Here is a 115,343-nt window from a genome sequence, read left to right as displayed (position 1 = left end):
GACCACCCCTATAAGAATAATACTCCGAAGGACATGTACGGTAGAAGTAATTGCGATCACCATAACGCGAATAAACGCGGTAATAGTAATTGTTGTTACTCCAATAAACTGGACGATAGAAGTAGTCTTCCCTTGTAAAGTAATTATACTGGTTAGTATTCAACACAAAATATAAATCTCTGTTTCGTTGATCCCAGTAACTACCATATAAAGAGTTGCCTCCCTGTAAGTTCAGTAAATAGTCTAAGTTAATCTCATAGACAGCTGCATATTGAGCGTCGTTCAAACGTAACTCATAAGCCATCTTATCAGATAAGAATAATGCTTGTCGACGAGCTTCTTCATAGCCGAGACGATAATAACTATCGCCGTAATCATCATAACGACCATAAGAGTCATCATACACACTTCCAACTGCTCCCACAGGACCACCTACACCCATTCCTACTGAGAATAGAGAGCCACAAGAAGTTAGACTTAAACTTGTAAACGCCAATGCTATTGTATATAAAAATCTTCTATCCATTGCTATCATATTAAGTTAATAACTACCTTTATTTTACAATGACAAAGATAGCTGATAACGTTTAAATACACAATAGGTAAATTCCTAATTACGAAGGGAATGTTCCTATACTATAGTCGCATTACTCTACTTCCTCAACGATTGTATTAGGAATTTCTTTAGATCTTAATAATTCATCTAAACTCTTAAAGGTGTAGGCAGCCTTATCTTGAACGACAGTCTTAGAGAAGCGGTCACGTAAGCTCATTAGTTTCTGAACAGCCTCTTGATAGTTATCGGCAGTTATACGATCAGCCATCTGTTGGGCGTTCGCTGGAGTAAAATTAAAATACTGCACAAGGTACTGCTGGAACTGACGACGTTGTGCTTGTATCATGTTCTCTAACTGCGCATTCATCTTGTCCTTAGTACGATGGATGATAAAGATTAAACGGTCGGGTTCGCCACCACGTTGCCCATGATCATACTTCTTGTCATACTCAAAGAAGCAATCACAAGAACCTTTCTCGGATAATTCCTTTAACTCTTGCATGGCAGGATCGAGTACTCGACGGCAGAAGTCTGAGAACTTTTTATAATTATTCTCAAGACGTAACATCTTGCGGAAATCTAATGTTGCAATGACGGCACGCCCCTTATCTGCCCATGACTCGATAAACATATAGATGCGCTGTGTGTATCTATTCTTACAAGCAAAGACAATCTGCTTACCAAACTTATGATAACCTAAATCTAAAGAAACCAGACGTTCAGCTACTGTATGATCCAACTTTAAAATTGCATACTTATTATAGGAACGGTCTTCGGGAATATATACATCACAAAGGTTAGTTGCCTTCGTGTACTTACGCCCTTCACTCGTCTTATAAGGTATCTCAACAGGGATGGAAGCTAACATCTTCAATGAATTGCGAAGTTGAGGATAATGGTTAGGGTCAACACCTAATTCTTTGAAAGGCAACTTAATCGGCATTCTTCCATCTTCATCAAGCTCATCTGTCTGAAACAAATCTAACTGAAAGCCTCGTTTACTCTTCAAGATTCCATGCAAAATATCTTGTAAACTCTCAACAATAGAAACGAGGATGCGGACTTGAATTAGCGAGTAATCATGACGCATCATTGTCACAGCAATTGGCTGTAATAACCATGTCTCTTCTTCAATAGGGATGAGGTCGTTCGATATGGTACGACTCTTTAGTGGTGCCTTTTGGGCTTTTGCTCCACGCTTACGAGTTATCTTCTTGCTGGATATCTTATCAGTCATATCTGTTTAATTTGCCTTAGCTCTATATCTTTTATTGACTTGAAGTTACAAAGATACTGTTTTTTTTTGAACAATCAACTAATAACAGCGAAAATGATAACTTATCATTAGTCGATTGATTAAGGCTAAACGCAAATAGCTTTAAAGGTTAAACGATTGCTTTGATGCTACTTATTTCCACGCATAAGTTAACACATAATCATGTGTAACTTCGCTTACAAACTTTATGTCGATATTACTTCTAAGGTTAGTAACATGGTCTAAGGCAACGTTTACCTTCATCTCTTGAAGGGCTAAGTGCTCTTCTGAAAACAGTTTATAGGTGGTTTCCTTTGCACACCAAGCTATAAGCTGGGAACGTAAATCGGTGAAGGGCTCGTCAGAGCGAAGGTAACGAGAGGTGATACGACTCACACGATTGGACACATACTCAATGTCAATCCCTACTTCAAAGTCCGTGGAAAGGATAATAGCAACATAACCAATGGTGTGAGATATACTAATGTGATAACCCTCGATAGTTGGTTTACCATCCTCATTATGATTGATAACAGGAACATAACCCAACATAGCAAAAAGAAGACGTTGCTCGCCTTCTTTCTCTGCCTTTCGTCCTTTGTCTATCGGCAAAAGACCGATAGTGATTTTATCAAAAACGTCACGCGTTATCCTCACAACCTATGATCACCTTGACTTTACTAATACGACGTTCATCTATCTCTAACACTTCAAAGGTATATCGCTTATACTTCAAAATCTCATGCACAGCAGGGAAATCGCCTTTGATCTCCAACAATAAACCAGCGAGTGAATCAGCGTCACCTTCTACGTCATCAAACTCATCATCTGGAAGATTGAGTATTTTGGTAAAGTCATTCAATAAGGTTTTACCTTCAAAGATATAACTATTAGCGTCTAATTTTGTGTAATTATGCTCTTCCTCATCGTACTCATCATTAATCTCCCCGACTATCTCTTCTAAGATGTCTTCGAGCGTAACTATACCACTGGTTCCACCAAACTCATCCACAACGATTGCAATATGAACTTTGTTCTCTTGGAACTCACGTAGAAGGTCGTCAATTTTCTTCGTTTCAGGAACAAAGTAAGAGGGGCGTATCAAGCTTTGCCATCTAAAGTTAGCTGGCTTTGATAGATGAGGGAGCAAGTCTTTGATGTAAAGAACACCTCGGATATTGTCTTTATTATCTTGATAAACAGGGATACGAGAGTAGTTGTTATCAACAATACACTTCAACACATCCTCATAAGAACAGCGTATATCAAGGTCTATTATGTCTTGGCGAGAAGTCATCACCTCCTTTGCGGTCTCATCACCAAAACGTATAATGCCCTGCAACATACTTTGCTCATCTTTGATGTCACTCTTATCGGTAAGCTCCAGTGCTTGTTCCAAATCATCGATTGATAATTGCCTATTCTCTTTCTGTAAGACTTTCTCTGCGAAAGCACCACTCTTTAAAAGAATTGTCTCTATCGGCCAAAATAACTTACGAAAGAACATAACCCCTTTCACTGCCTTACGACAGAAGGCAAGTGGATTCGTACTACCATATACTTTAGGAATAATCTCACCAAAAAGTAACAACAAGAAGGTTAATAGAATCGTAACACAGAGAAATTGTAACCATTCTGCACTAAATGTTAGCAAATTGATGAGAATGTAATTACACAGCATGATGATGGTCACATTGACAAGGTTATTCGTTATAAGAATAGTTGCCAGTGTGCGCTCACTATCATCACGAAGTTTCTGAACCAACATATCCAATGGGCTTTTATCTGGGTCCATAGCCTCTAAATCTGCTGGAGACAAACTAAAAAAGGCTATCTCTGACGCACTAGCAAAGCCAGATAAAAGGATAAGAAAGAATGCCAAGAGGATAGAAACAAGTATACTTGGACTTATTGGATTAACGGTGATATAAGAAGATATATCTAATAGAAAACTATCCATTAAAAAGGTAATTTGTTATTATCAGAGATGGAATTATCAGCATCTTTATTCTTCTCTTCTGACGCATTTTCCATCTTTCGAGATGCACTTAACCATTCAAGATTATCCACATAGATTTCTGTAACCTGTCGACGCACCCCTTTTTTATCATCATAAGAACGATTCCTTATACGTCCTTCAACATATAGCTTGTCGCCCTTATGAATGTATTGTTCGGCATACTTTGCCAAGCTCTTAAATAGTACTATATTATGCCAATCAGTACGATCAGGAACTTTCGTTCCACCAGGAAGCTCATATCCACGCTCTGTTGTAGCTAACGTAAAGGTAGCAACACATTGATCCGCATCATAATAGCGCACTTCTGGTTCACGACCAACATTACCAATTAACATCACTTTGTTCATATAGCACAAATCTAAAAGAAAGAGAAAGACTTTACTTCCACATTCCCAAATACTTAAATCTAAAGTTCTTACCTTTAGCTGAAGGGAACTGACTTCTATTGTCAACTCTCTCCTTCAAGTATTCAACCATACGTGTATAACAATCCCAGCCAGAAACAGCCTTGCATTGTACAACAAAATGCGTGTCCCTGTATTCATGCTTACCTGTAGATGGTATTAAAACAACACGCTTGAAATCAAGTTCACCTTCATACCAGCCCTCACGTTCTTCATTAAGATGCATAATTGCAGGATTCTCCTTACGCTGTATATTATCAACGCTAGGACGCAATGCTTTCTTCTGTTTAAAATCCATCATACTAGGAGCCTCTGTCTTTATGACGATAAAATAAACACGAGGACGAACCTTATAACGTTTAGGATAGAATACATCACTCGCTGCATAATTCCTAATATCATCTTCCAATTCTGGAGTGAGTTGAATATCAGGAATAGAACTCAAAAAATCTAACGCCTCTTCAACATTATGTACTAATACTTCACTATCGAAATACCGTAAATATAAATTCATAAAGATAATGTTATGTATGTTTCTCTTTCTAACAAATAAGAGCGGCAAACGAGACTCGAACTCGCGACCCCGACCTTGGCAAGGTCGTGCTCTACCAACTGAGCTATTGCCGCATACAATGTAAGTAATTACTTACCAAAATCTGCATGTGAAGAGGAGGAGACTCGAACTCCCACGAAGCAATTTTCACTACCCCCTCAAAGTAGCGCGTCTACCAATTCCGCCACCTCTCCAATATGCCTATAATATTCAAAGAACTTCCGTGCCCAGAACAGGACTCGAACCTGCACGTCGTGAAACACACGCACCTGAAACGTGCGCGTCTACCAATTCCGCCACCTGGGCATTAGTTTTGAGATAACTAAAAAGCCTTTCAGAATATCAAAGAGCGGCAAACGAGACTCGAACTCGCGACCCCGACCTTGGCAAGGTCGTGCTCTACCAACTGAGCTATTGCCGCAATAAAACATCTACTTACTCTAAAGATTGATGATTGTCGGGGCGACAGGATTCGAACCTGCGGCCGCCTGGTCCCAAACCAGGAGCGCTACCGGGCTGCGCTACGCCCCGTTGCATATCCAGGAATTATTAGCAGTATTTCTGAATTGCGAGTGCAAAGGTAGTACTTTTTTTTGAAACTACCAAATGTTTCTGCGATTTTTCTATCAAAAAGTTCATTTATTTTTTAAACAAAGAACTTTTGACATCCCAAGAATATATGTAAAAACCTGATAAACAATACTATACATTAATCTACACCTACATAGGACAAAATAATACAGAAAATTACATTCCATCGTCGTCTGCATTATTTCAATTCAAATTTACTTTTAAAGGGTATTTTGCGACAAAGAGTTTAGCAAATAAGAAATATCAAAATGAAAACAAATGAAAATCATGTCAATCACAAAATCACAATCACAAAATCACAAAATCAATTATGGTAGTATTATGCTTTTTCTTTATGTAAATAATGTATCATTATATATTATTATTTATTAATAAGGTATTATATTATATAAGAATCCCTTTTTACACATTGAAAATCCTTTTTGTGATTTTGTGATTGTGATTGTGTGATTGGGAATAAAAAAGCCTCCCCCGACCCCTCCGAAAGGAGGGGAGCGCAAGTTCGCAAGTATTTTGCAGAAAACTATCAGATAAAGAGCCCAGCCCTTACCCCTCGTGTGCGCATAGGCACTCCCCTCCTTTCGGGGAGGTCGGGTGGGGCTTCTGTATATCTCTCTGTAAAACAGACAGTTACAAAGGTATTTGCGGAACTTGTTACTCCAGTACCCCAAAAAACGATTGCTTTCTGAATAAAGTTGCTTACCTTTGCAAACAGAAAAGAAAAAGCCTCACCAACAGCCCCACCCGACCTCCCCGAACCAACGGTCACTGACCGAAGGGAAGTAAAGGGGAGGAGTGCAGATCGCGAGATTGCCCCAAAAAGTTTCAGAAGTTAGTGCTCGTATGCTTAGAGATAAGCGTTCTTAGCGTCAAAGATTAGCGTTAGAAAACTCAAAGATTAACCTTAGCAAGGTCAGAAATTAGCGTTAGCAAGATCAGAAATTAGCGTTAGCAAGGTCAGAGTCAAAAGCAAATGCACTACAAAAGATTCTGATTAATGTGATTAGGAGAACTTGGTTTTCAAAAAAATGAACATAGAAAAAAAATAAAAAAAGAAGATTGCGTAATAACACACAACCTTCTCCTCTATTTCAGTGACGAAAATATCAATTAGAAGAAACTTCTACTTAATGATACCTTCTTCTTTAAAAATCTTCTTCAACGCCTGTACGCCACGCTCAACCTGCTCCTCTGTATGAGTAGCCATCAAAGCAAAACGAACAAGTGTATCTTGAGGTGCACAAGCAGGAGGAATAACAGGGTTGATAAACACACCTGCCTCATATGCCAACTTCGTTACAATAAAAGTCTTCTGTATATCACGAACATAAAGTGGAATGATCGGACTCTCTGTCTCACCAATCTCGAAACCCTCCTCCTTGAAACGCTTCAAAGCATAGTTTGTAACTTTCCATAAATGTTCTATACGCTCTGGTTCATTTTCTAAGATATGAAGAGCCTCTAAAGCCGCAGCTGTAGCTGAAGGTGTATTACTTGCAGAGAAGATGTACGTACGACATGTATGACGAAGATAATTGATTGTATCCTTGTCTCCTGCAATAAAACCACCTATTGATGCAAGACTCTTTGAGAACGTTCCCATGATCAAATCGACTTCATCTGTTACATGGAAATGATCACAAACGCCCCTACCCTGACGACCAAACACACCTAAACCATGTGCCTCATCAACCATAATAGAGCAGTTGTATTTATGCTTCAGTTTCACAATCTCTGGTAGATTAGCTAAATCACCTTCCATTGAGAAGACACCATCTACAACGATAAGTTTCACAGCCTCATGCGGAAGTTTCTGGAGAACACGCTCCAAATCCACCATATCATTATGCTTATAGTGAAGTTGAGTTGCGAAACTCAAACGACGACCATCAACAATACTAGCATGATCACGATCGTCACAAATAATATAATCACCACGCCCAACAACCATTGCTAGAACGCCAGCATTGACTGAGAAACCAGTAGAGAAAACAAGAGCTTCATCCTTTCCTTCAAAAGCTGCAAGTTCTTTCTCTAATTGAACATGAAGATCCAACGTTCCATTCAAGAAACGACTACCTGCACACCCTGTACCATACTTGTCTAAAGCACGATGTGCTGCGTCTATAACACGCTGATCATTTGGCAGACCCGTATAGGCATTAGAGCCAAACATGAGAATCTCGTTTCCATCGATATCTGTAACTTCTGTTCCTTGCTTACTCGTAATCTCGCGGAAATAAGGATAAACTCCTGCTTCTATAAACTTCTGCGGATCACGGTAACTTTTGTACTTATCTTGTAACTGTCCCATTATATTTAATATGGTGTAGCCAACGACTACATAATAATTATTTTAGGTTGCAAAGATACTAACTTTGTACGACAAAAAGAACAATTTGATTAGAAAAGTGCTTTTTAAAGTTTTTTTCATACCCCTTTCTCAATAAGATATAAGATTAATGTGTAACTTTGCCGAAGGAACTATACTCTGACCATACAGCACTATGAATAAGAAAAGAATCGTTTTCATTCTTAACCCTATATCAGGAACTATCAGCAAGGCTGGTATTCCCGATCTTATTGAAGAACGACTTAACAAAAGTGAATTTGATTACAACATATTAGAAACACAATATGCAGGACATGCCACAGAGTTAGCAAAACAAGCAGTAAAAGAGGGCGTCAATATTGTCGTTGCTGTTGGAGGCGATGGGACTGTAAACGAAATCGGTAAATCATTAATCAACACATCGACAGCTATGGCGATCTTACCCTGTGGGTCAGGTAATGGACTTGCACGCCATTTAAATCTACCGATGAACCTCAAGAAATGTATAGATATCATAAATGAATGCGAAATTAGAGCCTTAGATTATGGTATCATTAATGAGCACCCTTTCTTCTGTACCTGTGGTATGGGCTTCGACGCATTTATATCAATGCAATTTGCTCAAGCTGGTAAACGAGGACCTATCACCTATATGCAAAAAGTTTTGGAAGAAGGACTCAAATACCAACCAGAAACTTATGAGATAGAAGATGAAGATGGAGTCAAACGCTACAAAGCCTTCCTGGTATCAGCCGCCAACGCTTCTCAATATGGTAACAACGCTTACATAGCTCCTCAAGCTTCTATGAGTGATGGACTATTAGACATCATTATCATGGAACCTTTCGATATTATTGAGGCACCACAAGTAGCTATTGAACTCTTTAACAAAACTCTTGACAAGAACCTCAAAATCAAAACTTTCAAAGCAAAGAAAATACATATCCATCGAAAGAAAGAAGGAGTAATCCACTACGATGGAGACCCTGTACTTTCTGGTGCTGACGTTGATATATCTATTGTGTCAAAGGGAATCAACATCGTGATTAATCACAATGCTGATAAGACACGCAGGCAGCCCAATATACTACAAACAGCTTTCTCAGAGATTTTCTATAACATTGACTTAATGAGGCAGGATATCACCAAACAAAGTAGAAAGGTGCAAGCTATCAACAAGACAATATTACGTAAGTTGAATATATAACTGTACCAATAAGACGAATGGGCTTTACACTAAAAAACTTTCATATCACCCAAGAACATTCTGCTATGAAAGTTGGCACTGATGGTATACTCCTTGGAGCATGGGCGCAAGGTGGCGCAAGGATATTAGATATTGGAACAGGAACTGGACTTCTAGCATTAATGATGGCTCAGCGTTTCCCTAATGCCTACATTGATGCTATAGAAATCGACGCAAAAGCATTAGAAGATGCAACGACCAACACACTATTATCGCCATTTAATAATAGAATTAGTCTCATCCACACTTCACTACAAGAGTATCATCCAGATACATTCCAAACTGACTTTGACCATATTTATGATGCGATTGTAAGTAATCCCCCCTACTTTATAAAATCACTAAAAAGCCCTTTACAAGAAAGGACTATTGCAAGACACACAGACTCTTTAACACCCCATGATTTACTACATCACGCATCACGCCTATTGAAAGAAGGAGGGCTTCTCTCTATCATTATTCCATCAGACAATAAAATTATTATAGAGTCAGAGGCTGTATTTTGTGGATTATCAACCACTAAAGTTGTTAATATAAAAACAAAAGATTCCAAGTCACCTAAACGGTGTTTACTCGAATTAAAAAAAACATTAACCGCACCGAAAAAAGAGACAAACGTAACATTAATGCAAGACAATGGAGAGCGTTCAGAGTGGTATCATCATCTTACTAAAGATTTTTACATTAAGTAAGAAAACGACTCATCACCATAGAATTGCATCAAGGTTACAAAACATTAAAGCACACTAATTCTTCTGTCTTTCGCTTTTATTTTGTAACTTTGCAAGCTAATATAGGTATAACAAAACTTTATGAAACAAAATAGCTCAATACAGATGTTTACAGATTACGAAGGCGACTTACCTGACTTAAATATTAAAGTTAATGGTGAAATCCCCATATTCGTAACCCGCAACCTCGTAATGTTCCCTGGAATCCTTTCCCCAATCCTTGTTGGAAGAAAGGCAACATTAGCATTGGTAAAATATTTGGAGAAAAATCCAGAAACCATCATTGCCATTGTAAGTCAGAAGGATAGCAATGTCAATGAGCCACAAGAGGACGACATCTATAAAACAGGTATCTATGCACGCTATGTACGTTCATTTGATATGCCGGGCAATTATGAGGGAGATAACAAAACCATTATTTTACAAGGATTTGGCAAATGTCGTATCAAAGAGATAACGACCAAATCACCCTACATGAAGGGTTTTACCGAAGCGCTGCAAGAAGAAATGGATTCAAAGAAAGATAAGGAATTCATTACCGCTGTAGAAGACATGAAATTAGTAGCTAAGGAGTATATTCATGGGAGCGAGGATGTTCCTGACGACACTCAGCTTGCACTTGACAACATGGGTAACCCTATCATTGCTGTCAACTACACCTGCTCTACTATGCCTTTCCCCATAGCTGATAAGATTCAAATGTTGGAAGAGAACTCCATAAAAGATCGTCTCTTCAGACTAATGAAGGTCTTAAACAGGGAGATTCAATTTCAACATTTACGTCAAGATATTCGCTCAAAAACACGTGAGGATCTTGATGAACAACAGCGTGAATACTTCCTCCATCAACAAATTAAGAATATAAAGGAGGAACTTGGTGATGGCGATTCTGCACCAGATAAGAAGGAATTACTGGAAAAGGCAAAGAATAAGAAATGGTCACAAGATGTTGCTAAAATCTTCCAAAAAGAAATTGATAAGCTCGACACGCTAAATCCTCAGAGTCCAGATTATAGCATACAAGTAAACTACCTTCAGACGATGGTAGCTTTACCATGGAATGAATATACAACTGATAATCTCGACTTAAAGCGTGCAAAGCGTATATTAGACAAAGATCATTATGGAATGGAGAAGGTCAAGGAGCGCATCCTTGAATATATAGCTGTATTACAATTACGTGGCAGTCTAAAGTCTCCTATCCTCTGCCTTTATGGTCCTCCAGGTGTAGGAAAGACTAGCTTAGGAGTAAGTATTGCAGAAGCAATGAAACGTAAGTATGTACGTGTATCGTTAGGTGGTTTACATGACGAGTCTGAAATTAGAGGTCATCGCAAGACTTACATAGGTGCTATGCCTGGTCGTATCATCAAGAACATACAAAAGGCAGGCTCTTCCAACCCTGTCTTCATCCTTGATGAGATTGATAAGATAACGCAAAACACCATTAATGGAGATCCCTCTTCTGCATTATTGGAAGTGCTTGACCCTGAACAGAATAGTGCTTTCCATGACAACTACCTTGACATAGATTATGACCTCTCAAAGGTACTTTTCATAGCAACAGCCAATGATCTCAATACGATTCCGAGGCCCTTGTTAGATCGCATGGAATTAATCAATGTCTCAGGCTATATCACAGAAGAAAAGATAGAAATAGCAAAACGACACTTGATTCCAAAAGAGCTCGAAAATACGGGCTTAGATCAGTTAGAAGTTAAACCAAAGTTTACAAAGAGCGCATTAGAAAAGATTATTGAAAGTTACACACGCGAGAGTGGTGTACGTCAATTAGAGAAACAAATCAATAAGGTAATGCGTAAATTGGCATTTGAACAAGCGATGAATGCTAACTTACCTTACACGAAGATTACTCCAGATGCATTGGAAGATCTCATTGGTAAGCCTCCTTTCACACGTGATATTTATCAAGGAAATAAATACGCTGGTGTAGTAACAGGACTTGCTTGGACAAGTGTGGGGGGTGAGATATTGTTTATTGAGACTTCTCTATCAAAGGGTAAGGCTGGAAAGTTAACACTAACTGGTAATCTTGGAGATGTGATGAAGGAATCAGCGGTTATTGCACTCGAATATGTCAAAGCACACATTGATACTTTAGGTATTGATTATCGCATCTTTGAACAATGGAACATACACATCCATGTACCAGAAGGAGCAACACCAAAGGATGGTCCTTCCGCTGGTATAACTATTGCTACAAGTATAGCCTCAGCCCTTACACAACGCAAAGTGCGCAAAAACACTGCTATGACTGGCGAGATAACGCTTCGTGGTAAAGTTCTTCCAGTTGGTGGTATTAAAGAGAAAATCCTTGCCGCTAAACGTGCAGGTATTACAGATATCGTAATGTGTTCGGAGAACAAGAAAGATATTGAAGAAATACCTGAGATTTACAGAAAGGGTATTGAGTTCCACTTCGTTGAGAATATCAAACAAGTATGGGATTTCGCTCTTACCGATGAGCTGGTAGAACATCCAGTAGACTTCACTATATCTGAAGACAATAAAGCTACAAAGAAATGACATTTGAACTGCAACACACAGATAACGCAAGCGATGCACGTACAGGATTAATCACGACAGCCCATGGACAGATAAAGACTCCTATCTTCATGCCAGTGGGTACTGTTGGTTCTGTGAAAGGTGTACACTTTGAAGAACTACGAAGACAGGTAAAGGCGCAGATTATCTTAGGTAATACTTATCACCTTTATCTACGTCCAGGTTTAGATGTATTAAAAGCTGCAGGTGGCTTGCATGGCTTTAATGGTTGGGAGCGCCCTATCCTTACTGATTCAGGTGGTTTCCAAGTGTTCTCATTAACTGGTATTCGTAAGTTATCAGAGGAAGGATGTGAGTTTAGGAGCCATATTGATGGTTCTAAGCATTTCTTCACACCAGAGAATGTTATGGATACAGAACGTATCATAGGTGCAGACATCATGATGGCGCTAGATGAATGTCCTCCAGGTCAAAGTGATTATGAATATGCAAAGAAGAGTCTAGGCATGACCCAACGTTGGTTAACTCGTTGTATCAAACGATTCAATGAGACCGAACCTCTCTATGGTTACGAGCAAAGCCTCTTCCCTATTGTTCAAGGATGCACCTACAAAGACTTACGTCGAGAGGCTGCTAAGTTTGTGACGGATCAAGGTGCTGATGGTAATGCTATTGGCGGATTAGCTGTCGGTGAGCCTACTGATGTTATGTATGAAATGATCGAGGTAGTTAATGAGATTCTACCTAAAGATAAGCCACGTTACTTGATGGGTGTAGGTACCCCACAAAACATCCTTGAGGCTATCGAGCGTGGTGTTGATATGTTCGATTGCGTTATGCCTACACGTAATGGTCGTAATGCAATGCTCTTTACTTACAATGGAACGATGAATATGCGTAACAAGAAATGGGAGAAAGACTTCTCCCCTGTTGATCCTGACGGATGTGACATCGATCAAATTACAAGTAAAGCCTATCTACACCATCTATTCAAGGCAGGCGAACTATTAGCAATGCAGATTGCTAGTATACACAACTTAGCTTTCTATCTTCGTTTGGTAACAGACGCACGAACACACATTGAGCAAGGCGACTTCGTTCAGTGGAAAGCATCTGTAATTGAGCAATTAGGAAGAAGAATTTAAGGATACGCACAATGCATAAGGTCAAAGAGATTGTAAGCATAATTAAAGGATTACTAGGTAAGCTTAGTCAAAAGACTAAGCCTTGCCTACCTTATATATATAAGGTGGGAAACTTACTCAAGAAAATCTCCCCAACTAGATATCTTGGCATTCTTGATTGGTACATCATTAAGAAGTTCATTGGAACTTATATCTATGCCATCCTTTTGATTATCTCCATCGCTATTGTATTCGACTTTAATGAGAATCTCTCAAAGTTCACGCAATACCACGCACCATGGCGAGCCATCATCTTTGATTACTATGCCAACTTCATACCTTATTATTCCAACCTCTTCTCACCGCTATTTGTATTCATTGCTGTTATATTCTTCACTTCTAAGTTAGCTGGAAACTCAGAGATTATAGCAATGTTAGCAGCAGGCGTCTCTATAAAGAGGTTAATGCGTCCTTACATGCTCTCGTGCGTAGTCATTGCAGGCTTAACATTCTATCTCAATAGTTTTGTCATCCCCCATGGCACTGTTATCAGACAGAACTTTGAAACGTTATATCGTAATTCAAAGAAGAATACATCTGCGGAGGACATCCAACTATTTGTAGCTAAGAACACCACTGCTTATATCCAGAATTACGACGACCAATACAAACGTGGTTATGGCTTTTCGCTTGTTAAAATCAAAAACAAGAAGATTGTAAGTCACTTAACCGCAATGGAGATTCAATATGATACGATTGCTGACTCAAAGTATCATTGGAAGTTAAGTAACTGGAAAATCAGAACACTCAAAGGACTGAAGGAACACATTCAGAGTGGAGCAACTAAGGACACAGTTCTACTCATGGAGCCAACTGACCTTGTGTATTCAAAAGGACAACAAGAAACATTCACCTCTCCGGAGCTTCGTGATTATATTTCTAAGCAGACAAGCCGTGGCTCAGGGAATGTGGTACAATATGAGGTTGAGTTCCATAAACGTATAGCCATGTCGTTCTCCTCTTTCATATTGACAATTATTGGCTTGGCTCTTTCTTCCCGCAAGCGAAAAGGTGGAATGGGGCTCTCGTTAGGTATAGGTCTTGCATTGAGCTTCAGCTATATTATGTTGCAAACGGTTTCTGCTACCTTCGCCATCCAAGACAACACACCACCAATGCTCGCAGCATGGATACCGAACATTATCTTTGCTATTATAGCATACTTCTGTTATAGACATGCACCAAGTTAATAAGGAGAGTTAGAAAAAGAAGTAAGAACTACCCTCTGTTACAAAGAGGATAAATTGTAAATTATGTTTTTTGAAGATTTAGATTTAAACGATAATGTACTCGACGCACTCTATGACATGCGTTTTGATAAATGTACGCCCGTACAAGAGAAGTGCATTCCAGAGATATTAAAAGGTCACGACGTATTAGGCGTTGCACAAACAGGAACTGGTAAGACTGCGGCTTATCTTTTACCAGTATTATCTAAATTAGCCGATGGAGGCTACCCTGAGTCTGCCATAAATTGTGTGATCATGTCACCAACACGCGAACTTGCACAGCAGATTGACCAAGCAATGCAAGGTTTTGCTTATTATCTGAATGGCGTTTCCTGCGTTGCCGTCTATGGTGGCAATGATGGCAATCGCTATGACCAGGAACTTAAGAGCTTATCGCTCGGAGCCGATGTTGTCATAGCTACTCCCGGTCGTTTCATCTCTCACCTTTCATTAGGCAATGTTGATTTGTCAAAGGTTAGTTTCTTCATTCTTGACGAGGCTGATCGTATGCTTGATATGGGTTTCTCTGAGGACATTATGACCATTGCCAAGAAGCTCCCTAGTACTTGCCAAACGATTATGTTCTCGGCTACAATGCCTAAGAAGATTGAGGAACTCGCAAAGACTCTGCTAAAGAATCCAATAGAAATCAAGTTAGCTGTCAGCAAACCTGCAGAAAAGATACATCAGATGGCATACGTGTGTTACGAAACACAGAAGATGGGGATACTCAAGGATGTATTCAAAGGTGGAAACATGAAGCGTGTCATTATTTTCTCGGGATCGAAACAAAAGGTTAAGCAGATTGCAGGTGCGCTTAGCCGTAAGCATATCAACTGCGGTGAGATGCACTCCGACCTTGATCAAGAGCAGCGTAACGACATAATGTTCAAGTTCAAGAGCGGACAAGTTGACGTCCTAGTGGCAACTGATATTGTCTCACGTGGTATTGATATTGATGACATCACAATGGTTATTAATTATGATGTGCCACACGATGTAGAAGACTATGTACACCGCATTGGTCGTACAGCACGTGCTGACCATGATGGAACTGCTATCACACTTGTGAATGAAGATGACATCTACTTCTTTCAGCAGATTGAATCATTCTTAGGTAAGGAGATCGAGAAGGTTCAACTACCAGATGGATTGGGCGAAGCACCAGAGTATAAGAGCAACGGAAAGCCTAAGAGGGGAGCTAGCGCAAAGAGCATTCGCAGGAAGAATAGGGACTATCAAAGTCACAAGGATAAGAAACAGGGCAATAACAAGCAACGTTCAAGACGCCCCGAACAGCAAAGTCAAGACTCTTCTGACAATAAGGTGCAGCACTCACAGGAGCGTAAGCCTAACTACAGGCAGAAGAACAAAGGTCAAGAACAGCAGAACAATAATAACAATGCTGTTGAGGCAAAGAGCACAAGCAAGCGGAATAATCGTCAAGACAAGAATAGGCAAACCGACAAGCAGACGAAGCCTAACAATAACAGACGAAACGACAAGGAGGCTGCAAACAATAAGGATGCTAGTCAGAAGACAAACGCTCAACAAAATAGAAAGCCTAACAACAAAAAGAAGAAGAATAACAATCGCCAGCGTAACACGAACGAGAAGGGTGCTAGAAGAAGTACAAAGTACGATATTCGTGAAGAGCTACCAACAAGTTCTAAGAGTGACTCTGGATTGAAAGCACTGATAAAGAAGCCGCTCAAATGGCTCCGTAATCTTGGAAAGAAATAACATCCGATGATGATAAAGCCTGTAGCTACATGTAAGTAAGCTACAGGCTTTCTTTTTACCATAACCTTTCTCTGCATAATACTTCAACTTAAAGTACAATGAGACTTTAAGTTAAAGTACGACTAACCTTTAAGTTAAAGTACAAATGGAGTTTAAGTTAAAGTACAAGCACACTTTAACTTAATGTATCATGCAAGCTCTATTTAACCTTGTTAAGGAGCATAACCTTCCTTCTCCTGTTTCTCCAAAAATCGTTGTATTGCAACCTTGCTTTTCAACGTTTTTGTATGTGCAGAATAAAGATCACCATAATACACCTCACGATAGAAGGGACCCCAATGTTCCTCTATTCTCACATTATCAGAATTAGTTGTAAAGAAGCCATATAGTTCTGTGACTCGATACTTATCGTCTTCATAAGTTACATGAGTAGTTTCGCTATCTGACATCAGAAGCCATGAGTAGAAGATTTGTATAACGAATAGTACGGGCACCATTACCCATAACAAACTATACAAACAACCTATAAGTACCTCATAATTCTGCTCCCACCGACACCTAACAAAACGAATAAGAAAGAAAAGAACTAACCAGGGAAGTGTGAACTGAGCAAACTTTGTAATAAAAGGATAGAATGACCATGGAGATAACCCAACAACAATCAACCATAGAAGTTCGATACACAATAGGTAGCGCAACCATTTAATTATCTTCTTTCTATACATACGCCTATACTAATAATAAACTAAAATAATACACTAATACAAACGTACTTCTCCTTATTATATTATTCTTAAAGCCGTAAAACATCACATTTAGCAGAAGTATATAATAGTAAAATCAAGATAGACCAACGTTGTTTATTCCCGTTTAATTTATTACTTTTGCAAGTGATTTGAAAATAAAAGTATGAAACTATCAACAATTGCACTCACAATCATGCTAGGGATCAGTTCTTCCTCCATGGCACAACAGAAAGATATTACCATCAAGATCGTTGAAACATCTGACGTACATGGCTCGTTCTTTCCTTACGACTTCATTACACGTAAGCCAAAGAGCGGTTCCATGGCAAGAGTAAATACTTTCGTTGAAGACTTACGTAAGAAGGAGGGTAAAGAGAATGTTTACCTATTGGATAACGGAGATATCTTGCAAGGGCAACCTATCTCTTATTATTACAACTACGTAGCTCCTGAGAAAACGAATATTGCAGCGAGTGTGCTCAACTATATGGGATATGATGCCGCCACTGTAGGTAACCATGATATTGAGACAGGGCATAGTGTCTATGACAAGTGGTTTAAAGAACTGCGCTTCCCTATTCTTGGTGCAAATATCATCAATACTAGAACTAACAAACCTTACATTCTTCCTTATACGGTCATCAAAAAGAAGAACGGACTGAAAGTATGTGTTATCGGTATGCTGACACCTGCAATACCCAACTGGTTGAAGGAAACAATATGGAGTGGACTTCGTTTCGATGAGATGGTTTCATGCGCTAAACGTACCATGGAGGAGGTGAAAAAGAAGGAGAATCCTGATGTTATAGTTGGTTTGTTCCATTCTGGTTGGAATGGAGGTATCAAGACGCCCCAATATGATGAGGATGCATCTCAAAAGGTGGCGCAGGAGGTTCCTGGCTTTGATGTTGTCTTCTTCGGACACGATCACACGCCGCATAATTCAACCGAACGAAACATCATAGGCAAGGAGGTCATCTGCCTTGACCCTGCTAACAATGCGCAACGCGTAGCAATGGCGACACTAACATTGACTCCTAAGAACATCAAAGGTAAGAAACAATACACATTGACGAAGGCGAAAGGAGAACTCGTGGATGTGAGGGACTTAAAAGCTGATGATGCTTTCATTAAGCATTTCCAACCAGAGATAGATGCTGTAAAGCAATGGAGTGAACAGGTGATTGGTAATTTTGAAAATACAATCTACACGAAGGACTGCTTCTTCGGTAATTCTGCATTCAACGATCTAATCCTCGACCTGGAACTAAAGATTACAAAGGCTGATATTGCCTTTAACGCTCCTCTACAATTTAACTCTGTTATCAAGGCTGGTCCAGTAACAGTAGGCGATATGTTCAATCTTTATAAATACGAAAACCAGCTCTGTGTGATAAAGATGACTGGCGAAGAGATTCGTAAACACCTTGAGATGAGTTACGACTTATGGGTAAACACGATGAAGAGTCCTGATGATCATCTGTTGTTACTCTCTAACACGCAGAATGATGCACAACGTTTAGGGTTCAAGAACTTCTCATTTAACTTCGATTCAGCCGCTGGTATCGATTATACGGTTGATGTTACTAAGCCTAATGGCGAGAAAGTACATATCTTACGTATGAGTAATGGGCAACCCTTCGATGAGCATAAATGGTACACCGTGGCTGTTAATAGTTATCGTGCAAATGGCGGTGGGGAACTACTCACAAAGGGAGCTGGAATACCACATGATTCACTTCAAAGTAGGATTATCTGGGAGAGTCCAAAAGATCAACGCCATTACCTCATGGAGGAGATTAAGAAGGCTGGTACCATGAATCCGCAAGCACATCAAAATTGGAAGTTCATACCAGAAGAGTGGACCGTCCCAGCAGCTGCACGTGATCGTAAGCTCTTGTTTGGAGAATAAGTTAGAAGGAGGCATAAACTTCATAAACATCTGATTATAACTATCATAAAGATGAAATATTACTGGTTTATCTTTTGTAAGACCGACCTTCTGTTAGAGAAGGTTGGTAATAACTATACGATTCCACTTTCAGAAGAACCACCCATCGCTTTACGTCCTTGGACCCATGTGATGAATATTGGTCCAACGGAGGATGGTACAGAAGTAAAAGCATTCATGATTGATAGTCCTGTAACTGATAATCCCAATTACGAGATGTGCGGACTTAGACCTTCCTTTTATCTCCTTTCAACTGAATTGTACTTGAAGGCTGGAAAATGTCATGAATTGCTTTACTGGGATCAGAACACAAAATTCTGCGGTGTGTGTGGAGCACCCATGAAAATGCACACTGATATATCGAAACGTTGCACGAATTGTGCGAAAGAAGTATGGCCACAATTAGCGACAGCTATTATCGTCCTTGTTCATAAAGGTGATGAAGTGTTGTTAGTTCATGCACGCAATTTCAAATCCGACTTCTTTGGATTAGTAGCAGGTTTCGTTGAAACAGGAGAAACACTAGAGGAAGCAGTGCATCGTGAAGTAGCTGAAGAAACAGGTATCAAGATAAAGAACCTACGATACTTCGGTTCCCAACCCTGGCCTTATCCTTGTGGGCTAATGGTGGGCTTCAATGCAAATTATGATGGAGGCGATTTACAGTTACAGCAAAGCGAAATATCAAAAGGAGCATGGTTCACAAAAGAGAATCTGCCCAATATTCCTGAACGTTTGTCAATCGCACGTATGATTCTTGATGATTGGATAAATCAAACTTCAATATAAACGAAAGAGTATTTAAACCTTAAAACAATGATGACTTTCTTAGAAAAAGCCCTTGGCTTTAACCCCAAGTCAATGAAGCTCCGTACTGAACTTATTGCTGGAGCTACAACCTTCTTAACGATGAGCTATATCTTAGCCGTCAATCCTGCTATCCTTACCTCCACAGGTATGGATAAAGGCGCATTGTTCACTGGTACAGCCTTAGCAGCTGCTATCGCTACCTTGTTATTGGCTTTCATGGCTAAGCTACCATTTGCACAAGCTCCTTCCATGGGTCTTAATGCTTTCTTTGCTTACACGCTTTGCCAAACTATGGGTTATTCCTGGCAACACTCTCTAGCCATTATGCTTATTGAGGGAATTGTCTTCATCCTCATTACTTTCTTTAATGTGCGTGAGATGATTCTCGATTCTATACCGAACAATTTACGATACGCCATATCAGCGGGTATCGGTATGTTCATTGCCTTTATAGGACTCAAGAATGCAGAGATTATCGTTGCGAAAGATGCTACCTTTGTTGGTCTTGGTGCTTTCACTCCTAGTTGTATTCTTGGTATAATTGCCATCTTATTGAGTGGCGTGTTAATGGCTAAGAATGTCAAAGGTTCGCTATTCTGGAGTATTATTATTACAACCGTCATCGGTATTCCTTTAGGAGTAACAGTTATTCCTAGTAGTTGGATGCCTTTCTCTGCACCACAAGATATTAGTCCGATATTCTGTAAGTTCGACTTTAGTGGTCTTTTGAACCTCAAGACGGTATTGGTTGTCTTTTCATTGTTATTGGTAAATATCTTTGATACGATTGGTACTCTTATGGGCTTAGCAGATAAGACAGGTATTGTGGAACCAAATGGTAATATCCCACGCGTAAAAGAAGCTATGATGAGTGATGCCATAGGAACTACCTGCGGTGCAATGTTAGGTAGCTCAACGCTTACAACTTACGTTGAGAGTGCAAGCGGCATTGCCGAAGGCGGTCGTTCTGGTGTAACCGCATTCTTTGTAGGTATTCTGTTCCTTGTATCACTCTTCCTCTCCCCTATCTTCATGCTTATTCCAAGTGCTGCAACAAGTGGAGCCTTGGTTATGGTAGGTGTGTTGATGATTGATTCTGTAAAGAAGATTAACTTGAATGATATTACAGAGTCATTCCCAGCCTTCATCACAATGATAACCATGGTGCTCTGCTACTCTATTGCTGATGGTATCTGTCTAGGTATTTTGTCATTTGTGTTTATGAAAGTATGTACAGCGAAATGGAAAGATCTTAACTTGACCCTCTGTATATTGGCTGTTCTCTTTGTCTTGAACTTTATCATCAGTTAAAGATATTCATAACATTGCTTCGCCCTGTAAGTATCGGTTCCTACGGACTACTTACAGGGCGAACTTTATACAAACAATTAGCCTTGAATCATCCTCACACTAGATTTATGCCCAACACAACAACTATAATCCCGTTTTTCAGAACTAATTAGTAAAAAAGGATGAAGAAAGTTTGCAGAGTTCAAATTAAATCATTACTTTTGCAACCGCTTACAATAAGTAAGGGCGTTTAGCTCAGTTGGTTTAGAGCATCTGCCTTACAAGCAGAGGGTCGGCGGTTCGAATCCGTCAACGCCCACTACCAAAGGGTAGTTTCCAGAGTGGCCAAATGGGGCAGACTGTAAATCTGCTGCTTCTAGCTTCGGTGGTTCGAATCCATCACTACCCACAGAAGACTTGCAGTCCAATCGATTGCAAGTCTTTTGTTTTATATACCATGTAATGTATAACTAACTTTCATCCTAGTTATCATTTAACGTATAACTAACTTTCATTATCCTAATTAAAAGAATCCTTCTTCTTCGTTATGAATATTTTTTGTAACTTTGTAAGTACAGAACATCATAAAACATATATTTTATAATATGAAGATAAAAGAAACACCAGTTCTATTGCTTACCGGTTACCTAGGAAGCGGTAAAACAACATTGGTAAACAGAATCCTTGCCAATGAGAAGGGTATTAAATTTGCAGTTATTGTTAATGATATAGGTGAGGTGAATATCGATGCGAACCTTATCGAAGCAGGCGGCGTAGTAGATCAAAACGATGATTCTCTCGTAGCTCTTCAGAATGGTTGTATCTGCTGTACACTGAAAATGGACCTGGTAAAGCAGTTAAACGATATTGTATCACAAAATAAGTTTGACTACATTGTTATTGAAGCTAGTGGTATTTGTGAACCAGCTCCTATTGCGCAAACCATTTGCGCATATCCACAAATGTATCCCGACTTAGCAAAGAACGGAAAGGCTGTACTCGATTCTATTGTAACCGTAGTTGATGCGCGCCGTATGTGTGATGAGTTCTCTGCCGGCAATGACTTGTTAAAGAAAGACCTCAAAGAAGATGACATTGAAAACCTACTGATTCAACAGATTGAATTCTGTAGCATTATCTTACTTAATAAGGTGGATGATGTTAATGCAGAAGAGTTAGGCTTGGTAAAAAGCATTATTCGTTCGCTCCAACCAAAGGCAGAGATTATTGAATGTAACTATGGAGATGTCGACCTTAATAAGATTATTAATACAAAAGCATTCAACTTTGATGAAGTAGCAACATCAGCCGCTTGGATTGCTGAGATTGAGGGACATCATGACGAGCATGAGGAAGAAGAAGAGCATCATGGGCATCACCATCATCACCACCACCATGGACTAGAAAACGAAGAGAGTGGTGAGGCATTAGAATATAACATTCAGACTTTCGTGTACTATGCGCGTAAACCTTTTGATATTAACTTCTTCGATGATTTCGTAGCACGTAAGTGGCCTGCACAAATCATTCGTTGTAAAGGATTATGCTATTTCAATAATGAAAAAGATATATGTTACGTATTCGAACAGGCAGGAAAACAAGTTAGCTTACGTAATGCTGGACAATGGTATGCTACAATGCCTGCATTTGAATTAAGGAGTTTCCTTGAAAAGAACCCTAAAATAAATAAAGATTGGGAAGAACCTTACGGAGATCGTATGCAGAAACTTGTATTTATTGGTCAGGATTTAGACAAAGACGCAATTACAAAAACACTTGATCAATGCCTAACTGATTTCTAAAACAAGCATACAAATACTTAAAACAAGAGGATATGTCAATCGAAGCATATCCTCTTTTTGTATGCTTTCTCATATCGTAATTATTAGATAATCCTTTACAACAATAAATTTAATTCTAGCGTTAAAAATGGAAAGAAATTACGAAAAATAAGAAGTAAAAGGTGGTTTTGAATAAAACGATAGTGCTTTTTGAGTGAAACTATAGTACTTTTATGCTAAAACGATAGTACTTTTTGAATGAAAAGATAGTAGGTTTTTATCCAAAAGATGGTGATTTCTGGAGAAGAAGATAGATTTTAATCGACCATCTGCTATTATGTTTTTAGGAATTTACTGATTATCAAAGTATTACAATAAGTATGAGAACTATCCTATAACTTGCATATTTGGACAAGAACCTAAGCTCGGATGAAAATAACGCAAATACAAGTATCGAAATTAGCAATATTCTATTACAAAAGTGAGATGATAATTCTGATGATTCGATAGATAAAAACAAATGCCCTCGCCTATCCGTTAGATAATTTCTTAAGGACGGGCGAGGGTATTTCACGCTAGAAAATTCATGTATTAGTATAACTGAACTTCATCTCCGAAACGGAGTCCACGCTCAGCAATCGCTTTGTTTTTCTTAACAAGACTCTTCAAACGGATGCCATACTTCTGTGCAATATCATACATGCTCTCTGATTTTCGCACATAATAAGGGCGATTCTTAAAATTCTTTGGTGCCTTTTTACGCTTCTTCTTTAACCAAATATACTCACCAGCAATGAGTTTATCCTTCTTATTACGCTCATTATATCTAGCTAGCTTATGCGCACTAATGTCTAACTCCTTACTTAACGACTTAAAGGTATCTCCCTGTCTTACAATGATATAGTAGTTTTCATTATATTTATGTATCGGGTGTGGTCCCGCTATAGGAGTGTAAGCAGGAAGTCCATTATCGGGAGTGAGAATTGGTGGTTCTTCTCCGCTGTGCTTCACCATGAATCGATCGTAATGCTTTGCCTTATCGAACTCATATAGCTTATAAAGTTCAATAATGTTAATGAGCATTTGCGCATAAGAAGGGTTCGTCGCATAGCCGGCACGCTTCAATCCGTATGCCCAACCACGATAATCTGTACGATCTAAATCGAACAAACTACGATAACGAGGGCGCTCGCGAAGGAATTTGCAATGGTCTTCATAACTATCCAAAGCACTGGGATATGCTCGGAAACATTCCCCTTTTAAGTCATCGTCATGATAAACAGTTCGACCCGTCCAACCGTGACACTTAATTCCAAAGTGGTTATTGCCTTGAAGGACAAGATCGCTACGCCCTGCACTGCTCTCTAATAGCCCTTGCGCAAGGGTGATACTTGCTGGTACGCCATATTTCAACATCCCCTCAATCGCTATATCTTTATATTGATTAATATAAGTTTGATAGGCTTGATTCCACTTAATCGGAGCACCTATCATCGTGGATAAAAAGCAAAATAGGGTGATTAAAAGAAGGCTATATCGTTTCATAAAAAGTTCTTTTGGATTATTTGTGTGCAAAAATACACGATTTTTAATACATTCCAAAACGAATTCTCTTAAATTCTCTCAAACATTACAAAACTAATCAGTAACTTTGCTCTCATGAAGGTAATTATTACATTAGGTTCTAATTATAATCAAGAAGAGAACATTCGTAAAGCGAAAGAACGATTAAAGGAATTGTTCCCCAATATATGCTTTTCTGAACAGAAATGGACGGAGCCTATCGGTATTGTTTCTGATAGGTTCTTAAATTGTATTGCTACTTTTGAGACATCCTATCCGCAAGCTATCATAGAACGATATTTCAAACAAATTGAAACGGAACTCGGGGATTCGCACGAGAATCATAAGAATGGACTTGTACGCATTGATATTGATCTCATTAAATATGGCAATAAAACAATAAGGGATATAATATGGTTATGAATTTCTTGAACAAGATGATAATAACCTTCGCTATGCTTTGCTTGTCGTTCCAACCTTTATTGGCGCAAAAAAGTAAAGATTCTGAAGATTTAGGTAAGGCTTTAGATTATTTCACTTCACAAAAATATCATGAAGCATTGATCATTTTTCAGAGATTAGATAAGGCATATCAACTTAATCCTAGGTTTAAAGCTTATATTGGATTATGCTATTATAATGAATGGGATTATGAAATGGCTGCTAAATACCTAGATAATGCTATTCCACAACTAGATGCTTTTGCTCCGCATGAGCGTTCGGTGTATTACTATACGGCAGGTGAAAGCCATTTTAATATGAAACAATACGAAAAGGCTATTCCCTATTATGAGAAAGCTGCTACGCTTTGTTACAAAAGGGAGAAGCCTGACGCTTATTATCGTGTAGCAATGTGTCACATGTTTCTGGAACAATGGAAGCAAGCCTATGATAATTATATGAAAGCCGAAATAGATTATAACCCTTATAAAGCGGAAGAAATCGTCAAAACAAGATTAGAACAAACAAAAAGAATGGCAAAAGCTTGTTGGAAGAATTATATACAAAACTTGCCTAAGGACTCTGTGATTAGTAAAAACGACTAATCAAAATCCCATCATTTTATCTACATTTACCACAAACATACCGATGATAATGAAAAACATGATACTTGTTAAGAATCAAGCACTTACAAAGTAAAAGTAAACCATACATCCTGCAAAGTAACATCGAATAAAAAACACAAAAAGAGCTACTAGTTTTTTTGTGATTTCTTCTTCTATTAATTTTTTTTTCGTACTTTTGCTGCATACAAGATTTAAACGTATCAGTAAAGAGAAAGTACGCTATTCTAGGTAACCTACAAACTAACTTGCAAATTAAAAGGATTCTCAAAGATTACAAACTCTATTAATCCACAGGTTATTAAAGGATAAAACTTAGATAGGCGAATTAGATATCACCATAATCTAATATATGGAAAAACACAACAAGGGCTGGCACCGAAGACATTAAGATCTCCGACGTCAGCCCTTAATCCCAAATCGGGCATTAGATCCTAAACATATTTTGTTTTATTTTCGAGCAGATTGTTTGGATTTGTAACGCAGGCGTAGCGGGCTACGTCAAGTTACAAAAACGGACAAGATGCCGATAAGAAAATAAAAGATGTTAGGAAACAATACCGTAATAATAAGATATATATTGTGGTCTAATGACCGATTTGGGTTAATATGGGTTATAAAAGATAACACTTATGCCATTGCCTCTTTTATCTTCTCCACAATATATTTCACATCATCATCTGTTACTAATGGTCCACTTGGTAAACACATGCCTACTTTGAAAAGACTTTCGCTCACACCATTTACGTATGCTGGACAATCCTTATAACAAGGCTGCTTGTGCATTGGCTTCCAAAGAGGACGGCTCTCAATATTGGCTTTATCAAGGAAGACACGCATAGCCTCAACATTAGCATTTGGTTCACAATCTGTATGAGCATTATCTACTGAATGAATAACACCAGCCGCACCACCTACAGCTCCCAGTACTGTTGTCTTATATGCATTCTCCTGGCCTTTCACCTTAACAGAAGGGTCAAGAACCATTGTATTCAGCCAGAAGTTAGAATCAAACTCTGATGAAGGGTTTGCATGGAAGGTAATACCATCTATCTTACTGAAAGCCTCTTCATACAAATGAGCAATATGACGGTGATGAGCAATATGCTCATCTAAAACTGTCATCTGACCACGACCGATACCAGCACAAACATTACTCATACGATAGTTGAAACCTATCTTCTCATGCTGATAGTATGGATAACCCTCGCGAGCCTGTGTTGCATAGAACATCACATTATTACGAGCCTCTTCATTAGGACAAACAAGTGCACCACCACCTGATGTGGTAATCATCTTGTTTCCATTAAATGACAGAACACCATACTCACCAAAGGTACCACATACCTGTCCTTCGTATCTTGAACCTAAACCCTCTGCAGCATCCTCTACAACAGGGATATCATATTTATCTGCTACTGCAAGAATTTCTTTTATCTTTGCAGGCATACCATAAAGATAAACTACGATGATTGCTTTTGGTTTCTTACCGGTCTTGGCAATTCTATCTTTAATAGCTTCCTCTAAAAGTGTAGGGTCAAGATTCCATGTTTCCTTCTCTGAGTCAACAAACACAGGAGTTGCACCAAGGTAAGTTACTGGATGTGAACTGGCACAAAAGGTAAAACTCTGACAGATGACCTCATCGCCTGCTTTAACTCCCAATGCAACTAAAGCGAGGTGTACAGCAGAGGTACCAGAACAGAGTGCTACAATACGCTTATCTTCCAATTCTGGTAAAGACTCCTTCCAAAGATTATCAGGATTATCCTCATGCGCCATAATTGTCTGTGGATATTCCTCTTTTTCAAGGAAGTTTCTTCTTACACCTGAAGGACTTACAGAGACAGAGAAACGTCTCAAGTCATCTTCGAAACCATTGACATTTGGTCCCAATGGCACCACCCAATTGGTATCAAACGCCTCTTGGATGTATCTCATCTCGTTACCGCTCATGTGAGCGAGACAAAGTAAAACACGATTTCTTTCCATTTTACTAATTATATTTTTTCACCTGCATAGTCCATCTTTTTACCGAGAACTGTACAGACAATCATTTGAATATCTTTTATAAAGGAATAGTTCTTTAGATAATAGAGGTTTAACCTAACCTTATCAGGGAAAATAACCTCATCATTATATTGAGCAGGATTCTCAACAGAGGCTAAGAGTTCTTCCTCATTTCTATATTTCAAGCTGGCTGGACCTGTGATTCCAGGCCTCAACTTGAGAATATCTCTTTCTTCTCCTTGCAACTGATCTGCATAGCCAGGAACGTCTGGACGTGGACCGACAAAACTCATATCACCTTTGAGGACATTCCAGAGTTCTGGTAACTCATCTAACTTATAACGTCTAAGTTTCTCGCCAAGTGGTGTGATGCGGCACTGTTCAGTTGATGCAATAGAAGTTGCTTCTGAATCCCTACTTGCCACAGAAGCCTCTGCCTTGACAGTCATCGATCTGAACTTATATACAGTAAACAGTTTGCCATACTGCCCCACTCTCTTCTGACAAAACAATATAGGGCCAGGCATCTTCACCTTGATTAGAATTGCTACTACCAATAATACTGGACTAAGGAATAGCAAACCAAACAAAGATGCAAGTTTATCAAACAACCATTTTAAAAACATAACTTATAAATGAGTTAAAAACTACGAATAAAGCTAATGACACGAATTTCAGAATATGAAAACAGATTCATTAAAAACTACGAATGACGCTAATGACACGAATGATATAAATAGAAGACACTCTAATAGCAAAAATGAAACCAATAATATATACTACGAATAATACGGATAGAACTAATCTTTTGTATCATATATAACGTTCGTACATTAAAGAACTTTCACCAAAATTAATAAGTATACCCAATGGGCATTTTGTTATCTTCAAATAGTTAATAATCTGCGAGCGGTCAATATCCGTAATCGCTTTTTCAGCTTTAAGTTCAACAATTATATGCTTATAACAAATAAAGTCACATTTGAACTTATGCTGTAACTCTACACCCTTATAAAGAACATTGAACGTCTGCTCACGTTGAAAAGGAATCCCTCTCAATTTAAATTCTATCTCAAGAGCATCACCATAAACTACCTCGCGCATTCCACTACCCAACTCATTATGAACAGCCATTGCAGCACCAATTATTTGGTATGCCTCGTTCTTAAACACCAATTCCTTCTCAACGCGCATAATATGATAGAGCTTTCCTATATTTGTGAAATTAGAGAAATTCGCAGTATACAAAGAACATTCGAGGAATTAGAGGAATTCGTAGTCTACATAGAACATTCGGGAAATTAGAGAAATTCGTAGTCTACATAGAACATTCGGGAAATTAGAGAAATTCGTAGTACACAAAAACATTTGAGAAATTCGTGGTTCATTTTGCCTTTGGTTTATACTCTACATAGTAATCCCCATTAGGTAATGTTTCAATAATCTGAATATCATTAGCAGTTTGAGCAGATTTCATAGAAGCAATATTATCTGGCGCGATTGTTCCAAAAACCCTAAGACCTAACAATGAAGAAATCTCTGTTGCACATAGATTCATCATTTTATTGATTCCACGACGTTGCCAACGATAATCTGTCATATACCCACGAAAGGATTTCCCCCAAAAGAAACTCCGCTGGAAGAAATATCCAACACATACTTTTTGTTGCACAGTTCCTTCTGCAACAACGATATAAGCAAGAAAACTTTTATCTTTTGCTAACTTGTTCAATGATAGTTCATCGAAACCATGAGGTTTAAAGAAGTCAAAGGCTGACGCAGGCTGTTCTGCAAACATCTTTACCAACATAGGAAGATTATCCTTACCAAGGCTCTCTATCCTATAGGAAAGTGCATTACCAGCCTCATCTGTAGTTTTAGTAAAATGAGAAAGAATATTCTGAACATTCTTCATTTTACTTCCATACCTTAATCCAAAAAGGAAGGAATTGATAATCCCTATAATATCCCAAATCCAAGGAAACTTGTCACGTAGGATATGTGCTATTTTATAAAGCATCGTAAAACTCTTTTAAAGCCTTCCAAATATCCTTCTGCTCATACCTTTCACGTATCATTGGACGTGCATTGCGTCCCATACGCTTAGCCTCTTCAGGATGCTCAATAAACCATTTCATAGTATTAAGCAAAGCCTGTTGCATAACTTCAGACCCTTCTTTAAGAGGGGCAGCTATAATTTTACCATTCAGACCATCTTTAATAATTTCATTACAGCCATTGATATTCGTAACAATAGAAGGCAATCCCATAGCACCAGCTTGCATTGGCACATTAGGGAATCCTTCACGATAACTTGGGAAGACAAGTGCATCAGCTTGAGCCAAGAAAGGACGAACATCACTTTGCCAACCGACAAACTTCACCTTGTCAGAAGTTGTCAAAAACTCCTTATCTAATTCCGAAACGGCGTCCTCCTCCTCAAAAGTACCAACCAATATTAACCGACAATTCAGTTGTCGCATACACTCCGTCAGCTCATGTATACCTTTATCTTTAACCATTCTTCCAATAAAGACGAAGGTAAAAGTATCTGACATATCATTAGTATTCTCTACAGGCAAAAAAAACTCTGTGTCAATACCATTAATATTTCCATTCCAAATCACCCGCAACGGCTTCTTTGTGATACAATCCTCTTGCAAGGCATGTAATACCCCCTGCCCTTCTGGAATTACATTCGTAGCAAAAAGACATGACAATCGTTCCATTGTCTTAAGAATCATCCTCAACATGCCATGAGCACCCTGATATCGTAAGCCAGTGACGGTATAAACTCTATGCGGGACGCATGCAAACCATGCAGCTATCATTGCCAAAAGACTTCCCTTTGGAGTATTAGCATGTACACACCACGGCTTCTCCTTACGGAACAGACGATACAAGAACCACAAGCCCTTTATATCTTTTACTAAACTAATAGGACGTTCTAACGGAGCATCTACCACACGGATTCCCTCTCGCTCACTAACCTCCTTCAGAACACCAGTATCTTTTGCAACACCAACAACTTCAAAGTATTGATTCAAAAACTTCAACTGTCCTTTTAGTAAACTATTTAAGGATATATCCGCAGTTGTAACGCGAATTAATTTCTTCTTCATGATTTAGAACTCGACACGTTCAAAATTCACATTTCCAATTCTTGCAGCATACTCAGGGAATGCACTCTTCCACATTCCTTCATGCCATAAGCTATATACCTTTTGCGCACCACTGATTAAATAATAATCCGTGAACATTTTGATATTCTCAGAATCGTCTGTTTCTCCAGCAGTATCAATATGTTTTACTGTTCCAGGCACGATATACACATCAAGCTTTGCTTTTTTTATCTCTTCAATAAAGACCATAGAGTCAGAAGCGATAAGAATCCTTGTGTTAGGATGCTGTTCAGATATCTTCTTTACAGCATTAATAGCTGCCTCAACCAATGCACTCTTTTGCTTCTCAGAACCTAACTCTGGGTTAATAGCCGTTTCCGTCTTATCACCCAAAAGATTCATAAAACGTGTATGAATTGCGATATAGTTAGCTCCAATCTCTGACTGATATAGGTCCAAATAGCGTTGAAGATAAGCTGTTGGACGGAATAACTCTCTATACAACTCGCCCCACTGGTAATTCGTTCCAAAATAAGCATTCACCTTATCTAATGAGTTATATCCATAATAGAAATGTGTTTCGGATGAACGTTTCTTATATAAACGGGAAGGGTCTACTATCTCTCCATAGGCAATAACATTATTATATGAAAGAAAACCAAAATTCATTTGACTCTCATCAATTAGCCAATCGTACTCGTTTGGCTCAAGATACTTACTTAAAACAAACGGATAACTCCAGTTCAATTTAAATGGCTTTCCCAACGCTTTGGAAATAGCATAAATGGTAATCAGACCTTTCAGTCTATCAAACATTCCACCATGTGGAATTCTACCATCTACCATAAAAATATATGGATAACTATTACCCGTTGTATACAAAGAGAATCCTTTCTCCTTCATTATCCTAAACTTCATCAGAGGTTCACGATAACAGTAATCTATAAGCTTAACTAAACTATTTCTTCCTATCATAAATTAATATTCACATTACACGTCAAGTAATTATAGTAAATTCAGGAAACCAAAAAAGTATTCAAATAACTGCTATATAAATCAATAACGTTCTTAGTTCATTATTGTAAGATTTAGCCTCAATAGATAAGAACTTATACTTACTACTTCTGTCCCCCATAAAGAAGAATATTTATTATTTTAATTGGTCGTGTTAAACGAACAACATAATAGCAAACAATACATAAGGCACTACCAATCAATGGGATAAAAATAAAATCAGTAAAGGCTGGTGAAAGGATAGCTTCATTTAACTTTATATACACAGTTATTAACCGCTCTATTATAAAAGTTTGTACAACATATATTCCCAAGGTATATCTACCAATAGTACTAAAATATGATAGAAACTTCTCTACCCTCTGTCGCTTTCCCAAAAACTTATATATCAATTCACAGATACCTATTACGACTATAGAGCCAGAAAGTCCTACAAAAACTTGTAATATAAATTTAAAAGGACTATACATAAGTAAATTTATATCAACTTTTTCAGGAGGATTTGTCCAATTCAGACAAAGAGCAACAATAAAAAAGACAAGTGAAATACTGAATAGAAAGACTTTATAAGTTTGTAGATAATCGAGATGTCTATGGATTAAATAGCCAACACAAAAATAAAAATAGAGAAAATTAATCATCAAAGTTCCACCATAAGGAATAATTAAAAGTATTACCCATGAAAGCGGAAGCGTTATCTCTACTGGTATTTTAACGTATTTGACAAATCTTGCTATAAGATAGCATATAAACAGATTCTTAAGAAACCAAACACATCCAATAATTTCCACACGAATACCCCCCCCGAATAGACAAACAGTCATAATAGTACACGATATAACAGGAAGTAACAATTGCCTACTCTTCTTTTCTAAAAGGGATTTAACTGGTATTTCTAAGCTACGGCTGGAAAAATAACCACACACCAACATAAATAAAGGCATGTGAAAAGAATAGATGATTGGTCGAACTATGCTATCTAAGTTTGGTGTCATTACATAACAATGCCCCACACATACAAGAAGTATTGCTACGAACTTTACAAGATCTAAATATGCTATTCTATCTTTACCCATTAGAAATTACATCATTATAAACATTATTATACCCATTTACCGTTTTTGAAATATCAAACTCTAAGGCTCTATTGTAACAGCGTTCAGCAATCTCATTATAATAAGCTTCATCACTTGCTAAACGATTAATTTCTTCAGCCAATGCCTTTGCATCCTCATGGGGGAAAAGTAAACCATATCCTTTAGTAACCTCTTTCAACCCATTAACATCAGAGGCTATAAATGGCTTATGTGCACTCATTCCCTCTACATTACTAAGACTCAATCCTTCCCAATGAGAAGACATCGCGATAACATCTGCTGCTCTCAGGACATTTGGAATATCAGTACGTAAGCCTAAAAATCTCACTCGGTCACTTACACCTAAAGACAGAGCTAACTGTTTTACTTCCTCCATCCGTTCACCTATACCAGCAAACCAAACTTCATATTTTTCTTTATCTAATAAGGTTAAAGCCTTAATAATAGTATCTTGGTTCTTTTGCTTTCGGAATCCAGCCACCATCAAGATAGACTTACGACTTTCTTTTAAATCTAACAACTCTTTACATGGTTCAGCTTCTGATATAGTATTGACATCAATTCCATTATTTATTGTGGTAATTGATTTGTACTTATTTGATGATTTGACAAGCCATTCTCCCCCCATATATTCTCTTAGTTTGTCTTCTGCTATCTTGCTGATACATATTACATGATCATACCTGCCATACATCCAACTTTCTATCGGGCGATACCATTTCCAATTTCGTTTCCGATTAGAAGTATTATGTTCTGTAGAAACAAGATTCGTATGACTAAATAAACTGGCGATTGCTACGAATAGTTGTGGTGATGAATTATGCGTATGAACAATGTCATAATTCCGCATTATCTTTATTAGCTTTAATATATAGAGCGGATTATAAACCCCATGTCCTAACGCATATATCTTTGTCTGTGGACTCTCTTTCTTCAATCTATGGGTCAATGGTGTTTCTTTTCCATTAAAGATACATAAATCCACAGTATTCCCTAAAGCCTGCAACCTTGGTATCAAATTAACAACCAACGTTTCAGCTCCACCCATATCCAAAGATGTAATGACTTGTAATATCCTCATTATCCTATTTCTTTTATTCTATAATGCCAGATAATCTTCAAAAGTATTCCACAAATACCACAGAAAGTTTAAAACGTGTTTGCTGTCACTTTTAAAATTTCATCATAGGGAGTTGAGTTTCAACAGATTATGCTTTATTTTCAAGTGATAAGAATGACAGTAAAACCAAAAAAAATACGCAATAACAATGATATCTCTGCTCCAGAAAAGCCATATTATCATATAGCATTTTCAGTGTTAGTATGCTTGGAGCCAAATATATGACTAACATCCCAGTTTAACACATATATACAGGGATATTATGAATTATAGAATCTTCATAACTATCTTTTATTTACATGTATATCATTCAAATGCATCAACCATCCTAAAGGCGCAACAGCATTCCATAGTCCAGATAACTTCGGGTAACTCCCACTTCCATTATAACACAAACGAAATCTCCAATAGTTAACAGCAGCTTTAAACTTATCTTTAAATGGAATGTTAAGCTCTAACATTTCTGCATAACACATCATAGAGGTAATTGGACTTTTCATCCTAACTTTAACTATATTAGAAGTTATTCCTTCTGGTTGATACTCCACTTTGTATATTATCTTATTGAAATAACGTAATTTATATTTTTGAGCGATACGATTCCATACCAATGCCTCTGGACAAAACTTTTCTCCTTCTATATCTGGGAAGGGGAACTCTTTCATTACAGAAGTACGAAAGACTTCTTTCATATCTCCTGTTACATGAAACTTATATCGAATATCAACAGAATTGCAATCTATAGAGTCATAAGGAAGCCCACTACCTATTATACGTCCATCAAAATTTCCATCTATGCCTGACACACCTGCAAAAAACATTTCATGTTTAATCGGTTGAAAAGTCTTTACAACAAGTTCTAAAGCATTATTAGGAAGGATATCATCACTGTCTAAAATAAAAAAAAGTTCTCCAGTGGCTAATCCAACGCCAGTATTAATAGCCCTATGCTTTCCGCCATTCTCTTGCTGCACATAATGTATATTTAACTTCCCTTCCTTTACAAAGGAACTAACAACGTCTTTAGTATTATCCTTAGAACCATCATCTACTATAATCCATTCAAAGTTCTTATATGTCTGAAGGATTAAAGTGTCATATAAACGATGTAAAAAGCCTGCACGATTATATGTAGGAGTAAAGATTGTTATCATTCGTCAACAATATTAAAACCTTAATTTCATAAATACTCATTGCAAAGCTTTAAAAATTAGGAGTAAATCGAAAAGCCTTTCGGCAAAACTTATCCTCATCATAATTGTAGTTATACTCATAAGTTTTACGAATTATATCATTATCACGATATCCGTCCGTTAGAAAAGTTTTATAAGGAGACAACAAATTATATGCCTGCCAGTTCGTATATATTCTCAAATATAGGAATAAACAGACACCTATTATTAGAAAAGAACCTAAAGTTTGAATATTATATCTATAGTTATATATAAATGTTAACGTGGAAATAATGCCTATCATATAATACCAACTCAAACGACCACCATTTTCTGAACGCACAAAAAGCAACAATATACCGCAGAAAATAAGTGCCATGTTCAACAAAACAACATGAGCCTTATCAGTAGGAAAATACCTGTAGTTTTTGAGTATAAGGTATAAAAAGAAAAATGCTTCTAAAACATATGCAACTCTTAAGCCTCCACTTGCATTATACTCTCCATGCCGCTCAACAACAGAACTGCTTTCATATACTTCAAAAAGTGAATTAGGTAAAGACGACATTCCTAAAATAAGTAAAAATAACATAATCCACACAATTATTTTTGGTGAAAATTTCCTTCGTGGTACAAAATATAGAGGAAAGAAAATAATCGCAGAATTATGCATAGAGAAACCTATAAGAACTACCACCATAAACTTCCAAAATTTACGTTCAATAACATACTGAACTCCTAACCAAACGATAGTCGCACCAAGTACTTGTCTTAAATATGTAAACGTAAAGAAAAACCATAATCCCAAAAATAAAATTGTCGCCAAAGGATAATTTACTGTATATTTCTTTATCGAAACAAACAACAAAGTATAAATAATTAAGGTGACAATTAAGATAAAAATATAGCGATTCTCTGTAAAAAAAGAGATTATCACATTTAATAAAGTATATCCTATTTCACTACTATAGAAATTATAAAGAAGTGAATCTGAGTAATCACCTTTTATCGTTGTTATATCAGCAATATTATCAAAAATCTCTCCATAAATGTATCTGTCATAACCACCAAACATGTCAGAAAAGCCTACAAATAATGCAAGTATACACATAAAGACAGATAATCCTAAGACATTATTGTGCTGGGAACTGTTTAAAGATGCAAAATACCATATTGTAGGTATCAAAAAAACTATTAAATATAGCCACATATGTTATTAAATTATTTATTTTTTCATAAAACGAAAAAGCTGCTCAGAAATTAATTTCTGATTATGACGTTCTATAATAGATTTCCTTCCTTTTAAAGCAATATTTTCATAATAATTTCTTCGAACAATAATGTCCTTTAAAATTTTTATAAATTCTTTAGCTTCATCATACTCAATACACGATTCTAAATGCTTAACTGCTATATTTTCCAATGCATACCATGTGCCAATAACCAACAAACCATTAGCTATTGCGTCTAGAACTTTTCCCTTAGTTCCTGTACCAATACATATAGGCGTTACCTGAATATCATGTTTACAGATTTCTTCAATATAATTAGGAACAAATTTTATATGATGAGTTTCATACCCAGCATTATTAAGACTCTCTACATGATGCTCCCATCCTTTACCCAAAAAAGTATATACATAATGTTCTTTTAGTTCTGAGAGATCTGTAGATTTTATCAAACAATCTATCAGCATATCAGCATCCTGCTGCATATACAAATTATACTGCCCTGCAAATAAAACCTTTATTTTTGGAGAACTAAAGGAAATAACCTTAGCAGGTTTTGCAACTTGATAATGAGGGTGACAAAGAAAATGAGCTTGTATTCCAGGACAAATCTCCTTAAGGAAATTAACATCCTCTTTACCTACCAAATGATAGTGAATATTTGAAGATGTATCAAACCGTTTCTCCATATTCAAATACTTAGGATACATAAAAGCAGATCTCCAAAATCTTATTTTGTTTCTTATTGCAAAACGCTTACCAAGCATCCTATAATAATAGAGAGATTCACAGTCCGGCAATGTGTGTACTCGCCTAAAATCCTTTAATTGACGACTGACACGAGATAACTCCTCTCCATAAATCCATATAGCATCAGGATTATCATCAATAATAGTATCTAATTGCGAAGAACTTAATCTAATATAATTTGCAATAGGATAATTCAAAAATATTCTAAATGGAGAAAAAAAACTAAGGAAAAAATTATACCACCATGGTACTGGCAATAAACGAATCTTTATATTAAGTTCCTTTGCTACAAAATCTATCTGCTCTTTAGAAAGCCGATTTAAATTATACGAATAAAGAATTATCTCTATACTTTTATCTCTACCAGCAAGTAAATGATAAGGCAATGCACTCGTACCACGAATATTTTCCGCAGCAGGCATCATTACAGAAATCATAGTGACTTTCATATTATTCTATACTTTTAAACGACTTATGTTAAATTATTTAATTAAACAAGGAATATTCAAAAAAAAACTTACAAATAATGATTTCTTCAATGAATCAAACTCTCCCTTCATCGGATATAACTGTTCTTTTTTCAATTCATCTATAATAACAGAATTGATACCAAGCTTTCTCCATTCTTTTTTATTTTTATATAAAGAGTATACCAAACCAAACAGCACATTCTGGCTTCGATTAAATATTACACTATATAACTGAGGGTTTATATCCTTAAAAGACAAAGCTAACCTACGGAAAGAATTTATAATATAAATATCATCCTTAATATACTTTATCTTCTTTTCTGGTACCATTGATTTGCTGGTTGAATTTGGATGATATATATACAGATAAGGAATGATATCACTAAACACAACTTTCATTGCACACGGCATAAGTCTGTATGTCAACTCAACATCTTGATGTGTAATTCCCTTTACAAAAAATATATTATTATCAATAAATAATTGCTTCTTTGTAATTAAAGCACATATTGAAGAAGGATTATAACCTGAGAGAATTGCCTCAACGCCAGATAAGACCTTGTTATGTTCAAGCGTAGGTTGACCACATTCAAGATCTAAATACTGTCCTTCTTCTGTTACGTTCTGAAGTTGGACAGCCAGAATATCCAAGTTTTCATACTCGTTTAAGGCATCAATAATCTTTGGTAGCTGCTCACTTATAAGTTTATCATCAGCATCTACACACCAAACATATTCACCTATGCAAGTTTTTATTCCATAATTCCTCGCAGTACTCTGTCCTTGATTTTCTTGAGTTAAGTATGTTACATTGGAATACTTTGCTGCATAGTTCTGAGCAATCTCTGGAGACTTATCCTGTGATCCATCATTAACAATAACTATTTCATACTCCTCTTTTAATAAATTGGAGCCAAGAATAGAGTCTAAGCAAATCCCAATGTACTTCTCTGCGTTATACATTGGGATTATTATGCTAAGTTTATATTTATAGTCGTCCATCAACAATATCTCTATTTAAGAAGCCTTTGACATCATAAATAACACCATTCTCATTTAATTTCTCTCTCCAGTCTGTATCAGCAAACTGCTTATGAGAAACGGCAAGAATAATAGCATCATATTTCTTATCCTTAGGCAAAGACGCGACAGCATCAATCCCATATTCTTTCCTCACTCTTTCAACATTAGCCCATGGGTCTAAGACCGTAATGTTTGAAGTGTACTCTGACAATGTAGAATAGATATCAACAACCTTAGTATTACGTACATCAGGACAATTTTCCTTAAAGGTGATACCAAGTATCAAGATATTAGAATCCTTGACGAGTGCACCCTTCTTATTCATCATCTTGATTGTCTGATTTGCGACGTAATCTCCCATACCATCATTCAATCTACGTGCAGCAGACATAATACGTGGCAAAACTCCATAGACCTGTGCCTTTTGAATAAGATAATAAGGATCTACACTGATACAATGACCACCAACTAAACCAGGATTCAACTTAATAAAATTCCACTTAGAAGCAGCAGCATCTATTACATCTCTTGTATCGATACCCATTGCATTGAAAATCTTAGCCAACTCATTCATAAACGCAATGTTAACGTCACGTTGAGAGTTCTCAATAATCTTTGAAGCTTCCGCTACTTTGATAGAAGGTGCTTTATGTGTTCCGTTAATAAGAACTGCATTATACACATTATCTACCAAATCAGCAATCTCAGGAGTAGAACCCGATGTTACCTTTTTTATTTTCTCTACAGTATGCTCCTTATCGCCTGGGTTTATACGCTCAGGAGAATAACCTGCAAAAAAATCTTTATTGAATGTTAAGCCAGAAACTTTCTCTACTACAGGTAAACATTCTTCTTCCGTTACGCCTGGATAAACTGTTGACTCATAAACAACGATATCTCCCTTAGAAATAACTTTACCAACCGTCTCACTTGCACCCCAAAGAGGCTTCAAGTCAGGACGATTGTTTACGTCAACTGGCGTTGGCACGGCAACAACATAAAAATTACAGTCTTTAATATCCTCAAGATTAGTTGTACATACAAATCCATTCTTTAAAGCAGACTGTAATAACTCATCTGACACTTCTAATGTAGCATCATGACCTGCCATTAACGCATCAACACGACTCTGATTCATATCAAAACCAACAGTCTTAAACTTTGTTGAGAATAATCTTGCCAAAGGCAAGCCAACATAACCTAAGCCTATAACGGCTACTCTAATATTATCTAACGACATAACAACTTTCTGTTTTTAATAAATAATTAATTAAATTATATGAATCATTCAAATTCCTTATAGCTCGATCATTTTCTCCTCCACCTTGATTAGATAAAGATAAGGCAATATCTTGCACCTTTTCATTGCTCAAGAAAACAGGTTCATGCGTAGCTGTCCGCTTCACTTGGACACCATTTATTATAGACATCACTTTAAACCAAAGATCATCAGTAGAAGGGCATTTTTTCATGAATTGATTTTCATCTATAACAGTGGAGCTTAAACTGTGAGGAGGATACAAAACCCCTCCTACACCTATCTGCACATTTTGGGGAGAAATTATTTCATCAGAAATATAGTCCCATTCATTATATGGCGCAAAGTCTGATTTTTTTATTAATTTTATTCTTCTAACGCGATTGGCTAGTATCACATTTGGATATCTATAATGTTCATTAATTAGATTTTCTATCATATCATATTTATATAGAACATCGTCGTCAATAGTAATAATTATTGCTTCAGGAAATAAAGTTAAAGTTGGTACTAGCTTCTTATATGACCGTATATCATTACAATATCTAATTTCTAGTCCACGCTCTTGTAGTAAACGTAATGTTATAGGTAATGTAGTATTACGTAATTCATTTTCAAGCCATAAAATAATTCTATTTGGCCTTAGTGTCTGTTGAAATATTGACTCTATAGTCAAATAGACATCAAAGAGTCGCTTCCCATAAGTCGTTAAACTGACAATAATCTCTTTATTAATATCATTTTGTAACTTAACAGAAGACTGATATACGTTTGAAGATAAAGTTATCGTCTTTAACCGATTTGCCTCAATTAAAAATTCTGTTGTTCTATTTACATTAGAATAAATATCTATAATCTTATTATTTATCTTCTTTCTTAATATCTCAAACATAGAAAACGTCACAATTTATTAAGATAATAAAACTTTATTATCATTAATGATTATATTCTAAAAATTATTTCGTTCAGATAGTCTTGATTATCAGAAGACTCATCATTAACCCCAACTTCATTAACATTTTTCCCTGCGATTGGGACTTTATGTTCCACGCCCATCTTAAACCAAACATATTCAACATCTGCATGACCAATATCTATCACTTGAAATCCTTCTTTTGCTAAATCATAAGCAAGAATAGTAGCAGTCATACCTAAGGCACATAAAACTAACGCCTCTTTGGGAATATTATTTTTACATACCTCTATTATCTGCTCATACTTATCAAAGGCGTTAGTAGCTGGGCAAATAATACGATGAATAGTTCTTGCGCCATCTAAAAAATCATCATTAACTCCAAAACATGTTCCAGTCCCCTCTACAATATAAACATCTCTGTTTTCCCAAAGTAGTTTCATCTTTTCGACATAGTCATGTACAAAAGACTTATCTTTTGAGTCCATATAAAATCTTGTAAAACTAGCATCGAAAAAATCTTTATCTGTATCGGTTACTTCTAATATACGCTTTCCGTATTTTGCTATATAATGCTTCCAAAAGATTTGTGCATGTTCATTATCATGACTTACTGATCTAAACGAATAAGGAATACATACTATATGATTAGGGATATTAGAATTCAAAACTTCTTTTAACCTTGCCGCAGCCTGACTATTAGAAGTTTGAAAATTATTAGTTTCTTCATAAATAGACATATACTCATAGTCTCCAAATCGTGAAACTGAACACTTATGTTCTAGAATATAATCTAAAGTTTCTTGACTATTTTTTATATTAAGCTGCTTACCATATTTATAGTGAAGATAAGGAACAACTACATGGGCATAAACATAATTTTTTATTAACTTAAAAATCATCGCAATCTAATATTTTTTATATAATTTAGAAATAATATTTTAAAAAGTACAAAAGAAGACATAGGCATTTTGATACAAAATCTTATAATCTCATTAAACATTGTTTTGTATCTTTTATTCTTACGACAATAACCAATCATTCCTATCATACGAGGTAAAATTCCATCTTTAAGAATCGGTTGATCATGGAAGAAAATATACAAAGTCTGTAATATGTCTATTTCTATTTTATAATTGTTTAAGGTTGTGTTACCAGAATATATACCTTTATTATGAATACGATAAACTGCTGTATTATTTTCCAATAATGCACCTTTACCTTTTTTTATATAAAAGTAGAATGCTACTAAATCATAAAATCTAGAAAATTTTCTAACATCATTAAAAGTATAGTAACTTATATTCCTGCACATTGAAGTCAATGGCGAACAACTCCAACATTTAAAATAATTATTAACATTTATATCGTGAAAAGTAAAACCGAGCATATTCCTATAATCAGTTTTAATATGATGCCTTATCTTATTCTTATCTTCTTGTTTGTAAATATCAAAATTTGTGGAGCAATATGTATAATCAGGAAATCTTTCTAAGAAATCATATTGTAACTGCAATTTATTCTTATCACACCAATAGTCATCTCCTTCACAGTATGCAAAGTATTTCCCTTTTATATATGAACGTAAAAAAAGGTCGAATGCTCCTACATGAGCATACACATTTTCCTCTTCAAAAATAGGTATTATTAAATCCGGATATTTAGATGCATACTCTCGAATAATATCAGCAGAATTATCTGTGGAGCAATCATCATGAATTATAACTTGAAATTTAAAATCAGTTTCTTGAGTAACTATTCCCTCAAGACATTCTCGTAAGTACGGTTCATGATTATAAACAATACATAGAACTGTTACCATTATATCCCTACTAGAATCCATACTACTTTTTCTTAATTAAACTTATTACTTCTTGGAGTTCCGCCTTTGAAAAATAAAAACTTCCTATAAAATAGAATAACAATCCAATGACAATACCCATTACAAGTTTTAGACCTTCTATGTCTATGAATGAGGTCAATATATATATACCTCCACCCATCACTAGTGAATTAATTAAGATAATTTTTAAATCTTTTAATTGAGTAAGTAGTCCGACATCTATGAAACGACTCGTATAATATGTGTTAACAATTAAACATATTATAGAACTAAAAACCATTCCGAGGCACATTGCTGTTATTCCTAAGGGTATAGTTATAATTAAAATGACCACTCCTATAATCTTTTTAATTATTTCAAGACGCAAGAATATATCTGATCTTCCTTTTACCTGCAACAAATTTAAATTAATGGCATGAATAGGGTACAACATTAATGCAAAACACAGAATTTGCAAATACAATACACATCCATCCCACTTTGCTGTCAGAATAACTCTAATAAGTGGAGAGGCAATAGCTGCAAGACCCATCATTAAAGGAAATACTATAAAAGCTGATAATTTCAATAAACGTCTATAACTATTTTGTAATCTCAGAGTATCATCTTGGATAGCACTCAAAACAGGAAAAGTAACCCTTTGCAGTATACTTGTAATATTTGCAGAAGGTAATTGTGCCCAACCTAATGCACGTGAATAATTTCCTAACTGCGCTGGAGTATAGAACTTACCAATCACTATTGGATAAATATTGTTATAGATCGTGTCCAGCAAACCTGATGCTAAAAGTTTAGAACCATAACCAAACAAATAATTAAAAGAAGATTTTGAGAATCCTGTCCTAGGACGCCATTTAGACATTAACCACAGCAATCCCATTCTTACAATAGAACTTGCAACACCTTGCCAAACTAATGCCCAAATCCCATAACCTTGATATGCTAATATAACACCTACAATACCAGAAATAACTGTAGCAGATAAAGTTATCTTTGCTTGTGACTTAAAATCTATCTTAATCGTGAAAAGAGCTTGCTGAACGACACATAAAGAATTGAGTATCACACCTAGACCTGTAATACGTATTATCGGAGAAAGAATCGGTTGACTATAAAAATTTGCAACCAATGGCGCTATCAAAAAAAGTACAATGTATGCAATAATCCCAACTCCTATATTGAAATAAAAACAGGTCGATAAATCTTCTTCCACTCTGTCTGTCTTTCGAACTAAAGCATTGGAAAACCCACTATCTACAAAACTCTGAGCAACTGCAAAAAAAATTGTGACCATAGCTATTATACCATAATCACTTGGGGATAGAAGACGTGCAAGAATAATAGAAAAGACAAATTGTACTCCTTGATTGGAGAACCGTTCTACACTACTCCAAAATAATCCTTTGGTTGTCGCTTGCTTTAGAGATTCACTCATAATGTTCTAACTTATCGTAGATGAAAAATTAAAATTTCAAGATAGTTCCTCCCCAACTTAATCCAACTCCAAATCCTGCAATCATAACAGAATTTCCCTTTTGGATAAGAGAGTTTTCAAGGCAATCTTTCAAACCAATGAAAATAGTAGAAGAAACTGTGTTACCTGTTTCTTCAAGATTAATATAAAATTTATCTTTGGGCAATCGACAAACCTTACGAATCGTATTCAACATAAACTTATTAGCCTGATGAAATACATAATAATCTATCTGTTCTTGAGTAAAATTATTCTTTACCAGAACATCATTCATCATAGAAGGTACTATATCAAGGGTAAAGTTGAAAACATTACCACCATTCATATAAAGATAATCATCAAAATTCACATGACCTTCTTCGTCAGTCGTATACTTTCCCGTCATAGCTTTATGACGGGCCATACCAGTCTTTATAATAAGGTTATTAGCACCTCCTCCATCAGATCCCAATACAAAATCTCCAATCTCTGCAAAACCTTCTGTAGAAATCAAACAAGCAGCAGCACCATCTCCAAAAATACTAAGATTACTCTTATCTGATGGATGCAGATATTTTGTGTAAGTTTCAGATGTGATCAAAAGAACATTTTTCGCGATACCAGCAGCCAACAATCCCTTTGCGACTGCCATACCATAAACACAACCAGAACAACCAAGATTATAATCAAAAGCCCCAGCTGTCTTTGGAATTCCTAAACGTTCTTGAAGAATACATGCAGTTGAGGGAAGAAAATAATCAGGACTCTGCGTACATAGAAGTAGAAAATCAATAGTCTGTGGATCTATATGATATTCCTCAAATAATTTCCTTGCTACCTTCTCACCCATATCACCAGCAGTCTCATTTTCACCTGCAATATGACGAGTGTTAACTCCTACTTTCTGTGCTATTTTATCGACACTCCAGTCTGGAAATTCTTTAACTAAATCTTCATTAGTAAGTAATTGTTCTGGAAGATAATATGTTAATGCTTTAATATAAGCCATAATTTACAATTGTTTTACACCACCAGTAATTTTCACATTACTTCCAGTCATCCAATTTGATGCATCAGAAAGTAAGTAAACAGCAAGCCCAGCAATATCTTCTGGTTGCCCATAACGTTTTAAGGGATATTTTTTTTCATCCTCTTTTAGCTGCTCTTTAGTTATTCCTCCTTCATAAATTAAATCTGTCATCACCATAGCAGGACTAATGCAATTTACTCTGACTTTCTTATGAGAAAGTTCTAATCCCAAACAGTTTACATACGATATTAAAGCACCCTTAGAAGCCGAATATAACGCATTACCATAACTTGGAGACTCACTAGCAATCGAAGTTATAAAAACAATTGAAGCCGATTTATTTATTTTCTTCTGTTTCAACAGTAAAGATTGTAACATCACTGGAGCCTTGAAATTAATTCTCATAACCCGATCAATCTCGTCTTCAGTTATTAATTTACACAAAACACGTTGTCCAATTCCAGCACAATGGACTACACCATCAAGTTGTGGCAATTCATCTACAACCCTGTGCAACTCCTCATTTAAAGTCAAATCTCCAACAGCAATATAATGTTCTTCCCCTTCTAAAAGAGCTCGGGTTTCTTGTAATTTTATTAAATTCCTTCCGTTAAGAATAATCTTACCCCCCATTTTAGCACACAAGACAGCGATACCACGCCCTATACCAGAAGATGCTCCTGTAACAAGTATAGTCTTATTTTCAAGAGAATACAGATTAAAAGCCATTATTTATTTAGAGATTAAATTATACAAGTCTTCTACAGTTGTACATTCTTTTATATCTTTACCAGATATAGTTCTGCCGTACTGTGTACGTACCATAGCAATAACACCCATAGCTGTTAGTGAACTCCATTCATCAAGATCGTGAAAAACAGTATCACTCTTAATCTCAGAAATGTCAGTATCATCAAACTGATCTGCAAAATCTACAATAAAATCTTTTAATTCCATAATTTATTTTTTTAGTTCTTTTCTTATTTCTTTTGAATTACAAACAATACGCATAATAATCTGATTAATATCATAATCACCTTTTTCTACATGTTCTATATACTCGTTTCGTAGAAGCGAATAATGATATTCATCGTATTTATTTCCATTTTTAATAACAGCCTCTCTGCCAACACCTTCTTCCTTGAAAAACAAAGCTGGTATTTGCGATCTAGCAAGTATGTGTTCTCTTAAACAAGAGACTGTCATTCTATTAAGATTTAATTGGTTAAAAGCATAATCTAAAATTAGCAAACTTGCCTGTAAATATTCTGTACCACTACGATAGGCTTTGTCGCCTATTACAATTCCACCCCAATAACAAGATCTAAAAAGATGATTGATATCATTTAATGATGCAAAGCCTATCATTTCATCATTATCTAAAGAGCAAATTGCAAAATAAATTTCATTACGATTATGAGTTGCTTTAGATAGCACCCACTGTTTCTCAATCTCTTTAGAAGACACAAAAATAGGACCACATGTCATTCGCTGAAGCTCATTATCATTATGCCAGATATAGGTCTTTTCCCAATCTGTAGCATCTAACATTCGTAGATAAATTGTTTCACCTTTAATCATTTGACTAATAATTATGTTAATAATAAATAAAAGATTGGATTCCTTGAAATACTTTTATAAAACTATGAGAATACTATTTTGTATTAATAACTATCCAATTATATAACTTTTGTATACAAAAAAACATTTCTTCATTTTTATCAAAATTTAACAACAATGTTCCTATAGTTGTATTAGCTCCCGTAAAGCCCTGCACCTTATCGCCTGCTTTAACCCAGATGTCTTTCTCTATAAGGAAACGTTCTTCTACAGTCTTGTCTATCTCTATACTCTGAAAGACTCCATCACATTCAGAGTGTAAGATAACTTCTGCCCAATATCCATCATAAATTGGTTGATGAATCTCGTCTATAGGGTCTCCAACGGCTGCACGAACGCAGTTATCTATGAGGTCTTGCCCTGAAACATATTTCATCATCTCGGATAGTCTGTTGCCTCCGCCTCGCGGAGAAAGTTCCATTATATATGGTTTTCCATTCTTACATAGGCGTGTCTCGATGTTATAAACTCCTGTTTTAACATTAAGCAGTGTCATCAAGCGTTGCAATTCACTTCTTAGTTCCTCTTGTGCCCATTGTGGCATTGTTGAAGGCCACGAAAAAGCTGCTGGGGTATAAGGATTGATTGCCTTAGGATCAAAATGTTGATCATTAAACGAACAGAAAACAAGTTCTCCATCAACAGTGAAACTATCGCAATCAGAAGAATTACCTTCTTTCTCTAAAAAATCCTCAATTATGAAATGTCCATTATGACTTTCACTCAGAGCATAATCAATAGCTGAGGAGAGTTGTCCTAATTCATCGACACGCGTAACCCCTTTGCTTCCTGCAGAATCAACTGGTTTGACAATAACCGGCCAGTTATAATATGCTGTATCAGCAAGAGCTTCTTCTTTTGAAGAATAACCCTTTGCATTGGGTACATTGAAATCATTATCTTTTAAGAACTGACGAAATTGCGACTTATCCTGTAAGATACAAGCAACATCATAAGAACATTGGAAACTAAGCCCCATCTGTTCTGCTACATACGCTGCTGTTACGACACCAGGGTCTACACCAAAAGATAATATTCCATCTATATTAAGTTCCTGTGCTAATTTCAACACCGCATCTTTGTCAAGAATGCTGACATTATGAAACTCATCCGAGTATTGATGAGCAATATTCTCAGGTACATAGTCCACCGTAATGACATAGTAACCATGACGATGGGCAGCTTCTATAACAGGTAGGAGATAACGAATACCTCCGAGAAGCATCAGTTTTTTCATCTTATCGTATTATACAATCAATAACTCTATTAATTTCTTCTTCTCTCAGTGCATGATGCATTGGCAAACATATCACTGTATCAGCCATTCTATGTGCATTAGGCAGATTCTCTGGGCGAGAACTCTCCAAACTACGATAAGTAGAAAATTCACTGATGAGTGGGTAGAAGTAACGACGTCCCCATACACCTTGCTCTTTCATCTTCATGTAAAGTTCATCACGCGTCATACCATACTTCTCTGCATCAACAAAAATTGGGAAGTAACTATAGTTATGACGAACACCAGGCATATCATCCCAAAACGAAATACCATCTACATTCCGTAAAGCATCACGATAAGCTACAGCCACCTTCTGTCTCGCAACAATAGCAGCATCAACTTGCTTTAAATTTAATAAGCCGTAAGCTGAACGAATCTCGTCCATCTTACTATTGATACCAGGACCAACCACCTCCACTTCATTGGCAAAACCAAAGTTTTTCAAATAATCTATACGCTGCTTGGTCTTTTCATCATGCATCACCATTGCACCACCTTCTATTGTATTAAACACCTTTGTGGCATGAAAACTCAGCGTACTCATATCACCTGCATTCAAAAGACTTTCCCCATTCACTTCAACACCAAAGGCGTGTGCTGCGTCATATATCACTTTCAAGCCATATTTATCTGCTATTGCCTGAATAGCTTCTGTATCACATGGTTTACCATACACGTGAACAGGAAGGATAGCTGTTGTACGTGGTGTTATTGCTGCCTCTATCTTTTGGGGATCTATATTTCCTGTAGATGGATCAATATCAACAAATACTGGCTTTATACCATTCCACCATAGGGCATGAGTTGTTGCAACAAAGCTATAAGGTGTCGTTATAACTTCACCTGTTATACGCAATGCTTGAAGAGCAGTTAGCAACGGTAAAGTTCCATTTGTGAACAAGCTAACGTATGGAACTTTCAGGTATTCAGCTAAAGCTGCTTCTAATTTCTGATGAAACTGTCCATTATTTGTTATCCACTTACTTTCCCAGATTTCTTTAAGGGATTCTGTAAACTCATCAAGATTTGGTAACAATGGTGATGTTACTGTTATAATATCTTTATTCATACTTCTGCAATCTATTATGATAGGTAATATATAATTTACTGCTTTGAATATACTTAACAACTAAATCAAGATAAAATCGTTCTAAGAAATGTTGTCGACAAAAATCTATAATCGTACATGCTATAAAAACAATAATAGGAACACATAAAGCATGTACATATATCATACTACTATTAAAAAATCCTACATTATCACAGGTCTCTTTCCATAACCATTGCCTCATAGCATCAGAGTTAGCATGAATTAGTAATACACCAAAAGTACATGAAGCTATCGTATTAATCCATTTACTCTGTCGAATATGAATATTCTTAATGAACATAAAAGTAGAAATGCTAACAAGAAATGCCAACAATTTATTAGAGTCACTCACAAAAAACATGACCAAACTCCAATCTAATCTCACGCCTGAGCTGATACCCCAAGAAAGCATCATAAGCACGCTTAAAACGGAGATTGTAATTAAGACAAGAGATGCCCCCCCCCAGAACATTTTATCCTCACTACGCCAAATTCCATAAACTCTAATATATGACGCAACAACATATAATATACAAAACCATGTGATATAATTTAATGTTACACTTATCCATGGAACTGTACCTAATATGGTATATATCCCCAAGCAGAGAATAACAAGTAGAAGATGCTGACTTTTAGAGAGGTTATTTAATAAAATATTAAGGAATGGAATAAACAAATAGAAAAGGAGGAAACAACTGGTAAAACCAGTATTCACACTTGGTATTGGATTAACAATCTGAATTAAACTACTAACTGACAAAGATATGTGTCCTGTATATAAAAATATACAACCGAATAATATATTGTATAATTCAATTTGCAATAAAAGTTTAACAAACTTACGAAGTGATATGCTTGATTTACACATGAAATAGCCAGTTATCAATACAAAACAATTAATTCCTGTCTTACCCCACATCCCAAACAAATATAAAAAGACACTCTCTGGTGCTAAAGGAGTTTTAAACATCTCATCCAATAAACCAGAATTTACGACATAGTGATGCATTACTATCAATAACATCACAATGATACGATATAACTCTATATTAGAATTTCTCTCTTTCTTTTCTATCATACGATATAAATTGTATAATTATAAACCAATATTAAAGATTTAATATTATACCCTTAACGGTATTACCGAAGACTCGGACATGTTGTCCGAGAGCGCCGGACAACATGTCCGGAGTAGCCGGAATGATTGTCCGGGGATGTCGGAAAGACTGTCCGGAGCTGCCGGGCAAAGCTATAAGAGTATTTTTATCATGCTTAGATGAATAGAACATTAAATTAAAATAGTATCAATACCTACTCATAAAAGACTATTGACTTGAATGTCCGCTCGTATTTAGGTTCGTTATAACCATACTCCATAAATAACGCTTTCACATCGTCTGCCATCGACTGCGTATAAAGGTAACCCCTTTCGGCATTGCCGTAACGATAGAAATTACTACGCCCTCGGAAATATGAATAGACTTCACTGCGGAGAGAGGGTAAATCCTTACACCTTACCTCGTCGAAGAAATGAGTGAAACCTGCATAACAAGTGACGAGTATCTTCGCATGAAACATTCTGCAACGACCATCAACAAGGTTTTCGGGCATAAGTGCCGAGGGAAAGATTGCATCTCCCCATGTATTGGAAGCTGGTTGTAACTTGAAATATAAATGGTGAAGACAATCTTCTCTCACTGCACAATTCTCAAGGAAGCAAGCTTCATAACGCTTTGGGAAAGTGTCTAAGCTCAGCAATTCATTTGTTTCCATTGGTTATTCATAATATTAAGATACTCTTAGATTAGATAAGGAAAAGAGAACAAAACAAAGAAGACGTAGATACCGATTAAAGCTGAAAAAAGAAATATCATCTCCTCCCTACAAACAATGAATAGCTTGCAGGCTGACAACTATCACGGTTCCTCCACATAAGAACGAAAGCGCAAGAATAATAGACGTGGTACAGTAATAATCGTTAGCTTAAACAATAACCTGTGCTGGTCAATTCAGTAGATGGGTTTCGCTCGCAGAATCACTTTTGTTAATAGTTCTAATTCCCTTTTATTATCAGTGCAAATTTATATAAAATCTTCGAAAAGAGAAAGAATATCAGTGGAATAATCTTATTAGCAAGTGAAAATTATGGGAAGTACAGATGATATTCCCTGTTTGAGATAGAATAAAGCACACACGAATCAGCTATTTAGAGAAAAATAACTAACTTTGCATCCAAACCATTTACCCTAAGGAATGAAAAGGATTCTATTGATTACAGCCATTTTGTTTATGGCATTAACGAACGGGCAGGCACAAGTGCTGAACAAAGATAACACGAAGCAGATTGGGCAGGCAGTTAAGGAGGGCATCAAGGATGTAAAAGATGCTATCGTGCAAGATACTAAGCCAACTGGCGAGCATGAACAATGGGACATCTATGCTGCACCTAAGCTTGGTCTGAATCTATCTAACCTACCAGGCATTGACGGAAAGGTCAAGTTAGGGCTTGTTGGGGGAGCTTATGTGGAGGTGTTCCTAGCCAAAAATATTGCCATAGATGTTGAGATGCAATACAGCCACCAAGGTTCATCAGGCGTTTATCGCACCATTAACACTACCAACGCATCGGGCGTACCAACGTCTCAGAAATATGGTCCATACGACTTTAAGTTAGATTATATCAACACCAATTATATCGTGCGTTGGTATCCGTGGATAGACCTCCCCGTGAGTTTCACAACAGGTATACACGCAGGCTATATTATCAGTGCTAAAGCGAAACTGGATAATGGCACGAAGCATAACCTAAAAGACTATATATATAAAGGTGATGTAGCAATCCCATTTGGTGTTAGTTATGAATGGAGCCAATGGCAGATTGAAGCACGCTATAATCTCTACTTTAGGAAGCTCGCCCGCAATGCTGAAGCTCAAGAACTCATGCGAAATGCTCGCAATAATATGTTCGAGGTAACACTGGGTTACAGGATTAAAGTGTTATAATATAATAAGGTGAGAACTGCTATCCTCATACTTCTCTCTACCCTTTCGATCAATGTGACAGCAGAGGTGAATGACTCGCTCTCTATTGCGAAGATGGGGATAGAGTTCCGCTATATCCCTGCACAAACGCTCACTTTAGATAAGGAGCCACGTATCTGGACTAAGACGAAAGACACGCATTCTTGGGCTGCACAAATAAACGTTACGCCTACGAAGAATGCGTATGCACACGACTATAACTACCCCACTTTCTCATTCGGTTTACGCTATCATCTCAACCATGGAACAACCATGCACAGGGATGATCCATGGGGCGAAGCACAGCCTGTAAACTATACCAGTAAGCTGGGGAACTTCCTCACCTTATATGGTACTTTCAACCGACCACTCTATCGAAGCAAGCACTGGCAATGGGGATATTATCTAGGTACGGGTATTGCCTACACGAGCCTTAAATATAATCAGAAGAACGATATAGATAATGAATATATCGGCTCACACCTAAATATTTATTTCAACGCTGGCTTGTACGGACAAGTTAAGATTGCGAAAGAATGGAGCGTAAAGGGCGGATTAGACTTCGCACACCATAGCAATGGGGCTATGGCACGACCCAACAAAGGCGCAAATTACTTCGGTCCGTTCGTAGGACTTGTTTACGAACCTCAACAAGCCACAAGCCCCATTGCGAAACGCAATACTGAAGCCACTCAGCCCTTTCAAAAATATTGGTTCACTGAGTTTACCCTCGGACTAGGTGGAAAAACATTACTTGAGGAATGGTTACAAACTCAGTTCAATACCCCTCAGGGACAGCCTGATTATCGTAAAGAACATTTTACTTATTACGGGGCTTACTCCTTTCACACACATCTCCTCTATCGTTACGCTCGCCGTTGGGCATCGGGGGTAGGCGTCGGGCTATTCTACGGAGAATATGCGCATCGGATAGCAAGAATGGATAAAGAAAACGGACATACTGACGAGAAACATAGTCCGTGGTCAGCAAGCATCGAGGCACGTCACGAGGTTTACTATGGGAATGTTTCCGTTCGCCTCACACTCGGTTATTATCTTTACCGACACATGGGATATAGTGCCAATCACGGACTTGAATATCCTTATCACGAGCAAGTGGGTGTCTTCTATAGTTTCCCTAAGCTAAAGGGCTTAACACTAGGATTCAGCGTGAACGCACATGCCACGAAAGCCGATTTTACAGAACTACAACTGTCCATACCTGTTAGGTTATAACTTCCTCCCACCCCTCTCCTTCGGGCTTGGAACACCTAACAGAACATAGGCTTTACCTAACTATGAGAAACAACCTATAACACAAGGTATTAGAATCAATTACATGAGATACAAAATCGACCAATAGGAGGTAACAAAAATGACACATACGTGTTACGTGATTTACTCGTATGTGTCACCATAGTTAACACATACGTGTCACGCACGTGACTCGTATGTGTCATTGAGTCGTCAGCCTAGAAGTAAATAAACGAACAAATAACTTGCATATTATCAACACGTCTATCTCGTCAACTTCAACACCACCACTTCTATCCAACCAATCACTCGTCTACTTGTAAACTTGTCTACTTGTCAACTTCCTCAAAACTTATATCTAAAGTCAACACCTAGCTGGAAAGGATTACCGAGCTGGGCAAATGTAAACTTATTACCCGTAGCAGCACTTTGGACAGCAAACGTGTTATACTTCGTGTCAGTCAGATTACGAACCCAAAGGTTCACGTGCAACTGCCCGAAGTCAGCATCAGCATGTGCGCCCAATACAGCATAAAAGTTCTGTCCTATCATATTCTGCTCATCCCAATAAGTCTTGCCCTGTGCCGAGAGGTTCAAACCTACGGTCACACTGCGTAAATGGAAACGATAAGAGGCATCGAGTAAGGCGGCTGGGTCAACGTCAATACGATAGTCAGCACTTGCGCCCAATGTATGTTGTGGGACGAAAGGCACTTTCTTATCTTTGTAATTCACCTTATTGCCACCAGCGATAGAATCGGAATACTCATCGAACTGGGCACTTGTAAAGCCATAACTAAGGGCATAAGACAAACGATTGTCAAGTGCTCCACCTCGGAGTGTCGCCTCTAAGCCACACGAATGACTACGGCCTGCGTTTGTCATAACACGTCCGAAACCATAATTACCAGCCATTACAGAGAGTTGTTGATTACGGATTTGCATGTAATAAGCTGCTAGGTCAAGATGAATTTGATGACCTAAGAGGTTGAGGTGAGCACCTACCTCATAGTTCCAACTCGTCTCGGGCTTATATTCTATCGTCTTAGCAATTCGCTTATAATAAGCCTCATCATGCTGAATATCCACATCTGCACGTGCCTTTTGTGCGGCTTGCGATGTTTCAGCCTGTAATATATCAGAGAACATTTGGAAATTATATCCGCCAGCACGATAGCCCTTAGACCATGTGGCATACAGGTTACTCCCGTCATCGAAACGATAAGTTAGTCCAACCTTTGGTAGTAATTGTTTGAAATGATTACCCTCATGGTGATTCAACGTTGATGTGATTACAGGATTAATATTCACGCCTAGCACGTGCTCTTGCAATGCGACACGAGCTGAAGTCGCATAGTCTATCGTCACATGCGAATAGTCATAGCGCAAGCCGAGCGTCGCTCTTAGGCGATTGGTGAGGTCGATATTGCTCTCATGATAGACACCAAAGTTAAATGTTGGCGTATGGAAAACGCCTGGGACAGGATCCATCGTCATATTAATGGAAACGCCTCCCGCACGTGCAATATTAGTAGCTACTAGCGTGCGAGCCGCTAGCATAGCCGCTTCTTCAGACATACCACGTGCTATGAAACTAGGCACCATACCACGCGCCATAGCATTGAGCATTCCGTTATAAGCATAGTCTGTTATCTTCTTTGACAGGGCTGCATTCATATCCTTATCGAAGTAGATGGGCGCCATCGTCTTCAACCATTGATAAGAGCCAAAAGCACCGAATGTCCATTGCCATTTGCCGTTTCTATTACTCTTCACTGATAGTTCCTCAGTAATGCTATTACCATGCTGACGTTGGGTAAGATGGAGGAAATCTTGTGGGAGATAATCAATATCCATTAGCATATTGTCATGGAGGAATTGCCAGGAAGTCATGCTATTCACATCAAATCCATTACCAGCATACTTGATTCCCATTCCTGTATTCAGCATATTACGTCTGTAATAGCTCTGTCTGTTCTGATTGGGCATTTGTGTGCCAGCTTTCATAGCATATAAGGGCGAGGTAAGGGGTGCAGATGCAATCTCTTCTTTTGACACGAGTTGTCCATAAGGGAACCCATTTTGGTGAGTGTATTGATAGTCGGCAATCCAATCGAACATCCATCTGTCTGACGCTTTCCACATAAAGCGTCCCTTGCCTCCGAACTCATTGATAAGGTCGGCACGAGTTCCGTCAAATTGGTTTCGGAAAAACCCGTTCTGTCCACCATAGAAAGCTGATAAAGAGAAGGCACGCTTATCATCGAGCTTCTGATAATGGCTCAGTTCCACCTTGCGCAATAGCTTTGTGCCGAGCGAGAACTTAACATCTGTGCCCTGATACTGGAATGGGTTACGACTATACATACGAATGAGTCCGCCTTCTGTATTCATTCCGTAAAGCGTTCCTTGAGGGCCATGCAATACGTCGACACGGTCAATATCATAAGTGTGGAAGTTAAAAGCGCTCTTATTCAATATCGGCATTCCATCAACATAAATACCAACAGCTGGTGAGTTCACCCGTGAGCCGATACCACGCATATAAATAGAGGAAGTGTAACGACTTCCATATTCTGGCATAATGAATGACGGGACAAAGGTGGATAGATGGCGAGCGTCCTGCACATTTAATTGCAGGAGTTGGCTTCCATCGAAAGACGTACTACTCAAAGGCTGTTGGCGAAGTCGATAGACCTCTTTGGGCTGATTGATTACCAATACCTCATCAATATCATAAACCCGAGAGGTATCACCTATTGCTATGGTATTATCAGCATGAACTCCTACTGACAAGCCTGTTGCTATCAACAAAGCTAAGCTAAACTGGTATTTAAACATATCTTTTTCGCTTTCTTACGTTTAAGTATTATTTCACTCTGCAAAGATAGAGAGAATATATATATCACACAATCCTAATTTATTAGGATAACTTATTCATTCATCGCCCCACAATGTGGACAACGCCCCTTACGATGTAAGCGAGTCCCACAATTCCCACAATAATAAGTCTCACTACTCCTTCGTAAATACATACGAAAGGCATAATAGATATAAACGACAAGTAGGATATAACCTATGTAATATAAGGTGAGAACGGAGAAGATGATATAATTAACGGCACATACGGCGGATAACCCACTAAGATAGAGTATGGCATCACCCGACTTCAATAAACGGCGCACATCGTCAATAGTGGCTATGGCGATGATCAGCATTGCCCATACTAAGCCCAGGAAGATATTAAGAAGTAAGGGCTGGGAGAACGGGTTGAGCGATGGGTGGAAATAAAACTCCCTCCACGTTTCTGGGGCAAAAAGTTGTATGCTAGCATAGAAGGCCGCTGATAACGCCACTACTACAGCTAGCAATGTAGGATAGAAGGAATTGATGTCATTAAAGTGGACAATATGCGCATTACGCTTTAATATCTTACGTGCCAAATAGCCCACGCCTATGATAGAAATAATAATCATAAAGATGAGCAAGTGGATGTTAGAGAAGGTGGAGATAAACTGGGATATGGGGTCGTCAGGGGTTACCTGCTTCAAAAGACGCCCTTCATGTATCCATCCAAAGGCGTAATCTTCAGTCGCTATCTGAACCCATACAGAATCATTCTTATCGTCAGGAAGAATACGAATATCAGCCACTACAATCCCCTTACCCTCATGTACGGCGAACGAATCTGTCTTCATTCGATTCACGGCCTCTTCGGGTTGTTGGCGTATAAGCATAAGTGAATCTGAGCTGACCACAAAGTTAAAGCCTTGCGAGTAATGGTGTTTCACACGGAAAGAAAGCGAGTCAGCCCCACTTATAGATCCTTGCCAATCATCCTCCGTACTATCTTTTTGCTTTGAAAGAGAGTCGCCTCCTGCCTCTAATCTACGTGTAATCTGTGCCTCTTGAATACTATCTGGTAATCGGAAGGAAGAGGGTGTCTTCTTATGATAACAGCCTGTTATGATGAGTGTCACACTAAACAGGAAGACGATCAATATCGGATAATATCTTCGCATATTGTGAGAATGTTTTGGGTTAAAGGTTAGATGAAACACACTTACTCTACGTCAGGATGGATATTCATTTGGCAATCCTTACAATCGAACTCTAGGCGAAAACGACGCTTATCTGGTAACTCTAAGTAGAGAGGTTCACGCCATGTGGGTTTCTTTCCTCCACGTTTCACACAATAGCCTAACGAATAACGAATACAATGACGGCATTGCATGAGTAAGGCATCTTCCACTTGTCCACGCTTCACTTGTACGCCTTGTGGGTGTTGATTCTCGAAAGCCTCATCGGGTTTCGTTAATCCTTGTTGTTCGTAAAACTTACGGGCGACTTCGTTAGAAATATTATAAAGGTAAGGGAATGCCTGATATTGACTAGGGTTAGCCTCTCTCACAAACTTATAGGATTGCGCCTTATCACTATCCAATCTTGTAGTCCTGTGAATGGTGATACGCTTTCTTTCCTGTATCTTCTTGTCTAATTCTATTATCAATACACGACGCAAATCAGCAAGTACACTACTAGGAATAAAGCATTGCTCCACCCCATCTTCAAGTCTAACATCCGAGCATTCATAAGCCGTGTTTCCGAGTTTGGTCAACTGACGAACGATATTATCATGTTGAGGTATCTGGGCTTGTTGATGATCGAAACTAATAAGTGTTTCAGCACTTAATGTATCTTCCATCCCATCATCAGATACGAGCCTCACCTTTAATATAAAGCCATTATCCGTAAGCCCGAAAGTCATTACAATAGGGATTTTACGGATAGCCGTAGTACCACTCAACTCCTTATCAAAGGCTTGATCTTGATTACGATACAATGCCATACCAGGCTTTAAGCCATGTGGCATCTTGTAGGGATAAAGGCGATTACCCACGGCTCGATTCACACGGAAACCATGGAGGACTATTGGAGAGTTGACGGGTTGACGAGTTGACGAGTTATTGGAACCATGAACTTGTCGACTTGCCCTCTTGTCCTCTTGTTCACTCCCCAAGAAACACAATCCATCGCCATTAGCAAAACTTGACGTACCAGCCACATTAAAACTATCACGCCTAATCTCTTTCACCGTACCTACAAACTCGCCTAAGGCTTTTGGCGTATCAGGGGAGAAGATATCAGCCTGTCGACCATTTAAGAAATAGCTCGTATATCCACGATTAAAGGTCTTCTTTAGGTTAGGCGTAAACGAATAAGCCACACGCCCTAAAGAGGCACGACGAAACTCACGAGGATGTTGGCGGATAATCTCATCAATGCGTTGACTATAAGCCGAGACCACATTCTTTACGTAATTAATATCTTTCAGTCTTCCCTCTATCTTAAAAGCACAAGCCCCTGAACGCATTAGTGCCTCAAGATTATCTATCTGACTCATATCCTTTAGTGAGAGAAGATGACGCTGGTGTTCTATGGTTTTCCCGTCTGAATCCTTCAAGTCAAACGCTAAACGACAGAACTGAGAACATGCACCACGATTGGCTGAACGCCCAAAACAATATTGTGAGGCATAACAGATTCCACTATAACTCACGCATAATGCGCCATGCACAAAGGTCTCTAACTCCAGGTTAGGCAAACGTTTATGTATCTCACTGATTTCTTCAACTGATAATTCTCGAGCCAAAACAATGCGATCAAAACCCTGCTCGCTCAACCATTGGGCTTTCTCCCATGTACGTGTGTCACATTGTGTACTGGCGTGGAGAGCTATCGTATCAGGCACTATCTCCCTCACCTTACTCATCAATCCCATGTCTTGCAAAAGGAAGGCATCAACGCCAACATTCACCAACTCACGGACTAAAGCAAGCGTCTCTTCCAGCTCTTCATCATAGATAATCGTATTGATGGTCACGTGAACCGTGACGCCATAACGATGAGCATATTCGCATAACTTACCAATATCCTCAACACTATTACCAGCCGATTGGCGTGCCCCAAATCGAGAGGCACCGATATATATGGCATCTGCTCCATGATCAATAGCGGCTATTCCACATTCAAGATTCTTGGCTGGAGCAAGGAGTTCAATAGAGCGACTCCCCCCAGCTATACCAGAAGTAAAATGAGAGGAATAAATATGACTTTTATCTTTTATCATTATAGATTACGCTTTTAAAGGGGTATTATATTGAGAAAAAACCCTACTCTATTTACCTTCTACTCACTAAAGGTGGTGGCAATCAGCTTTACCCAATTCATAAATAGTAGGTTAGCGTGGGCACGCCAAGTAACAAGTGGACCTTTCATAGGATCATCCTCACGATAATAATGCTTTGGAATCTCTACATCATCACGCTTACCAAGGTCACGATGATACTCCCTATCTAATGTTTCAGGGGCATACTCCAAATGACCTGTGATAAAGAATTCATACCTATTACGTGACCTTACAATAGAAACCCCACTCTCCTTTGATTCGGCAATGATTTCGAGGTCATCAACTCGCTCAATATCCTCACGCCTTATCTCTGTATGACGACTCTGAGGCATACGAAAGACATCATCAAAACCACGAAAGAGAGGCAATTCAGGCTTTAAAGGAATCGTAGGGAAGATTCCAAACATCTTCTTGGATAAAGGATATTTCGGGATGTCATAGAAATGATAGAGTCCAGCCTGTGCCGACCAACAGATGTAAAGCGTTGAACGCACATTCTCACGAGCCCAATTAAATATCTCCTGTAGTTCTGCCCAATAGTCCACCTCCTCGAAAGGCATTCCTTCAACAGGTGCTCCTGTGATAATCAAACCATCAATCTTCTCCTTGCTGAGTTCTTCAAGCGTATGATAAAAACGATTGATATGTTCCGCAGGCGTATGGCTGGAAGTATGGCTCTTGAGCTTCATAAAACTGATGTCCAACAATAGCGGACTATTAGAAAGAAGGCGAATGAAATCAGTTTCAGTCGTAATCTTAAATGGCATAAGATTGAGTATGACTATGCGAAGTGGATGATAATCATCCTCCCTTACAAGCCCATCCTCTATGTTGATATGCTCACGCTTTAATATGTCTATGGCTGGAAGTCCATCGGGTAATCTTAATGGCATAAATCCTGTTCTTCTATTAGGAGTTTTCCTACTCCTATATCACTTACGAAAAATCAGATACAAAGATAGTGATTAATTACTAATTGAACAAATACATCAGACAAATAAGGAAAACAAGAGAGATTAAATAATATAAACCCACGAATAAAATAGGAAGCAAACGTCCGTATTTATTCACATTTCATAAAGCCTTCTTTAAGTAAAAAAGTCCCCTCTGATTGGAGGGGACTGAGTCTATTACGTTTTATATGGGCAAACGATACGTATGCCCTACATAAACTTATATCACAAGTTTCGTTTACCAAAGCTTCAGACGTTCATTCTCTGGGATGAAGAGCTTATCGCCTTCCTTCACACCGAACGCCTTATACCACGCATTGATATGAGGAAGAGCACCATTTACACGCCACTCGCCAAGAGAGTGAGGATCACTCTTCACACGACTACGAATCTCGGCCTCTGTAATATTGTTTGCCCATACACCTGCATAAGCAATAAAGAAACGTTGTTCTGGAGTAAAGCCCATGATAACCTTACCTTTCTTGGCTTCTGGCGTCTTCTCGAAAGCATTGAAAGCCACCTCAAGACCACCATGGTCGGCTAGATTCTCACCTAATGTGAGCTTACCATTCGCATGAAGATCAGGCAATACCTTAATAGCACTGAAGAAGTCAGCATACTTTCCTGTACGTGCCTCAAAGTTCTTTCCGTCCTCTTCTGTCCACCAGTCCGTCATATTACCATCCTTATCATAATGGCGTCCTTGATCATCAAATCCGTGCGTCATCTCATGTCCAATCACCACACCAATGGCTCCATAATTGAAGGCATCATCGGCCTTAGGATCAAAGAATGGATACTGAAGAATACCTGCAGGGAAACAAATCTCATTTGTCGTAGGATTATAATAAGCATTCACCGTTTGTGGGGTCATCAACCATTCATCCTTATCAACAGGCTTACCAGCTTTCTCTTGAATAGTCACGTTAGCCCAGAACTTACGGCATTCTTGAACATTATCATAAAAAGACTTTGACGGATCTATTGTAAGTTTACTCAAATCTTTCCACTTGTTGGGATAACCCACCTTCACATAGAAGGTTGAGAGTTTCTCAAGAGCGGCTTTCTTTGTTGGCTCACTCATCCAATCCTGTGCTTTAATACGCTCGGCAAGGCTCACCTGCAAGTTTTTAACTAATTCCTCCATACGTTTCTTACTTGACGCTGGGAAATAACGCTCACAATAAATACGTCCAAGTGGCTCGCCCATTTGTTCTTCCACTTGTCGTGTGGCACGTTTCCAACGAGGATAATCCTCCTTGGTTCCACGCATGGTCTTACTAAAGAAATTGAAATATTCAGCACGTACATTATCGCTCAAACAATTAGCTGACGACAAGATTGCATCCCATTCCATTCGTGCACGAAGTTCATCTGCATTACCAGTAGATGCCAGTTTATCAACGCCAGCGAAGAATGAGGGTTGTCCAACCACCATGGTTTGAATGTCCTTACTCTGTATACCTTCAGCATTTGCCAATGATTCCAGAGGAAGATTAGGATATTTCTCCTTGAACTCATCAAGCGTCATCTTGTTGTAATTTGCCTCAACATCACGTAATTCTGTATTACTTTTTGAAATCAAAGCTAACATTGTTTCATAACGCATAATGGCATCACGACGTGCCTGAGCCTGTGTGTCAGAGAATCCAAAGAGTCGGAACATATTGACAATAAACTGGCGATAAGCATTACGAATCTCGCTCGTGGCTTTATCATTATCCAGATAATATTCCTTCTGACCAAGTGTTAAACCTCCTTGACCAAGATTTAATATGTTCTGTTTAGCATTCTTCTGGTCGGCATCAAAACCATATCCAAAAGGTACACCATATCCAAAAGAGGCATACTTAATCTGAAGATTGCGAAGATCGGTCAACGTTTTTGCATTCTCCATTTCGTCCAACAGAGGTTTAACAGGGCTTACACCTTCCTTATTACGACGAACCGAATCCATAGCGAGCTTATAGAAATCGCCTAACTTTCTCTCTACCGAACCTTCCTTGCCCTGCTTTTTGAGCAAGTCTGTAAGGATTGTGTTAATCCGCTTGTTATTGTTCTCCTGTAATTGGTCGAACGAACCAAAGCGTGAGAAAGCGCCAGGAAGGGGATTGAGCTTCTGCCATCCACCTGTGGCAAACGTAAAGAAATCATCAGCCGGACGTACCGACTTGTCGAGATTTTCAGCCTTGATACCTGCCTGACCCTGTGCCATAGCAATAAAGGGGACAGATGCAAGGAGCATCATTGGTAAAAGTTTTTTGATACGCATAGTAAAAATATTTTTAATAAAATTAAAGCCTCAGAGTTTCCAACTCTTCCGACAGTATGAGCCATCGTTCGTTTTCCTCATCGAGTTTGCGCTGAAGGTTGGTGTATTCCGTCACAAGCTCCATGTTCGAGGCGTTCTCGGGTGTCATCAATAGATCATCCAATTCTTTCTTACGTGCCTCCAACTTGGCTATCTTGCTTTCGGATTCCTCCACGGCACGTTGAGCCTTACGAATCTTCTTCTGTATCTCTTTGCGTTCAGCGTAAGATAAGACCTCACCCGACCCCTCTGAAGGGGAAGAAGCCTCCCCCAACCCCTCCGAAAGGAGGGGAGCCCTATTTGCTGAAGATTTGCAATAATCGCCTTGCTTATCCTCCAATGTGCGAATTGGGGCTCTCCCCTTTTCGGGGGAGCTGGAGGAGGCTGGAGGGAGCTGGAGGGGGCTTCTCAACCAATCATAGATACCCCCTAAATGCTCTTTCACCTTACCACCACCAAACTCATAGACCTTACTTACCAATCCATCGAGGAACTCACGATCGTGACTCACGATAATTGCCGTACCATCAAAGGCTTTGATGGCTTCCTTCAACACTTCCTTTGAGGCGATATCAAGGTGATTGGTAGGCTCATCAAGGATAAGAAGATTCACAGGCTCAAGCAAGAGTTTGATCATCGCCAAGCGCGAACGCTCACCTCCCGAAAGTACTTTGACATACTTCTCTGACGTCTCTCCACCAAACATGAATGCACCTAGCAAATCATTGATCCTCAATCGCATATCGCCTGTGGCTACCCTATCAATCGTCTCATAGATGGTAAGGTTCTCATCTAATAATTGTGCCTGATTCTGTGCGAAATAACCGATTTGTACGTTGTGACCTATCTTCAGCGTACCATCAAAAGGAATCTCGCCCATGATACACTTCACAAAAGTAGACTTACCTTCACCATTCTTACCGACGAAAGCCACTTTCTCACCTCGTTTAATAATCAGGTCGACCCCCTCAAACACTGTCTGACCTGGTCCATCACTATGCAATCTATTGGGATAAGTCTTCCCTAAGCCTTCAGCAATGATTGGATAATCTCCACTTCTCAGACAAGGAGGAAACTTCAGACGCATAGCTGAATTATCCACCTCGTCCACTTCTATTGGCACAATCTTCTCCAACTGACGAATGCGTTGTTGAACCTGTACGGCTTTGGTGGCTTGATAACGGAAACGCTCAATAAATGCCTTTGTATCGGCAATCTCCTTCTGTTGGTTCTCATACGCACGAAGCTGTTGTTCACGACGCTCTTTTCTAAGCACGAGATATTCGTCATACTTCACACGATAGTCTTCCACATGCCCACAGGTTATCTCCAGTGTACGATTCGTGACATTATTGACAAATGCTCGGTCATGACTCACAAGGACAACCGCCTTGGCACTCTGTGCAAGGAATTGTTCCAGCCATTGGATGGACTCAATATCAAGGTGGTTCGTTGGCTCATCCAGTAGGAGTACGTCTGGACGACGGAGAAGAATCTTCGCCAATTCAATACGCATACGCCATCCACCAGAGAACTCACGTGTAGGACGATCAAAATCATCACGTGTAAAACCTAAACCTGTCAAAGTACGTTCAATCTCTGCCTCATAATTCTCGCCTCCCATCATCATATAGCGTTCGTGCTCAGTCGTAAAGCGTTCAACGAGTTCGGCATAGCTATCACTCTCATAGTCAGTACGCTCGGCCATCTCCTGCTCCATCTTCTTGAGCTTCTCCTCCATCTTCGTCTTATCAGCGAAAGCCTTACGTGTCTCCTCCTTCACCGTTGTATCGTCAGAAAGTTTCATCACCTGTGGCAGGTATCCAATCGTCAAATCATTGGGTACTGATACAGTACCACTTGTTGGTTTCTGAAGACCACACAAGATTTTCAACATCGTCGATTTTCCAGCACCATTCTTTCCAACTAAGGCTATCCTATCTCGTTCATTGATGACGAATGAAACATCCTTAAACAATGGCTTCACGCCAAATTCCACCGTCAGTCCCTCTATTGATATCATTTCTAATCTCTTTCCTAAATGTTCTTTGCAAAGATAATACATATTTCTGAGAACTAAAAATGCAAGAAGACAAAACATTGTATTCTATCTACATACTAAGGAATAATATTAAAGGATATTTTTTCCTATCAAGGAGGGGCTTTTTTGTAATCAAAAGAGGCTTAATGCCTTTTAATTAGAGTATGAAATACAATCGGGGGAAATTATACAATGAATATAGATTACAAAATATTGCTTCAAAGGAAAGTACTGAATACGATAAGTTTCAGACTATCTTCTCTCCATATTAACGTATTTTAAATTGCCCCATATTCACACTGAATTGTAAGCCTTTCTCCGTACTGATAAACTCTGGGGCGTATGCACATTGAGCCGTGACGGTGCCCGTGGTATAAGTTCCTGAACGATCAAGATAATACTCCTGTTCTATTACATGCACGCCCTTGGGTAACATTCCGATAAACAAGTTAGTGCAATTATCTTTGACATCTAAATAATAAGAACAATCTCTACCATATCGATACCCACTCGTCTTATCAACAGGTTCCATACAAGCGGAACGATTATCAATAATTTGTACAAAATCGAGATCACGCATACTAGTAAGCGTTATGCGCACTTTCACATGACTCCCCACCTGTAAAGCCCCAGCTTGTAAGGGGATGATTTCTCGCTTGACCTGCAATTCGCCCTTCGAGGCTTTTATGTCCTTGACGGATTGAATGGATTGAAAATAAAGGGCTCCAAAGCTGATATGAGTAGGGGAAACAGATTGAGAATCAGACGTTAATTCTGTTCCATTATATTTATCATTCAACCATAATCGTCCCTCACCTGACAAAGAAATATCTCTTATTCCGTTCAATTTATCAGCACTGAAAATATGCGTTTCTGTATCTCTAAACGTAGGAGCATCTGTAAGAGATTTTCCATTCAAGAAGGCGTAGATTGCATTCGCACTATTGATGGTCGTTAACCAGTATTGTGTGCGCTTTTCCTGCAAGAGCCATTGTTTCATTTGGGCAATCGTAAGACGATCTTCTGGCGTTATCATTTGTAGGGCTTCAAGAGCCGACACGTGGGATGGAATCTTGTAATCAAGCCATGAATACCCAGCACGCTGACTATCATAATAACGTCCTTTGAGTTGGTCATAAACCGTGTATTGCTTCAACGTCTCTACGAGCTGGCGGGCTTCTTTTTGCTCACCATAGTGATAAAGAAGGATGGCTGATTGTGCCAACGAATAGATATCATACGTGGAGACGTTTTTCTTTAAACTTCGTATAAGTTCTTTACCATATTTTGTGAGCGTCTCCTTTCCGCCTCGCCCATCTAATGCGCGTAGGTAAAGTTCCTCTAAGTCGGTCTTTCCCTGTGCTAAATAATGAAAACCTTTCTCCATCATCTCATCAATAGTTCGCTGGTGCCCAATCATAGCGTTAAGGCGAACAAGAAGTTCCATGACGGTCTCGGTGACCCACCGATTGCCCGACATTCCCTTAAACCAAGCCCATGAGCCATCTGATTGTTGGAGTTCACGCAATCGTTCTGTCAAGTCTTTCTCATATTCCGACATCTTTGATTCGTTTAGGAAATCAACTAAAGCCAACTTCTGTTCGGTTTCTTTTTTTGCCGTCAAAGTCCACGGAGTTTCTTGTAAAGACAGGGATTTTAAGTCTTCATTTTTTTCAAGATTTGATGTAAGATGTTTTCTTTCCACACTATCTCTCACCTCAAACAAATTTGGATGAGCCTTTGCCAATTCATGTCCCAGCCTTGTCGTATAATACGCCATAGCCTGACAGATCGCACATCCATCCACAGGATGAGTGTAAGCGTGTAAGGCATCAATAATCATTGTCTCGGGATGCTTTGTATATTCCAGCCGCAGGCAAGGATAGATACCCTTATGCTCACTATTTGTAGGGAAGAGTTGATGGGGATGGAATGTCAGTTTTTCATTACCAACAAGTGTAAAAGGAATTGCTTGTGTAATGAGTTCTTTATTATCTAACACAGGGAGATAATGCTGTTCGCCATCACTCATTTTTCCATCCGTCACAATCACTTTACAAACGAGCAAGGAGGGCGTATTATTCATTGCTGGGGTATAAGAAAAACTTACCACCTGCGTACTATCACTCTTCAGTTGGAAGGCTTGTGTCTCTGAATAGATGACCTTCTCATTCTCTGCATTGAGGAGGAGAAGGGTGGCTTTTCCATCTATGTTTTTATCTGACACGTTAAATATTTTCGCACTCATACTTGCCTTATCTCCTATTCGAATGAATCGTGGGAGGTTAGTTTGAACCATCAGGTGTTTACGAGCCAATATCGATGAGCGAATCAATCCATACTTCATGTCTTGGGTATGTGCCAAGCCCATGAATTGCCAAGAGGTTACGCTCTCTGGTAAGGTGAAATTGAGTGTGACATTCCCCTCTGTATCGCTCATCAAATTAGGATAGAAGAAGGCAAGTTCCGTAAAATTCTTTCTTATTGGAAGGTTAGTCAAATGTTGTAATTCTTCAGAGGAAAGAGTCAAAGTAGGGCTTGTCTTTTCTTCTGGGATATATATAGGATAAATGGGGGCACGTGAGCCATAAAGGGAGGGAATATTCTTTACAATGGTCACACTTCCTGTAAGAGATTCTTTCTTCACAGAGCTATAACCTCTAACGACTACCTCCTGGAGTTGATCACTATTTTCTTTCATGGTCATATCCAATCGTGAACCATAGACCTTACGCACAACACTCTGCATGCCAATGTATGAGAACTGGAGCGTCTCGCCATAGTGCACCTTCAATCGGTAATGCCCGTCAATGTCGGTCACTGTTCCTAATCCACTTCTCTCGCATGACATGACATTCGCCCCTATGATGGGTTCTCCATCTTCACCAACAACCTTACCTTCAACGATAAGTTTTGCGCCTCCAGCTAGCCCCATATCTAAGGAAGGATAATCGTAAGTGATTGAGGGTGAGTGAGAATAAATACTCATGTAATGGTGTAATAGCTTGTCCGTCCCTAACCATTCGGCACGAACCTCGGTGAGTCGATCACCCAATGAAAACTTCCATTGATTCTCGGCAATCCCATCTAATGCCCTGTCATAGAGTGTCGCCATTAACTGGGCACGCACAGGGTGACCATCGGGTGTAGAAACTTTCAACCTCCATGTTTCTTTATCTCCTGGCACGAGTCTATCACGGAAAGTGGTCCATGAGAGATTCAAATTTTTATCATCGAGCCGACGATTAATCGTTTGATAAAAACTAAGGAATTGACCATCTACATAGTAAGCATAACAAATGGTAATACCATCCCCATATTCTGGACGATAAGTAAAAGTGCGATTGACGATGGTATCGCTCAATTCTAATGTTCCATTTTCTAATGTTTTTTCAGGGGTAAAAATGGAATAAAGCACGTGGATATTTCTCTTGCTCGTGCCGACATAAACTTTTACAGAAGAATTATCACCTTCTCCAAAATCAGAGCCTGTGGCATAGAACCACCCATTCATCTCTTCACACGGACGCTTATCATTTTCATCAAAGAGAATGAACGAATAACGAGCCGTATCACCTTCACAAGTCGCTATGAGCTCATTCCGACCTTTCTTTACATTTGCAGGCAAAGGTAGGGTGATAACACCGACAGAATGATTATCAGATTTGTCCGAAGGTTTCAATGTATATGTATCACTGGTCTCACAAGATTGAACATCACTTTCATAGCCTTTCAACCAATACTTAACTCTACCTTTCTGTAATACTCCACACCTATTTGTAAGCAAGAAACAGAGTTGGGGCAAGTGATGAAGTTCTACTCGATAATCGCCATCTGATTGAATCGTAAGATGAGCCCGTTTGTCATCGGCATAGACGGTATAATTAAACGTCTGTTGTTCACCAGTTCCATCAGTAAGCGTACCATTGATTGAGAAGTAATTACGTGACACACCTGTCCTTACCGAACTATCGAGTTTCATTGGAATCAAGAATTGCCCTCTGTTATCAGTAAAGAGTGTATCTGGCTTTGTATTAGATAGATAGGTTCTATTTACAATCACCCTCGCACGTCTTACAGGTTCGCCCATCAGGTTTTGCGCCTTACCTTCTAGCATGATACTATCGCCTAAAGCATAGTACATTGTTGGTTTGGAAATTTCAATGGTGAATGTGGGGCGTTTGTATTCTTCCACACGGAAGGAAGCCACATTCCACCCTTCCCCTATCGTATAAGCGCCATTGAGTGTTTTATTAGGTAAGGTGAAGGAGGTGTGTGCCGTGCCATAATCATCCGTAAAAATACTGACAGAATCGAGAATTTCTCCTTGTGGATTACGCAAGTATAGTTTTGTAAGTGCATTACTCCAAGCCTTTGTTTTTGTATGATTTATTTGATGACGTATAACCCCCACGTGGACAATCTGACCAGGTCGATAGACTCCTCTGTCAAGAAAAATATTCATGCGGGTGGTATCTGCTTTGTCAAGATCATAATCACTCAATCGGTCCACATCAATGGGAGGAAGGTGAGATCCTTCTGGCGTAATAACATATAAGGAGGTGGAATCTTCATAATCATAGAGACGTAATTCGCCCTGACCATTTACGGCTATCGGTTTCCCCTTATCCAACTGGATAGAAGCATTGTGAATGGGCTGATTGTCTTTTGCCCGCACGATTGCCAAACGAAGTGTATCACCAGCTTGTGGAAGGCTCATCAATCGAATGTCACTAACGAAGAACATTGTTCGCTCACCTATCGTCTTAGGATCAGTCTTCAATTCAAGAAGATACATACCAGCCTTGAGTTTTGGTAATTTAATTTCATCTCGATACTGACGTAAACGATTGGTATTTGTCAAATTATATGTTTGTGAAAAGCATTTTCTACTATGCATCGTTTCATTCTCCACCATATCGTCTATATCATTGTCTTCCCAATTAAGATTCTTCTCTTTAATTTTTCTTACAACGACCTTTACATTGTTTACATTCTTATACACCAACGTAAGCGTTCTCTCTTCATCAGTAGACCAAAGTGAGCGTTCTTGGGCAAGAGATAGAGAAGAACGTGTCATATCAGATACCATTTGTCGAAGAATATTGACACGAGGATAAGAAGTCCACTGACGAATGGCTCGCTCGGCATTAGCCAGTAAAACACTATCATTCACAAGTCCGTATTCTCGCTGGAGCTGACAATAGAGGATTGACGCCTCAGCCCCCTCCTTAATATCATGATAAGCTTGTGCAAGAGAATCTAACTGGTGAAGATAATTTGACTTTAAAAGACTGGCTTTATCCGTTGGTGCATTTTGTTTTAATCTCTCTAGGGCTGTAAAGAAGGTGGCTGGTCGATTACCTACACGCGAATAATAAGAATTGAGCGTGGAGAAATCACCCAAAGTATAGCCTATTATATGCAAGAGATCATAATGAAAATACTTGTCAATCGTATTCCCTTTTGTTTTCACACGTGTGTGCGCCAAGAGTTCGGGATGAGCCAAAGCAAGTTGAGCATAAGCTTGTCCATCAGGGCTATCACTTTGCCCCAATGCACAAAGTAATGTACTATAAATGGAGGAGAGCACAGGCTCATTCCTACGCATAAGTGCTTCACGTTTTTTCAATCGTTCGGCATAAGGCAAGAGACTATCTGGAGCCCAATTCATCGTCACCATACGGCGTTCAACGCCAGCATTCAGAAGGATGTCATATCGCTTTTCTTGTTCAGCTTTTAGCATTAAATCGTCATACACTCGTATTGCATCTTGTGGTTTACTTTGTGCAATACTTTGCACATTATTCCACATTTGTTCAATCTTCTGTGCTCTTAGACCGAGAGAAGAGAACATCAAAAGGGGTATCAATAAGCTTATAATCCTTCTCATCTTATGGTTATTTGAGTAAATAAAATTTCAATGTTGGAATACGAAAAAAGAATGACGTTTTTAGACAGAATGACGTTTTTAGACAAAATGACAAAAGAACATATTGTTATGACATATTATAATTTTAGACAGAATAACGTTTTTTAGACAGAATGACAAAAGAACATATTTTATGACAGATTTTGAAACACAAAACTTGGAGCATTGAACTTTAAAGGTCAATGATTCAATACGCAAAGGTAATTGATACAATGCTCAAAGATCAATGATACAATACCTAAAAAGCAATGACACAATGCTTTAAAAGCAATGTTCCAAGTTCAATGCTTAAAAGGTCAAAGCTCAATGGTCTATTACTCGTATTTCAATAGATATGCGATGTTAGCCTTCTCTAACTTATTCAATTCTCGTGGACTAACCTCATTCTTCGTTGGTCGATACCATGATTGAGAAAGGAAATATCTACGAAGACGAGCGTCTTGGAATCGACGACCATGACGCGCATAAATAGAGTTCTTCAAAACTCTTATCTGACCACGATCAAGATATGCGATGTCGTCATAAGTAACATAACGTAAAGACAAGTAATCGTATTGCGTTCCCCAAACAACACCTGGTTGATAATTACGATAGGTTGTTGTGCGTCTTGGAATAGATGGTATCTGAGCCATTGCGCTTAATGATAACAAACAGAAGGATACCATTAAGAATACTTTTTTTAATAATTTTGCTTTCATAATTACGTTTATTTTGATGACTGCACAAATATAAATATTTTATTTGAAAATAACAAGTAAACGAGTGAATAAGTAAACGAGTAGACAAGTGAGCGAGTTAACAAGTCGAATACTTGCTTACTTGCATTATTAATCGTATCTTTGCGGATATAAACACCTAACACCTATGTAAAATGAAACAGAACTTAAAGAATGTGATGATTGCCGTAGGGCTTGTTTGTACAGCTCTTACAGGGCAAGCACAAACGTCGAAGGCACATAGTGCACAGATTGTTAGTAATTCACTTATGAAACAGAGTACATTACCTTTCAATGCCCCTGATTTCAGTAAAATCAAGGGGAATGATTATCTTCCAGCTATTCGCACGGCGATTGATGAACAGAGGGCTGAGATAAAAAAAATTACAGATAATAAGCAAAAGCCAACCTTCACTAACACCATATTGGCTTATGAACGGAGTGGAAAGAACCTAGAGCGTATATCAAATATTTTCTATGCATTGGTGTCAGCTGATAAGACACCCGAAATAGAAAAAGCGCAAGGAACTATCGTTCCATTGATGACCGACTTTGAGAATGAGATTAAATTTAATCAGAAGTTCTTTCAACGTGTGAAATATGTTTACGACCATGAGTACACAAAGCTCACGGGAGAAGACAAGAAACTACTGGAAGTGGTTTATAAAAGTTTTACTCATGCGGGGGCTTTACTTCCAAAAGAGAAGATGGCTCGTATGCAGGAGATTAATAAGGAGTTAGCCACTCTCCAACAAGAGTTTGGTGATATGTTACCCAAAGCTGGAAACGAGGCCACTGTATGGGTCAACGATATCAAAGAGCTATCAGGATTGAGCGAGGCTGATATTGCCCAATGTAAGAAGGATGCAGAGAGTCGTGGTGGAAAAGCGCCTTATTGTATTGTAATTACAAATACCACCCAACAACCAATCCTTGCTAGTCTTGATAATCGTAATCTGCGTGAGCGTGTTTATAATGCGTCTATCCATCGCACGGATGGCACAGGGGCTTACAACACCTTCCCTATCATTGTAAAGATTGCTCGCTTGCGTGCAGAGAAGGCTCAACTAATGGGTTATAAGAATTATGCGTCTTATTCGTTGGAGAATACGATGGCGAAAAATACAGACAATGTATATGCTTTTCTCCGTCAGATGATTGAGGCTTATCAACCAAAGTCAGAGGCGCAAACAAAGGCGATTGAAGAGTATATGAATAAACTAGTGAACAAGTTGACGGGTGAACAAGTTAATGCAAGTAACTCATCAACTTCTCTCCAACCTTACGACCGCTTCTATTATTCGGCAAAGATGAAGAAGGATCAGTATAGCTTTTCTGATGATGACGTGAAGCCTTACTTCAACCTTGACTCAGTCCTTGTGAATGGTATCTTCTATGCCGCTCATCGTGTCTATGGTCTTAGCTTCCGTGAGCGCAAGGATATCCCTACTTATAACAAGGATATGAAAGTGTTTGACGTGCTTGATGCAGATGGCAAGCAATTAGCTTTATTCTATTGCGATTACTTCCGTCGTCCAACAAAACGAGGTGGTGCATGGATGAGTGCTTTCCTCAAACAAAGTTCAGATAGAAATCAAATACCATTAATATATAATGTATGTAACTTTGCCAAAGCACCTGAGGGTCAACCAACGCTTTTAACGTGGGATGAGACTCAAACAATGTTCCACGAATTTGGACACGCTTTGCATGGTATGCTTTCTAATTGTAAATATAATACATTGAGTGGTACTGCCGTGTCACGTGATTTCGTTGAAATGCCATCACAATTCAATGAGTCGTTCGCCAGCATTCCAGAAGTATTCAATCACTATGCACGTCATTACAAAACCAACGAACCAATGCCTGATGCTTTGCGTGAGAAGATGCTCGGTTCACTCAATTTCCTTTCAGCTTATTCGTTGGGCGAGAATCTTGCAGCTACTTGCTTAGACATGGCTTGGCATTGCCTCTCACCTTCTGAAGTGCCGACGGCTCAAGAAGCACCAGAATTTGAAAAGAAAGTATTGTCAGAATTTGGTCTACTGAACAATCAAATTCCACCACGCTATTCCACTTCTTACTTCAACCATATCTGGGGTGGAGGCTATGCGGCTGGTTATTATAGCTATCTATGGAGTGAGGTCTTAGCAGTAAATATTGCTGACTATTTTGCTGAACATGGAGCATTGACACGCAAGGTGGGTGATGACTTCCGACAGAAGATTCTCTCACGTGGAAACACTCGAGATCTAATGACAATCTTCTCCGATTTCACAGGTCTGAAAGCACCTAACACAAAGGCTTTATTGAAGGCAAGGGGGATGTAAAAGTCTCCCTCAACCACCTCCATCAGTAATGCTGTGTTATCGAAGTCGATATGCGTCGCAAATGCGTGGGATTGAGCATGAAGAATATTAAACAATAGAATATGAATCAGACAAAGAAAATCCTTGCCTACTTAGGTTGTATCGCGTTTACCATCTTGGGCGTATGGCTTCTTACCATAGAAAACCCCACCACAACTTATCCACTATGGACAATAAGAGTTGCTGGCATCCTCTCCATCATCTTCTTTGGTGGCGGCGGTTTGTTTATGGCTTATAAAAAGGTAAAACTTCTCATAAACCATAAGAAAGAAATAGAATTTACCGATAGAGGTATCTCTATCTGCGGAGCTGAGGAAATATTATGGAACGAGATAGCCGACTTCTCCCTAATACGTTTTAAAGGTAACAGGTTGATAACCATTCAGATGAAAGACGCTGAAAAGGTTATCGCAAACGAACCTTCGTGGATAAAACGCAAGACTATGGAGTATAACCTCAAGACTATCAACGCCCTCTACTCCTTCCCTGCCTATATGATGGATGGACGAGCTGAAGAAGCACTTACGCTATGCAGACTGAACATGGTAAAACATCAAAAGCCATAACAATTAACAACTCCCAACAGTTAGTAATAAGCTCAATAATATGGATGAAGATATATTACTATACATCAGCTCTATTATCAGCATACTCCTCACTATCTACCAGATATTCAATTGCCAGAAAAGAGCAGGTGTCTTATCAGCTATTGTATTATTAGGTTACTCTCTCCCACTCTATTACCTCTTCTTCTTTCATTCAGAATATGGAGCAGGTCTCACATGGTGGTTTTATCTTCTTGTGCTTAACCTCATATACATCCTCTCAACAGCAATACACCTCATTTTTAAGTATATCAAGGGAAAATAGCTCTTTTCCCTTAAAAATAATCAAGACAAACTATGGGAATGCTTTTTGTTCTTATTTTCTGGGCAATCGCTCTTATAATCCTATCCCTCATATTAGGACTGATAACGTTACCTTTCTCTTACTTTCTTTGCAAAAGGCAAAGGAAGAGGAAGATGGTTCTATCATTCCTCACACCAGGAATATTTATTGGGATATACGCTGCAAGTAGTTTTGTGTGTATGCTTATCATTGCTATCATTCTTGGTTCTGACATTGGTATAGGTGATAGCTGGTCTATCCCACTAAAGAATGGTTATGAACTTACCTCAGTTGATACACCCGAATATGCTAACATCAATCGCAGAAACGATCTGTTGAAAGAAAACCTTATTGATGGGATTACACATATACAAGTGGTTGGAGACTCTGTCATAGGAAAAGGGGCTGATGGAAACTACTTCATCTTCAACCTACAAAATGGTGACAAGGAAGACAACCTAAGCTATCAAAATCTCACAATAAAAATGAAATCAAGACCCATTACACTCGTTAATAATAATACCTACTATTGGGAACAACGCAAAGTGCCCTATATAATTGCGGGCATCTTTTGCCTTCTTATAACCATTTTAGCAATAAAAACTCTTTGGCGAATAGGTCTAATTTACTAAGCTTTTATTTCATATATGTAACTTACCATTATTCCAACCCAAACCCTAAGACACATCAAAAAACTACACAAAATGTATCTATCTAGCCCTCCTCCCTTTGGGAGGAGCTGGAGGTGGGTTTTTGTACATATAGCTTACTATCTCATCAATTGAGACATAAGTTCATCAACATCTTTAGCATGATGAAGATGTCCAGCCTTGAGATCTTCGATACTCTTATCAAGCCCATTCATTTCCTCTCGTTCAAAAGACCAACCCATTCGTTGAGCAAGTTCTTTTAGAAACCTAAGGTCAGAACTATTGGGAAGTCGAAGCCTTACAACCTCTGGATGTATTACAGACGTATTCATATCTAATTTATCCATTACGTGACAAATATACGATTTTAATATGATATTAGCAAACATATAAAGTAAAAAAACATCCATAAAAAAAAGAGGATTCCTCCGCAGAAGAATCCTCATAATCTTTAGAAGTCACCAACCCCCTACCCAATCCCTGCCTTAGCAAAGACTTAGAGGTGGACTCTATTCTTTCCCTCCTTGAAAAAGCCAGACAAATAAATAGGAGTAAGCAATAACTCTTCCCTCTTCAGTATCTAGCCCTCCTCCCTTCGGGAGGAGCTGGAGGTGGGTCTTACTTTACCTTGTCAACAATAGCCTTAAAAGCTTCCTGATTGTTAACAGCGAGGTCAGCGAGCACCTTACGGTTGATCTCGATACCAGCCTTGTGCAATGCACCCATCAACTGGCTGTAGCTCATATCATAAAGACGAGCAGCAGCGTTGATACGCTGAATCCACAATGCGCGGAAGTTACGCTTCTTGTTACGGCGGTCACGATAAGCATAAGTCAAACCCTTCTCATAGGTATTCTTTGCTACCGTCCAAACATTTTTACGGGCACCATAGTAACCCTTAGTCTGCTTCAGAATTCTTGTTCTCTTTGCTTTTGAAGCAACATGATTGACTGATCTTGGCATAGTTTTTCTTTCCTTTTAATTTGTTTGACTAATGAATTAACGAAGTCTGAGCAAGTCGCGTACCTGCTTCAAGTTTGTACCATCCACGAGCGTCTGGTGAACAAGATTTCTCTTCTGTTTCTTTGTCTTCTTAGTCAGAATGTGACTGTGGTAAGCGTGATGACGTTTAATCTTACCAGTACCGGTGAACGTGAATCTCTTCTTTGCGCCGGAATTTGTCTTCTGTTTTGGCATTTTTGTAAAATTTAAAATTGTTATTTATATTCATCTGTGGCAACGTATATACCAGGACGTTACGCACAGGTTGCCCATGTCGCCCCTCATAACGAGGAGACACCCAACGGGCGTTAGTCAATATTCAGTTTCTTCAATGCGTCAGCACCATTCTTAGCGTTGGCAAACAAACCGCCGTCCGTCTTTGGCTCCTCGCTGACGCCCTCAGCACCTGCCTTTGCACCAGCCTCTGCTTCCTCACGGTCGCGCTTCTGCTGACTCTTCTTGGCAACACCTGCCTTCTTAGGTGCAAGATAGAGGAACATCTTCTTGCCTTCGAGTTTCGGAAGCTGCTCTACCTTTGCAAGCTCCTCAAGATCGTTAGCAAAACGAAGCAATAACACCTCGCCCTGCTCCTTAAACAGAATCGAACGACCACGGAAGAACACGTATGCGCGTACCTTATTACCTGCATTGAGGAACTCCTGCGCATGCTTGAGCTTAAACTTATAGTCGTGCTCATCCGTCTGAGGACCAAAACGAATCTCCTTCACCTCCTGCTTTACCTGCTTCTGCTTCATCTCCTTCTGATGCTTCTTCTGCTGGTAGAGGAACTTAGAATAGTCGATGATACGACAAACCGGTGGCTGTGCATTAGGAGAAATCTCCACAAGGTCAACTCCCTCTTTCTGAGCCAATTCCAACGCTTTTCGCGTAGGCATAACCTCAGCTCCATCATCACTTACCACACGTACTTCCCGAACGCGAATCTGCTCGTTCACGCGGTACTTCATTTTCATTTTGTCATTCTTCATTCAACTATTTTAATGTGTTTAAATTCGCTAAACGCGTGCAAAGTTACTATTTTCCAAACGATTATCCAAGCATTTTCACTTATATTTTTCACAGATAAGGATAAAAAAAGCCCCACCCGACCTCTACAGCCCCACCCGACCTCCCCGAAAGGGGAGGAGGCAAATTTGCAAGTATTTTGCAGAAATTATCAGAGAAAGAGCACAGAGTCATTATCCCCTCGTGTGCGCATAGGCACTCCCCTCCCTTCGGAGGGGTCGGGGGAGGCTTTACAAACAACTCGACATACCCAGCGTTGTAGCAATGGCAGTGAGCACAGAGATAATCACATTAAGAATTGTTTTCCACTTTTCGTTTTTCATAAGATCTAATTTTTGAATTTTAATTTTTGAATTTTAATTTTTGAATTGCACATGGGCGTCTGCTTCCGTGGATTCCCATGTTCCGCAAGGAACTCTGTGTGCCTCGGCTTTTGTGCCATCCGTGTATTCCGTGTCAAAAATGAGTTCCAGTACTTCGGTGCAGAAATCTTAAGCACAGAGTGCACAGACGTTTACTGCCAGGAGATTACACGGAGTACCTAAAGGTACAAAAGAATCCACAGAAAGCCCCACCCAACCTCCTCGAACCAACGGTCACTGACCGAAGGGAAGTAAAGGGGAGGAGTGCCTATGCGCACATAAGAGGATAAGGACTTTGACTCTTTTCTCAGATAATTTCTGCAAAATACTTGCAAACTTGTCTCCCCTCCCTTCGGAGGGGTCGGGGGAGGCTTCCTTTCGGGGCTGTGCTGCTTGTGGGCTTCCCTATCATCCAACCACAGGACCCTCAGGCTGTTCGCCCCCTTCTGAATGCGTATTTTTCTTCTCCACCTTCTTGTCCCCCTTCTTGCTCTCCTTGATGGACTTATCGTACTTATCGTACTCACGCAGGTGAACAGATTGCTTCAAACGAGCCGCCATCAACGAACCAGATGCCCTTGCACGCAAGTGAGGTTTGTAAATATGCTTCGTTGGATTAAAGTCAGCCAACTTCTCCGCACCCTGACTGCGAATACCCGCTGAGAAGATAGCCAAGTCTGGAATTTTCACTGCCACTCCCTCCAGTACCAACTCACGGATGCAAGCCACCATATCGGTCAGCACACCAGCAATAGCACCCTTAGAATAAGGCGTGTTATGGGCAGACATATACTCCGCCAACTTCTCCAAATCGTAGGTCTGAACGACCACCGAACGTGCATACCAATATCCCTTACGCTTACTGGTCTTGCGATTGTCTTGATAAACTTTGTAATGAATCATAATATTGAGTTTTTGGTTTAAAGTTTTGAATTGAACTATTAACAACTACGAATTTCTCTAATTACGCTAATGCTTATTGCGATGTAATTCGTGTCATTCGCGTAATTCGTAGTTAACTTTATGATTTGAACTACGAATTTCTCTAATTACGCTAATGCTTATTGCGATGTAATTCGTGTCATTCGCGTAATTCGTAGTTAACTTTATGATTTGAACTACGAATTTCTCTAATTACACTAATGCTTATTGCGATGTAATTCGTGTCATTCGCGTAATTCGTAGTTAACTTTATGATTTGAACTACGAATTTCTCTAATTACGCTAATGCTTATTGCGATGTTATTCGTGCAATTCGCGTAATTCGTAGTTAACTTTGAACTTTAGAATTATGTTTGACCTTACTAACGCTAATCTTTAACGCTAAGAACACTAATCTCCAAGCATAAGAGCACTAACTTCTAAACATCTTGGGGCTTATCTTTTTATTCACTCCCCTCTCCTTTTGGAGAGGAGGAGAAGCCCCACCCAGCCTTCCCGAAGGGGGAGGAGTGCCTATGCGCACATAAGAGGATAAGGACTTTTGACTCTTTTCTCAGATAATTTTCTGCAAAATACTTGCAAACTTGTCTCCTCCCCTTTCGGGGAGGTCGGGTGGGGCTTTTCTTTTTCTGTTTGCAAAGGTAAGCAACTTTATTCAGAAAGCAATCGTTTTTTGGGGTACTGGAGTAACAAGTTCCGCAAATACCTTTGTAACTATCTGTTTTACAGAGAGATATACAGAAGCCTCCCCCAGCCCCTACAGCCTCCCCCGACCCCTCCGAAGGGAGGGGAGTGCCTATGCGCACACGAGGGATAAGGGCTGGGCTCTTTATCTGATAGTTTTCTGCAAAATACTTGCGAACTTGCACTCCCCTCCCTTCGGAGGGGCTGGGGGAGGCTGTAGAGGTTGGGTGGGGCTTTTTATTCCCAATCACACAATCACAATCACAAAATCACAAAAAGGATTTTTCAATGTGTAAAAAGGGGATTCTTATATAATATAATACCTTATTAATAAATAATAATATATAATGATACATTATTTACATAAAGAAAAAGCATGATACTACCATAATTGATTTTGTGATTTTGTGATTGTGATTTTGTGATTATTAGCTTTCAATTACATGACTTTTAATTGCACAACTTTCTGATTATGCGACCTAACATTTTGCCTTCAATTATTTGTTAACTAAAGTTTCCCACCCCTTAAAACACTGTCTTTTCTCATTTTCCTTTGCTTGTCATCCCCCATATCCATTGACTTTTAACACATGCCTAACAGAAGTTATGCAGACTGTCCATATACTTCATCCCATTTTTCCAACGCTTCAGCCATTATAAGGATTTTGCTCATCTCTTTGTTATTATCGCTGATTGTATCCATAAGGTGTTGGGGCATCACCCCAAGCGTTTCTCCAATGAAAGGCAAGATAACAAGTGACCGATGCCAAACTTGCCAAAAAGATGAAATAAACCATCACTCATTCGAGTTTTAACATTCAAAAGTTTGGATAACTCACTTATTTTCTCTATTTTTGCTTTCATAACAGTTTTGTTGTTTTGTCTTTAAAATCAGTTGTTTAGCGATTACTAATTTACAAAGAAAATTCGACAAACTGTTATTTTTCTATCTATTTATTAGGGTGGGAAACTTTAGTTATTTTATAAGTATAATTGCAAAGATAATATAAAATTCACTTCCTGCTCACTCCTATCAACAAAATACTAATAAAATCGTTGATAATTCAGAATAATGTTTACCTTTGCAGGGGTAATCATTAACAGAATACTAACGTAACGTGTTGGCAGACAACATGAATGTACGGAGTATTCTTATCTTTACCTACTTTCAAACACCCTCAGACAGGGATACTTATCCCCAAGCTTAGAGAAGTATAATCTTATAAAACAAGCAATTATGAAGGAAAAACTCATGCCATATAGATGGATAGCTTACGTGTTAATGTGGTATATCTTTCAGATGTATCCTCCCTATCTCAGAATGACTTATACGTCAGAAGAATATCTCATAACGCATATCCTAATATCAGTAGTGGTAATTCTCTTTTGTTCTTACAAATTTGGTTCAGAGAAAGGAAAGGTTCTTGGCATACTGATGTTTTTAGTTGGTGTGCTTATCGACGTATTTATTGCGCTTATGCCATTGATCATATTATTATATTATTGGGATTGAACTGGGATCATTAACTCTTTAGATTTATATTCCAGCTTTTTTATTCCTATTTTTGTTACTTAACTAAAGTTTCCCACCCCTTAAAACACTGTCTTTTCTCATTTTCCTTTGCTTGTCATCCCCATATCCATTGACTTTTAACACATGCCTAACAGAAGTTATGCAGACTGTCCATATACTTCATCCCATTTTTCCAACGCTTCAGCCATTATAAGGATTTTGCTCATCTCTTTGTTATTATCGCTGATTGTATCCATAAGGTGTTGGGGCATCACCCCAAGCGTTTCTCCAATGAAAGGCAAGATAACAAGTGACCAATGCCAGACTTACCAAAACGATGAAATAAATCTCACTCATTCAAGTTTTAACACTCAAAAGTTTGGATAACTCACTTATTTTCTCTATTTTTGCTTCCATAACAGTTTTGTTGTTTTGTCTTTAAAATCAGTTGTTTAGCGATTACTAATTTACAAAGAAAATTCGACAAACTGTTATTTTTCTATCTATTTATTAGGGTGGGAAACTTTAGTAATAGAATATCAATTAATTAAAATCATAATAAAATGACGGAATTAGAAAAAAATGCCATTCTTGATTTTGCGTCTTCTGAGATAACTATTGATGATTTTTACAAAAAGATGCCTCAATATAAAAACGAAGATTTCATAGTCAAGAAATATAATGAAATTATTTTCAATAAAGATAGCAAGACATTGGGTTACTTGAGACTTATACCCATAAGAGATGTAAGACTTTTTAAAAATATCTATAGGCAATTGCTGTTAGAAGATTGGCATATAGAGCATGAAGATATTGTAGGCTTTTTTCAGTCGTATTTCAATAAAGACATTGAGAATATATATATACTATTAAATGCGTTAATTAATATACCTACATATCTTCAAGAAGATGAAGTAACTAAATATTCTTATATAAAAAAAATCATTTATGCTATTGGTGCTCAACCCCAACCGGAGAGTCTCTCTGCATTAGAGGACTTAGCATCAGAAACAGGCGATGAAAAGATAAAAGAACTTGCACTACATCAGTTGAAAAAAAAGGAAAAAACTCGGTAGATGGGAATACGAAAGAAACAAGCAAATAAGAAAATAGTTTACAGAAGTGCAGAATACTTCTTATAATAGAATATCAAATAAAGCAAAATGAATAACGATAATATTCCATCTCGTTCAATACGAATTGCTTTTTACAGTTTTGCTATTGTCTTGTCTCAAGGAGACTGCTGTTCCAATCGAGTCTGTATTCTCAAGCGAATCATCAGAAGGCGAGGCTTTGTCTGTAATGATTCAACAAAACATTTAAAATTGTTGGGGATGAGGGTAAAAGTTATTTTCCCTATTTTTGCTTCCATAACAGTTTTGTTGTCTTGTCTTTAAAATCAGTTCTTTAGCGATTACTAATTTACAAAGAAAATTCGACAAACTGTTATTTTTCTCTCTATTTATTAGGATGGGAAACTTTAGTTTGTTTATTATAAATATTTTTCGTAAATTTGCAAGAGCAATCCTAAAAGCTCATTAGCAAGGCAAAAATGTTTCTCCTGCGTTTATGGCTTACAGAACTGTGAAAAAACTATTATCAGACAAAAACAATCTCTTTACCAAAAAAAAATATAACAAAAACAATCTGCACAATGATAAGATTCTCACTTTATAACTACATGTTTGAGAAGTGCGCCGAAGACGACTTCTTCTACGACGAAGAGCGCCAGCAAGAAGTTGAGAGGAATTTCATCCACCGACAAAAATGCTTTGACGATGTGTTTATTGATGATTTCAATAACGAAAAACGCATTAACTTCACCAACGCACGAGGCACGCAGTATCTTCATCGTTTCCTCTTAGCACCTTACAGAGAAGAAGGCGTTTACATACTGATGATTCTCAACAACTGCCGAGGAACACGACACGACGAACAACTCAATTCGATCCCCTTTGATGACTATCGACGTTGCATAATTATTATTGACAATCGACCTGGCGTGCAGCTCCTCGCTATAGAGAACTCAACAACAGCATTTCGAACGATGAAATCGGTGGAAAATATCCTTGAAAAAACATTCTCAAGAATCATGGCACAACGATTCTCTCTAAAAGTAAGTATCAGAAATCTATACAATTCATCCTGCTTCTGGGAGATTGTTAACGATCGAAACCGCTACCCCAGAGGCTTCCGAAAAGTGGAATTTACATGGCCCAAACCTAACCTCGAGCGACTCGCAAAGCGTTTCGAGTTTATCCAAGGAATCCGCAAAGACACGAACGCAGGAGTGAAACTTGTCACCGATGCTGGCGCAGGCAACGCTGTGCATTTGAATGCGAAAGACAAATGGACAAGAGATGTTGTCGAGGTAGCAAGCGATATTGGTGGAGACGCATCTATCAGTCTGACGCCCAACGGCAGTAGAAAAAAGATTAACGTCGGGAAAGATAACTACAGATACATCAACTTCGAGGATGCAACCTTCAGCAATATGAGTCTCGACAACCCAGAACTCTATCCAAAAGAGCATCTTAAAGCATTGATAAATAAAATTGAAAAAGACTTACAAGAATATGGAGATTCTGACAGACTATGACAATGAGGTCTACAAGACGCAGGTAATGAACTCACCAGAGGGTTCGCTCTTTAAGCAATGGGCATCGCCACTCAACCGCCTGCAAAGAGAGAAGGGAGAAATCTCTGTGATGGACATCTGGCAAACGAGTACACAATGCATTGAAAAACTCTACCAAGCAGGGGGAAATAAAATTGACGAAATCCCCTTTATCTACACCTCATTAATCAAAGAGTGTAGCATTATCAAGCAGGGAAGAAACACCATCAATCGCACAAGAGCTGAAGCTGAAGCGTCAGCACAACTCATTATGACCGTAACAGCCACAAGAAGTCTGAATTATATTCAACCTGGACACGAGGAGGATCCTGTAAGTGAGAACGATGGTGTCGTACTGAAAATAATGAACGAAATAGGGGAAACCGCTTTCGATAAGTATGCTGAACTCTTCTTCTCTCAGAAGACTAACATTTATGGTGAGAAGATTGTCATTGACAGCTATAACCCCTTCACCGCAAAAGATGCAAACACCACCCCCACCCTACAGAAGGAAGCACGCAGAAAGAAAATCCTAACAACTCTCTTTGATAAGACAAGGGGCTTAGAACAGCTCTTTGGCAGCTCCGACTACGAAAATCTAAAGCAATGCTTTGAAAACATCTGCAACGACGACACCCTCCTCGCCCGCTTCGAGATGACAATGCCCAACGCCAACCCGTGGGGCATAAACAAGAAGATGGCACTCAACATCATCGCCCTCTTCATAAACAAAAGAAACATCAACATCCCCATGCACAAAATCAACACAACCATTGGCGGAAGCAACAACAGCCCTTACCTCACTCACCACCGCCCTTACAACGACAACCGCACCGCCTTCGGCATTACCACCGACAACTATAATGCCATCGCCAGAATTATTGAGGCTCTGTAAAACTGTTCTTACTCAGCTGATGTCACCTTGCTGTCGGGAAAAGAAACAGCCTACAAAAGTCGTTATTTTGCACATTTATTGCGGATTTAAGGATAAACAGAGCGTTTTTTAAAAGATATTAATTAACTTTGCATCTCATTCGAGCTATTTTAATAGCATTACTACAATTTATCTGCAAATTATTCTGGCGAGCTGCTTAACAAATTATTTGACAGAGATATACTTAAAATAAACATCAAAATATATACTTAAATTAGAACATAATGAATAAGAAAGAATACACCAGCCCCTGTTGCGTTGTCCATTCTTTATGCGAAGAGGTTGTATTATTAGCTGGTACAGGCAATAACCCACACCAGCCCTCTACTCTCACTCTACCTATTGATAATAAAAGTGGTAAAGAGATAGAGAAAGAAGAAGACATCCTCTAAAAAAGTCACATATATTTGCAAGAGAAATTGATATTCTTGTGGAAAAACATTTTATATTCGTAGAATAAATCAAAGAATCAGGGAATAAATAGAGGGGGTAGCCACGAGGCTATCCCCTTATTTTTATCGTGTAAGAACAAAAGGAAAGCGATCCTAACTATCTATTAACGCCCTGTTAAACAAGCTATAAATACATGAGATGCAATCTATAAACACATGACGGATTATCTATAAACAAATTATGAACAATCTATAAACACATTATAAACTTTCTATAAATAAATTATAAACTATTTTCGTAACCTACTGATTATCAGTTTATAATTTTTTGATAATAAAAAAATATTTTTTTTATAAAGCCTTTGCCAGGTTGAGCTTCATGCCAACGCTCCCTGTCTATAACTTTGTACTCACGTCACAGTTAGAATGACTTGACGTGGGTTTTCTCTTTCGAGAGATTACACCCAAAGATCAGACAGATTGTTTCACCCGAGCGGAGTGGGCAGGAGGAATCTCATGAGGTAAAGCTGCGCAGCGTTTCCCGTGCTTTCTCTTCTCACAACACTTGGGAGAATGAGAAAAAAGCATTACACACGACAGCGTGTGCAGCAGCAGCGCAAAGCAAAGCGCAGATTTCCTTTTGACGAGAACACGATGATGTGCGAACTATTCAAACCAGAATACTTCAAGCGTTTGGACGAACTAACCAATCAACTGCGACCCTATCTATCCAATGACGTGAAGACATTGCGGAGAGAGAAAGGATTGTTCTTATCGGAGGAGGGGAAAAAGAAGATAAAACGCACATGGTTCTATGCCCTTATTGCCCTAACAATAGCATCGGGAGAGCAGGGAGAAAGTCCACTAAGAGTGGCTAAAAGCATCTTCTTCAGATACCTCGTCAGCAACGATCATAGTAATATCCGTCTTTCTGAATCAACGTTGAAAGCCTCTGTAAATAAAGCATTTAGCGATTAAGATTAAGAGATTTTAAGAAACCCCAGATTACTTCTAAAAGTTGCAATCACGAATGAAGCGAGATAACTTTGCAAACATAAAACAAACCAATGGCAATGTTGTCTGCGGAAAAAAAATATCATTATGAACAACATTTTTAAGATTACAAAACTCGGAGAAGTCCGCCCGTACACCAACCAAAAAGGAATCACCTCACACTGCCGTGACATCCAGTTGCAACAGCTTGGAGGTAAGTTTGCCGACCGCTTCACATCAACCCTCTTTGATGCAGAGGCAGAAAAAGAACTCGAAGAGGGTGCGCTCGTCGCAGCACAACTCTACTTCTACACAACGGAATATAATGAGCGTGTGTTCCAGAATGTAAGTATTTCAGACATTGAGATTATCAATAAAAAATCATAAGATTATGGAAGTAAAAGTAATTATGAGTGACGCTGACTACCAGCGCATTATCGCCGCTAACGGCAAGAGAGTGAGAGGGTCTATTGCAATGAATTCCCCACAGGAATTTGATTTCCGTGCGTTCGCGAGAGAAACGCCATCAACGGCAACGCCCAACCGCATTCTGAACATGAAACACGGACGAGCAACAGTGGCGCCCGACCGCGTAAGGCTTTACATCATGGTGAAACGCTCTAACGAGACAGCCCCCGTAGACGTTGTTTACGATGAAAGTCAGCAGGCAATTAACTTTATGGAAGGAAGTCTGCTTGCATAGTAATAATTTTTCATGGGGTTGTTCTGCATTATAAATCATGTATGAACATCCCCGTTTCTAATCATAAAAGTAAACAAAATGTTCGATTATATACAAAGTATTCGTTCCCAGCACACAATTCCTTGCACAGCTGATATCTTAGATGTGGTAATACATTCGACCATAGTAAACAACATCTGTGCTGAACTTGCCGATTACCGCGAACAAGTGATGCGTGGCGAGATGAGTCGTGACGATTTCTCAACGAAGAAAGCAGAACTGAAACGCCGTTTACCAGCCTTCTGCTTTCATGCCCATTTCAAGAATGGTCATCGACTCAACGCTGAGGCAATTCCTTCAGGGCTTTCCATTCTTGACATCGACCATATCCCCTCACCTGAAACCTTCTACAACGAAAAAGTAAAAGAGCGTACGAAGGAGTTGGGCATCGTATTGGTGCACATGACGCCATCGTCAGAAGGACTGCGCATTGTATTCACACTTCCTCAGAAGATGACTTTGGCAGAGGGACAGCAGTGGCTCGCAGGGAAACTGGGACTGAAAGATTTTGACGAAGCTTGCAAGGATTACGCCCGCTGCTCGTTTGCTGTGCCAGCCGAATACATATTCTTTATCGACAAAGAGCGTCTATTTACGGAGCAAAAAGCACCGACGACACCAGTAAAGGATACTGACATAAAAAACACACCCGTCACCCCTCTACCCCCTATAAAATCCACAGAAGAGAGCACAGAGCCGACTACAGAAGACACTGCAAACGCTGACGACACACCCGTTGACATCCTTCCAGACACGGAAGAACTCTTCGACGCTTTTGTTTCCGCTTCGGGGCTGTCACCTGCTGCATTTACCAGCAAGGGAACACGCCACAATTCGCTCGTAACACTACTTTCTATGGGAATCTGTAGACTCCTCCCACAAGAGCAGCTCAAAGCCATCATCGCACAGCGTATGCCAGAATATTCACGAGAATCCGACTGCCGACAGCTGATCAAAGACTTCTACGAGAAATACACCAACACCAACCGCCCGATGTCATTTCAACTGCGAAAGATTTATACAGAATCACTCAGAAATAAGGCAGATTCAAAAGTATCAACCGAAAACAACCTGGAACAACTTGAAATAAAAAGAGAGGCAGAGCAGCAAGCGCAGATAGCTTGCATTAACAAAATATTCAACACCCTCCCCCCCATATTGTGCAAAACGCTTGAGGGCGTTCCTGCCAATATGCACATGCCCGTACTATGTGCTGTGCTCCCCCTTGCTGCTGCCTACGCAGACGGCGTTCAAGTAAGATATTGTGATGGTCAGTTACACCGACTCAACTTAATGTCGGTCATTGTCGGTCCACAAGCATCAGGCAAGAGCGTTTGCAAATCAAAGGTGGACTTATGGATAAGTCAAATGCTTGAGGACGACGCTCGCTCACGTGAGATTGAAGAGAAATGGAAACAGGAAAAGAAGCGTCGCAAAGCCAACGAGAAAGCACCCGAAGATCCTTGTGTGTTGATACGTTCAGTGCCCGTCACCATTAGTTGTTCAACGCTGTTGAGACGCTTTAAGAATTCCCGTGGTCACACGCTCTTCTCCTTTGGAGAGGAACTTGACACGCTGCGCAAGACAAATGGTGCAGGGTCATGGTCGCAGAAGTATGATGTCTATCGCCTTGCCTTCGATAATGGTGTATGGGGGCAAGATTACAACTCAGATCAGGCAGAGAGTGGTGTGGTTCCCGTAGCCTATAATTTCTCTATCCTTGGCACTTACGGTGCCTTCAAAAGATGTTTCAAAAGAGACAATGTTGAAAACGGATTGTCATCGCGCATCTTTATCGCAGAAATGCCCGATTCCACTTTTGCCCCTATGCCCCTCTATGGTGAAGAAGTGGAGGGCTTGTCAACTGAAGTTAATGCTGCTGTAACAATGTTGCGCGCCAGCCATGGCATTATTGACACCCCCCTATTGCGAGAAGCTATCGGCGAGTGGGTGGAACGGAAAAGAATAGAAGCAATGGCTGATGGAGACATCGTCAAAGACACCTATCGTAAGCGTGCAGCCGTCATTGGCTTTCGTTGTGGCGTTATTGCCCGTCTGCTGATGGGTGAAGAGAACGAGAAGGTGCTGGAATTTGCCCGCTTGATTGCTGAATATATTTTGGAGAAACAATGTAACTTCTTCGGTGAAGCATTACTCTGTGAATATAAGTCGGCTGAACAAGAAATGGGAAAATATTCGGCAAACGGATGTATTTTTGACAAACTCCCACCTGTTTTCACCATCAATGACCTGCAAAAAGAAAAGGGTTCTACTGTGACCAGAAACGTAATCAACAACATCATCTATCGATGGAAGAAGAGTGGATGGATTGAAAAGAAAGAGGAAGGCAAATGGATGAAAACGACCCAAGATAAATATAAGGTGTAAACACTTTTAATCGTGTCATGTAATATTTATTGTAATCTGAAACTCTCTATTAGCAATCACAAAATCACAATCATAAAATCACAAAATCGAAAAACAAAACAAAATCAAAAATCAAGATCACAAAATCACAAATCACAATCATAAAATCACAAATCAAATTAAGTCAACGCTATGGAAATAAAACTAATAAGACAATATTACCAGAAGAAATATACTATCGGACGTTTATATGTCAATAATTATTTTTTCTCTGACACCCTCGAACCTCCCTCAAAACGTCTGTCAGAAAAGTGTTCATTGAAAACGATTAAGAAAGTGAAAGGCGAGGGTTTTAGAGCTATCCCCACAGGGCGTTATCGCATCCTCATCACTCGTAGCCAACGATTCGGACGATGGTTGCCGCTACTGCTGAACGTGAAGGGCTTTGAAGGGATAAGGATTCATGCGGGGAATAAGCCAGAAGACACGAGGGGCTGCATCCTCCTCGGTTTCAACCGCCGCAAAGGCTATGTACTGGACTCTACGAAGTGCGTCCAACAGCTGATGCGCAGGATGACGGAGGCTATGGAGAAAGGAGAAAAAGTGTTTGTGAAAGTGAAGTAGCCCCACCCGACCTCCCCGAAGGGGGAGGAGTGCAAACTGCCAGCCTCCCCGAACCAACGGTCAATGACCGAAGGGAAGTAAAGGAGAGGAGTAGCCTCACCCCCAACCCCTCTCCGAGTGGAGAGGGGAGTGATTAGTGAGAAAGAAGAAAAGTTCTGTCATTATGTCGCTTACGTCTGTCATTCTGTCATTTTGTTTTCATAGGCACATCATTTGAGATAATGGGTTACAGAATTAGTAAAAAAGTAAGAAATAATCGGGAGGCTGATGATGAATAATTAGGTGATTGAAAAACGTCTGGTTAGAAATGATTAGAGGAACGATAAGAAAATAAGAAAGGAGATTTGAAGAATGACATTTGATAAATTTACAATTAAAGCGCAAGAGGCTGTTCAGAGTGCGATAAATATTGCACAGAGAAATGGGCAGCAAACCTTTGAGCCAGTGCATATTTTGGCTGGTGTGATGGAAAAGGGAAAAGACGTGATTAATTACGTCTTCCAGAAATTAGGTGTGAATGCACAAGCTGTGGAGAGTGCCATTCAGAATGAGATGAGCCACTTACCGAAAGTATCTGGTGGTGAACCTTATCTCTCTTCTGAGACCAATCAGGTAATGCAACGCACGATGGATATTTCGCAGAAGATGGGCGATGAGTTTGTAAGCATTGAACCGATGTTGCTCGCTCTGTTGGCTGTAAATTCCACAGCAAGTCGGATATTGAAAGATGCGGGTTGCACAGAGAAAGAAATGACAGCTGCAATTAATGATCTTAGACAAGGACAGAAGGTGCAGTCGCAAAGTGGTGACGAGAACTATCAGTCATTACAGAAATATGCTCGCAACCTTATAGAAGATGCACGTGCAGGCAAGCTCGACCCAGTGATTGGTCGTGATGAGGAGATTCGAAGAGTATTGCAGATTCTGTCTCGTCGTACAAAGAATAACCCTATTCTCATTGGTGAGCCAGGTACTGGTAAGACCGCTATTGTTGAGGGTTTGGCAGAGCGAATCGTTCGTGGTGATGTGCCAGAAAATTTGAAAGATAAACAACTCTACTCATTGGATATGGGTGCGATGTTGGCTGGTGCTAAGTATAAAGGTGAGTTCGAGGAGCGATTGAAGAGTGTGGTTAAGGAAGTGATGCAGGCTGATGGTAATATCATCCTCTTCATCGATGAAATTCACACATTGGTCGGTGCTGGTGGTGGCGAAGGTGCTATGGATGCAGCTAACATTTTGAAGCCAGCTTTGGCACGTGGCGAGTTGAGAGCTATCGGTGCAACAACGCTGAATGAATATCAGAAATATTTTGAGAAAGATAAGGCTCTTGAGCGTCGTTTCCAAACAGTTATGGTGGATGAGCCAGACGAATTGGACGCCATCTCTATCCTTCGTGGATTGAAGGAGCGTTATGAGAACCATCACAAGGTTCGTATTCAAGACGATGCTTGTATAGCAGCTGTAAAACTTTCTGAGCGTTATATATCAGATCGTTTCTTACCTGATAAGGCTATCGACTTGATGGATGAGGCAGCCGCAAAACTACGCATGGAGCGTGATTCTGTTCCAGAGGAGTTGGATGAGATTACTCGTCGTTTGAAACAACTTGAGATTGAGCGTGAGGCTATCAAGCGCGAGAACGACACAGAAAAGATTGCACAACTCGACAAGGAGATTGCCGAACTCAAAGAGCAGGAACATGGATTCCGTGCTAAGTGGGAAGGAGAGCGTGGATTGGTGAATAAGATTCAGCAAGACAAGCAAGAGATTGAGCAGCTCAAGTATGAGGCTGATCGTGCCGAGCGTGAGGGTAATTACGAACGTGTTGCCGAGATTCGTTACTCTCGTTTGAAACAACTGGAGGATGATATCAAGAATATTCAACAGCAGTTGCAAGCTACACAAGATGGTCAAGCAATGGTGCGCGAGGAGGTTACAGCGGATGATATTGCTGAGGTTGTGAGCCGTTGGACGGGTATTCCTGTCACACGAATGTTACAGAGTGAGAAGGATAAACTGCTCCACTTGGAGGATGAACTACACAAGCGTGTCATTGGACAAGATGAAGCTATCACAGCCGTGGCAGACGCTGTTCGTCGTTCACGTGCTGGCTTACAAGACCCGAAAAAGCCAATTGCTTCCTTCATCTTCTTAGGTACAACGGGTACTGGTAAGACCGAGTTGGCAAAGGCATTGGCTGACTATCTCTTCAATGACGAGTCTATGATGACACGAATTGATATGAGTGAGTATCAAGAGAAGTTCAGTGTAACTCGACTCATCGGTGCGCCTCCTGGATATGTAGGCTATGATGAGGGTGGTCAGCTGACCGAGGCTGTACGCCGCAAGCCTTACTCAGTGGTTCTCTTTGATGAGATTGAGAAGGCACATCCAGACGTATTCAACATTCTTTTGCAGGTATTGGACGATGGTCGATTGACAGATAATAAGGGGCGAACGGTGAACTTCAAGAATACGATTATCATCATGACGTCTAACCTTGGTTCGCAATACATCCAACAGCAGTTTGAGCATCTTAACGATACGAATCGTGAGGAAGTAATCGACAAGGCAAAAGTTGCGGTGATGGATATGTTGAAGAAGACGATACGTCCAGAGTTCCTCAATCGTATTGACGAGACAATTATGTTCTTGCCATTGACAAAGGATCAGATTGGTGGTGTTGTTCGTCTACAGTTGGAGAGAGTTAAGGATATGTTAGAGCCACAGGGTATTGAACTTCAGTGGACCGACCCAGCCATCAACTATCTTTCAGATGTTGGCTACGATCCAGAGTTCGGTGCGCGTCCTGTCAAGAGAGCTATCCAGCGTTACGTATTGAACGACCTCAGTAAGTCATTGCTTGCAGGTACTGTCAATCGTGACAAGCCTGTCATCATTGATTGCTTTGGCGAGGGCTTAGTATTTAGAAACTAATATCAGAGGGAGTGCGTCTCATTGATACGCTCCCTTTTTTTTATAAAAAATAGGCGGAACACCCACGTAAACACGTGGTATACCGCCTAACATATTGAATTTTAGTAAAATACTACATCTCTTCAACTGCTGCTTGTGCCGCAGAAAAATATTGCTTAAAATAAAGCAGTTAGACGGTTTGTGTAAGTAAACCATTTTTTCTATTGTTTTTTGTTCCATTGATTTAATACTCTTAAGTTAATTCTACCTAATTGCTTAGTAACACTTCTTGCACGGTCTCCGCCCCATGCCTTTTGCCTTTGACAAAGAAACGGAGACAATATCACCACTACAGCGGTTCAGACCGCTGCAGTGCTTAGTCCTATGGTAGACCGCTGCCTTTGGTCCAGTGCATATATACACAACAGAATTGGTACTGTTACCGCTAACGCTCTCCGTAAATACGTTTCCCAATACCAGGTATAATGAAATGATAGCTAATAATTTCATAAGTTATATTTTATAGATTTTATGAGTTTTATACTACAAGTTGAGTTCATCTTTTATTTCATCTATTTGAGATTTGCTCTCTTCTACAGAAGTTTCCAGATCACTTATTCGAGAGCTGTTTTCCCCTACAGTTTGTTCGAACTCCTCTACTTTCACTTCTACTTCATCTAAGCGAGATGAAAGAGAGCTTACCCAAAACAATAACGTAACAATCCCTATAAGCAAAATGATAATAAAACCTTCTGCAAGCAATAAACGCTTTTTATCATTATCAGACATGGCTATATTTCATCAGATGGATTAACAAAGTTTACTGGTCCATAGCTCAAAGTTGTCCAATATTTCATTTCTCCGCCCCTTGTTTTGCCTTTTGAAGTTTTTATATTTATAAAGCCATCTTCTCTATTATTGGGAGAATGACCAAAAATATAATATTTAAAACCATCTTCACCTGTACCACTCCACCTGAAATCGTATTTCTCCGAGAACACTGTATATAGCCTATCTCTCTGCTGTTTAGCGTATTCAACTGAACTTAAATTGAAACTACGAAAAAAGGATATAAAATACAAATACGTTGCATTGCCTTCCGCTTGAAACTCAAAATTCACATAGTCAAATTGTTCGTCTGCAAATAAGACATCATAATACGTTAACTTGTTTGTGGAATTTTGATAGCTATCTTTTCCGCCATTGAAACGTTGATCAAGCACATGTTTACACGAAGTATAGTTATCGCCAAAGCGTACTCCAACAACTGTTGGTAATGATTGTGCACTTAAGGGTATTACACATAATAAAAATAAAACACATAAGTAAAGATTTCTTCTCATAATTATAATTTATAGTAAATAATATCATTTCTTCTCATATTACTTCATAAATAGATTTATACATGATATGCAATGTCACAATCTCACAATATTGAACAAGTACCCTTACAGGCTTTCCTACAGCATATATTTTATCTTGATAGAAATATCAATCTATATATCATGAAAGTTAAGATAGCCCAGCAATATCACGATCATATTTAAAAGTTCGTTTGCAAATATAAAAAAATAAAAATTAAATAGCAAACAAGATAGATATAAAATAAAGAAGATTATATAATCCTTAGTGAATCCATAAGCTTATAAGGGTCTTCCAGAATTTGGAGTGATATAATTTAAAGTCTGATAATCAATAACTTTTGTGAGTTCTATTCTTTCACATCCCTTTGTTTACTGAATATTAAAGAATATAAAGTGCTAAAATAAAGGCTACAAAATCTATACTTAGCTTACATGGGCTATCCACGCCACAAAAAGCTTATATTTAAGGGTTTACAATACTTTTTTATCAACAGAAAGTCTAAAAAGTATAATACCATCACTCCAAATTCCGGAAGACCCTTATATAGTCGCAAAAAAGACATAACATATAAATTATAACTATTATTCAATTAAACAAAAGTTGCTCATTGAAACTGATGAGATATAGTTACTTATAAAGCTTCTGTAAATTGACAGATTTGAATTCGTACATTTGCAGAAAATTAACTAATTCAATAAATACTAAAAACAAGTACTTTTCGTTCAATTAGTCTTATTTCTTAACAGAAACTCACTTTATTATTTTTCCGTAAAAAAAGAGGTGATAAGGTCAACTTACACAAAAAGATTTTAAATAAAAAAGTTTACGTAAGCAAATAGGCGGCATACCTACGTAAACACGTGGTATACCGCCTAACATATTGAATTTTAGCAAATTACTACATTTCTTCCACTGCTGCTTGTGCCGCTGCGAGTCTTGCGATTGGCACACGGAATGGAGAACAGCTAACGTAATTGAGCCCTACATGATGGCAGAACTTGACAGAACTTGGCTCACCACCATGCTCACCACAGATACCACACTTGAGGTTCTTGCGCGTCTTACGTCCCTTCTCAACAGCCATTTGAATCAACTGACCAACACCCTTCTGATCGAGAACCTGGAATGGGTCAACATCAAGAATCTTCTTTTCCAAGTAGCTTGGCAAGAAGCTAGCAATGTCGTCGCGGCTATAACCGAAGGTCATCTGTGTTAAGTCGTTTGTTCCAAAGCTGAAGTATTCTGCCTTTTGTGCGATGAGGTCGGCAGTTAGAGCAGCACGAGGAATCTCAATCATCGTACCCACCTTGAATGGAACCTCTACACCTTCTTTCTTGAAGAGCTTATCAGCTGTCTTACGAATGATGTGCTCCTGTATATCAAGCTCATTGACGATACCAACCAATGGAACCATAATCTCTGGCATTGGGTTAAAGCCTTCCTTCTTCAACTGGATAGCAGCACCGAGGATAGCCTTTGTCTGCATGGCTGTAATCTCAGGGAATGTATTACCCAAACGACAACCACGTAGTCCTAACATTGGGTTATGCTCTGACAGAGAACTTACACGGCTCTGGATGAACTGAACGCTTACACCCATCTCTTGAGCCATTATTTCTTGACCCTTTAAATCATGAGGAACGAACTCGTGCAATGGTGGGTCAAGCAAACGAATGTTCACTGGCATACCATCCATACACTTCAAGATACCATAGAAGTCTTGTTTCTGATAAGGCAATAGTTTATCGAGAGCCTTCTCACGATCTTCTGTGCTATCAGCGAGAATCATCTCACGCATAGCCTTTATCTTCTCATTCTCGAAGAACATGTGCTCTGTACGACAAAGACCGATACCAACAGCACCAAAGTTGCTTGCAACCTCTGCATCGTGTGGAGTATCAGCATTGGTGCGTACAACCAATTTACTATACTTCTTACAGAGATTCATTAACTCTGCAAAGTCGCCAGTTACCTCTGCTGGGCGTGTCTTCACTTCACCTGCATAAACCTCACCAGTAGAACCATTTAATGAGATGTAATCACCTTCACGAATGATTGTTCCATCAATCTCAACAGTACGAGCCTTGTAATCAACCATAATTGCACCCGCACCACTGACACAGCACTTACCCATACCACGAGCAACAACTGCTGCGTGTGAAGTCATACCGCCACGAGCTGTCAAGATACCTTCTGCTGCTGACATACCTGCGAGATCCTCTGGAGATGTCTCAATACGCACCATAATTACTTGGTGACCATCCTCATGCCACTTTGTTGCATCATCAGCAAAGAATACTACCTGACCGCAAGCAGCACCTGGTGAAGCTGGCAAGCCACGTGTCAATATATGTGCTTGAGCGCGTGCTTCCTTATCGAATACTGGGTGGAGAAGTTCATCAAGTTTATTTGGTTCACAACGCAAAAGAGCTGTCTTTTCATCAATCTCACCTTCGTGAAGCAAGTCCATAGCTATCTTCACCATTGCAGTACCTGTGCGCTTACCATTACGAGTCTGTAAGAACCAGAGCTTACCCTCTTGTACGGTGAACTCCATATCCTGCATATCGTGGTAATGCTTCTCCAACTTATCTTGAAGAGCATACAACTGGGCGTATAACTCAGGCATAGCTTCTTCCATTGAAGGGAACTTCTTGCGACGGGTTTCTTCGTCAATATTCTGCTGCTCTGCCCAACGCAATGAACCTTCCTTTGTAATCTGTTGTGGTGTACGAATACCTGCTACAACATCTTCGCCCTGTGCATTGATAAGATACTCACCATTGAAACAATTCTCACCAGTTGCAGCATCACGAGAGAAGCAAACACCTGTTGCTGATGTTTCACCCATGTTTCCAAAGACCATTGCCATAACTGTAACGGCTGTGCCCCATTCTTGTGGAATGCCCTCCATCTTACGATAAAGAATAGCACGCTCATTCATCCAAGAATCAAATACGGCGCATACTGCACCCCAAAGCTGCTCCATTGGATCGTCAGGGAAGTTCCGACCTGTTTGCTCTTTAATAGCATTCTTAAATAAAGTCACCAGTTGCTTCAACTCTTCAACCGTCATTTCGTTATCGAGTTTGATACCACGCTGTGCCTTTACTTGCTGTATAATAGCCTCAAAGGGGTCAATATCTTCCTTATTTACTGGTTTCATGCCTAATACGACATCACCATACATCTGTACGAAGCGACGATAGCTATCGTAGGCAAAACGCTCATTGCCTGTCTTCTTTGCCAATCCCTCTACAACAACATCGTTCAAACCAAGGTTGAGGATTGTATCCATCATACCTGGCATTGACGCACGTGCACCAGAGCGTACACTCATAAGAAGAGGATTAGAAGGGTCACCAAACTTTGAGTTCATCAAAGATTCTACATGCTTAACGCTATTCTCAACCTCTGATTTCAATAAGCCAACAACTGTCTCTTTACCCTTCTCAAAATACTCGTTACACACATCGGTAGTAATGGTGAAACCTGGAGGAACAGGAACACCGATAAGATTCATTTCTGCTAGATTAGCTCCCTTACCACCGAGGAGATTTCTCATATCAGCCTTACCTTCTGCCTTACCATTACCGAAGGTATAAACTCTTTTTTCGCTCATAATTATAATTGATAATGTATTTTAGTTATTTATCTCTACGTGCAAATATACCAATAATTAGGTAAAGTGACAAACTTTTCAATGAATAATGTAATCTCTACCTTACATTTTCATCTTGTTAGCGAACACACATACACAATAAAGATAGGCACAACGACGCATACTAGATTTTTTTAGTAACTTTGCAGCCAAATACAAAACAATTTATGAGTAGAAAGAGAAAGCCATTTCCTATATTTGAGAATGTCACTATAGAGGCAGTTGCTGCCGAAGGAAAGTGTGTTGCACACGTGGAAGACAAGGTTGTCTTTGTTCCATTCGTTGTTCCTGGTGACGTCGTCGACTTGCAAGTTCGAAAGAAGAAACGTAGTTATTGCGAGGCTACCGTCATTCGATTTATCAGCAAGAGCAATGTGCGTGAAGAACCTATGTGCGAACACTTTGGTATCTGTGGCGGATGTAAATGGCAGAACTTACCTTACAGCGAACAATTAAAGGCAAAGCAGCAGCAGGTTTATGATCAACTGAGCCGCATTGGAAAGGTTGAGCTTCCTGAGTTCCGACCTATCATGGGTTCTGTCCACACAAAGGAATATCGCAATAAGCTAGAGTTTGGTTGTGCCAATAAACGATGGTACACCGCCGAAGAATTAGCTGCGTTACCTGAAGGTGTTGGGCTATCAGGTGGTGCCATTGGATTCCATATAACGGGCAGCTTCGATAAGATTTACCCTATTGAGAAGTGCTGGCTCATGGATAATCTTTGTAACGAGATACGCAATGATATTCGTGACTATGCTTTAGAAACGGGAATGACATTCTATGACATCCGTGCTCAACATGGTTTATTACGCGACCTCATGCTTCGTAACTCTAATACGGGTGAGTGGATGCTGCTCGTACAATTCCATTACGATGAAGAGGGAGATGACGAGCGAGCAAAAGCTCTCATGCAGCATATTGCTGAGAAATTCCCACAAATAACCTCTCTTTTCTATGTGGATAATCAGAAAGGAAACGATACGTTTAACGACTTAGAACTAACGCTTTATAAGGGTAATGACCATATCTTTGAAACGATGGAAGACCTGAAGTTCAAGGTGGGTCCAAAGAGTTTCTATCAAACGAACACCGAACAGGCTTATCATCTTTATTCTGTTGCTAGAGAATTTGCCAATCTTACGGGAGATGAGCTTGTTTACGATCTCTACACAGGAACGGGAACAATCGCCAACTTCGTTGCTAAGAAAGCTCGTAAGGTGATTGGTATCGAGTATGTACCCGAAGCGATTGAAGATGCAAAGGTCAATTCCAACGTCAATAACATTGATAATACGCTCTTCTATGCTGGCGATATGAAAGATATTCTCACCGAAGAGTTCATCCAAAAGCATGGTCGCCCTGATGTTATCATCACTGACCCACCACGTGCTGGTATGCACCCTGACGTTGTTAACGTCATCCTCGGGGCAAGTCCTAAACGCATTGTTTACGTTAGTTGTAATCCAGCAACACAAGCACGAGATTTAGCTTTGCTTGATGCTGATTATAAGGTAGCCGCCGTTCAACCCGTTGATATGTTCCCACACACGCCACACGTTGAAAATGTGGTTCTATTAGAAAAGCGATAATTATACTCGAATATAGAAGAGCCTTCTTTCTTTCCGAATGGAGGCTCTTCTCGTATGTAAGAGGTATCTTATCTTGTTAAATAAAAACAAAACATCAATTAGTTTAAATAAAAAAACTATATTTGCAAACCACATAAACTATTATTATTAACTAAGCTGTTATTCATTATGAAAATCATTAACTATCTGATAGCAACACTTTGCTTAGCAACAATGCTAGCGTGTAGCAATCATTCAGAGATTCAAAGTCCTATTCCTACTTTAACCAACTCTACGAATACAGGATGTAAAACAAGCCCCACTTTAGCTAGAGCAAACAATCTATCAGGTGGAGAAGGGAAAGAGTATCTTGCTTTAAAAGCATTAGGTGAAGGAAAGATGACTCTCGAACACCATAATGCAACACTGGCATGCGATGCCCTAATCAAAACCCAAATGAATACTGACGGGAGTAGCACAATAATATTGACAGAACAATCTACAGAAGACACAAATTGTACTTGTAAATACGACATACAATACACGATCTCCAACTTAGTACCCAATAAGTATCACATTATCTTAAAGAAGCAGGAAATCAATCGCAATGGTAATCCCCTATCGGATGCCACCGTCTACAAAGACTTCTACTTTAAATATTCCACAACATTATCATCCGTTATTAATTTAAAGTAAATAGCATACCAACAACTACGAATTAATTATCAATATAAGAGAGTGTATCGCAGGACTTAACCTGTGCGATACACTCTCTTTCTCTTTGCCTAATCTAACGTCGTGATTAATGAGCTTATCACGTTGTCACAAGCTCGGCATGTTCAATAAAGGTTCAGTATCTATCTTTCCAGCACAGAATCTCCATTTGCGTTTAATTATCCAGTAGACTTACACAAAGAGTGTCTATGGATTCAGCTAATATAATAAGGAGGAATCTCGTCAAACTAAGAAGCATTATCATCTGATAATACAAGTCCTGTCGCATAGATAGTATATATCCTGTCATACTCTAAGTTAAAGTACGATATTATACACGTTTGTATAACGAGTTATACACGTTTGTATAATTGATTATACACGTTTGTATAATTAGTTATACACGTCTGTATAATTGATTATACACGCTTGTATAAAAGACTATTGATTAGTTATCATTGATAGGATATATACTTATGATGGAGTCTGACAGATAATATAACATCAGATTATACCAACCTTGTTGTACAAAGCTTATCCGCTTTACAGTATATAGAATAAGGTAGGGAATGATTAGACAATGACATAGAGAGAAAAGCAGGATATTATTTTGCATTTATCCAATAAAGCACTATCTTTGCAGCATTAATACTCTAAGTATCATTACAGCAGGTCGTATCTCACCTAAAATATACAATTTATGAGAAAAACAATTATCTTAGCAGCATTGATGTTTAGTAGCATCATAAGTTATGCGCAAGGACAGAAGTGGATAAACAATGTAAAGTTATCTGGCTTCGGAATCGTTCAATATCAATACAATGGTATGCACAACAGTAAGACGAGCAAGTCGAACAGCTTTAATCTTCGATTAGGTCGTGTGTCTTTAGATGGTCGCATATTAGATGATTGGTATTGGAAAGCACAATTACAAGTAAACGGCAATACTTCAACCTTAGGGACTTCGCCTCGTGTAGTTGACCTCTTTGCCGAGTGGCAAAAGTACGATTATTTCCGTGTAAAGTTGGGACAATTCAAGAATCCATTTACATTCGATAACCCTATTCACCCTATCGATCAAGGCTTCATGAGTGTTGCACAAAGTGTATTGAAGTTAGCCAGTTTCTCTGACAGAGCTGGTGCGCACCCTTCAAATGGGCGTGATATTGGTATTCAAGTGCAAGGTGACTTCCTAAAGAATAATGCGGGGCGCAACCTTGTTCACTATCAGGTAGGAGTATTCAATGGTCAAGGTATTAATACTAAGGATGTTGACCAACAGAAGAATATCATCGGTGGTGTATGGGTTATGCCCGTTAATGGTTTACGCTTAGGATGGTTCGGTTGGACGGGCTCATACGCAAGAAAAGGCACATGGACTGATAATGCGGGTATCGTACAAAGCGGTGTATGTAAATTGCAGCAACGTCGTTATGCTTTCTCTGCTGAATATAAAGCGAATGATTGGACATTGCGTTCTGAGTATATCCATTCTACGGGATATGCCTTTGCTAAGTCTTTGAGTAACACGGATGATGCAGCTGCAAAAGATTGCAACCTCAGTGCTGATGGTAATAAGGCACAAGGTGTATATGCACTGGTTATCGCTCCTATCATCCCTAATAAGTTGCATGCAAAGGCAAGATATGATATGTATCAACCTTCGGATGGCGCACAAAAGCAGCGTACTCAATATGATATTGGTCTTGATTATGAGTTTACAAAGAACTTGGCTTTGAGTGGCATCTATTCTTATGTACATGATAGATCACAACACGCACTACAGGCTAATCCTAATTATTCTATGCTTGATGTGGAATTAAGTTTCCGCTTCTGATAGACAATAAAATACGGATATGTTCGTACATGTCCGTATTTTATTATACCTTTGCAATCTATCCATAATGACTAAAGTGGATGCTATAAGGAATACACATTAAAGAGAGAACCAAAAAAGATGACAACAGAACACCATCACCAACACCACCATAAAAGCCATTCTAATAGTAGAATTGGGCGTCATACAACGATATCATCTAAAGGAGCACAACGCAGACATAAAATCAATCAAGTTTTAAAGTTCGTTGCGACCATTGCTGCAATTTGCTTACTATATCTTGTATGGTGGTTATATAACAACTAATTACAAATATGGCGATAGGCTTTAAGGGTTTATCACCGATCTTTATTTAGGATATGAAGATGATAGTGCGAGCCGTCATTATCAATGCGCATCATCTTATGTTGGAAGCTCTTTTTATTCGAAAGAGATAAGGCAACATGCCCCATTGTGCGACGCAAATTTATCTCAACGAGAGGATGCAACTTAAAACCAACGTCTTCCCTACTCCCATTAGCTACAATCATCATATCAACACCTAATGCTCCATAATAAATGTCTGTTAGCTGTTTCGACAGTAGAGTTTCTAATGTCTGTGCTATATTATTTAGCACAGGTATAGAGATATAGGCTGAGAGAAGTTCTTGCTTAACTTCTTCTTTCTCAAGACTATTGCCTATATATGCTCCATTCATTGTATGGAACACTGATAGACCTACATAATGAACACCATCTTTATCCGCAATGAACTCCATCCCAAAGTCTTTCACCTTATTATAATAAGGCTCAACCATAATACTCCCTTGCTGCTTGATAACGTTGTTTGCCCAATTAAGTATTGCGGGGTCTATCATTGTATCAATATAACGAACACCTCTCCCACTGCTACTCCATGGAGCTTTTATTACAGCCTTATCAATTTTCTCTAAGAGAGAAGTAAGTTCTGCTACATTCCTTGCACAAAACGATTCACCTATTAATATATCCTCATCTAACAACTCTCGCAATTCACGCAAAACGTGTGAAGCATACTCCCGATTACTAAGTTCTCTAATTGCTGATAGGTTCTCATCCGTGGGTAATACGTTAGCTTTAATCCCTAATTGTTCCAACTGGAACTTGATTGCAGAATCCCAACCCCATGGCATTACTTCTGTCACTTCATCAATAAGCTGCTCTATATTATCACTATCTATAAAATGAACTTGCTGACCATAACTCATAAAGCGTCGAGCATGGATTCGGGCAGAATTGACATTCTCTACTAGAATATAATCGCCATCTTTAGCCCATAGAACTGGCAAATAATCCAAATCATGCCTCATTTGCCTACCTGCATGGGGGGCTGTAAAGTACTTATTATCATAAGCTAATGCAATATCGTGTTCCGGATTGAATATATGTAGTGTCATCGTACTTTATTTTTTACGTCATGCAAAGTTACATTAAACCAAATGCAATACAAAATAAATACCTTAAAATAACATTTTTTGCTATCTAGAGTTTGCAAATCAAAGAAATAATTGTAACTTTGCAAGTGCATAATACAAAAATACAACAAGAACAAGATGGATGCATTCTTTCGTACTCACTCATACCTAGTGGAGCATACAAATGCCCCTGTTCGTCGTTGTCTCATGGATGAGATAGATTGGAACGACAAACTAATAGGTATCAAAGGGACAAGAGGCGTGGGAAAGACAACATTCTTGCTACAATATGCAAAGGAGCGTTATAGTTCTACTGACAAGCAATGTCTCTATGTTAATATGAATAACTTCTATTTTCAAAGTAGAGGAATTGCGGACTTCGCTGGAGAGTTTTATCGTAATGGAGGAAAGGTTCTGTTGATTGATCAAGTATTTAAGCAGCCCGATTGGAGTCGTGAACTACGGCGGTGTTATGATAATTACCCCAATTTACAGATTGTCTTTACAGGGTCAAGCGTAATGAGACTAAAAGAAGAGAATCCAGAACTAAACAGTATCGTCAAAAGCTATAATCTACGTGGGTTCTCCTTCCGAGAGTTTTTAAATTTACAAACAGGATTACAACTTAAGCCTTACTCATTAGAAGAGATTTTAAATAACCACGAGGAGATTACCAATCAAATCTTATCTAAAGTTAGTCCGACAAAGTATTTCCTTGACTATCTCCATCATGGTTTTTATCCTTTCTTTTTAGAACAACGCAACTTTTCAGAGAATCTTCTGAAGACGATGAATATGATGACTGAGGTTGATATCCTACTCATCAAGCAAATAGAGTTAAAGTATCTGACTAAGATAAAGAAGCTCTTTTACCTCTTGGCACTTGAAGGAACAAAAGCTCCCAACATCAGTAACCTTGCAAAAGAAATAAACACAAGTCGTGCAACAGTGATGAATTACATCAAAAATCTTACTGATGCTAGACTTATTAATTTGGTTTATCCTGTTGGGCAAGAGTTCCCCAAGAAACCGTCGAAAGTGATGCTACAGAATCCGAATCTGATGTATGCAATCTATCCTATCCAGGTGGAACAGCAACAACTTATGGAGACTTTCTTTGTTAATACAATGCAAGAAACTTGTGTTATCAATGAAGGAGGCAAGCAAGGAACTTACATTGTCAATCAAAAGCATAAATTTAAAGTGTGTGATGCTGAGAATAACAAGATACGATTCAGTAATGACACTATCTACGCAAAATATAATACTGAAGTTGGGAAAGGTAACCAAGTACCACTTTGGTTAATGGGATTTCTTTATTAGAAAAAGACCAAAAACATTATAAAACAATTTTCATTTAATAAATTTCAAAATGGCTAAAGAAAAGAAGTTTATCACTTGTGATGGTAACGAGGCCGCTGCTCACGTGAGCTACATGTTCTCTGAGGTAGCAGCTATCTATCCTATCACTCCATCATCTCCAATGGCTGAGCACGTTGATGAGTGGTCAGCACGTGGTCGTAAGAACCTTTGGGGTCAGACTGTAAGCGTTCAGGAGATGCAGTCAGAGGGGGGCGCAGCAGGTGCCGTACACGGTTCACTGCAGTCTGGTGCTCTCACGACAACCTTCACCGCATCACAGGGTCTTCTCTTGATGATTCCTAACATGTACAAGATTGCTGGTGAACTTTTGCCATGTGTATTCAATGTTTCAGCACGTACACTCGCAAGTCACGCTCTTTGTATCTTCGGTGACCACCAGGACGTAATGGCTTGCCGTCAGACAGGCTTCGCTATGTTCTGTTCAGGTTCTGTACAGGAGGTTATGGATCTCTCTGCAGTTCCTCACCTTGCTTCATTGAAGACATCAGTTCCATTCATCAACTTCTTCGATGGATTCCGTACATCACACGAGTATCATAAGATTGAGTGCCTTGACCAGGAAGATATCCGTCCATTGGTCGACGAGGAAGATGTTAAGCGTTTCCGCGACCGTGCAATGACTCCAGAACGTCCAGTAGTTCGCGGTACAGCTGAGAACCCTGAGACATTCTTCACACATCGTGAGGCATCTAACAGTGCTTACGAGAATGTAGCAGAGGTTGTTGAGCACTATCTCGGCGAAATCTCAAAGATTACAGGCCGTGAGTATCACCTCTTCGATTACTATGGTGCTAAGGATGCTGAGAACATCATCATCTTGATGGGTTCAGCAACAGAGGCAGCTCGTGAGGCTATCGACTACTTGTTGTCTCAGGGCAAGAAGGTTGGTATGATAGCTGTACACCTTTATCGTCCATTCTCTGTTAAGCACTTGCTCGCTGCAGTACCTAAGTCTGTTAAGCGTATCGCAGTTCTTGACCGTACTAAGGAGCCAGGTGCAGAGGGTGAGCCATTGTACCTCGATGTTAAGAGTGCATTCTATGATGTTGAGAACAAGCCATTGATTGTTGGTGGTCGTTATGGTCTTGGTTCAGCTGATACAACACCAGCTAAGATCATCGCTGTTTACAATAACTTAGAGTTGCCAGAGCCAAAGGATCACTTCACTGTAGGTATCGTTGATGACGTAACCTTCACTTCTCTCCCAGAGGTTGAAGAGATTCCATTAGGTGGTGAAGGCATGTTCGAAGCTAAGTTCTATGGTTTGGGTGCTGACGGTACAGTTGGTGCTAACAAGAACTCAGTAAAGATTATCGGTGACAACACAGATAAGCACTGCCAGGCTTATTTCTCTTACGACTCTAAGAAGTCAGGTGGTTTCACCTGTTCTCACCTCCGTTTCGGTGATAGCCCAATCCGTTCTACTTATCAGGTAAATACTCCTAATTTCGTTGCATGCCACGTTCAGGCTTATCTGAACATGTATGACGTAACACGTGGATTACGTAAGAACGGTACATTCTTGTTGAACACAATCTTTGAGGGTGAGGAACTCGTAAACTTTATACCTAATAAGGTAAAGCGTTATTTCGCTAAGAACAATATTACCGTTTACTATATCAACGCAACAAAGATTGCTCAAGAGATTGGACTTGGTAACCGTACCAACACCATCCTACAGTCTGCTTTCTTCCGCATTACAGAGGTTATCCCTCTCGACCTTGCTGTAGACCAGATGAAGAAGTTCATCGTTAAGAGTTATAGCAAGAAGGGTCAGGATGTTGTAGACAAGAACTTCGCAGCTGTTGATCGTGGTAACGAGTACAAACAATTGACTGTTGACCCAGCATGGGCTAACCTTCCAGACGATGAAGCAAAGGTTGACGATGCTCCAGCATTCGTTAAGGAACTCGTTCGTCCTATGAACGCACAGGCAGGTGACCTCTTGAAGGTTTCTGACTTCGTTAATCATGGTACCGTTGATGGTACATGGTCAGTTGGTACTGCTGCTTACGATAAGCGCGGTGTTGCTGCTTTTGTTCCTGCATGGGATGCTGAGAATTGTATTCAGTGTAACAAGTGTGCATTCGTTTGTCCTCATGCTTGTATCCGTCCATTCGTTTTGGATGAGGCAGAGAAGGCTGGCTTCAACAAGCCAACCCTTGACATCCTTGCTCCAAAGCAGCTCAAGGGTATGCAATTCCGTATCGAAGTATCAGTTCTCGATTGTACAGGTTGTGGCAACTGTGCTGATGTTTGCCCAGGTAAGAAGGGTAACAAGGCATTGTCAATGACACAGTTTGTTGCAGGTGAAGAGGAAGCTACACGTCGTGCAGCCGATTGGAACTACCTTGTTAAGAACGTTAAGAGCAAGCAGAACTTGGTAGATATCAAGTCAAACGCTAAGAACTCTCAGTTTGCTCAGCCTTTGTTCGAGTTCTCTGGTGCATGTGCTGGTTGTGGTGAGACTCCATACGTTAAGCTTGTTTCACAGCTCTTCGGTGACCGTGAGATGATTGCTAACGCAACAGGTTGCTCTTCTATCTACTCTGCTTCAGTACCTTCTACTCCTTACACAACTAATGAGGAAGGTCATGGCCCTGCATTCAACAACTCATTGTTCGAGGACTTCTGCGAGTTCGGTATGGGTATGGCAATGGGTAACAAGAAGATGCGTGAGCGCATCGTCGTACTCCTTAATGGTGCTATGGCTGATGATCACGTATCTGCAGAGTTCAAGGAAGCAGCTCAAGAATGGCTTAACAATATGAACGATGCTGATGCTTCTAAGGTTGCAGCAGCTAAGTTGAAGCCATTAATCGAGGCTGGTGCAGCAAAGGGTTGCCCTGTATGTGCAGAGTTGAAGACTCTCGACCACTATCTCGTTAAGCGTAGCCAGTGGATCATCGGTGGTGATGGTGCTTCATACGATATCGGTTACGGTGGTCTCGACCATGTTATCGCTTCTGGTGAGGACGTTAATATCTTAGTACTTGATACTGAGGTTTACTCAAACACTGGTGGTCAGAGCTCTAAGTCTACTCCACTCGGTGCTATCGCTCAGTTCGCTGCTAAGGGTAAGCGTATCCGCAAGAAGGATCTCGGCTTGATGGCAACTACATATGGTTATGTTTACGTAGCTCAGGTTGCTATGGGTGCTGACAACGCACAGACCTTAAAGGCTATTCGTGAGGCTGAGGCTTACCCAGGTCCATCACTCATCATCGCTTACTCTCCATGTATCAACCATGGTTTGAAGATTAAGGGTGGTATGGGTCGCAGCCAGGCTCAAGAGGCTAACGCTGTTGCTTGTGGTTACTGGCACCTCTGGCGTTACAACCCACAGTTGGCAGAAGAAGGCAAGAACCCATTCTCTCTCGACTCTAAGGCTCCAGATTGGGACAAGTTCCAAGAGTTCCTTCACAGTGAGGTTCGCTTCCTCTCTGTCCTCAAAGCTTATCCAAACGAGGGTCAAGAGCTCTTCAAGGCTTGTGAGGATATGGCTAAGCTCCGTTACAAGAGCTATGTTCGCAAGACCAAGGAAGACTGGAGCGAGGAGGCATAAAACCCTTCTTTGAATAATGAAGATATAGAGTTAATTACACTATATAACACCTTAAAAGAGGAGTTTCTCTACCATAGAGAAACTCCTCTTTTTCATTCAACATAACTTGGTGCTTATCACGACCATTCAACCGATTCACAAAGGACTTTCTAAAATGTTCGCGAACAAACAAAAAATTGTTCGCGAAGAATTTCGATTTTGTTCGCGAACAATTTTTTGCGTTTCTTATTGTACCTTTCTTACTATTTGTTTTCAATACTTCATTCTTCAACTAAATACGCATTGCGTGTCCCTGACAATATATACTTTCGTGCCCCACGAAATGTACTATTGTGCCCCACAATATATACTTTCGTCAAAGTGAAGTTCTTCATGCAAGATTCAAATAAAAAGATATGGTATCAAAAGCTACTTAAAGTATGCCTTTGATACCATATTATATTATAATAAAATATTATTATCTTATTCTATCAGCTGCTCTTACCAAAGCCTCATCGGCAAGAATAGCATGACGAGCCAACCATAAAAGAATAAATGCAATCAGAGGCAGACATGCTGCAAATTCTATATGGAAAGTAAACCCAGTCATTAACACTTGACTGAATACGCCATATACAATATACCACCCAATAATCATCAACATAGAAAACAAGCAGAAACGAGCTTGACGCTTACGATTGTGATAGTCGAAAATTGCAAACAAATCTATTGGACAAGTAACTAATAGTATAGCAAACAATGCCCAAACATTAAAGTTCCTTCCTCCGTTTGCATCAGTAAGCCAAAGATTCATCAACTGATTATCAGCACCCATCCCTTGTGGCTCAAAACTACCAATCGGTAGGCAAAGACAGGCAAGCGTTACTATCAATGCTAGAAACAAGAAGATTGTTTGTTTCCTTTGTATCATAATTACAATTCTTCCTCTTCTTGTGCCTCCTTAGAAGGATCACGCCAATAAACATCACCATCTAAGAACTCTTGCGTAGCCAACAATGTTGGTTTAGGCAACTTCTCATAATAGCGGCTAATTTCTATCTGCTCACGATTCTCAAAAACCTCTTCGAGAGAGTCGTTATAAGAAGCAAACTCTGCAAGTTTCTTACTCAAGTCTTGCTTTATCTCAACAGAAATCTGGTTCGCTCTTTTAGAAATAATTGCAACACTCTCATAAATATTACCTGTACCCTTCCAAAGTTCTTGAACATCACGGGTTACCGTATTTGACGGTGCTTTTGACTTCTTGTAATCCATTCTAATTATTATATTTTTAAGTCTTTAATTTCTAGTCTTTTGTTATCTGCTTACATTTCTTTATGAAATCCTCAGCAGTTTTGCGCTCTTTTGAATTAGGGTATTCATTGATGAAACCATAACATTCATCTTCCGCATCTTGATAACGCTGTAACTTCTTTGACTCAACACTCATCTGTGCCAACTCATACTTACTCTTCATGATTAGGATAGAAAAATCTTCTCGAAGATTACTATAAGGATAATCATTCAAAGCGTTTTGAGCTGTAATGATACATGCCTCATAATTATTGCCACCACTGGTACAATTACCAAAATATGAACCGAGATTATAATAAAGCTTTGCATTCAGATACTCCTTACGAATAAGTTTATCCTGCAAATCGAAGAGGCGTTGTTGAGCTGTACTCTTCATCTTCCCTTCTGGAAAAATATCTAAGTAATCTTGGAAAGCAGCAATTGCAGCAATTGTGGGAGTCTGATCAAGACGTGCTTCTGGCGTTCCCTCAAAAAGACTCTGACCAATATAAAAGGATGCCATTTCGGCATACCTTCCACGTGGGTAAGTTTGGTAATACTTCTTGAAAGTTTCTGAAGCTGCTTCATAATCCTTCAATCCATATTCACCCATTGCCAACATATAAAGGCATTCCTCAGCATTATCAGTACCCTTTTCTATTGTTACAAGATCCTGTAACAAAGGTACAGCAAAGCCGTATTTTCCCTTTGCGAAACACTCTTTAGCGAACTCATACTTATAGTTGTTATCAGTTGTCTTGTAGACCTGATTATATTCATGAGCACAACTGGTTAAGAGCAAAGCAACACAAATGCCTATTAAAAAACTCTTCTTCATATATTAATTTTGAAATGCAAAGTTACACATTATTCTATAAATACACAAAGGCACTTTGCTTTTTTAGCAAAAAATCACTATTAATGAGATACTATCACTTGATTTTCGTACCTTTGCCAGCCAAAGATTGTTCTCCTTTTTACAGATATAATGAACTTCAAATTAACATCAAAATATAAGCCTACGGGTGACCAGCCTGAGGCTATTAAGGAATTGACCGAGGGATTAGAACGTGGAGATAAAAGCCAAGTTTTATTAGGAGTAACGGGATCAGGTAAGACGTTTACAGTAGCTAATGTGATTGCAAACGTGAATAAACCGACGCTTATCTTATCACATAACAAGACTCTAGCAGCCCAACTTTACGAGGAAATGAAAGCGTTTTTTCCAGAGAATGCTGTGGAATATTATGTCTCGTATTATGATTATTACCAGCCTGAAGCTTACTTACCAACAACCGATGTTTACATTGAGAAAGATCTTGCTATAAATGATGAAATAGACAAGCTAAGACTTTCTGCTGTTTCTTCTCTATTATCAGGTCGCAAAGATGTGATTGTAGTCTCATCTGTTTCATGTATATATGGTATGGGTGCTCCAATCGCAATGAAGGAGAATGTCATCCATATCAAGAAAGGGCAAATCATCGATCGAAATGAGTTTTTACGACGCCTCGTTGATTCCTTATACACGCGAAATGATATTGATTTACAACGCGGAAACTTCCGAGTAAAAGGAGACACTGTCGATATAGCAATGGCTTACAATGACAATATCTTGCGCATTACTTGGTGGGACGATGAGATTGATACTATCGAAGAAGTTGACCCAATAGCATTCCATAGAATTGCCACTTTTGATGATTATGAGCTATATCCTGCAAATCTCTTTGTTACATCAAAAGAACAGACAGAAGGTGCCATCCGACAGATACAGGATGATATGGTGAAGCAAGTTGACTTCTTTACTCAACTGGGGGACAATATCAAGGCACAACGCATAAAGGAACGGGTTGAATATGACATTGAAATGATTAAGGAACTTGGTCATTGTTCTGGTATTGAGAACTATTCACGTTACTTTGATGGTAGGAAAGCTGGACAGCGACCTTATTGCCTACTTGATTTCTTCCCTAAAGATTACTTGATGGTCATTGATGAGAGCCATGTAAGTGTACCTCAGATTTCGGCAATGTACGGTGGTGACCGAGCACGTAAGACAAACCTTGTTGAATATGGATTCCGTTTACCTGCGGCTTTTGACAATCGACCATTAAAGTTTGAAGAGTTCCATAACCTGATTCATCAAATCATCTATGTGTCTGCAACACCTGCTGACTATGAGTTGAAAGAATCAGAAGGTGTTGTTGTTGAGCAATTAATTCGACCTACAGGATTACTTGATCCAGAGATTGAGGTTCGTCCTTCAGAGAATCAGATTGATGATTTAATGAACGAGATTGTTATTCGTGCAGAAAAGGAGGAACGAGTATTGGTAACAACCTTAACAAAGCGAATGGCGGAGGAATTGACGGAATACTTACTCAATCACGACATCCGAACAGCCTATATCCATAGTGACGTCGCCAGTCTTGATCGCGTCAAAATCATCAATGATTTGCGAGCAGGACTATATGATGTCCTTGTTGGTGTGAACCTATTGCGTGAAGGACTTGATCTCCCGGAAGTATCGCTTGTCGCCATACTTGATGCGGACAAAGAAGGATTCCTCCGTAGTCATAGAAGTCTTACGCAGACAGCCGGACGTGCAGCCCGTAACATAAACGGAAAGGTGATCATGTATGCCGATAACATAACCGAAAGTATGCAGCGAACCATTGATGAGACAATGCGGAGACGTGTGAAGCAACTCAAATATAACGAGGAACATCACATCACACCAAAGCAAATTGTCAAGGCGATTAAGGATACTTTGCCAACAACTGGACGCTCTACAACGGCACAAACAATACCCTTTGCTAAAGGAGCGAAAGGCATATATACCGAACCTACACAATCAATGGCATTTGCAGCCGATCCTATCGTTATGCGGATGACGAAAGAGCAATTAGAGAAGAGTATTGCCAACACAACAGCCCTTATGAAACAAGCTGCGAAAGACCTCGACTTCTTACAAGCTGCGCAATATCGTGATGAGATTATCCGACTGCAAAAGCAGCTCGAAACAAAATAAACTCAATATCCTTAGGCAGAATATCATACTTTAAAGACAGAGTAACACACGAACATATTGCCTTAATATGTTACCATGACCCTATGTTCATCTGTTACCATATCGCTAACCAATATGTCATTGAAAAATTATGTCTTTATGGCATTATGTCTAACAACTCTGTTACTATAACCCTATGTTCCTCTGTTACTCTGTCTCCAAAACTTATGTCCTTAAATAATATGTTCTTCTGTCATTTTGTCTCTAAATCCCATGTTCTTCTGTCTCACACAAAAGCCCCACCCCGTTAGGCGCCCCCCTCTCTGTAGGAGAGGGGCTGGGGGTGAGGCTATGCCACGGAAGCGAGAGAACCAAATTAATACACTAGTTTTGAAAGACATTAATTTCACAATTAATATAATCGAGTTGTCTTATTACAGAACGATTGAGACCCTGAATCAATCTAAAAAAGCTCCCGTGGTAAAAGCCTCCCCAAGCCCCTCCAAAGGAGGGGATGTCCCTAACCCTACTTACAATGCTTTCATTCGTTTCAAACTATATCCAATAAGGACAACCCCTCCTTTGGAGGGGCTTGGGGAGGCTTTCTTTCCTAACCTGCTACTGATCCATTCTCTTCTTTATTCTCCTTTTCTTTTGGAGAGGGGGCGGGGGTGAGGCCTTGTTTCCTCCGCGCAGGATTATCCACGTCCACCTGCAACTCCTTTAACGCCTTGCGAACCGGACTCTTCCAGGTCAATGTTAGCCTCGGAGCTTTGAGGCTCTTGGCGCATACGTCCTTCTCGTTCTCCTCCATCTTTGAGGGCACGTTGACCCGCAAAGAGAAGATATCACCGAGATCTAAGCCTGTTCCCATGCGTGCACATTCAAGGATAAGGTTACGCAATGTGATAATCACATTACGAGCATCACCTTCCGTCAATGAGGTTTCACGAACAATGCGTTCCAACACCATTTCGGGCGAGATCTTTTGTTGACCTTTTGGTACGGCGATATACACCGTCTTACCCTTCATTTTTCCCATTGTCGCCTTACGAGGCGCAACTTTAAATTCAATCATTTTGATTTGGTTTTTAATTAAACATTAGATTAATATATCAACATCATTTTGATGTCTTTTTTCATGTGTTTTATACCCAGCGGTTGGGTCGTCTTGTACCCAGCTGCTGGGTAGCATCGTACCCTACCCGTTGGGTAGACTCCTACCCATTCGCTGGGTACAAAATAGACCACGAACAATCGCACGGACTACTCGAATGTTGGCTCGACCCTGAACCCGTTGCCGCGGTCGTTGTTGAACACGCCGACGTAACTATTTCCGAACTGCAGGAAGAGCGCAGCGCCGCTGTTCCTTGGGTTAGCACTTGACGACCAATAGGTGCCGCGGTAGCCAACGTTGCTCAGCAGACCCGCGTAGTAGTAACCCAAGGCGGGCAGGTAGAAATAATTGTTTGCATCGGCTATGGAAGGAAGAGTCAGAGAAATGGACCAGCTCTGCGAGTTGTTTCCATTTGTGCGCCAATCACTGCCGTCGACTGCAGTGTTGCTGTTATAATTACCTTCGGCTTGCAATACGGACTTCTTCTTAAACCACATGCCGCCTTTAAATAAATGACCCATAGTAGTCCATAATTCGTCACCGTCCCAACGGGGATCTCCCTTGGCGGCGTACCACGTCATCTCGTTCACGTTTGGAAGGTCTTTGCATGAGTGGATAGCAGGGTTGCTTACGCCGTTACCTGGGTAACTTTCGTTGTAGTAACGAGGGTCGCTGTTGCTCTTGGCGTAGTTTGGATTGGATGACACTGACATTGGCATTGGCTGCCATGGAGCTGCGCTATTCCATTCGTGACCTGCCCAATAATTCTGCTGAGCATCCCACATGTAATACTTTGTTCCGTCGTAATCGCGTACGTTGAGGTTAGCCTTCATATCGTAGTAAGTGTTCGAAGCATAGGTTGTTGAAGGGAGTATTTTTGTTATGGTGCCCTCCACATATGTTGCCATGTCCATTACCCAATAACGCACCCTTAAGATATGAGTTCCTGGCTTAATCACCATGTAAGCCCCGTTAGTAGTTACGCTAGCGCTGTTGTTGGTCAGTGGGAAGCCGTTATAGTTGCTGCTACCCCATGTTGGGTCTTTTGTCGTTAAGACTATCTTATTGCCGTTTGTTACTGTGGAAGCATCCAAAGCACCTGTTGTTGTATTGACAGTGTATGTCTCTGCTATATCGTTGTCGGAGCTTACCTCAATCTTAGTTAGGTAGCAGTTATGCAGAATAGTGTTACTTGTGTAAGGCTGGAAGACTAAGTAAGCTGGCTGATGCTCTAACTCAAAGCTAAAAGACTTACCGCCCAGGATTCCTGTAGCAGTTGCTGTACCGTAATCGCCTGCTGTGCCAAAGTGCGCGGTGTTGTCTGGAGCTGTCTGGCTCTGGGTGGTTGAGATAGTTACAGAGTTGCCGCTGCTGTTCTTGCCCAAGTAATAAACCTTATAACTGCTACTTGCAGTAAACTTACCTGGCACTTTATACATAAAAAAAGCAACCTTACTTGTTGGCGCATTGCTACTCTTCCGCAATACACCGTCGTCATCCTTTACGTAGATATAGTCACCTGCCTCCCAAAAGAAATTGCCACTGTTGTAATCCATTGAAGTGCGGGTCTTTGTATCGTCGCCTGCAACAAAGGTTGTGAGGTTCTTGTCGTTATCCTCATTGGGGTTGGTAGGGTTCTGTGCTACATCCTCGTTAGCGCAGGATGCAAAAGCCAAGGCTACACCAAATACAACAGCCAAGGACTTTAGTTGTGATGCGAATGAATATTGTTTCATTGTTTTCTTCATCATTTATTCGTTTTACTTTGTTCTTTTAGTTAATAACTCTCTGTTAATCTTCCCATGAGGATGTGCTTTCATCTTCTAAGTCTTCATCATTCCATAAGCCTGACTCTTTGGCAGGAGCTGATGGACCAGTTGCCTTGTGAGCCTTCTTATGCTG

At 39.3% G+C, this 115,343-nt stretch carries 91 protein-coding genes and 7 tRNA genes (1 of these 98 running past the window's edge); 36 read left to right on the top strand and 62 right to left on the bottom strand.

The genetic code is table 11. The annotated features are described in order from the left end of the window. The 12 genes from O3603_RS03775 to O3603_RS03720 all read right to left on the bottom strand — a co-directional run. A protein-coding gene (locus O3603_RS03775; protein WP_371520715.1) for a hypothetical protein crosses the window boundary here: on the bottom strand, positions 1-526 show its 5' portion. The gene continues 461 nt to the left of window position 1, outside the view; only the first 526 of its 987 coding nucleotides appear in the window; its start codon is at positions 524-526; the stop codon falls past the left edge of the window. 121 nt (positions 527-647) lie between these two features. Continuing rightward, positions 648-1,793, bottom strand: coding sequence for a replication initiation protein (locus O3603_RS03770; protein ID WP_314868516.1), 1,146 nt, complete (start codon positions 1,791-1,793; stop codon positions 648-650). A 171-nt stretch (positions 1,794-1,964) separates the two neighbouring features. Beyond that, positions 1,965-2,468: a 4'-phosphopantetheinyl transferase superfamily protein gene (locus O3603_RS03765; RefSeq protein WP_315441025.1), complete on the bottom strand. Its 504-nt coding sequence runs from the start codon at positions 2,466-2,468 to the stop codon at positions 1,965-1,967. After that, entirely contained in the window at positions 2,452-3,771 is a 1,320-nt protein-coding gene (gene gldE / locus O3603_RS03760; RefSeq protein ID WP_371520712.1) for a gliding motility-associated protein GldE, read from the bottom strand. Before gldE ends, O3603_RS03765 begins: the two co-directional genes overlap by 17 nt. Then, entirely contained in the window at positions 3,771-4,178 is a 408-nt protein-coding gene (locus tag O3603_RS03755; RefSeq protein WP_004383312.1) for a single-stranded DNA-binding protein, read from the bottom strand. The genes gldE and O3603_RS03755 overlap by 1 nt, the downstream gene beginning before the upstream one ends. 31 nt (positions 4,179-4,209) lie before the next feature. Beyond that, complete coding sequence (locus O3603_RS03750; protein ID WP_315441024.1) at positions 4,210-4,749, bottom strand: hypothetical protein; 540 nt, start codon at positions 4,747-4,749, stop codon at positions 4,210-4,212. 40 nt (positions 4,750-4,789) lie between these two features. Further along, a tRNA-Gly gene (locus O3603_RS03745) sits at positions 4,790-4,862 on the bottom strand. Between the two features lie 36 nt (positions 4,863-4,898). Further along, positions 4,899-4,982: transfer RNA gene (locus O3603_RS03740), tRNA-Leu, on the bottom strand. 30 nt (positions 4,983-5,012) lie between these two features. Further along, positions 5,013-5,094 (bottom strand) — tRNA-Leu (locus tag O3603_RS03735). Between the two features lie 42 nt (positions 5,095-5,136). Then, positions 5,137-5,209, bottom strand: a tRNA-Gly gene (locus tag O3603_RS03730). Positions 5,210-5,245: 36 nt separating this feature from the next. Then, positions 5,246-5,319 (bottom strand) — tRNA-Pro (locus O3603_RS03725). 1,183 nt (positions 5,320-6,502) lie between these two features. Continuing rightward, the gene (locus O3603_RS03720) at positions 6,503-7,693 is read right to left on the bottom strand and encodes an aminotransferase class I/II-fold pyridoxal phosphate-dependent enzyme (RefSeq protein ID WP_009435141.1); all 1,191 of its coding nucleotides are present in this window, start codon (positions 7,691-7,693) and stop codon (positions 6,503-6,505) included. A gap of 193 nt (positions 7,694-7,886) precedes the next feature. Between O3603_RS03720 and O3603_RS03715 the strand changes: the two genes are divergently transcribed. The 6 genes from O3603_RS03715 to O3603_RS03690 all read left to right on the top strand — a co-directional run bounded on the left by O3603_RS03715 (position 7,887) and on the right by O3603_RS03690 (position 16,370). After that, positions 7,887-8,918, top strand: coding sequence for a diacylglycerol kinase family protein (locus tag O3603_RS03715; protein ID WP_371520708.1), 1,032 nt, complete (start codon positions 7,887-7,889; stop codon positions 8,916-8,918). 17 nt (positions 8,919-8,935) lie between these two features. Next, on the top strand, positions 8,936-9,649 hold the full coding sequence (locus O3603_RS03710; protein ID WP_371520706.1) for a tRNA1(Val) (adenine(37)-N6)-methyltransferase: 714 nt from the start codon (positions 8,936-8,938) through the stop codon (positions 9,647-9,649). Positions 9,650-9,769: 120 nt separating this feature from the next. After that, positions 9,770-12,235: an endopeptidase La gene (gene lon, locus O3603_RS03705; protein ID WP_371520703.1), complete on the top strand. Its 2,466-nt coding sequence runs from the start codon at positions 9,770-9,772 to the stop codon at positions 12,233-12,235. Then, on the top strand, positions 12,232-13,359 hold the full coding sequence (gene tgt / locus O3603_RS03700; RefSeq protein ID WP_009435140.1) for a tRNA guanosine(34) transglycosylase Tgt: 1,128 nt from the start codon (positions 12,232-12,234) through the stop codon (positions 13,357-13,359). Before lon ends, tgt begins: the two co-directional genes overlap by 4 nt. An 11-nt stretch (positions 13,360-13,370) precedes the next feature. Continuing rightward, positions 13,371-14,588: an LptF/LptG family permease gene (locus O3603_RS03695; protein ID WP_371520699.1), complete on the top strand. Its 1,218-nt coding sequence runs from the start codon at positions 13,371-13,373 to the stop codon at positions 14,586-14,588. A gap of 63 nt (positions 14,589-14,651) precedes the next feature. Further along, positions 14,652-16,370 (top strand): DEAD/DEAH box helicase, encoded by a 1,719-nt coding sequence (locus O3603_RS03690; RefSeq protein ID WP_371520696.1) that lies wholly within the window; start codon positions 14,652-14,654, stop codon positions 16,368-16,370. 212 nt (positions 16,371-16,582) lie between these two features. Here O3603_RS03690 and O3603_RS03685 read toward each other — a convergent pair whose 3' ends face one another. After that, positions 16,583-17,095: a hypothetical protein gene (locus tag O3603_RS03685; protein WP_371520694.1), complete on the bottom strand. Its 513-nt coding sequence runs from the start codon at positions 17,093-17,095 to the stop codon at positions 16,583-16,585. A gap of 184 nt (positions 17,096-17,279) precedes the next feature. Between O3603_RS03685 and O3603_RS03680 the strand changes: the two genes are divergently transcribed. The 6 genes from O3603_RS03680 to O3603_RS03655 all read left to right on the top strand — a co-directional run bounded on the left by O3603_RS03680 (position 17,280) and on the right by O3603_RS03655 (position 22,969). Beyond that, complete coding sequence (locus tag O3603_RS03680) at positions 17,280-19,028, top strand: bifunctional UDP-sugar hydrolase/5'-nucleotidase (protein ID WP_371520691.1); 1,749 nt, start codon at positions 17,280-17,282, stop codon at positions 19,026-19,028. 51 nt (positions 19,029-19,079) lie between these two features. Then, the gene (gene nudC, locus O3603_RS03675; RefSeq protein WP_371520688.1) at positions 19,080-19,856 is read left to right on the top strand and encodes an NAD(+) diphosphatase; all 777 of its coding nucleotides are present in this window, start codon (positions 19,080-19,082) and stop codon (positions 19,854-19,856) included. Positions 19,857-19,886: 30 nt separating this feature from the next. Next, positions 19,887-21,188 (top strand): NCS2 family permease, encoded by a 1,302-nt coding sequence (locus O3603_RS03670; RefSeq protein WP_155716675.1) that lies wholly within the window; start codon positions 19,887-19,889, stop codon positions 21,186-21,188. Positions 21,189-21,411: 223 nt separating this feature from the next. After that, positions 21,412-21,486: transfer RNA gene (locus tag O3603_RS03665), tRNA-Val, on the top strand. An 8-nt stretch (positions 21,487-21,494) separates the two neighbouring features. Beyond that, a tRNA-Tyr gene (locus O3603_RS03660) sits at positions 21,495-21,576 on the top strand. Between the two features lie 196 nt (positions 21,577-21,772). Next, complete coding sequence (locus O3603_RS03655) at positions 21,773-22,969, top strand: GTP-binding protein (RefSeq protein WP_371520685.1); 1,197 nt, start codon at positions 21,773-21,775, stop codon at positions 22,967-22,969. 570 nt (positions 22,970-23,539) lie between these two features. On the opposite strand, the gene O3603_RS03650 is transcribed toward O3603_RS03655, so the two are convergent. Next, entirely contained in the window at positions 23,540-24,493 is a 954-nt protein-coding gene (locus tag O3603_RS03650) for a glucosaminidase domain-containing protein (RefSeq protein WP_371520682.1), read from the bottom strand. A 114-nt stretch (positions 24,494-24,607) separates the two neighbouring features. Here O3603_RS03650 and O3603_RS03645 point away from each other — a divergent pair, with 114 nt between their 5' ends. Together O3603_RS03645 and O3603_RS03640 are read left to right on the top strand one after the other, a co-directional pair. Then, the gene (locus O3603_RS03645; RefSeq protein WP_009436039.1) at positions 24,608-24,934 is read left to right on the top strand and encodes a 2-amino-4-hydroxy-6-hydroxymethyldihydropteridine diphosphokinase; all 327 of its coding nucleotides are present in this window, start codon (positions 24,608-24,610) and stop codon (positions 24,932-24,934) included. Then, entirely contained in the window at positions 24,925-25,557 is a 633-nt protein-coding gene (locus O3603_RS03640) for a M48 family metallopeptidase (RefSeq protein ID WP_155716643.1), read from the top strand. Before O3603_RS03645 ends, O3603_RS03640 begins: the two co-directional genes overlap by 10 nt. A 648-nt stretch (positions 25,558-26,205) precedes the next feature. Here O3603_RS03640 and O3603_RS03635 read toward each other — a convergent pair. The 25 genes from O3603_RS03635 to O3603_RS03515 all read right to left on the bottom strand — a co-directional run bounded on the left by O3603_RS03635 (position 26,206) and on the right by O3603_RS03515 (position 50,844). Next, a complete protein-coding gene (locus O3603_RS03635) occupies positions 26,206-27,567 on the bottom strand; it encodes an aminotransferase class I/II-fold pyridoxal phosphate-dependent enzyme (protein WP_371520679.1) in 1,362 nt (453 codons plus the stop codon). An 8-nt stretch (positions 27,568-27,575) separates the two neighbouring features. Then, positions 27,576-28,211, bottom strand: coding sequence for a sugar transferase (locus O3603_RS03630; protein ID WP_371520676.1), 636 nt, complete (start codon positions 28,209-28,211; stop codon positions 27,576-27,578). Between the two features lie 187 nt (positions 28,212-28,398). Further along, positions 28,399-28,779, bottom strand: coding sequence for a GxxExxY protein (locus O3603_RS03625; protein ID WP_371520673.1), 381 nt, complete (start codon positions 28,777-28,779; stop codon positions 28,399-28,401). A 190-nt stretch (positions 28,780-28,969) separates the two neighbouring features. Continuing rightward, positions 28,970-29,605, bottom strand: a complete 636-nt coding sequence (locus tag O3603_RS03620) for a GNAT family N-acetyltransferase (RefSeq protein ID WP_371520670.1) — start codon at positions 29,603-29,605, stop codon at positions 28,970-28,972. Further along, positions 29,595-30,707 carry a glycosyltransferase family 4 protein gene (locus O3603_RS03615; protein WP_371520667.1) on the bottom strand — a complete coding sequence of 371 codons (1,113 nt, stop codon included), beginning with the start codon at positions 30,705-30,707 and terminating at the stop codon, positions 29,595-29,597. Before O3603_RS03615 ends, O3603_RS03620 begins: the two co-directional genes overlap by 11 nt. Before the next feature lie 3 nt (positions 30,708-30,710). Further along, positions 30,711-31,625, bottom strand: a complete 915-nt coding sequence (locus tag O3603_RS03610) for a hypothetical protein (protein ID WP_371520664.1) — start codon at positions 31,623-31,625, stop codon at positions 30,711-30,713. A gap of 200 nt (positions 31,626-31,825) precedes the next feature. After that, a complete protein-coding gene (locus O3603_RS03605) occupies positions 31,826-32,797 on the bottom strand; it encodes an acyltransferase family protein (RefSeq protein ID WP_371520662.1) in 972 nt (323 codons plus the stop codon). Next, positions 32,790-33,899 carry a glycosyltransferase family 4 protein gene (locus O3603_RS03600; protein WP_371520659.1) on the bottom strand — a complete coding sequence of 370 codons (1,110 nt, stop codon included), beginning with the start codon at positions 33,897-33,899 and terminating at the stop codon, positions 32,790-32,792. Before O3603_RS03600 ends, O3603_RS03605 begins: the two co-directional genes overlap by 8 nt. A 323-nt stretch (positions 33,900-34,222) precedes the next feature. Further along, on the bottom strand, positions 34,223-35,092 hold the full coding sequence (locus tag O3603_RS03595; protein ID WP_219483717.1) for a glycosyltransferase family A protein: 870 nt from the start codon (positions 35,090-35,092) through the stop codon (positions 34,223-34,225). Positions 35,093-35,141: 49 nt separating this feature from the next. After that, entirely contained in the window at positions 35,142-36,320 is a 1,179-nt protein-coding gene (locus O3603_RS03590) for an EpsG family protein (protein WP_219483716.1), read from the bottom strand. A 15-nt stretch (positions 36,321-36,335) separates the two neighbouring features. Beyond that, the gene (locus O3603_RS03585) at positions 36,336-37,538 is read right to left on the bottom strand and encodes a glycosyltransferase family 1 protein (protein WP_219483714.1); all 1,203 of its coding nucleotides are present in this window, start codon (positions 37,536-37,538) and stop codon (positions 36,336-36,338) included. Positions 37,539-37,571: 33 nt separating this feature from the next. Beyond that, positions 37,572-38,561, bottom strand: a complete 990-nt coding sequence (locus O3603_RS03580; RefSeq protein WP_371520655.1) for a glycosyltransferase — start codon at positions 38,559-38,561, stop codon at positions 37,572-37,574. After that, positions 38,548-39,822 (bottom strand): nucleotide sugar dehydrogenase, encoded by a 1,275-nt coding sequence (locus O3603_RS03575; RefSeq protein WP_371520652.1) that lies wholly within the window; start codon positions 39,820-39,822, stop codon positions 38,548-38,550. Before O3603_RS03575 ends, O3603_RS03580 begins: the two co-directional genes overlap by 14 nt. Continuing rightward, a complete protein-coding gene (locus O3603_RS03570; protein ID WP_371520649.1) occupies positions 39,809-40,732 on the bottom strand; it encodes a hypothetical protein in 924 nt (307 codons plus the stop codon). The genes O3603_RS03575 and O3603_RS03570 overlap by 14 nt, the downstream gene beginning before the upstream one ends. A 50-nt stretch (positions 40,733-40,782) precedes the next feature. Then, positions 40,783-41,655 (bottom strand): GT-D fold domain-containing glycosyltransferase, encoded by an 873-nt coding sequence (locus O3603_RS03565; protein ID WP_371520646.1) that lies wholly within the window; start codon positions 41,653-41,655, stop codon positions 40,783-40,785. After that, positions 41,652-42,596, bottom strand: a complete 945-nt coding sequence (locus O3603_RS03560; protein WP_371520644.1) for a glycosyltransferase family 2 protein — start codon at positions 42,594-42,596, stop codon at positions 41,652-41,654. The genes O3603_RS03565 and O3603_RS03560 overlap by 4 nt, the downstream gene beginning before the upstream one ends. Position 42,597: 1 nt before the next feature. Then, complete coding sequence (locus tag O3603_RS03555; RefSeq protein WP_371520641.1) at positions 42,598-44,031, bottom strand: lipopolysaccharide biosynthesis protein; 1,434 nt, start codon at positions 44,029-44,031, stop codon at positions 42,598-42,600. Between the two features lie 28 nt (positions 44,032-44,059). After that, positions 44,060-45,058 carry a 3-oxoacyl-ACP synthase III family protein gene (locus O3603_RS03550; protein ID WP_371520638.1) on the bottom strand — a complete coding sequence of 333 codons (999 nt, stop codon included), beginning with the start codon at positions 45,056-45,058 and terminating at the stop codon, positions 44,060-44,062. A 3-nt stretch (positions 45,059-45,061) separates the two neighbouring features. Then, entirely contained in the window at positions 45,062-45,808 is a 747-nt protein-coding gene (locus tag O3603_RS03545) for an SDR family NAD(P)-dependent oxidoreductase (protein ID WP_371520635.1), read from the bottom strand. Between the two features lie 3 nt (positions 45,809-45,811). After that, a complete protein-coding gene (locus O3603_RS03540; protein WP_371520632.1) occupies positions 45,812-46,036 on the bottom strand; it encodes an acyl carrier protein in 225 nt (74 codons plus the stop codon). A gap of 3 nt (positions 46,037-46,039) precedes the next feature. Beyond that, the gene (locus tag O3603_RS03535; RefSeq protein ID WP_371520630.1) at positions 46,040-46,660 is read right to left on the bottom strand and encodes a GNAT family N-acetyltransferase; all 621 of its coding nucleotides are present in this window, start codon (positions 46,658-46,660) and stop codon (positions 46,040-46,042) included. Between the two features lie 73 nt (positions 46,661-46,733). Further along, complete coding sequence (locus O3603_RS03530) at positions 46,734-47,936, bottom strand: acetyl-CoA carboxylase biotin carboxylase subunit family protein (RefSeq protein WP_371520628.1); 1,203 nt, start codon at positions 47,934-47,936, stop codon at positions 46,734-46,736. 1 nt (position 47,937) lies between these two features. Beyond that, positions 47,938-49,047: a DegT/DnrJ/EryC1/StrS family aminotransferase gene (locus O3603_RS03525; protein ID WP_371520626.1), complete on the bottom strand. Its 1,110-nt coding sequence runs from the start codon at positions 49,045-49,047 to the stop codon at positions 47,938-47,940. Continuing rightward, entirely contained in the window at positions 49,040-50,149 is a 1,110-nt protein-coding gene (locus O3603_RS03520) for an acyltransferase family protein (RefSeq protein ID WP_371520624.1), read from the bottom strand. The genes O3603_RS03525 and O3603_RS03520 overlap by 8 nt, the downstream gene beginning before the upstream one ends. A gap of 233 nt (positions 50,150-50,382) precedes the next feature. After that, positions 50,383-50,844, bottom strand: coding sequence for a DUF6078 family protein (locus O3603_RS03515; RefSeq protein WP_371520622.1), 462 nt, complete (start codon positions 50,842-50,844; stop codon positions 50,383-50,385). 480 nt (positions 50,845-51,324) lie between these two features. Between O3603_RS03515 and O3603_RS03510 the strand changes: the two genes are divergently transcribed. After that, positions 51,325-52,074, top strand: coding sequence for a PorT family protein (locus O3603_RS03510; RefSeq protein WP_371520620.1), 750 nt, complete (start codon positions 51,325-51,327; stop codon positions 52,072-52,074). A gap of 9 nt (positions 52,075-52,083) precedes the next feature. Next, the gene (locus O3603_RS03505; RefSeq protein WP_371520618.1) at positions 52,084-53,328 is read left to right on the top strand and encodes an acyloxyacyl hydrolase; all 1,245 of its coding nucleotides are present in this window, start codon (positions 52,084-52,086) and stop codon (positions 53,326-53,328) included. Between the two features lie 363 nt (positions 53,329-53,691). Here the strand turns inward: O3603_RS03505 and O3603_RS03500 are convergent, their stop codons facing one another. From O3603_RS03500 to O3603_RS03465, 8 genes are all read right to left on the bottom strand, one after another. Beyond that, positions 53,692-56,187 carry a TonB-dependent receptor gene (locus O3603_RS03500; protein ID WP_371520615.1) on the bottom strand — a complete coding sequence of 832 codons (2,496 nt, stop codon included), beginning with the start codon at positions 56,185-56,187 and terminating at the stop codon, positions 53,692-53,694. A 92-nt stretch (positions 56,188-56,279) separates the two neighbouring features. Further along, positions 56,280-57,368: a zinc ribbon domain-containing protein gene (locus O3603_RS03495; RefSeq protein WP_371520612.1), complete on the bottom strand. Its 1,089-nt coding sequence runs from the start codon at positions 57,366-57,368 to the stop codon at positions 56,280-56,282. A gap of 41 nt (positions 57,369-57,409) precedes the next feature. Then, a complete protein-coding gene (locus O3603_RS03490) occupies positions 57,410-59,476 on the bottom strand; it encodes a U32 family peptidase (RefSeq protein WP_371520610.1) in 2,067 nt (688 codons plus the stop codon). A gap of 59 nt (positions 59,477-59,535) precedes the next feature. Beyond that, positions 59,536-60,429, bottom strand: coding sequence for a homoserine O-succinyltransferase (gene metA / locus O3603_RS03485; protein ID WP_371520607.1), 894 nt, complete (start codon positions 60,427-60,429; stop codon positions 59,536-59,538). A gap of 298 nt (positions 60,430-60,727) precedes the next feature. After that, a complete protein-coding gene (locus tag O3603_RS03480; RefSeq protein ID WP_371520605.1) occupies positions 60,728-62,761 on the bottom strand; it encodes a M13 family metallopeptidase in 2,034 nt (677 codons plus the stop codon). A gap of 22 nt (positions 62,762-62,783) precedes the next feature. Then, entirely contained in the window at positions 62,784-64,823 is a 2,040-nt protein-coding gene (locus O3603_RS03475; RefSeq protein ID WP_371520602.1) for an ABC-F family ATP-binding cassette domain-containing protein, read from the bottom strand. A 286-nt stretch (positions 64,824-65,109) separates the two neighbouring features. Beyond that, complete coding sequence (locus O3603_RS03470) at positions 65,110-70,734, bottom strand: alpha-2-macroglobulin family protein (RefSeq protein ID WP_371520599.1); 5,625 nt, start codon at positions 70,732-70,734, stop codon at positions 65,110-65,112. A gap of 353 nt (positions 70,735-71,087) precedes the next feature. Then, positions 71,088-71,471: a YARHG domain-containing protein gene (locus O3603_RS03465; RefSeq protein WP_371520596.1), complete on the bottom strand. Its 384-nt coding sequence runs from the start codon at positions 71,469-71,471 to the stop codon at positions 71,088-71,090. A gap of 173 nt (positions 71,472-71,644) precedes the next feature. Between O3603_RS03465 and O3603_RS03460 the strand changes: the two genes are divergently transcribed. The 4 genes from O3603_RS03460 to O3603_RS03445 all read left to right on the top strand — a co-directional run bounded on the left by O3603_RS03460 (position 71,645) and on the right by O3603_RS03445 (position 75,378). Then, a complete protein-coding gene (locus O3603_RS03460; protein WP_371520593.1) occupies positions 71,645-73,819 on the top strand; it encodes a M3 family metallopeptidase in 2,175 nt (724 codons plus the stop codon). Between the two features lie 101 nt (positions 73,820-73,920). Beyond that, positions 73,921-74,424, top strand: coding sequence for an STM3941 family protein (locus tag O3603_RS03455; RefSeq protein WP_371520591.1), 504 nt, complete (start codon positions 73,921-73,923; stop codon positions 74,422-74,424). 40 nt (positions 74,425-74,464) lie between these two features. Next, positions 74,465-74,728 carry a conjugal transfer protein gene (locus O3603_RS03450; protein ID WP_371520589.1) on the top strand — a complete coding sequence of 88 codons (264 nt, stop codon included), beginning with the start codon at positions 74,465-74,467 and terminating at the stop codon, positions 74,726-74,728. Positions 74,729-74,880: 152 nt separating this feature from the next. Next, complete coding sequence (locus O3603_RS03445; protein ID WP_371520587.1) at positions 74,881-75,378, top strand: hypothetical protein; 498 nt, start codon at positions 74,881-74,883, stop codon at positions 75,376-75,378. A 137-nt stretch (positions 75,379-75,515) separates the two neighbouring features. On the opposite strand, the gene O3603_RS03440 is transcribed toward O3603_RS03445, so the two are convergent. The 6 genes from O3603_RS03440 to O3603_RS03415 form a co-directional block, all read right to left on the bottom strand. After that, complete coding sequence (locus tag O3603_RS03440) at positions 75,516-75,743, bottom strand: hypothetical protein (protein ID WP_036895742.1); 228 nt, start codon at positions 75,741-75,743, stop codon at positions 75,516-75,518. Positions 75,744-76,014: 271 nt separating this feature from the next. Continuing rightward, entirely contained in the window at positions 76,015-76,359 is a 345-nt protein-coding gene (gene rplT, locus O3603_RS03435; protein WP_004383393.1) for a 50S ribosomal protein L20, read from the bottom strand. 36 nt (positions 76,360-76,395) lie between these two features. Continuing rightward, positions 76,396-76,593 carry a 50S ribosomal protein L35 gene (gene rpmI, locus O3603_RS03430; protein ID WP_009436018.1) on the bottom strand — a complete coding sequence of 66 codons (198 nt, stop codon included), beginning with the start codon at positions 76,591-76,593 and terminating at the stop codon, positions 76,396-76,398. Between the two features lie 113 nt (positions 76,594-76,706). Then, positions 76,707-77,387: a translation initiation factor IF-3 gene (gene infC, locus O3603_RS03425; RefSeq protein WP_009436028.1), complete on the bottom strand. Its 681-nt coding sequence runs from the start codon at positions 77,385-77,387 to the stop codon at positions 76,707-76,709. A 267-nt stretch (positions 77,388-77,654) separates the two neighbouring features. Further along, complete coding sequence (locus O3603_RS03420) at positions 77,655-77,747, bottom strand: smalltalk protein (protein ID WP_156787987.1); 93 nt, start codon at positions 77,745-77,747, stop codon at positions 77,655-77,657. A gap of 447 nt (positions 77,748-78,194) precedes the next feature. Beyond that, a complete protein-coding gene (locus tag O3603_RS03415; protein WP_371520582.1) occupies positions 78,195-78,689 on the bottom strand; it encodes a DNA-binding protein in 495 nt (164 codons plus the stop codon). 2,799 nt (positions 78,690-81,488) lie between these two features. Here O3603_RS03415 and O3603_RS03410 point away from each other — a divergent pair. From O3603_RS03410 to clpB, 10 genes are all read left to right on the top strand, one after another. Further along, positions 81,489-82,001, top strand: coding sequence for a hypothetical protein (locus O3603_RS03410; RefSeq protein WP_371520579.1), 513 nt, complete (start codon positions 81,489-81,491; stop codon positions 81,999-82,001). A 578-nt stretch (positions 82,002-82,579) separates the two neighbouring features. Then, positions 82,580-83,524 (top strand): hypothetical protein, encoded by a 945-nt coding sequence (locus O3603_RS03405; protein WP_009436042.1) that lies wholly within the window; start codon positions 82,580-82,582, stop codon positions 83,522-83,524. After that, a complete protein-coding gene (locus O3603_RS03400; protein ID WP_371520577.1) occupies positions 83,502-84,437 on the top strand; it encodes a hypothetical protein in 936 nt (311 codons plus the stop codon). Before O3603_RS03405 ends, O3603_RS03400 begins: the two co-directional genes overlap by 23 nt. A gap of 263 nt (positions 84,438-84,700) precedes the next feature. Continuing rightward, positions 84,701-84,868 (top strand): hypothetical protein, encoded by a 168-nt coding sequence (locus O3603_RS03395; protein ID WP_371520575.1) that lies wholly within the window; start codon positions 84,701-84,703, stop codon positions 84,866-84,868. Positions 84,869-85,441: 573 nt separating this feature from the next. Beyond that, positions 85,442-85,846 carry a hypothetical protein gene (locus O3603_RS03390; RefSeq protein ID WP_371520572.1) on the top strand — a complete coding sequence of 135 codons (405 nt, stop codon included), beginning with the start codon at positions 85,442-85,444 and terminating at the stop codon, positions 85,844-85,846. Between the two features lie 123 nt (positions 85,847-85,969). After that, a complete protein-coding gene (locus O3603_RS03385; RefSeq protein ID WP_311454326.1) occupies positions 85,970-86,248 on the top strand; it encodes a hypothetical protein in 279 nt (92 codons plus the stop codon). A gap of 22 nt (positions 86,249-86,270) precedes the next feature. After that, positions 86,271-86,564: a hypothetical protein gene (locus O3603_RS03380; protein ID WP_009436066.1), complete on the top strand. Its 294-nt coding sequence runs from the start codon at positions 86,271-86,273 to the stop codon at positions 86,562-86,564. A 78-nt stretch (positions 86,565-86,642) separates the two neighbouring features. Then, the gene (locus O3603_RS03375) at positions 86,643-88,991 is read left to right on the top strand and encodes a BT4734/BF3469 family protein (protein WP_371520569.1); all 2,349 of its coding nucleotides are present in this window, start codon (positions 86,643-86,645) and stop codon (positions 88,989-88,991) included. Positions 88,992-89,162: 171 nt separating this feature from the next. Further along, positions 89,163-89,594 (top strand): DUF5675 family protein, encoded by a 432-nt coding sequence (locus O3603_RS03370; RefSeq protein ID WP_371520566.1) that lies wholly within the window; start codon positions 89,163-89,165, stop codon positions 89,592-89,594. 351 nt (positions 89,595-89,945) lie between these two features. Continuing rightward, on the top strand, positions 89,946-92,534 hold the full coding sequence (gene clpB / locus O3603_RS03365) for an ATP-dependent chaperone ClpB (RefSeq protein ID WP_371520563.1): 2,589 nt from the start codon (positions 89,946-89,948) through the stop codon (positions 92,532-92,534). A 522-nt stretch (positions 92,535-93,056) separates the two neighbouring features. Here clpB and O3603_RS03360 read toward each other — a convergent pair. The 3 genes from O3603_RS03360 to ppdK form a co-directional block, all read right to left on the bottom strand. Beyond that, a complete protein-coding gene (locus O3603_RS03360) occupies positions 93,057-93,302 on the bottom strand; it encodes a hypothetical protein (RefSeq protein ID WP_371520560.1) in 246 nt (81 codons plus the stop codon). Positions 93,303-93,304: 2 nt separating this feature from the next. Then, positions 93,305-93,856 (bottom strand): hypothetical protein, encoded by a 552-nt coding sequence (locus O3603_RS03355; RefSeq protein ID WP_371520558.1) that lies wholly within the window; start codon positions 93,854-93,856, stop codon positions 93,305-93,307. Between the two features lie 920 nt (positions 93,857-94,776). After that, a complete protein-coding gene (gene ppdK, locus O3603_RS03350; protein ID WP_155716400.1) occupies positions 94,777-97,500 on the bottom strand; it encodes a pyruvate, phosphate dikinase in 2,724 nt (907 codons plus the stop codon). Between the two features lie 206 nt (positions 97,501-97,706). Between ppdK and rlmD the strand changes: the two genes are divergently transcribed. The 3 genes from rlmD to O3603_RS03335 all read left to right on the top strand — a co-directional run bounded on the left by rlmD (position 97,707) and on the right by O3603_RS03335 (position 101,661). Further along, positions 97,707-99,131 (top strand): 23S rRNA (uracil(1939)-C(5))-methyltransferase RlmD, encoded by a 1,425-nt coding sequence (gene rlmD, locus O3603_RS03345; protein ID WP_288952500.1) that lies wholly within the window; start codon positions 97,707-97,709, stop codon positions 99,129-99,131. 168 nt (positions 99,132-99,299) lie between these two features. Beyond that, a complete protein-coding gene (locus O3603_RS03340) occupies positions 99,300-99,806 on the top strand; it encodes a hypothetical protein (protein WP_371520555.1) in 507 nt (168 codons plus the stop codon). Positions 99,807-100,524: 718 nt separating this feature from the next. Then, positions 100,525-101,661: a porin gene (locus tag O3603_RS03335; RefSeq protein ID WP_371520553.1), complete on the top strand. Its 1,137-nt coding sequence runs from the start codon at positions 100,525-100,527 to the stop codon at positions 101,659-101,661. A gap of 338 nt (positions 101,662-101,999) precedes the next feature. On the opposite strand, the gene O3603_RS03330 is transcribed toward O3603_RS03335, so the two are convergent. Next, positions 102,000-103,076: a hypothetical protein gene (locus O3603_RS03330; RefSeq protein WP_371520550.1), complete on the bottom strand. Its 1,077-nt coding sequence runs from the start codon at positions 103,074-103,076 to the stop codon at positions 102,000-102,002. A 156-nt stretch (positions 103,077-103,232) separates the two neighbouring features. On the opposite strand from O3603_RS03330, the gene O3603_RS03325 reads away from it, so the two are divergent. Both O3603_RS03325 and nifJ read left to right on the top strand, forming a co-directional pair. Then, a complete protein-coding gene (locus O3603_RS03325; RefSeq protein ID WP_315441523.1) occupies positions 103,233-104,417 on the top strand; it encodes an AAA family ATPase in 1,185 nt (394 codons plus the stop codon). Positions 104,418-104,466: 49 nt separating this feature from the next. Further along, positions 104,467-108,042 (top strand): pyruvate:ferredoxin (flavodoxin) oxidoreductase, encoded by a 3,576-nt coding sequence (gene nifJ / locus O3603_RS03320; RefSeq protein WP_371520547.1) that lies wholly within the window; start codon positions 104,467-104,469, stop codon positions 108,040-108,042. 457 nt (positions 108,043-108,499) lie between these two features. Here the strand turns inward: nifJ and O3603_RS03315 are convergent, their stop codons facing one another. The 3 genes from O3603_RS03315 to O3603_RS03305 are packed head-to-tail and all read right to left on the bottom strand — an operon-like array spanning position 108,500 to position 110,152. Beyond that, complete coding sequence (locus O3603_RS03315; protein ID WP_371520545.1) at positions 108,500-108,952, bottom strand: DUF4293 domain-containing protein; 453 nt, start codon at positions 108,950-108,952, stop codon at positions 108,500-108,502. A 2-nt stretch (positions 108,953-108,954) separates the two neighbouring features. Beyond that, positions 108,955-109,296 (bottom strand): DNA-directed RNA polymerase subunit omega, encoded by a 342-nt coding sequence (locus O3603_RS03310; RefSeq protein WP_004383432.1) that lies wholly within the window; start codon positions 109,294-109,296, stop codon positions 108,955-108,957. A 31-nt stretch (positions 109,297-109,327) separates the two neighbouring features. Then, on the bottom strand, positions 109,328-110,152 hold the full coding sequence (locus O3603_RS03305; protein WP_009436027.1) for an outer membrane protein assembly factor BamD: 825 nt from the start codon (positions 110,150-110,152) through the stop codon (positions 109,328-109,330). A gap of 150 nt (positions 110,153-110,302) precedes the next feature. Between O3603_RS03305 and uvrB the strand changes: the two genes are divergently transcribed. Continuing rightward, positions 110,303-112,345: an excinuclease ABC subunit UvrB gene (gene uvrB / locus O3603_RS03300; protein ID WP_371520541.1), complete on the top strand. Its 2,043-nt coding sequence runs from the start codon at positions 110,303-110,305 to the stop codon at positions 112,343-112,345. 589 nt (positions 112,346-112,934) lie between these two features. On the opposite strand, the gene O3603_RS03295 is transcribed toward uvrB, so the two are convergent. Both O3603_RS03295 and O3603_RS03290 read right to left on the bottom strand, forming a co-directional pair. Beyond that, positions 112,935-113,402, bottom strand: coding sequence for a DNA-binding protein (locus O3603_RS03295; RefSeq protein ID WP_371520538.1), 468 nt, complete (start codon positions 113,400-113,402; stop codon positions 112,935-112,937). A gap of 188 nt (positions 113,403-113,590) precedes the next feature. After that, positions 113,591-115,189, bottom strand: coding sequence for a hypothetical protein (locus tag O3603_RS03290; RefSeq protein ID WP_371520756.1), 1,599 nt, complete (start codon positions 115,187-115,189; stop codon positions 113,591-113,593). Between the last annotated feature and the right edge of the window lie 154 nt (positions 115,190-115,343).

Source organism: Prevotella sp. 20925_1_30 (assembly GCF_041433025.1).
GTDB lineage: Bacteria > Bacteroidota > Bacteroidia > Bacteroidales > Bacteroidaceae > Prevotella > Prevotella vespertina.
Note: the sequence above shows the minus strand (reverse complement) of the source record. Positions and strands in the feature narration are given on the sequence as shown.

Bases quoted from the DNA above. Each gene is read 5' to 3' on its own strand.
- O3603_RS03585 (WP_219483714.1), bottom strand. From the start codon at position 37,538: ATGAAAGTCACTATGATTTCTGTAATGATGCCTGCTGCGGAAAATATT.
- O3603_RS03620 (WP_371520670.1), bottom strand. From the start codon at position 29,605: ATGCTTTATAAAATAGCACATATCCTACGTGACAAGTTTCCTTGGATT.
- clpB (WP_371520563.1), top strand. From the start codon at position 89,946: ATGACATTTGATAAATTTACAATTAAAGCGCAAGAGGCTGTTCAGAGT.
- O3603_RS03545 (WP_371520635.1), bottom strand. From the start codon at position 45,808: ATGGCTTTTAATCTGTATTCTCTTGAAAATAAGACTATACTTGTTACA.
- nudC (WP_371520688.1), top strand. From the start codon at position 19,080: ATGAAATATTACTGGTTTATCTTTTGTAAGACCGACCTTCTGTTAGAG.
- lon (WP_371520703.1), top strand. From the start codon at position 9,770: ATGAAACAAAATAGCTCAATACAGATGTTTACAGATTACGAAGGCGAC.
- O3603_RS03400 (WP_371520577.1), top strand. From the start codon at position 83,502: ATGGAGATTCTGACAGACTATGACAATGAGGTCTACAAGACGCAGGTA.
- O3603_RS03755 (WP_004383312.1), bottom strand. From the start codon at position 4,178: ATGAACAAAGTGATGTTAATTGGTAATGTTGGTCGTGAACCAGAAGTG.
- O3603_RS03460 (WP_371520593.1), top strand. From the start codon at position 71,645: ATGAAACAGAACTTAAAGAATGTGATGATTGCCGTAGGGCTTGTTTGT.
- O3603_RS03475 (WP_371520602.1), bottom strand. From the start codon at position 64,823: ATGATATCAATAGAGGGACTGACGGTGGAATTTGGCGTGAAGCCATTG.
- O3603_RS03625 (WP_371520673.1), bottom strand. From the start codon at position 28,779: ATGCGCGTTGAGAAGGAATTGGTGTTTAAGAACGAGGCATACCAAATA.
- infC (WP_009436028.1), bottom strand. From the start codon at position 77,387: ATGAAGAATGACAAAATGAAAATGAAGTACCGCGTGAACGAGCAGATT.
- O3603_RS03310 (WP_004383432.1), bottom strand. From the start codon at position 109,296: ATGGATTACAAGAAGTCAAAAGCACCGTCAAATACGGTAACCCGTGAT.
- O3603_RS03295 (WP_371520538.1), bottom strand. From the start codon at position 113,402: ATGATTGAATTTAAAGTTGCGCCTCGTAAGGCGACAATGGGAAAAATG.
- O3603_RS03490 (WP_371520610.1), bottom strand. From the start codon at position 59,476: ATGATAAAAGATAAAAGTCATATTTATTCCTCTCATTTTACTTCTGGT.
- O3603_RS03395 (WP_371520575.1), top strand. From the start codon at position 84,701: ATGAATAAGAAAGAATACACCAGCCCCTGTTGCGTTGTCCATTCTTTA.
- O3603_RS03510 (WP_371520620.1), top strand. From the start codon at position 51,325: ATGAAAAGGATTCTATTGATTACAGCCATTTTGTTTATGGCATTAACG.
- O3603_RS03540 (WP_371520632.1), bottom strand. From the start codon at position 46,036: ATGGAATTAAAAGATTTTATTGTAGATTTTGCAGATCAGTTTGATGAT.
- nifJ (WP_371520547.1), top strand. From the start codon at position 104,467: ATGGCTAAAGAAAAGAAGTTTATCACTTGTGATGGTAACGAGGCCGCT.
- O3603_RS03360 (WP_371520560.1), bottom strand. From the start codon at position 93,302: ATGTCTGATAATGATAAAAAGCGTTTATTGCTTGCAGAAGGTTTTATT.
- O3603_RS03645 (WP_009436039.1), top strand. From the start codon at position 24,608: ATGAAGGTAATTATTACATTAGGTTCTAATTATAATCAAGAAGAGAAC.
- O3603_RS03570 (WP_371520649.1), bottom strand. From the start codon at position 40,732: ATGTTTGAGATATTAAGAAAGAAGATAAATAATAAGATTATAGATATT.
- O3603_RS03685 (WP_371520694.1), bottom strand. From the start codon at position 17,095: ATGTATAGAAAGAAGATAATTAAATGGTTGCGCTACCTATTGTGTATC.
- O3603_RS03325 (WP_315441523.1), top strand. From the start codon at position 103,233: ATGGATGCATTCTTTCGTACTCACTCATACCTAGTGGAGCATACAAAT.
- uvrB (WP_371520541.1), top strand. From the start codon at position 110,303: ATGAACTTCAAATTAACATCAAAATATAAGCCTACGGGTGACCAGCCT.
- O3603_RS03575 (WP_371520652.1), bottom strand. From the start codon at position 39,822: ATGTCGTTAGATAATATTAGAGTAGCCGTTATAGGCTTAGGTTATGTT.
- O3603_RS03385 (WP_311454326.1), top strand. From the start codon at position 85,970: ATGAACAACATTTTTAAGATTACAAAACTCGGAGAAGTCCGCCCGTAC.
- O3603_RS03640 (WP_155716643.1), top strand. From the start codon at position 24,925: ATGGTTATGAATTTCTTGAACAAGATGATAATAACCTTCGCTATGCTT.
- O3603_RS03390 (WP_371520572.1), top strand. From the start codon at position 85,442: ATGAGAAAAAAGCATTACACACGACAGCGTGTGCAGCAGCAGCGCAAA.
- O3603_RS03305 (WP_009436027.1), bottom strand. From the start codon at position 110,152: ATGAAGAAGAGTTTTTTAATAGGCATTTGTGTTGCTTTGCTCTTAACC.
- O3603_RS03455 (WP_371520591.1), top strand. From the start codon at position 73,921: ATGAATCAGACAAAGAAAATCCTTGCCTACTTAGGTTGTATCGCGTTT.
- rplT (WP_004383393.1), bottom strand. From the start codon at position 76,359: ATGCCAAGATCAGTCAATCATGTTGCTTCAAAAGCAAAGAGAACAAGA.
- O3603_RS03330 (WP_371520550.1), bottom strand. From the start codon at position 103,076: ATGACACTACATATATTCAATCCGGAACACGATATTGCATTAGCTTAT.
- O3603_RS03290 (WP_371520756.1), bottom strand. From the start codon at position 115,189: ATGAAGAAAACAATGAAACAATATTCATTCGCATCACAACTAAAGTCC.
- O3603_RS03410 (WP_371520579.1), top strand. From the start codon at position 81,489: ATGACGGAATTAGAAAAAAATGCCATTCTTGATTTTGCGTCTTCTGAG.
- O3603_RS03335 (WP_371520553.1), top strand. From the start codon at position 100,525: ATGAGAAAAACAATTATCTTAGCAGCATTGATGTTTAGTAGCATCATA.
- O3603_RS03340 (WP_371520555.1), top strand. From the start codon at position 99,300: ATGAAAATCATTAACTATCTGATAGCAACACTTTGCTTAGCAACAATG.
- O3603_RS03580 (WP_371520655.1), bottom strand. From the start codon at position 38,561: ATGGACGACTATAAATATAAACTTAGCATAATAATCCCAATGTATAAC.
- O3603_RS03610 (WP_371520664.1), bottom strand. From the start codon at position 31,625: ATGAAGTTTAGGATAATGAAGGAGAAAGGATTCTCTTTGTATACAACG.
- O3603_RS03600 (WP_371520659.1), bottom strand. From the start codon at position 33,899: ATGAGGATATTACAAGTCATTACATCTTTGGATATGGGTGGAGCTGAA.
- O3603_RS03525 (WP_371520626.1), bottom strand. From the start codon at position 49,047: ATGAATAAAGATATTATAACAGTAACATCACCATTGTTACCAAATCTT.
- O3603_RS03440 (WP_036895742.1), bottom strand. From the start codon at position 75,743: ATGGATAAATTAGATATGAATACGTCTGTAATACATCCAGAGGTTGTA.
- O3603_RS03720 (WP_009435141.1), bottom strand. From the start codon at position 7,693: ATGGGACAGTTACAAGATAAGTACAAAAGTTACCGTGATCCGCAGAAG.
- O3603_RS03480 (WP_371520605.1), bottom strand. From the start codon at position 62,761: ATGCGTATCAAAAAACTTTTACCAATGATGCTCCTTGCATCTGTCCCC.
- metA (WP_371520607.1), bottom strand. From the start codon at position 60,429: ATGCCATTAAGATTACCCGATGGACTTCCAGCCATAGACATATTAAAG.
- O3603_RS03535 (WP_371520630.1), bottom strand. From the start codon at position 46,660: ATGATTAAAGGTGAAACAATTTATCTACGAATGTTAGATGCTACAGAT.
- O3603_RS03500 (WP_371520615.1), bottom strand. From the start codon at position 56,187: ATGTTTAAATACCAGTTTAGCTTAGCTTTGTTGATAGCAACAGGCTTG.
- O3603_RS03590 (WP_219483716.1), bottom strand. From the start codon at position 36,320: ATGTGGCTATATTTAATAGTTTTTTTGATACCTACAATATGGTATTTT.
- O3603_RS03555 (WP_371520641.1), bottom strand. From the start codon at position 44,031: ATGAGTGAATCTCTAAAGCAAGCGACAACCAAAGGATTATTTTGGAGT.
- O3603_RS03670 (WP_155716675.1), top strand. From the start codon at position 19,887: ATGACTTTCTTAGAAAAAGCCCTTGGCTTTAACCCCAAGTCAATGAAG.
- O3603_RS03375 (WP_371520569.1), top strand. From the start codon at position 86,643: ATGTTCGATTATATACAAAGTATTCGTTCCCAGCACACAATTCCTTGC.
- O3603_RS03530 (WP_371520628.1), bottom strand. From the start codon at position 47,936: ATGAAAAAACTGATGCTTCTCGGAGGTATTCGTTATCTCCTACCTGTT.
- O3603_RS03520 (WP_371520624.1), bottom strand. From the start codon at position 50,149: ATGATAGAAAAGAAAGAGAGAAATTCTAATATAGAGTTATATCGTATC.
- O3603_RS03565 (WP_371520646.1), bottom strand. From the start codon at position 41,655: ATGATTTTTAAGTTAATAAAAAATTATGTTTATGCCCATGTAGTTGTT.
- O3603_RS03515 (WP_371520622.1), bottom strand. From the start codon at position 50,844: ATGGAAACAAATGAATTGCTGAGCTTAGACACTTTCCCAAAGCGTTAT.
- O3603_RS03655 (WP_371520685.1), top strand. From the start codon at position 21,773: ATGAAGATAAAAGAAACACCAGTTCTATTGCTTACCGGTTACCTAGGA.
- gldE (WP_371520712.1), bottom strand. From the start codon at position 3,771: ATGGATAGTTTTCTATTAGATATATCTTCTTATATCACCGTTAATCCA.
- O3603_RS03635 (WP_371520679.1), bottom strand. From the start codon at position 27,567: ATGGAAAGAAATCGTGTTTTACTTTGTCTCGCTCACATGAGCGGTAAC.
- rlmD (WP_288952500.1), top strand. From the start codon at position 97,707: ATGAGTAGAAAGAGAAAGCCATTTCCTATATTTGAGAATGTCACTATA.
- ppdK (WP_155716400.1), bottom strand. From the start codon at position 97,500: ATGAGCGAAAAAAGAGTTTATACCTTCGGTAATGGTAAGGCAGAAGGT.
- O3603_RS03495 (WP_371520612.1), bottom strand. From the start codon at position 57,368: ATGCGAAGATATTATCCGATATTGATCGTCTTCCTGTTTAGTGTGACA.
- O3603_RS03630 (WP_371520676.1), bottom strand. From the start codon at position 28,211: ATGTTTTTAAAATGGTTGTTTGATAAACTTGCATCTTTGTTTGGTTTG.
- O3603_RS03315 (WP_371520545.1), bottom strand. From the start codon at position 108,952: ATGATACAAAGGAAACAAACAATCTTCTTGTTTCTAGCATTGATAGTA.
- O3603_RS03770 (WP_314868516.1), bottom strand. From the start codon at position 1,793: ATGACTGATAAGATATCCAGCAAGAAGATAACTCGTAAGCGTGGAGCA.
- O3603_RS03415 (WP_371520582.1), bottom strand. From the start codon at position 78,689: ATGATTCATTACAAAGTTTATCAAGACAATCGCAAGACCAGTAAGCGT.
- O3603_RS03615 (WP_371520667.1), bottom strand. From the start codon at position 30,707: ATGAAGAAGAAATTAATTCGCGTTACAACTGCGGATATATCCTTAAAT.
- O3603_RS03710 (WP_371520706.1), top strand. From the start codon at position 8,936: ATGGGCTTTACACTAAAAAACTTTCATATCACCCAAGAACATTCTGCT.
- O3603_RS03560 (WP_371520644.1), bottom strand. From the start codon at position 42,596: ATGGATTCTAGTAGGGATATAATGGTAACAGTTCTATGTATTGTTTAT.
- O3603_RS03595 (WP_219483717.1), bottom strand. From the start codon at position 35,092: ATGATAACAATCTTTACTCCTACATATAATCGTGCAGGCTTTTTACAT.
- O3603_RS03715 (WP_371520708.1), top strand. From the start codon at position 7,887: ATGAATAAGAAAAGAATCGTTTTCATTCTTAACCCTATATCAGGAACT.
- O3603_RS03355 (WP_371520558.1), bottom strand. From the start codon at position 93,856: ATGAGAAGAAATCTTTACTTATGTGTTTTATTTTTATTATGTGTAATA.
- O3603_RS03650 (WP_371520682.1), bottom strand. From the start codon at position 24,493: ATGAAACGATATAGCCTTCTTTTAATCACCCTATTTTGCTTTTTATCC.
- O3603_RS03470 (WP_371520599.1), bottom strand. From the start codon at position 70,734: ATGAGAAGGATTATAAGCTTATTGATACCCCTTTTGATGTTCTCTTCT.
- O3603_RS03750 (WP_315441024.1), bottom strand. From the start codon at position 4,749: ATGAATTTATATTTACGGTATTTCGATAGTGAAGTATTAGTACATAAT.
- rpmI (WP_009436018.1), bottom strand. From the start codon at position 76,593: ATGCCAAAACAGAAGACAAATTCCGGCGCAAAGAAGAGATTCACGTTC.
- tgt (WP_009435140.1), top strand. From the start codon at position 12,232: ATGACATTTGAACTGCAACACACAGATAACGCAAGCGATGCACGTACA.
- O3603_RS03370 (WP_371520566.1), top strand. From the start codon at position 89,163: ATGGAAATAAAACTAATAAGACAATATTACCAGAAGAAATATACTATC.
- O3603_RS03405 (WP_009436042.1), top strand. From the start codon at position 82,580: ATGATAAGATTCTCACTTTATAACTACATGTTTGAGAAGTGCGCCGAA.
- O3603_RS03605 (WP_371520662.1), bottom strand. From the start codon at position 32,797: ATGGGTAAAGATAGAATAGCATATTTAGATCTTGTAAAGTTCGTAGCA.
- O3603_RS03450 (WP_371520589.1), top strand. From the start codon at position 74,465: ATGGATGAAGATATATTACTATACATCAGCTCTATTATCAGCATACTC.
- O3603_RS03680 (WP_371520691.1), top strand. From the start codon at position 17,280: ATGAAACTATCAACAATTGCACTCACAATCATGCTAGGGATCAGTTCT.
- O3603_RS03690 (WP_371520696.1), top strand. From the start codon at position 14,652: ATGTTTTTTGAAGATTTAGATTTAAACGATAATGTACTCGACGCACTC.
- O3603_RS03420 (WP_156787987.1), bottom strand. From the start codon at position 77,747: ATGAAAAACGAAAAGTGGAAAACAATTCTTAATGTGATTATCTCTGTG.
- O3603_RS03465 (WP_371520596.1), bottom strand. From the start codon at position 71,471: ATGAAAGCAAAATTATTAAAAAAAGTATTCTTAATGGTATCCTTCTGT.
- O3603_RS03550 (WP_371520638.1), bottom strand. From the start codon at position 45,058: ATGGCTTATATTAAAGCATTAACATATTATCTTCCAGAACAATTACTT.
- O3603_RS03695 (WP_371520699.1), top strand. From the start codon at position 13,371: ATGCATAAGGTCAAAGAGATTGTAAGCATAATTAAAGGATTACTAGGT.
- O3603_RS03445 (WP_371520587.1), top strand. From the start codon at position 74,881: ATGGTTCTATCATTCCTCACACCAGGAATATTTATTGGGATATACGCT.
- O3603_RS03380 (WP_009436066.1), top strand. From the start codon at position 86,271: ATGAGTGACGCTGACTACCAGCGCATTATCGCCGCTAACGGCAAGAGA.